The sequence below is a fragment of the Citrobacter sp. KTE30 genome, assembly GCF_000398825.1.
In the GTDB taxonomy this organism is placed as follows: Bacteria; Pseudomonadota; Gammaproteobacteria; order Enterobacterales; family Enterobacteriaceae; genus Citrobacter; species Citrobacter freundii.
Genome location: NZ_KB976055.1, coordinates 1,526,087 through 1,641,429, shown reverse-complemented (window position 1 = coordinate 1,641,429; position 115,343 = coordinate 1,526,087). Strand labels below are relative to the sequence as shown.

Here is a 115,343-nt window from a genome sequence, read left to right as displayed (position 1 = left end):
GCCATGGGAGGAAGAGCAGAAGGCGGAACAGAACAGAAAGCAGGAGCATGAAGCGGCAAAACGCATTGCCTTAGCGGTGTTGAAACCACAGTATTATCAACGTCCGGATGCAGAAGAAGACAAATACAAAGACAAAGACAAAGACAAAGACAAAGACAAAGACAAAGACAAAGACAAGAGTGTGAATGACCACGGATATAAATCGCCATATCACTGGCTGAATGCGTCAGTGCAGCCCCGGATGCCATGGCAGGATTACCAGGTCAGACTCTGTGGTCCGGTGGTGGATGATCTGATAAGGAATTTTGTCCGGCGCTGGAACAGCTACCAGCTCGAGGATCACGATACGGAGTTACAGACGAGTAAGCCGCATCTGGTGGCTCCTGAAGGATATCCGTCAGCGCAATGTGCCAATGGTTGCCAAGTACAGATGCTACGTAGCGCATCGCTGAAAATGCGGAATGCAGAAGGTATCGGAGAGCCGAAAATGAAGCAGGATGATATTTATCGAAGTGTACACCAGTTGATAAGCAAGGCGGAGCATTATATTTATATTGAGAACCAGTTTTTTATTTCGGCGTTTGGAAAACCGTCAATTCCGGACAGTGCGCCGCTAAGTGAGGTAGCCGGAAGCCTGTCCGGTCAGATAGCGGCGGTGGCGACGAAAGCGGTTCCCGGTAATTCCAATGCGGAACCGGAGAATGAGATAGCAGAATGGCTGGGAGAGAGAATAAGCCAGACCATTTATGCGAAACACACACAACCGTTCCATGTGTGTATAGTGCTACCGGTACATCCGGAAGGAAAACTGGATGAAGCGTCGATCGTGGCGCAGATACACCAGACGAGACAGACACTGGTATCTGGCAGCCGTAGTCTACTGAACCGGGTGCGACAGGCGTTGTGGGTGAAAGGCTGGCTGGAGAAGAATAATATTTCAAGGGCAAAGTGGTGCTCTGAGATACCGGCGAAGGAAACAGAGTGTGAAAAGAACCGATGGTATGAAGAAATCAGCTATGAGGCATGTGCGAAGTATGTGACGTTGCTGAATCTGCGAGCGTGGTCGGAAGTGGGCGGCGTGCCGGTAACGGAGCAGATTTACGTCCACAGCAAGTTGATGATCGTGGACGACCGCTATGTACTGGTTGGGAGTGCGAATATCAATGAGCGCAGTCAGTTGGGAGACAGGGATTCGGAACTGGCGGTGATGATAGCGGATACGGAGGGGGGATATCAGGATATAGACGGTTCAGGAGAGCTTACACCTTACAGAAAATTTGCATGTGATTTACGGAAGAGTGTATGGGCGAAACTTCTGGGTCATGCTGCCGGGGACTTCCCTGAGTTTCTGGCGATACCTGCAAAACCAGAGGGATGGCAGAAGATAAGGGAACTGGCGATGAAAAATGCAGGGATATATGAGGATGCATTTGATTTTATCCCAAGGAATTATTTAAATAAAGTAGATATAAATGACCAATATGAAGATAATGCAGAAGAAGATCCTTCATCACTCTGGCCTGTATTCAAATCTAATAAATTTGATCCAAAAGAAGCAGCCAAAGTAATGCCATTTTCAGCTAATTTCTGGGAAACATATAAGGAAAAATCAAAAAATAAATCTGATAAACTGAAGGAAATAAAGGGATATATAACGTTGCTTCCCATTCATTGGACCGAAGATGAGAATAATTTAGTTGATTATCATGTGGAACTTATTGATTAAGTGAGTATGGCTTTATATTTCACAGTAAAAAGGGTTAATATATAATGAAGTGTGTTTGTTTTTTTGTTTTTCTATTTTTCTATTCATTAACTGGCATAGCCAAAAATATAACATGGAGGGATGAGTGCATTGGGTATTATCAATTGCAAATACCTGATAATTTAGATGTTGGGATTTATCCATCCAATCGAACTTATACTAAAGATTTGGCAATGAGTTCTATTTTTACTGAACAAAAGAAATCTCCCGGAAAAACCAGGATAGTTAAAGGTAGATATTCAAATTTTTACTACAAAAAATATAAAATATTGATATCAGAAAATGGCTTTTTTAATATTGAGTCTTATAAAGAAAAGGTTATTAAAAAAATAGCAGAGCAGGGCGATGTTTTTCATATAAAAAAATATTCTTCTGATGCTTTTTTTATTTCACATGAAGAATCTCATTCTCTATATATTCAGGCTGGACATAGATTATATCAATTTATGAAAGGGAATAATGATCTTTTTCGACTTGGTGATAATGGCTATCTAAGTAATGAATCCGGGGTTCTTTCGTTATTAAATAATTTTCAGGCAAGAGCATTGTATGATGTACCAACAGAAAGAGGTTTTTGTTTACCATATGGATTTATTTCTCACGACTCAGGAAAAGAGGATAGAAATATAATAGTGTCATACAGAATGCTCGCTCATCCTGACGTAATGATTGTCTTTCAGGATGCCAGTTTCCAGCTACCTTATATGGTTCCACGTAATAATGACCTTTCGACCGTAAAAGACTATGATGCGAAAGATTACGCCAAATGGCTGTGGAATCATATTTATATGCTGTATCCAAATCAAGAAAGAAAACTGTTATGGCCCCGTTGGTTTACAGTAAAAATGGATGGCAGGAAAGGCGTTGGCTCTTTCCTTGAGGTTACAAAGGAAAACGGTGAAAATGATTATGGTTATCTGGCATTCGTTCGGGGTAATCCGAATAATCTTATTGAAGAACCAGACCTTCAGGTTTTTGTCAGTAGCGTTTCTGATATTGCAGAAGGTCATCCACGTATGACACCTGATGAGTTGAAGGCACTGGCAGAACATATCGTAAATTCAGTAAAACATCGTTAGCCGTGGTAATGTGTATTGAGTTAATTTTTGTTTTGAATATTTATTTCAAAAATATATATTCAGAACATGATGACATTGTTGGTTAATATACTAATGGTTTTTCTAATTTTCACAAGATTTGATGTCATAAATATGTGTTAAAGCTTATTGCATATATCCCATTTTATATTGATTGAGAGAGTGTTTTAAATGAAAAAAATATTGATGGTAATTGTAATGATTAGCTCACTTTCCGGATGCGGGAGCTTTATTTTGAGTATGTGCAAAAGCTGTGCTGGTGCATTTCCATGCATATTCATCAGCAACCGCCCCTCTCCCAACACTGCCAGAATAAAACCTTCATTATAAATGATTGAATAAGGAGAGCGCGCAAATTACTCTATAATTATTTTACCCAGCCTTTCTGATTTTATTATTGATTCAGGCTGGATGGTTTTAGTCATTATCCAGAATGCATTTGAGGAAATAGAAAAATGTTAAAAGTATTGTCAGGAACATTACTCGCCTTATTGATGGTTTTTCCAGCCTTCGCGAAGTTGAACGCACACGAAGAGGCCCGTATTGAAGCGATGCTTCAGGCGCTTTCGCAAAAGCAGGATTTAGTTTTTATTCGTAACGGCAGCGAGCATACCTGCGAAGAAGCGGTTTCTCATCTGCGTCTTAAATTAAGCAACACCCGTAACCGCATTGATACTGCCGAACAATTTATCGATAAAGTCGCGTCATCATCATCTATCACAGGTAAACCTTATCTTGTGAAACTCCCCAACAAAGAGAACGAAGAAGCCAGACCGTTCCTGCATGAACTGCTTGCTCAAACGGATGAAATGTTACCCTGAAATTAAACAGTACAGGCAGATGCACTGATACCAATACTAAATAAGAAAAGAGAATATAGCTGGGGCAAGAGGATAAATTACTGAATTGTTTCATTTGATAATAAATCAAAATTTTATTTTTAATAAAAAATCGATTTATGCCCTCGCTCTGTAACCATAAAAGGTCTCGAAAATTTATTGTTGCATATTCCATTTATTTGAATCATTTCTTGTTTTCCTGTGAATATTGTTTGGTTTAAAATTACTTATGAGCATTTATGAAAACCCATCCAGTGGAAATAGTTTATAACTCGTTGACCCGTATTGTTTCCCCATACATGTCTTTTCCTGAAAAGACACACAATTACTCTTGAACTATTTTCCTAAATCGTATTTTTTCACAAGGAAATATATATGACCGCAACACTTTGGATGTTTACAAGAGATAGCAATGTAATAAAAAATCAGACATGGTAACCTTCTTCTTCGTTATGGCGAAATTGCTAATGGTTCATACACTGGAGGAGCATCTGTCAAAAAAGGACAAATTATTGCTAAAGTCGGGAGACTGCAAAGTGGTTCGTCCATGCTGCATCTGGAGATTTATACCAACTCAGCATCCTCGGCCAGTCTTACAACACGTGTAGGAGATTTCAGAAGGCGTTCTGATATAACAAATCCTGCACCATATCTGAATGAATGGAAAAATAACCTTCCCAAACCTTAATCTCCAAGGAATCGATGACGATGCTTAAAAATATAGTATTTCTTTTAGCTTTGATGCTATCTGGCATTGCTGGTTGTGCTGCAACCGAACCTGGCAACATACCGTTGAATGACCCAAACGCTAATAACTTCGACATTGGTGAGATTACTGATGGGGAGATTACTGATGATTTGAGGCACTCTACTTGTACTCTGAGCTTAGCCGACAATAAGGAAAAGGATTCCTATAACTATATTGAAGGTGCAATTTGCCCAGTGGGTGGAGAAGAGTGTACATACTCTGCCATCATGAAACTGAATGGGAAGATAACTATACTGAAACAAATATCATCAGGAGAAAATATCTCAGTATTCAAAAACAAAGACATTTCGGTCACTGTGGAACAGACTCCGATTGCAGAGTCAACAGAGGATGAGGAAGGAAGTGATATTAAAGCTGTTATCATCATCAAAACAAGAAACGGCGAAAAGAAATTTAATATGCTTGGATACTGCGGTGTTTAAAAACAAATCCTCTGCTATGGATAGTCTCATCTGGAGCATGAGCTTATGAGAAAAACGAGAACTGAAAATCATCGTAAAGCCTGGACTCAGGTAGAACTGGAATTCGTGAAAACATATTACGGTACAGTACCTACCGAAACCATTGCAAAAATCCTGGGGCGAACCTTTGATGCTGTCAGATGGGTAGTACGTAACCAGAAACGGAGACTAATGGTTCCATATCACCCATGGACGGAAGAAGAGAAAGAAATTATTCGTACTCATTTTGCTGCTGGCAACGGAATTGCAGATATTCTGCCATTGCTGCCAGGAAGGACACGAGGAGCAATCTATCTTATGAAAGATAAGCTGGATGTCCACAGTACCCGGCAATGGAGTCAACAGGAACGTCAAATTTTGTCGCAGTATTATCCGGTTGAAGGTATGGCCGTCACAGACCGTTTAACTGGCAGAACTCGCACCTCAGTGAGGCAAGCAGCACATGCAATGGGCCTAAAATTGCCAGATAGTAAGGCGAGACCAGTACAACAAAAATGGAGTAAAGAAGAATTGCAGCGACTGGAAACGAATCAGAATCTATCTTTGTCTGAACTAACAGCCCTGTTTCCAGGACGCACGTCTGTGTCAGTACGAAAAGCTCGTATCCGACTGGAAAAACGTCAACAAAAGCACACTTCAGATAACGAATCATAACGCAAAGTCAACGGATTGTTTTTCAACCAGGATAGTTTTCTGGAATGAGAGACCATCACGTTGTGATGTCCCCTGCTCCCTCCTAAGCCTCTTTCCATACTTTGGGCTAAAAGGCCGGAGCAACATGAAGACAATCCTTTAGAATGTTGTAACTAGTTATATAGTTCCATACAGATAAAGGCATTTGGCCCAGGTTAAAGTTTTCACTCCTATGGTATTCTGTTGTGATTAATTTCAGGGAGTTGAGCTAAGTATAGCTCTGTCAGAATAATGAAGAACTCGTCGAAACATATCCTTTCCGCATGGCAGGATTATCTGAAATTCAGCGGTGCGGAAAAGAGTAAAATACCGGCCACCCAGGCACATGAGCACCACCAGCTCATGCTCGGTAAAGATAACTGTAACGAAAACCAGAACGGGGTAGTGATCAGCGTTACGCCAGAAATGCGCGAAAACTGGCGCAGGCGTTTCGTCAAATATGGCGAAAAAGGTGAGATTACCCATATTGAGCCTGTCAATCTGCTGTTTCCGGTGCTGCGCTGTATCGAAAATGAACGTGGCAGAACCAACGTAAAATACATGCCGCTGTTCTCTTTTCCACTCCCCAAATCCTTCTTTGAACAGGGCAATACCTCGCTGCTGGTTCCTGTCAAAGACGGACAGCTGGTCAGCGCCTTCCCCTTCGCTTTTCGCGAAATGTTTGGTATCCAGCTGGATGAACTGGGTGAGAACCGTCATATGATGAGTATCGTCAGCGCGCTCACCGGGTGTAAATATGACACCTTCCTTGAGGCGTTTGAGGCTCTTCAGGCATGGGTTACTCAGCAATCAAACCGTAAATACCAGGGACTGGAAACTGCGTTTAACGCCCTGGTGGCTCCACTGCATAATGAAGATTACAACCTCAAACGTGATTCGGAAGATTTCACCTGGTTGTGCGATAACGCGGCTGGTGACTTCCCCCTGCTGGAGCAGTATCTCAACCATATCCACAATAACGGGAATGCCCCGGATATATACGAAGTAGTGACCGGCGGTTTGTTTGAAACACAATACCCGCTGGGCCATGGACAGATGGCCGCAATACAGGCCATTAATCAGGATGAACGCCTGATTGCCGTGCAGGGCGCGCCAGGTACGGGTAAAACAACGCTGTTCAAGTCACTCATCGCGCAACAACTGGTTGCCAGAGCGCTGGCTATTGCTGATGGAAAGGACCAGAACCTCGGCATGCTGATCACTTCCACGGCAATAAAAGCAGTGGAAAATATCATTGATGATCTGCGTAGTGATCCTGCAACCCAGGATCTTAACTGGTTATGGTTTCATAGCGGCTCAAACGAACAGGTTCAGCATGAGCTTACCCGGCTTGAGCAACTGATCGGCCACTGGCGACAGGAAAGCTATGACGAGCAGCACCAGCGCGATTTTTTAGCTGTTTTGCTCAGACATCGCGAAGAGTTGAACGCCTGTTACCGGGCGTATCTGAATGAAAAGGCAACCGCGATACAATCTGTTGTGGATTGTGGTCTGGACACCAGCAACGCAGAAGAGCTTCCGGCACGTTTTATGGCAAAAATCCCCCCGGTAGCCGCGCATGCACAGCAACTGGGGATTGACGTTTCACCGCATCATCCCGACGACCTGGACAACTTAATCAGCCAGCTGGAGCAACGCCTGCAGGAACTCCGCGGGATAAAAGCCCAGCGTTTGCAGGCCAGCAGAATTTATCAGACATTGCAGGCGACATGGCCGCAGCAGCATGATCTGGTGCAGATACTGCGCTGGATGGATTCACCACTACGCCCTGCTCTGGAACTGCATTACCGTGACTATCCGCGTAAAGGGATAAAGCGTCATCTGGCCCGCCTGTTCGAGGGAAAATATCCGGCACGGCTGCAACAAATGAATCTTGCTGCACCGGAGGACTTTCAGCATTTCAGTCTTTCTTCCCTGCCCCATCGCCAGTTAGCGGCTCTGGCTGATGCGGGAGAAATACTGTCGCATCAGACAGACAATCTGGCCCTTCTGGAACTACTCATGCAGGACGAACCTGATGAGCAGTTGGAAGAAAATCTAGTGAACCTTTGTGCTGATATTGCAACACTCCGGAAACAATGGCTGCGGGTTATTCGGGCACAACAGGTTACAGCAGAGTATCAACAACATTATCCCGAAGGTAACTGGTGTGACATTTTGCGCAAACGCTTCATCAGGCAACACCGGGAAATGTTTGAAGCCGCTATCGGCTATCTCTGGCAGGAACAACTGAAGCGGAAAATTGAACTGGAAGAAGTGCTGACACACTGGCGGGCTCTGATGAGTAATCGCCGCAGCGCGGGATACTATCGCTGGCTGGACAAACTGGATGAATTCTATCGTGCGCTGTCACTGGTGTATCCGGTAATGGCAACCACGTTGGTCTCCGCGTGGAAGGTAGCGGGTTATCGTAAACTTGACGAACTCAAGGGGCATAAGCCCTGGCATCTGGCACTGTGCGACGAAGCTGGGATGATTTCGCTTGAATCTCTGGTGCCGCTATTGAGCCGCAGCGAGAAAGCGATGATTGTCGGCGATCCCCTGCAAATCGAACCCATCAGGAACTTGTCAGAAAACCTGCAAACGCAACTGCGTGCACGTCATTTTGCCGACAATAATACGTTATATGAGCGGGTCTCACCTGCCAGCGTGACAGGCTGGCACCGCGCGGCAGGTACACTTTCCGGACGAGTGGATGATACCGGCAACGGTATTATTCTCGATGAGCATCGTCGGTGTCAGAAACCCATTGCCGATCTCTTTATCCGGCTGGCGGGCTATCATGGCGTCAGCGTGGAAACGTCCTCCCCTTCCGACCGTATTGCCAGCGCCTTTGAGAAATCTGGTGGCCATCATTTGATGTTCTACAGCGTCGAGGGCCAGAAAGGCGATATGGTTAACACCAATCTGGATGAGGTTGATGCTATTGAGCTACTGCTGAATAAACTCGAAGAAGCCGGTTACGATCTGACCGCCGATGTTGGCATCGTCACGCCCTACAGCAATCAGAAGTCATTACTGATTAAGCGCCTTGCCCAACGTATGAATCACTGGCAGAAAAACTGCATTGGTACAGTGCATCAGTTCCAGGGTGTGGGCTTTGAGGTCATCATTTACAGCCCGGTAATTTTTCATCCACTTGATAATCCGAATTTTCAGAACGATGCGCCAAACATGCTGAATGTCGTGGTTTCACGCGCAAAACAGCAGTTTATCGTGGTAGGTAACCACCACCGGTTGCGCCAGGCAGGTGGATACCTGAAAGTTCTTGCGGACACTGTCGCTGAAGATTTCCTTCTGGAACAAGGCAGCCAGCATCCGGATTTTGCCAGCCTGAGCCAGACACCGCGTTTACAACGTTATTACCGCGACTGTGAGCATATCGCCGCATTCAGTTCACTGGCGAGCCAGTGCGAACAGGAACTGGTTATCATCACTCCGTGGATCCGTCGGGGCGGTAAACAATATCAAAGACCGGAACTGGCACAACTGGTCGCAACACAACGACGTGGTGTCAGCGTTAAAGTCTACTACGGTTACTACCATCAACGTCTGGATCGTGCAGAGGATAATGATGAAACTCTGATTGCTGAGTACCGCGAACAACTGGGAAAAGACAATGTTATCCGCCTGGCTGAAGGTACCCATGAAAAGGTACTGATGATCGATGGCCGCTACATTGTTCTCGGGAGCTGGAACTGGCTGTCTCACGGTTATCATGATAGCTGTGAGCGTAGTGAGCAGTTCAGTAATGCTATTCGTCATGAGATTAGCGCGGAGCTGGATGATGTGTCGCTTGTGAAAGAGCTTAGGGATAGGTTGAGGCTGGAATAACTCTCAATGGTCCATTCACTCGTACCGGTGACAGACCATCACGACCTTCAGATGTAGCAAGTGTTGTAGAAGAACTGGCTCGTTTACATGGACTATCCACAAGCATTATGGTCAAACTGATTCGTAATAACTTAAGGACATTGCTTAATGGTTGAAGGTTATCAGGCTTGTCTTCCAGAAAGAAGAGATTGGTGGTCATTCTGGTGGTCCTGACAACCCCAATTTCTAGGTTTAGCTTACCAATCAGCCAGTTAATGGCAAAGGCGATCCCAGTCAGAGGAGCCATATTTAAGAAGCCTGCTCAGGAAACTAAGCAGGCTTTTTGCTTTTCTGCGATCCCATTAGCCAGGTAGAGCGCTTCACTTCACACCCAGGCTTTTCCATACTGGCAACGAGAGAAGCCCGTTTCTCACGGGCTTTTATTGTTAAATCTGATAATCAATCACCGCTTCATCTGGCTCCATCGCCTGACGCTTAATTTCATCGACGGATAACCCTGCGTTGCATAGCTCGATGAATCGCCAGACGTAGTTGCGCTGCAGCTGTCCGCGTTTAAGCCCTAGCCAAACGGTATTTGCATCAAACAAATGCCGGGTATCCAGACGGGTTAACGTCCCCTCTTCCTGCTCGCCGCTGGATTGCTCTGCCACCAGCCCAATCCCCAATCCCAGTGACACGTAAGTTTTAATCACATCCGAGTCCTGGGCGCTGAGAATAATATCAGGTATCAGCCCCTTGCGCGCAAACGCCTCATCGATGCGGGAACGCCCTGTAATCCCTTGACGATAGGTAATTAACGGCCAGTGAGCGATGGACTCCAGCGTTAGCGGAGAAACCTTCACTAATGGATGGTCCTGAGGAACAAGCAGGCTGTGGTGCCAACGAAACCAGGGAAAAGCCACCAACAATGGATCGCTGCTCAGCCGCTCACTGGCAATTCCGATATCTGCCCCGCCATTTTGTAGCAGGACATCAATCTCCTGTGGTGTGCCCTGAATAAGTTCCAGACGCACCTCAGGGAACAGCTCACGAAAGGCTTTTATCACCGCAGGCAAGCTATAGCGTGCCTGGGTATGCGTGGTGGCAATCGTCAGAACGCCGGACGTGTCATTGGTAAACAGATCCGCCAATCGACGAACATTGCTGGCCTCATTCAGAATACGTTCGGCAATGATCAGCAAAGCTTTACCCGGTTCAGTCATGCCCAACAGGCGTTTACCACGACGGATAAAAATTTCGATGCCAAGTTCATCTTCAAGTTCACGAATGTGTCGGCTGACGCCCGACTGCGAGGTGTACAGTATATTCGCGACCTCCGTCAGGTTGTAATCCTGACGGGCCGCCTCGCGGATTATTTTGAGTTGCTGAAAATTCACGTTTCACTCCGGGCACATCAGACATTACGCTATTGTTAAAGTCTGATGCCCGGCATAACAAATAATAAAAACCTGCATCTTATTCCTCGCGGGAATAAGGTTTAGCTGACCAGCTGCAGTTCGCGATTTTCCAGCGCCGGACGGCTAACCAGCGATAGCAGGATCTCCTTCACTGCCTGCGCCTGGGGCGATAAGCTCCCTCTGGCTGATACGTTCAACGATAATGGCAGATTCATCGATGGGGCTGTGATGCGCGCCATCCAGCCGTTCGCTGCATTGCATAATGAACGGGCGGCCGACTCGGGCAACACTGTGACGCCCATACCACTGGCAATGGCGGCCGTCAGGGTGGAGATAGACTCAATTTCGCCAATCACTTTAGCCGTTAAGCGACGTAACGAAAAAGCTTCATCCACGCGCAGGCGAACCGCGCTGTAATCCCGTGGCAAGAACAAATTCATCTGCGCCACCGCGGCTAAATCGACGCTTTGCCCCGGGCACTCACGCGTGCCGACCAGATACAGATCCTCTTTAAGCAACGGTTGACTGCTGATGCCCGCCACGGGTGAACGCTCATAGAGCACTGCCATATCTAATTGCCCGCTGAGCAGCTTGTCATTCAGCACTGCCCCACTGTTTTCATGCAGATAGACCTGCACATCAGGCAGTTCGGCACGTAGCGTCTGTAATAACGGCATGGTAATGGATGACGCTGCTGTCCCCGGCGCAAGGCCGATAGAGACCTGGCCTGTCAAGGTCTGTCCCACGTTATTAACCGCAAGTTGCGCTTGTTCACACTGACGTAAAATCGTCCGGGCGTGGGTATATAACACTTTTCCTGCTTCCGTCGGCGTGACGCCACGCTTGGTACGAATCAGCAATTGCTGATCAAGCTCACCTTCCAGCGTTGCGACCTGCTGGCTCAGCGCGGGTTGCGCAATGTGCAATACTTCCGCTGCCTGGGTCAGGCTACCAATATCGACGATTTTCACGAAATATTTCAGTCGTCTGAAGTTCATTTTGCCTCCTGTCGGAATACCAGAACCCGTGCTGGCAGTCATTGAATTCAGGATTGCAAGATGCTTGCCACTTTCGTCTAAAACGGTGTTTTATGGTTAAAGCCGCACAAAGTCAGGAGTAAAAGCGAAGGAAGATCATTCTGCACACCGAAATATCTCATTCAGGCTGCCCTGGAAGAGGTAGACACGCACCAGAATGGGGCAAAAGCATAAAAAGACGGAAAGATCGCCGCTTTGCTGATTTTGTCAGCAAACGAACACACAAATGTATTTACCCCTTTGACAAGCCTCACCACCCTCGCTAATATGCGCCTCGTTCAAACGATTCCTCTGTAGTTCAGTCGGTAGAACGGCGGACTGTTAATCCGTATGTCACTGGTTCGAGTCCAGTCAGAGGAGCCATATTTAAGAAGCCTGCTTAGGAAACTAAGCAGGCTTTTTGCTTTTATGCTATTGCTCATTGCGCATATCAAAGCCCCTGCTCAGTCTGGCCAACACTTCATTTATAATGACCGCAGGTATTTGTTCCAGGCGCTTGCCGTTCCGAGCTTCCATATCAATAGTTCTGGGCTGATCACGGCGAATAACGCCCGTCGTTTTAGTGCCCGCATCATCCAGTTAAACGCTAACACCAGCAGCATGAGCAAGGTTTCCGCAACTGGTGACAGGAACTGAGGTGTCCGATTCTCGCTCGCAACAGACATGGTCAGATGTCATTCCAACCAGCACATGCCAAAAGCAGACTCCTTTTCCCATCCAATATCCACATCATGAGATTTTTATAAAAAACAATGCGTTAATACGTTCAACGTAATACAATTATATTTCCAATTGTAATGATAACCATTCTCATATTACTATAATCGCGTGATAATTAACTTTTGATACATTCCGCATGTCTGACCACGCCACTACCACTGCTTCCTTTACGCTCGAGTCGCTTTATGGCGCACATCACGGCTGGCTGAAAAGCTGGCTGACGCGCAAACTCCAGTCCGCCTTTGATGCAGATGACATTGCCCAGGACACTTTTCTACGGGTAATGGGCAGCGGGTCGCTCTCGACGATCCGCGATCCGCGCTCCTTCCTGTGCACTCTCGCCAAACGGGTAATGGTCGACCTGTTTCGTCGAAACGCGCTGGAAAAAGCCTATCTGGAGATGCTGGCGCTGATGCCGGAGGCGCTCGCGCCTTCGCCCGAGGAACGCGAGAGTCAGCTCGAAACCCTGCAACTCATCGACAGCATGCTTGACGGGCTAAGCGGAAAAACACGCGAAGCGTTTCTCCTTTCGCAGCTGGATGGTCTGACCTACAGCGAAATAGCGCTAAAGCTCGGTGTTTCGGTCAGTTCAGTGAAAAAATATATGGCAAAGGCTATCGAACATTGTCTGCTGTTTCGTCTGGAGCACGGTCTGTGAACGCTTCTATCACCGATTCTCGCCGTCAGGCTTTGCGCTCGGCATCACACTGGTATGCCGTATTGAGCGGCGAGCGTGTCAGCCCACAGCAGGAAGCGCGCTGGCAACAATGGTATGAAGAGGACAAAGATCATCAGTGGGCCTGGCAACAGGTTGAAAACCTGCGCAGCCAGCTCAGCAGCGTTCCGGGCGATGTCGCCAGCCGGGCGCTGCACGATACGCATCTTACCCGTCGTCATGTCATGAAAGGGCTACTGCTGCTGCTCGGCGTGGGCGGCGGCTGGCAGCTCTGGCAATCTGAAGCCGGAGAAGGTCTGCGCGCGGACTACCGCACCGCCAAAGGGGCTGTCAGCCATCAGCGGCTGGACGATGGCTCGCTGCTGACGCTCAACACGCAAAGCGCCGCGGACGTTCGTTTTGATACGCGTCAACGCGCTGTCCATCTCTGGTACGGCGAAATTGCTATTACTACCGCAAAAGACGCGCAGCAGAGACCTTTCCACGTTGTGACCCGCCAGGGCCGGCTCACCGCGTTAGGCACAGAATTTACCGTCTACCAGCAGGACAACGTCACACGCGTTACCGTTCAACAACACGCGGTTGAAGTCTTACTGGCAAACCGTCCGCAGGAAAAACGCATCGTCAGCGCTGGCGAGAGCCTGCAGTTTAGCGCGTCTGAATTTAGTGCAATTACCTCAGCGGATGATGAAAGCGCCGCCTGGACGCAGGGCATTCTGAGCTTTAGCGATAAACCGCTGGGTGAAGTGATTGCCACGCTGAGCCGTTATCGCAACGGCGTGCTGCGTTGCGATCCGGCGGTGGCCGGGCTGCGCCTGAGTGGCACTTTCCCGCTGAAAAATACCGATGCGATTCTGGATATTATTGCCCAGACACTTCCAGTGAAAATTCAGACTATTACGCGATACTGGGTCAATATTTTGGCACTGTAAGAAAAATAATTCTCATTTTCATTGTCCTTTTTCCCCTTCTCATTCGACTCATAGCTGAACACAACAAAAATGATGATGGAGAAGGTATGACGCCTTTACGCGTTTTTAGCAAAACAACACCTTTGGTTAACGCCATTCGCCTGAGCCTGCTGCCGCTGGCTGGGCTCTCGTTATCCGCTTTCGCAGCGCAGATTGATATTGCACCAGGCTCACTCGATAAAGCGCTAAACCAATATGCCGCACGCAGCGGAATTACCCTGTCTGTTGACGCCAGACTGACGCGCGGCAAACACAGCAACGGTTTGCACGGCGATTACGATGTTGAGAGTGGTTTGCAGCAGCTGCTCCTGGGCAGTGGCCTGCAGGTGAAGCCGTTAGGGAATAACAGCTGGACGCTCGAACACGTTCCTGCGCCGCAGGAAGATGCGCTCACGGTTGTGGGCGACTGGCTGGGGGATGCGCGCGAAAACGACGTTTTCGAACATGCTGGCGCACGTGACGTTATCCGCCGTGAAGATTTCGCCAAAACCGGCGCGACGACCATGCGCGAGGTGCTGAACCGCATTCCTGGCGTTACCGCCCCAGAAAACAACGGTACCGGTAGCCACGATCTGGCGATGAACTTTGGTATTCGCGGCCTGAACCCGCGCCTGGCCAGCCGTTCAACGGTACTGATGGACGGTATTCCGGTGCCGTTTGCCCCTTACGGCCAGCCGCAGCTTTCCCTGGCACCTGTTTCGCTCGGAAATATGGACGCCATCGATGTGGTGCGCGGCGGCGGTGCTGTGCGTTACGGGCCGCAGAGCGTGGGCGGCGTGGTGAACTTTGTCACCCGCGCCATTCCGCAAGACTTCGGTATCGAAGCCGGCATGGAAGGCCAGCTCAGCCCAACGTCCTCACAAAATAATCCAAAAGAGACGCACAACCTGATGGTGGGCGGCACGGCGGATAACGGTTTTGGTACCGCCCTGCTTTACTCCGGCACCCGCGGCAGCGACTGGCGCGAGCACAGCGCGACGCGCATCGACGACCTGATGCTGAAAAGCAAATATGCGCCGAATGACGTGCATACTTTCAACAGCCTGCTGCAATACTACGACGGAGAAGCCGACATGCCCGGCGGCCTGTCGCGCGCGGATTACAACGCCGACCGCTGGCAGTCCACGCGCCCTTACGATCGCTTCTGGGGGCGCCGCAAGCTGGCAAGCCTCGGCTATCAGTTCCAGCCGGACAGCCAGCATAAATTCAATATTCAGGGCTTCTACACCGAAACCCTGCGTAGCGGCTATCTGGAACAGGGCAAACGCCTCACCCTGTCACCGCGTAACTACTGGGTACGCGGCATTGAACCGCGCTACAGTCAGAGCTTTATGGTGGGTCCTTCCGCGCACGAAGTGGGCGTGGGATACCGCTATGTGAGCGAGTCGACGCATGAAATGCGTTACTACACCGCCACCAGCAGCGGACAACTCCCGTCCAGCGCTAGCCCATACGATCGCGACACCCGTTCCGGCACCGAAGCGCACGCCTGGTATCTGGATGACAAAATCGACATTGGCAACTGGACTATCACACCGGGTATGCGCTTTGAACATATCGAGTCATACCAGAACAACGCCATCAAAGGCACACATGAAGAAGTGAGCTACAACGCCCCACTTCCGGCGCTAAACGTGCTTTATCACCTGACTGATAGCTGGAATCTTTATGCAAACACTGAAGGCTCATTCGGCACCGTACAGTACAGCCAAATTGGCAAGGCTGTGCAAAGCGGCAATGTGGAACCGGAAAAAGCGCGAACCTGGGAGCTCGGAACCCGATACGACGATGGCGCGCTGACCGCGGAAATGGGGCTGTTCCTGATAAACTTTAATAATCAGTACGACTCCAACCAGACCAACGACACCGTAACCGCACGGGGTAAAACGCGCCATACCGGGCTGGAAACCCAGGCCCGCTATGACCTCGGCACGCTGACGCCAACGCTCGACAACGTTTCGGTCTACGCAAGCTATGCGTATGTGAACGCCGAGATCCGCGAGAAAGGCGACACCTACGGCAACCAGGTGCCGTTCTCCCCGAAACACAAAGGCACATTGGGCGTGGACTATAAACCAGGTAGCTGGACGTTCAACCTGAATAGCGATTTCCAGTCCAGCCAGTTTGCGGATAACGCCAATACCGTGAAAGAGAGCGCCGACGGCAGTACTGGTCGCATCCCTGGCTTTATGCTCTGGGGCGCACGCGTAGCTTATGATTTTGGTCCGCAAATGGCAGACCTGAACCTTGCGTTCGGCGTGAAAAATATCTTCGACCAGGCGTACTTCACCCGCTCTTATGACGACAACAACAAAGGCATCTACGCAGGCCAGCCGCGCACTCTGTATATGCAGGGGTCGTTGAAGTTCTAATTCACACCGATTTCGTAGGCCGGGTAAGCGCAGCGCCACCCGGCTTTCAGGAGCACCGATGTTCACATTTATCCGCACACTTTTCGCCGCTCTGCTGCTGGTCACCAGCCACGCTTTTGCAGCCACGGTTCAGGACGAACATGGCACCTTTACGCTTGATAAAACGCCACAGCGGATAGTGGTACTGGAGTTGTCATTCGCGGACGCGCTGGCTGCCGTCGATGTCAGTCCTGTCGGCATTGCCGACGATAACGATGCCACGCGCATTCTTCCTGAAGTTCGCGCACATCTGAAACCCTGGCAGTCTGTCGGCACGCGTGCGCAGCCGAGTTTAGAAGCCATTAGCGCGTTGAAACCGGATCTGATCATTGCCGACAGCAGCCGTCATGCGGGTATTTTCAGCGCCTTACAGCAAATAGCACCGGTTCTGCTGCTGAAATCTCGCAATGAAACCTACGCTGAAAATCTTCAGTCTGCGGCCATCATCGGCGAGATTGTGGGCAAAAAGGCACAGATGCAGTCACGTCTGGCGCAACACAAACAACAGATGTCAGCGTGGGCCAGCCAGTTGCCAAAAGGCACGCTGGTGTTGTTTGGTACGTCCCGGGAGCAGCAGTTCAACCTGCATACGCAGGGGACCTGGACCGGGGGCGTCCTGACCTCTCTGGGGCTGAAGGTACCTGCGGCGATGGCGGGTGCGTCTATGCCGTCCATCGGCCTGGAACAGCTGCTGGCGCTCAATCCTGCATGGCTGCTGGTCGCCCACTACCGCAAAGAGAGCATCGTCAAACGCTGGCAGCAAGACCCGCTGTGGCAGATGTTAACGGCTGCGCAAAAACAGCAGACGGCGTCGGTCGACAGTAACGCCTGGGCGCGGATGCGCGGCATTTTTGCGGCCGAACGTATTGCCAGCGACACGGTAAAAATCTTCCATCACCAGCCTTTATCCGATGTGAAATGACAGTTCTCAGACATCCGGCGTTGCAATGGGGGCTACCCCTTGCCGCGCTTATCGCAGTTTTCTGGCTGAGTCTGTTTTGCTACTCGGCCATTCCTGTTTCTGGCGTTGATGCCATTCGCGCCCTGCTGCCGGGCCACGTGCCGACGCTTGCACAAGCGCTGGTGCAAAACCTACGTCTGCCGCGAAGCCTGGTCGCCATTCTGATCGGCGCAAGCCTGGCTCTCGCGGGAACGCTGCTGCAAACCCTGACGCATAATTCAATGGCCTCCCCTTCACTGCTCGGCATTAACAGCGGCGCGGCGCTGGCTATGGCACTGACCAGCGCGCTCAGCCCCGTGCCCGTCGCGGGTTACTCCATCGCCTTTATCGCCGCCTGTGGCGGCGGCGTAAGCTGGCTGCTGGTGATGACCGCAGGCGGCGGATTTCGCCACACCCAGGACCGAAACAAACTGATCCTCGCGGGTATCGCTTTCTCGGCGTTTTGCATGGCCCTGACCCGCATCACCCTGCTGCTGACGGAAGATCACGCCTACGGCATTTTTTACTGGCTCGCAGGGGGCGTATCTCACGCACGCTGGCAGGAGTTCTGGCAGCTTTTACCGGTGGTGGCGGTCGCTGTACCGGTGGTGTTGCTGCTGGCCAATCAACTGAACCTGCTTAACGTCAGCGACAGCACCGCCCGCACGCTGGGGGTGAATCTGCCGAAGCTGCGTTTGATCATCAACATTCTGGTGCTGCTTCTGGTCGGTACCTGCGTCAGCGTGGCTGGCCCGGTGGCGTTTATCGGTCTGTTGATGCCGCATCTGGCTCGCTTCTGGGTAGGATTTGACCAGCGCAAGGTCCTGCCGATGAGCATACTGATGGGCGCCACACTGATGCTAGTGGCGGATGTTCTGGCCCGCGCGCTGGCTTTTCCTGGCGAATTACCCGCGGGGGCTGTGGTTGCTCTGATTGGTGCGCCCTGCTTTGTCTGGCTGGTCAGGAGGCGTGGTTGAAAATTGTGTTAGTCATTTTTATCGCCCTCGCACTGGCAGGATTTTCGCTGCTGTCTCTGCAAATGGGGGGGATCGCCGTTCCCTGGCGCGCCCTGCTGACCAACTGGCAGGCCGGGCGTGAGTATCATTACGTGTTAACGGCGTACCGCCTGCCGCGACTGCTGCTGGCGTTGTTTGTCGGAGCAGCCCTCGCGGTTGCAGGCGTTCTGGTACAAGGGATCGTTCGTAACCCTCTGGCGTCGCCGGATATTCTCGGCGTAAACCATGCCGCCAGCCTTTCCTCTGTGGGCGCACTGCTTCTCGTACCGTCACTGCCGGTGATTGCTCTGCCGCTGCTGGCCTTTGCCGGTGGCATGGTGGGCCTGATACTGCTGAGAATGCTGGCGAACACCAGCCAGCCGATGAAGCTGGCACTCACGGGTATCGCGCTGTCTGCCTGCTGGGCCAGCCTGACGGACTGGCTGATGCTTTCGCGCCCGCAGGATGTGAACGGCGCCCTGCTGTGGCTGACCGGCAGCTTATGGGGCCGTGACTGGAGCTTTGTGAAGATTGCCGTCCCGCTGCTAATGTTGTTTCTGCCGCTGAGCCTGGGTTTTTGCCGCGATCTCGACCTTCTGGCACTGGGCGATGCCCGCGCCACCACGCTCGGTGTGTCGGTGCCGCGTATCCGGCTCCTGGCTTTGCTACTGGCCGTCGCCATGACATCTACCGGCGTGGCCGTCTGCGGCCCAATTAGTTTTATTGGTCTTGTGGTGCCGCATATGGTGCGCAGTATTACCGGTGGGCGTCACCGCTGGCTGCTGCCCATATCGGCCATGACAGGTGCGTTGCTGCTGGTGGTTGCCGACCTGCTGGCGCGAATTACTCATCCCCCGCTGGAGCTTCCGGCTGGCGTACTGACCGCCATTATCGGTGCACCGTGGTTTGTCTGGCTGCTTGTGAGAATGCGATAAATGACATTACGAACTGAAAATCTGACGGTCTGTTACGGTACAAACAAGATCCTTGATGGCGTTTCACTCGCCCTACCAGCGGGGAAGACAACCGCCCTGCTCGGCCCTAACGGCTGCGGGAAATCGACGTTGCTAAACTGTTTTTCACGGCTGTTAGCGCCGCAATCCGGTGGCGTATTTCTCGGCGATAATGCCATCAACACGCTCTCATCACGCCAGCTAGCCCGCAGGCTGGCGCTGCTGCCCCAGCACCATTTAACGCCAGAGGGGATCACCGTCCAGGAGCTTGTTTCGTACGGTCGCAACCCGTGGTTGTCACTCTGGGGGCGCCTCTCCGTTGAAGACAATGCGCGGGTCCAAGATGCTATGCACCAGACCCGGATCCAACATCTTGCCGACCGACGGTTAACCGATCTTTCCGGCGGTCAGCGCCAGCGCGCCTTTCTGGCGATGGTCCTGGCCCAGAATACACCCGTCATACTACTCGATGAGCCAACCACCTATCTCGATATCAATCACCAGGTGGAACTGATGCGGTTGATGGGCGAACTCCGGGCTCAGGGGAAAACGGTGGTCGCAGTGCTGCACGACCTTAATCAGGCCAGCCGGTACTGCGATCATCTGGTGGTAATGGCGAACGGACATATTATGGCGCAAGGCACACCAGAAGCGGTGATGAACCCTGGATTGCTGAGAACCGTATTCAACGTGGATACGGAAATACACCCCGAACCAGTATCTGGTAGGCCGATGTGTGTAGTGAGGTAAATGACACAAGCTGTAATGTTACCATGGTCTCAACAGGTCGCCTGTCATATCACTTGCGCTGTGATGACTTCACTCTGCCCAGGTAACATTTCAACTGTTCTGAGCTGAATAATATTGCAGCGTTCTGTCATCAATCATCATGCGTTTAGGACCAGTCAAAACCATGTTAATCATCGGTTCATAAACTGCAGACAGGCGGTGTTCAGGGATTACTCTCAACACCATAGCAACCCGTGAAATGCAGGTTTCGGTACGCTGATTATCCGTGGCTAATGCAAGTTCTAGTAACTTCGGTAATTTTTGCATTTACCGAGTGATAACACGTCGCTGTATGCACAGCAAGAGAGGCAGGATAAAGGAAAAAGCGAAGAGGATGGAGAAACGGGGAGACGCGTTAATTCATCTTTCCGCTTAATATTAACGGGCGCCGGGTTGCTTCATACCAACGTCCGCTGAGTGCCAAAAGCGGAAGTTAACTACGGATAAAATTCAGCGCCTCACACCCAGAGCCGCTGCATAACGGCAATAAGCTACACTTGTTCATTATTTCCAAAACCGGAAAGCCTTCTGCTGCTTCAACGGTGTGTGTTTGGCATCGCGCTGTTGGGGCATTTTGATCAACAACGAGCATGGCCCGCTAACGATGAAATTGATACTTGTTCGACACGCAGAAACAGAGTGGAATTTGGACGGAATTATTCAGGGGCACAGCGATAGCTCCTTGACCTGTCGGGGTTTGCGTGAAACATCCGTCCTACTAGCAGCGTTTAGTGCAAGTGAATATCAAATAGAGCGTGTTTACGCTTCTCCGCTTGGACGTGCCTGGCAAATGGGGCAAAGCCTGGCTGAACACTTTCGCTGTTCACTGACGGCTGAACCGGCCCTTAAAGAGCAGGCCTTTGGTCAGTTTGAAGGTATGCCGTTAGAACTACTCAGACAAAAACATCCGAACGATTCAAATGCATTATTCAGGCTTGATGCAGAGTATTGTCCACCTGGGGGGGAGTCACTGGCGCATGCTTCTCAGCGAGTTATGTGTTTTTTACAAAACCTGGAAGATACTTCATCACATCAACAAACAATATGTATTGTGTCTCACGGGCATGTCAGTCAGGGCACTCTGGCAATTCTTAAAGAAGGGACTGTCAATAGTTTCCCTCGCTATGCTCACCCCAATGCAAGTTATTCTGTTATCGACCTGATTAATGGAAAATGTATCGGCCTAAAGTGGGGGATTGCTACACATTTACGTCACCTGAATTAGTGGTCACCTTTCAATCATTGAACACCCATCCTGCCAGAGCCATCATTATTATTTAAGCACAATGTCAGCACCTCGCTCAAAGTTGCCCCTCAGCTCCACACCAGGTGTTGAGTAAACGCATCCGTGTAAGTGCACAATTTTCATGTGCCACTAAAGCAGTGTGTTCCCATCGACGTTCAGTCAGCTTTATACGCCTGCCACTCGCGCCAGACATTCTCAGGATCAATATCGCGGTAGCCACGCTCTCTGATTATATCCTCGGCTGCTTCGGCCGGCAGGCGGATGGCTGTAGCGCCATCGCGAATGGACTCAACCTCATCGCGGGTCAATTCCCGTCCTATGTCCTGTTCTTTATCAATCAGGACTACGATCAACGCAGGGATAAAAACAATCTTCATACTGACAAGCCTCTGAAATATTCGCATCCCACTGTATCACTGACAGTTTTGATATAATTTAGTAATCGTCAATTTATTACCAGGACGGGAATCATTCATGACATTACAAATCCGTGACGCCACACCGGCCGACGCGATGTTGCTTAATGCGCTGGGCTACCGCATCTACCGCGCACACTTTGAACAAAAGGCACTGGAGCTTCGCTTATATGTCCACGGAGATAACGGGCGTGCGATTCGTGCTTATGAGCGATGTGGTTTCACTGAATCTCCGTATACCATTATGAAAGTGGGTATATAGCTTCCCCAAATACAGTACTCCTAATGCTCCGCCTGAAATCAGAACACTCCTGACAGGCCACGATTCCACCTGATTCAGATTTTTCATTCATCTTATTTTTCATGTTGCCATCAGATGAGGGAGATAATCGTTTTCACTTCCCGTCTGTCGCGGTAATCTCATAACGGTCGTTAATATTGCGACTGCAATGTGTGTAACCCAACTCAAATACTAATAACTAAAAAACAGTACAGACAGGATAACTATGGATTCCACCCTCACCTCCACGGGTCCCCAACAGGACGCCTCTTCGCTTAACCGCGCCCGACGCGCTGCGCTTGGCAGCTTCGCGGGTGCCGTGGTCGACTGGTATGATTTTCTGCTTTATGGCATTACTGCCGCACTGGTCTTTAACCGCGAGTTCTTCCCGCAAGTCAGCCCAGCGATGGGGACACTTGCCGCATTTGCTACCTTTGGCGTCGGATTTTTGTTCCGTCCGTTAGGCGGGGTGATCTTCGGCCACTTCGGCGATCGTCTGGGCCGTAAACGTATGCTGATGCTTACCGTCTGGATGATGGGTATTGCCACTGCGCTGATCGGGATTATTCCCTCTTTTGACACCATTGGCTGGTGGGCTCCCGTTCTGCTGGTGACGCTGCGTGCTATTCAGGGATTCGCCGTTGGCGGTGAATGGGGCGGCGCAGCGTTGCTCTCGGTCGAAAGCGCGCCGAAAAATAAAAAAGCCTTCTACAGCAGCGGCGTTCAGGTTGGTTACGGCGTCGGACTGTTACTTTCTACCGGTCTGGTCTCGCTGATTAGCTCGCAAACCACCGATGAGCAGTTCCTGAGTTGGGGCTGGCGTATTCCATTCCTGTTCAGCATCGTGCTGGTATTGGGCGCGTTGTGGATGCGTAACCGAATGGATGAATCGGCCGAATTCGAACAGCAGCAGCAGGCACCGCAACCAGAGAAAAAGAGACTACCGGTAGTCGAGGCATTAATCCGTCATCCAGGGGCGTTTTTGAAAATTATCGCTCTGCGCCTGTGTGAACTGCTGACGATGTATATCGTCACCGCGTTTGCCCTTAATTACTCCACGCAGAATCTGGGCTTACCTCGCGAACTGTTTCTGAATATCGGGTTGTTAGTTGGTGGACTGAGCTGTCTGACCATCCCCTGCTTTGCCTGGCTCGCCGACCGCTTTGGTCGCCGGCGCGTTTACATTACTGGCGCACTGGTCGGGACGCTTAGCGCATTCCCGTTCTTTATGGCGTTAGAAGCGCAATCCATTTTCTGGATCGTGTTCTTCGCGATTATGTTGGCCAACATTGCACACGATATGGTGGTCTGCGTACAGCAGCCTATGTTTACCGGTTTGTTTGGCGCAAGCTATCGCTACAGCGGCGCAGGCGTTGGTTATCAGGTAGCAAGCGTAGTTGGCGGCGGTTTTACCCCCTTCATTGCTGCTGCACTGGTAACATTCTCCGGCGGAGACTGGCACAGCGTAGCCATTTATCTGATGGCGGGTTGTCTTATTTCCGCGACTACAGCATTGCTGATGCGGGATAAGCAGCACGGTTAAGCCCGGGTGCGGAGGCCGTCCGGTCTTCGCGCAATCTTCCTCAACGTCTGACTTTTGTTTCACATTCCTGTGACATACTATCGGGAGAGCAGTACATCTGTGAAACAAGGAGACAGACATGAACAATAAGGGCTCCAGCCTGACCCCGGCTCAGGCACTGGATAAACTGGACGCGCTGTACGAGCAGTCGGTTAAAGCACTGCGTAGCGCCATTGGTAAGTATATTGAAACAGGGACGCTCCCTGATGTAATCGCCCGCCATAACGGTCTTTTTGTTTACCCATCACTGTGTGTCACCTGGGATGGCATCGCCACCAATCCCCCGAAAACCCGAGCCTATGGTCGTTTTACCCATGCGGGCAGCTACACCACTACGATTACCCGCCCGTCGCTTTTTCGTCCGTATCTTGAAGAACAGCTCACGCTGCTGTATCAGGATTATGATGCGCATATCTCCGTCGAGCCGTCGCAGCATGAAATCCCCTATCCCTATGTGATTGACGGTTCAGAACTGACGCTGGATCGCTCGATGAGCGCCGGATTAACGCGCCATTTCCCCACCACTGAATTGTCGCAGATTGGTGACGAAACGGCAGACGGGATTTTTCATCCGGCGGAATTTTCTCCGCTGTCTCACTTCGATGCCCGACGCGTGGATTTTTCGCTGGCGCGACTACGTCATTACACGGGAACGCCGGTTGAACATTTTCAACCTTTTGTACTGTTCACCAACTACACCCGCTACGTCGATGAGTTTGTGCGTTGGGGTTGCAGCCAGATCCTCGACCCGGACAGCCCATATATCGCGCTTTCTTGTGCGGGCGGGATCTGGATCACCGCCGAAACCGAAGCGCCAGAAGAAGCCATCTCCGATCTCGCCTGGAAGAAACACCAGATGCCCGCCTGGCATTTAATCACGGCTGACGGTCAGGGGATCACGCTGGTCAATATCGGCGTTGGCCCGTCTAACGCCAAAACCATTTGCGATCACCTGGCCGTACTGCGTCCTGACGTCTGGCTGATGATTGGTCACTGCGGTGGTCTGCGTGAAAGTCAGGCGATTGGCGACTATGTTCTGGCCCACGCTTATCTGCGTGACGACCACGTGTTGGATGCCGTACTACCGCCGGATATTCCGATTCCGAGCATTGCGGAAGTACAACGCGCCCTGTATGACGCCACCAAAGAAGTCAGCGGTATGCCCGGTGAAGAAGTTAAACAGCGCTTGCGTACCGGTACTGTCGTCACCACCGACGATCGTAACTGGGAGCTACGCTATTCCGCTTCTGCGCTGCGTTTCAACCTCAGTCGCGCGGTGGCTATCGATATGGAAAGCGCCACCATCGCCGCTCAGGGATACCGTTTCCGCGTTCCGTACGGCACGCTGCTGTGCGTTTCCGACAAGCCGCTGCACGGTGAGATCAAACTACCTGGTCAGGCCAACCGTTTTTATGAAGGTGCTATTTCTGAGCATCTGCAAATAGGTATCCGGGCTATCGATCGTCTGCGTGCTGAAGGCGACCGACTGCACTCCCGTAAATTACGTACATTCAACGAACCGCCGTTCCGTTAAGACCTGAAGGTTAACTATGCACATCTCAACTCCTCTTTCCGCCCTGCGCAACCTGCTGATAGCGCAGGGGCTGGATGGCATGATTGTTCCGCGCGCCGACGCTCATCAAAGCGAAGATTGTACGCCGCATGACAATAAACTGGCCTGTCTGACCGGATTTAGCGGTTCTGCCGGCCTCGCGTTGGTCCTTCGGGATCGCGCGTTAATGTTTGTCGATGGACGCTATCAGGTCCAGGTACGCAATGAAGTCTCGCTGGATGATTTTGAAATTCATCATTTACACGATGAACCGCTGGCCGACTATTTGCAGTCTCACGTTGCAGCGGGTACACGTATCGGCTTTGAACCACTGCTGATGGTCAACAGCCAGTTTGAAGCCTTGTCGGCAACTCATTGCGAGCTGGTACCTCTTGAGCAAGATCCTTTTGACCAGGTGTGGCTTGACCGACCGGCAGCCCCCTGCGGCATCATTCGTGAAATGCCCATTGAAATCAGCGGGGAAAGCAGCACGCAAAAGCGTGCCCGCGTCGTGGAACAACTCGCTCAACATGAGGCTGACGTACTGGCAATTACCCTGCCGGATAACATTGCCTGGCTGTTGAATGTACGCGGTTCAGATCTGGCTATGGTGCCAGTACCGTTTTCGTTTGCCCTGCTCCATCGCAGCGGTGAGCTGGAATGGTTTGTGGATAGCAACAAAACGCAGCAACTCCCCGTATCACTGCTAAACACGCTCACGCTGGCCCCGCAAGAGAGTTTCCTGGTACGTTGCCAGCAACTGGCCAGTGGGAAACGCTTCCTGGTCGATAAAGACTACGCCCCGGTTGCGTTGCGTTTTGCCATTGAAGAACACGGTGGCAACGTCTTATGGGCCCCTGATCCCATCACCTTGATGAAAGCCCACAAAAATGACGTTGAACTGGCGGGCTATCGGGAATGCCATGAACAAGATGGCGCAGCCTGGGTTAATTTCCTTGCCTGGCTGGCCCATGAAGTCCCTTTGCGCGAAGCGGCTGACAATCCGGTCACCGAACTGGAAGCCCAGGCAAAGCAACTGGAATTTCGCCAGCAGCAGCCGGGATTTATTGAGCAAAGCTTCAGCACGATATCGGCCTCTGCCAGCAATGCGGCGATGTGTCATTACCACTCCAGTGAAAAAACCAATACGCCAATTACCTCGCAGGCCATGTATCTGAATGATTCCGGCGGCCAGTACCACAATGGTACGACGGATACGACGCGTACCTTCGCGTTTGGTCCACAGGATCCGCAACGTCGTCTGCATTACACCGCCGTGCTGAAAGGCTTTTTGTCGCTTATTTCACTGCAGTTTCCCAGCGGCACTCAGGGCCATCAACTGGATGCCTTTAGCCGTCGGGCGTTGTGGGATTTAGGCCTGGATTTTGATCATGGAACAGGACACGGCGTAGGCCACCAGTTGCTTATCCATGAACAACCCCATCGCATTGCCAAGAAAGTAAACCCCTGGCCTCTGGTCGCGGGCAATATCATCACTATCGAACCGGGTTACTATCTGGCCGGGCAATATGGGATCCGTATTGAGAACCAGGTGGAAATAATCAACAGCCGCCCTGGCTTCTGTCGTTTCTCAACGCTGACGCTGGTGCCGATTGATTTGAATCTGGTTGAACTGCATCTATTGAGTGAAGCTGAAAAGCAATGGATTGATGATTACCACCAGCAAGTCAGAGAGACGTTATCCCCTCGCGTGAATGCAGAGGCTCGTCCGTGGCTGTTCGCAGTCACCGCGCCGATTCGCGTTCAGGCTAATTAATGCAATAAAAAAGGCAGCCCGTAGGCTGCCTTAGTTCTCCCCAATTTCTTACTGCTTAGCTGTTACGGATGTACTCATCCATTTCAGTTTTCAGGTTATCGGACTTAGTACCGAAAATCGCCTGAACACCGGAACCAGCTACCACAACGCCCGCCGCACCCAGTTTCTTCAGGCCAGCCTGATCCACTTTGGCAACGTCAGCCACGCTGACACGCAGACGGGTGATACACGCATCAAGGTTAGTGATGTTTTCTTTACCGCCGAACGCCGCAACCAGAGCCGGAGCCATTTCGCCTGACGCACCTGCTTTGCTGTCTTCGGTGGCATCTTCACGACCCGGAGTTTTCAGGTCCAGCGCTTTGATCAGCACACGGAAGATGGTGTAGTAAACAATCGCATAACCGATACCGACAATCGGGAACAGCCACAGTTTGCTGCTGTTACCGGAAAGAACGATAAAGTCGATCAGACCGTGGGAGAACGACGTACCGTCACGCATACCCAGCAGGATACAGATCGGGAATGCCAGACCAGCCAGAATCGCGTGGATGATGTACAGGATCGGCGCCACGAACATGAAGGAGAACTCGATCGGCTCGGTAATACCGGTCAGGAACGAGGTCAGCGCCGCGGAGATCATGATACCGCCCACTTTCGCGCGGTTTTCTGGTTTAGCAGAGTGCCAGATAGCGATAGCAGCAGCCGGCAGACCGTACATTTTGAACAGGAAGCCACCAGACAGTTTGCCCGCAGTCGGGTCACCCGCCATATAGCGAGGGATGTCGCCGTGGAACACCTGACCTGCAGCGTTGGTGTATTCACCGATCTGCATCTGGAATGGAACGTTCCAGATATGGTGCAGACCAAACGGCACCAGGCAGCGTTCAATGAAGCCATAGATACCGAACGCCACGACCGGGTTCTGGTATGCAGCCCACTGGGAGAACGTCTGAATAGCAGTACCGATTGGCGGCCAAATGAAGGACAGAACCACACCTGTGAAGATAGCAGCCAGACCAGAAATGATAGGAACGAAGCGCTTACCCGCAAAGAAGCCAAGATACTCAGGCAATTTAATACGGTAGAAGCGGTTGAACATATACGCTGCAATCGCACCGGAGATAATCCCTCCGAGAACACCCGTATCAGCAAGGTGTTTAGCTGCGATCTCTTCAGCAGGTAAATGCAGAACCAGCGGCGCAACAACAGCCATGGTCTTAACCATGATGCCGTAAGCAACAACGGATGCCAGTGCAGATACACCGTCATTATTAGTGAAGCCTAACGCAACACCGATAGCAAAAATCAGCGGCATGTTCGCAAAAACAGAACCGCCCGCTTCTGCCATTACGTGCGATACAACGGCTGGCAGCCAGCTGAAGTTAGCGGAACCGACGCCCAGCAGGATACCTGCAATTGGGAGTACGGATACCGGCAGCATCAGCGATTTACCGACCTTTTGCAGGTTAGCAAATGCATTCTTAAACATAATTAGGAGTGCTCCTGAGTATTTGTGCTTTTCTACGTTCTCACGCATTAGCGAGGGGGGAGAACCTCGCCGTGTACAGGGCATCTAAGTACCCTTTATTTATTACACAGAGTAAAATAATTCAGTTTGTTTTTGTTTGACGGCTATCACAGTTCAGTCGTGAATGGCCGCAAAATCCGCACATTCCGATAAAATGCGTTTCTGAATGTGTCAATCTGGTTATTCACCGCCCATTTTGTGGCGGTGAACTTTACTCGCATTAGTGATTAATTACGAGCTTTAAAAAAAGTCAGTTAACGAACAGATTGCAGGCGAGAAGCGTCGATGTGAAACAGGCGGGCAAAGTTATCAGTGGTTGCCTGCGCCAGTTCTTCAACGGCAACACCTTTCACTACGGCCATGTACTCTGCAACGTCACGAGTCATGGCGGGCTGGTTCTCTTTTCCACGATGCGGTACAGGCGCAAGGTAGGGAGAATCCGTCTCGACCAATAACCGGTCCAGAGGAACATAGCGGGCGGCATCACGGAGCTGCTCTGCATTTCGGAACGTGACGATGCCGGAAAACGAGATATAGAATCCAAGGTCCAGTAATTTGCCCGCCGTTTCTCTGTCCTCTGTAAAACAGTGTAGTACGCCGCCACAATCCGTCACTTTTTCTTCGCGCAGAATAGACAGCGTGTCGGCTCGCGCATCGCGGGTATGCACGATAACTGGCTTCTGTAACTCACGGCCAATCTGAATATGGTGGATAAAAGATTCCTGCTGGCGCACCTTTGTTTCCGGCGTGTAAAAATAGTCCAGCCCGGTTTCTCCCATCGCCACAACCCCCTCTTCGGCGGCAAAACGACGCAGCTCCTCAACATCATAGGTTTCATCCTGATTTAACGGATGCACGCCGCAGGAAAAAACCACATTGTCACGCTCACCAACCAGTTCACGCATACTGCGGTATCCTGGCAAGGTGGTTGCAACGGCAAGACAGAATTTCACATCGCGTGCGGCCGCTTTCGCCAGCACGTCGTCCACGTCCTTATGCAGAGATTGATAATCCAGGCCATCAAGATGGCAGTGTGAGTCGACTAAAAACATAATGTCTCTCTCAAAGATGGGGAACAGGCAGTACGGTGCCTGGTTGCAGGTAATGCTCAATACGAAGAATAAGATCGGTTAATACCAGCTCGCGGTTTACGCCCGTCACGTTCAGCAACTGCTGACGGCAATGACAAACGTCACCGAGTATCGCCTGTATCTGGGCAACGGATAACCGTTCTGCGATGGAAGATATCAGGTCCAGGGCATCGGGATTGGTTAAATGGGCAATCCCATACGGACGTTTCAACGCATCCGTAAACAACGTTGCCAGCCAGTGTAAACGGGCGGCAGCCTGATCGTGGTTTAACGCCGCGAGCAAGATATACCAATCACCGGCGTTTAATGTATTCACCAGTGCCGCACAAAAATCTGTACGGTGCGCCCAGCTTTCAGCCTGTAACAGCGTGAGTGCCGCGCCTGGCGAACCGGCACTTAGACGTAACGCGCTAAGCAGCGCTTCTGACGACGCAGTCACTTCACGAGCAAGCCAGGAGATAGCATACGACTCCGGAGGTGGCGCAAGATGATGTAACCGACAACGGCTGCGTAATGTCGCCAGCAAACGAGCAGGCTCTGTGCTGGCGAGGAAAAACCAGGTCTGTGCCGGGGGTTCTTCCAGCGTTTTCAACAGGGCATTGGCGGCAGCATCGGTTAACTGGGCGGCATCAGGGATCCACACGACCTTCGCACCGCCGAGACGCGAATGCTCGTACAGCTTTTCACTGACTTCGCGTACAGCATCAACCCCCAGCGTGCTTTTGCCTTTTTCTGGCAGCAGCGAATAGTAGTCAGGGTGCGTCCCCGCCTGCATCAGCTGACAGCCACGGCACTGTCCGCAGCTTTTATGTCCTTCCGGCTGCTGGCACATTAAATAGCGGCTGAGGGCGTAAATAAGCGCCTCGTCGCCCATTCCGGGTAACGCCTGAATCAGTAACGCATGGTGACCACGACCCGCCTGGTAGCTGGCCACCAGTTTTTCAAAATCCGGTCGTAACCATGGGTACCATTTCATGCGCCCTGCTCCTTCACCCACTGGGTGATGGTATTGCGAATATCAGCCATCACAGCCTCCAGCGGCTGCGTAGCGTCTATAGTGCGAATGCTGGCGTCTTTGGCAGCCAGCTCAAGATAGCGCGCGCGGGTACGATTAAAGAAATCGAAAGATTCCTGCTCAATACGATCCAGCTCGCCGCGTGCACGGGCACGCTTCAACCCGACTTCTGGCGTCACATCCAGATAGATAGTCAGATCCGGGCGAAAATCGCCGAGCACTGCATCGCGCAGGGTTGCCAGCATGTTTTGATCGATACCACGTCCACCACCCTGATACGCCTGCGTAGACAGATCGTGACGATCGCCAATTACCCACGCGCCTTTCGCCAGCGCAGGTTTAATAACGGTTTCGACCAGTTGTACGCGCGCGGCGTAAAACATCAGAACTTCGGCTTTGTCGGTGATAACCTCGTCACCCACCGACTTAATGTCCAGCACCAGGCTTCTTAGTTTCTCAGCCAGTTGCGTGCCGCCAGGTTCGCGGGTGAAAACCATGTCACGAATACCGAGTTGCTCAAGTGTCTCTACCACTACGTTACGCGCGGTGGTTTTTCCGGCGCCTTCCAGGCCCTCGATGACGATATAGTTACTGCCCATTTTTTTCCTTAAGCACTTTCAGGTAATCCTGCACGGACCGGTTGTGGCTGGCAAGATTGGTGTTAAACGTGTGGCCACCTTTACCGTCAGCCACAAAATAAAGATACGGCGTTTTTGCCGGATGTGCCGCGGCCTGCAACGATGCCTCTCCCGGCATGGCAATCGGGCCAGGTGGCAGTCCTGTAATGGTATAGGTGTTATAAGCGGTCGGGGTGTCTAAATCCACGCGCGACAATTTGCCATTATAACGTGACCCCATACCGTAAATCACCGTCGGATCGGTTTGTAAACGCATACCGATACGTAAACGGTTAATAAACACCGAAGCCACCTGGTCACGCTCGCTGGCAACCGCAGTCTCTTTTTCAATAATAGAAGCCATGGTTACCAGCTGATTTTTGTCCTGATAAGGCAGGCCGTCAGCGCGCCCTTCCCAGACAGTATCCACCGCTTTAACCATTTTCTGATGCGCGCGTTTTAGCAACGCTACGTCAGTCGTATTGGCGGTATACATCCAGGTATCTGGCCAGAACCAACCTTCCACCCATTGCGGGTTTTCCAGTTTCAGAGCCTGGGCCACGGTCTCATAGCTATCGTCGCTTAATGTATGTTTGATATACGGGGCATCGCGCAGCTGTTTCAGGTAATCGCTTAGGCGCATCCCTTCAACCAGACGTAACGGGAACTGCGCCTCTTTTCCGCTTTCCAGCAGTTGCAGCATATCCCGAACCGTCATGTCGGGTGTAAAACGGTAGGTTCCGGCCTTAAAATGCGACAGTTCGGGTTCCACACGCAGCAGCCATTGGAACACGCGCGGACGGTTAATAACCTTGTCCGCATACAGCTGTTCGCCAAGGGCCAGGCGGCCCGTCCCCGCTTTCAGCGTAAAAATCGTCTCTTCTTTAATCAATAATTTACTGTCCGCCAGATGGCGAACTTTCCACATTCCCACTCCCGCGGCAATGCCCAGCACAACCAGCAATAACAGGACAACGAGTAACAGTTTTTTCATGACTAATTCGGGTGCTCACAAAGTGGGGCTAAAAAATCGAATAACAAACGTGAAGACAGCAATGTGTCGCCACAGGTACGCACGGGAATAATGGGCATTAACGCGTTACAGACGACAATTTCATCAGCCTGCATAACCTCCTCCAACCCGGCATACACTTCGACAATACTGAATGGCGATTGTGCCAGCATCCGGATACAGAATTGTCGCATAATGCCGTTTACTCCGGCCTGATCCAGGCGAGGCGTGTAAACCACATCACCTTTACGCCAGAACAAATTAGCCGCACAGCATTCCGTAACCCATCCCTCGCTGTCAAGAACCAGTGCTTCATCTGCGTCCGTCTGTTCAAGATGAGAGCGAATCAACACCTGCTCCAGTCGATTCAGATGTTTAAGCCCGGCAAGCAGTGGATTACGTCCCAGACGTACTGGGCTTAGCGCCAGCATAATGCCATCTTGCCGCCAACGATCGTAATGAACGGGCCAGGCTGAAACGGAGAGGATGCGTGTGGCGCTGTGACAATTTTTGCCACTGTAGCCCCGGCCTCCACTGCCACGGCTGATAATCACTTTCAACACCCCGCGTACGTGCCCTTTCGCCAGCATTTTCATTTCATTTTGCAGCTCGGACCAATTTTCAAAAGAGATCAGCAGTTTTTGGCAAGCGTCTTGTAAACGCTCAAGATGCGCTGCAAAGAGAGGGATTTCGCCGTCGATAATACAGGCAGTGGTAAAACAGCCATCACCAAATTGGGTCGCTCGATCGCTTGCTGCCAGCATATTCTGCTCGCAGCCATTAATTAAGAACATGGTGGCTCCTTATTTCTGGTCCGCTAGTTTGGCAGGATGAGTAACACAGGACAAGGGCGGAAAACCGAATAAAAAAAGGCCCGACAAGCGGACCTTTTCAATTTGCTATCGATGCTAGCGCATCAGCTAACGGGCTTAAATCTTTTTAAAGATCAAAGAGCCGTTGGTACCACCGAAGCCAAAGGAGTTACACAGTGCATACTCCAGACCACTAACCTGACGCGCTTCGTGAGGTACGAAGTCCAGATCACAACCTTCATCCGGGTTATCCAGGTTGATGGTTGGCGGAATAGCCTGATCGCGCAGCGCCAGGATAGAGAAAATAGACTCTACCGCGCCCGCCGCACCCAACAGGTGTCCGGTCATAGATTTGGTGGAGCTTACCATTACACGGCTTGCCGCATCACCAAAGACAGATTTCACTGCCTGGGTTTCTGCTTTATCGCCTGCAGGCGTAGACGTACCATGCGCGTTGACATAGCCAATCTGACCCGCTTCGATAGCCGCATCACGCAGCGCGTTGACCATTGCCAGCGCAGCGCCTGCACCGTTTTCCGGTGGTGACGTCATGTGGTAAGCATCACTGCTCATACCGAAGCCAACGACTTCAGCATAGATTTTTGCACCGCGAGCTTTCGCATGTTCGTACTCTTCCAGTACAACCATGCCTGCGCCGTCGCCCAGCACAAAGCCATCACGTTCTTTGTCCCACGGACGGCTTGCCGCTTGCGGGTTATCATTACGTGTAGACAGCGCACGTGCCGCGCCAAAACCACCCACGCCCAGCGGCGTACTGGCTTTTTCTGCACCACCCGCAACCATCGCGTCCGCATCGCCGTATGCAATGATACGTGCAGCATGACCGATGTTATGCACGCCTGAAGTACAGGCGGTTGCGATGGAGATGCTTGGCCCTTGCAGGCCGTACATGATGGTCAGGTGACCTGCCACCATGTTAACAATCGTCGACGGAACGAAGAACGGGCTGATCTTACGCGGTCCACCATTTACCAGAGAGGTATGGTTTTCTTCGATAAGACCGAGACCGCCAATACCAGAGCCGATAGCGGCGCCAATACGGTGGGCGTTCTCTTCCGTTATTTCGAGGCCAGAATCCTGCATGGCCTGAACGCCAGCGACAATTCCATATTGAATGAAAGCATCCATCTTGCGCTGTTCTTTGCGCGAGATAATGTCTTCACAGTTAAAATCCTTTACTAAGCCAGCAAATTTCGTTGCATAGGCGCTAGTATCGAAATGGTCGATCAGGCTGATGCCACTCTGACCGGCAAGGAGAGCTTTCCAGGTAGACTCTACGGTATTGCCGACAGGAGACAACATGCCCAGTCCGGTCACAACTACACGACGCTTAGACACGGTTGTCCTCCAGGGAGGGAAAATAATTCAAGTGGGATAAAAAGATAAAACTCAGGCGGTCGAATGACCGCCTGGAGATGTTCACTTACGCCTGGTGGCCGTTGATGTAATCAATGGCAGCCTGAACGGTAGTGATTTTCTCAGCTTCTTCGTCCGGAATCTCAGTATCAAACTCTTCTTCCAGAGCCATTACCAGCTCAACGGTGTCAAGAGAATCTGCGCCCAGGTCTTCAACGAAGGAAGCATTGTTGGTTACTTCTTCCTGCTTAACGCCCAGCTGTTCGCCGATAATTTTCTTAACGCGTTCTTCGATAGTGCTCATACTCTTAAATTTCCTATCAAAACTCGCTTTCGCGATGGTTTTCGTAGTGTATAAAATGTTGAAAAATTTGCAACTAAATCCCGGCAGGTCTTACCACGATTTTGCGCTATTTTGAGGCCATTCACCCTAATAACGCAAATATTTTTCAATCGTGGTTAAACCATGTACATCCCGCCGTTGACGTGCAAAGTCTCACCTGTGATGTAACTTGCTTCGTCAGAAGCTAAAAATGCAACCGCACTGGCGATTTCTTTCGGTTCGCCAAGACGACCCGCAGGTACTGCCGCCAGCGTACCCGCACGCTGATCATCAGACAGCGCACGCGTCATGTCCGTTTCAATAAAGCCCGGAGCAACAACGTTTACAGTAATGCCACGAGACGCAACTTCGCGCGCCAGTGATTTACTGAAGCCGATCAGACCCGCTTTCGCCGCAGCGTAGTTAGCCTGACCCGCATTTCCCATGGTACCAACCACAGAACCGATAGTGATAATACGCCCATGACGCTTTTTCATCATAGCTCGCATTACCGCTTTTGACAGACGGAAAACAGATGACAGGTTGGTTTCGATGATATCGTTCCACTCGTCATCTTTCATGCGCATTAACAGGTTATCACGAGTAATCCCGGCATTATTGACCAGGATATCGACTTCACCAAATTCTGCGCGAATATTTTCCAGAACAGATTCGATAGATGCCGGATCGGTCACATTCAACATCAGACCTTTACCATTTGCACCTAAGTAATCACTAATGGCCTGCGCGCCGCTTTCGCTGGTGGCAGTACCGATAACTTTCGCGCCACGGGCAACGAGTGTCTCAGCAATTGCGCGGCCAATGCCACGGCTTGCACCGGTAACCAGCGCGATTTTTCCTTCAAAACTCATGGTCTTCCTCTTTTATTGCTCTAGCGCCGCAGACAGTGCCGCCGGCTCATTCAGTGCCGAAGCAGTCAGGGTGTCAACAATACGTTTCGTCAAACCGGTCAGAACTTTACCCGGACCAACTTCATACAGGTGCTCTACGCCCTGGGACGCCATAAATTCAACGGTTTTAGTCCACTGAACCGGGCTATACAGCTGACGAACCAACGCATCGCGAATAGCGTCTGCCGTGGTTTCACACTTCACATCGACGTTGTTCACGACCGGAACCGTCGGTGCGTTAAAGGTGATTTTCTGCAGCTCAACGGCCAGTTTCTCAGCAGCAGGCTTCATCAGCGCACAGTGAGACGGCACGCTAACTGGCAGTGGCAGAGCACGTTTCGCACCCGCAGCTTTACAGGCAGCGCCCGCACGTTCAACCGCTTCTTTATGACCCGCGATAACCACCTGACCTGGCGAGTTGAAGTTGACCGGAGAAACGACCTGACCTTCTGCTGACTCTTCACATGCTTTAGCGATAGACGCATCATCAAGACCGATAATCGCAGACATACCGCCTGTGCCTTCTGGTACAGCTTCCTGCATGAACTTACCGCGCAGTTCTACCAGACGTACGGCATCAGCAAATGCGATCACGCCTGCGCAGACCAGCGCAGAATATTCGCCCAGGCTGTGACCCGCCATCAGCGCAGGTGTTTTACCACCCTGCTGCTGCCATACGCGATAAAGCGCGACAGATGTGGTCAACAGCGCTGGCTGCGTCTGCCAGGTTTTATTCAGTTCTTCGGCCGGACCCTGCTGAGTCAACGCCCACAGATCATAGCCCAGCGCAGCTGATGCTTCAGCAAATGTTTCTTCAACAATCGGGTAGCTTGCTGCCATTTCAGACAACATCCCAACGGTCTGGGAACCCTGCCCCGGAAACACAAATGCAAATTGCGTCATGTTTAAATCCTTATACTAGAAACGAACCAGCGCGGAGCCCCAGGTGAATCCACCCCCGAAGGCTTCAAGCAATATCAACTGCCCAGCTTTAATACGCCCGTCGCGGACAGCTTCGTCCAGCGCGCACGGTACGGAGGCAGCAGAGGTATTACCATGTCTGTCGAGCGTCACGACAACATTATCCATCGACATACCCAGCTTTTTCGCCGTCGCGCTGATAATGCGCAGGTTAGCCTGATGCGGTACCAGCCAGTCCAGCGCAGAACGGTCGAGATTATTGGCTTCCAGCGTTTCATCAACGATGTGCGCAAGCTCGGTCACCGCGACTTTAAATACTTCGTTACCCGCCATCGTCAGATGAATCGGGTTTTCTGGGTTCACGCGATCGGCGTTAGGCAGCGTCAACAGTTCGCCATAGCGACCGTCGGCGTGCAGATGCGTGGAGAGAATGCCTGGCTCTTCCGATGCGCTCAGTACAACCGCGCCCGCCCCATCACCGAAAATGATGATCGTTCCGCGATCGGTTGGATCACAGGTGCGCGCCAGAACATCAGAGCCAACGACCAGAGCATGCTTAACTGCGCCAGATTTAACATACTGGTCGGCAACGCTCAGGGCGTAAGTGAAACCAGCGCAAGCGGCTGCAACGTCAAACGCCGGACAGCCTTTGATCCCCAGCATACTTTGGATCTGGCACGCCGCGCTTGGAAATGCGTGAGTGGATGATGTGGTAGCAACCACAATCAGACCAATTTGTTCTTTGTCGATGCCCGCCATTTCAATCGCACGGTTTGCGGCGGCAAAGCCCATCGTCGCAACTGTTTCATTTGGCGCTGCAATATGGCGTTCACGGATACCTGTACGAGTGACGATCCACTCATCAGATGTCTCAACCATTTTTTCCAAATCGGCGTTAGTACGCACTTGTTCAGGCAGATAGCTGCCAGTACCAATAATCTTCGTATACATGTACGCTCAGTCACTTTTTGGTTATATACCGCCACGAGCAAATCGCTGATACGTTGGCTACATTCACAAACGCACCGTTATCTGTGTGCTCGTGAGGTTGCGCTTTCGCCACCGTCCAGCAGTTCGAATCCAGCTGGGTATACAGATTCCAGGCGAGCGGCAATTCGCTGAGGAACTTGTCGCTGCACCGCCTGCACTGCCTGTTCAATCGCGACTTCAAATGCTCGCTGATTGGCCGCACCATGACTCTTAATCACCGTGCCGCGCAATCCTAACAGACAGGCGCCATTATACTGGTCGGGGTTGAGGTGACTAAATCGCCTTGTCAGGCTTTTTTGTAACCAACGTTTTAATAACAGAAGCCACCACGACCGTTTTTTGCCCTCACCCTGAGATTTCAGCAGTGAAAGGAACATTCTGACAACACCTTCCATCGTCTTTAATGTGACATTACCTGTAAAGCCGTCACAGACCAACACATCGGTTTTGCCAGTCAGTAACTCATTGGCTTCAAGATAGCCGATATAATTAATGGAAGGGATTGTTTTTAGCACAGCTGAAGCATCTCGAATACTGTCGAGACCTTTCGTTTCTTCTTCGCCGATGTTGAGTAACGCTACGCGAGGATTGGCAATGCCAACAACCTCTTCTGCCAGCACGGAACCCATGACGGCAAATTGCACCAACATCGTGCTATCACAATCTACGTTGGCGCCCAAATCCAGCACCACCGTTTTGCCCTTTTGCTGATGCGGTAAAACCGTCACCAACGCCGGACGCTCAATTCCCTCAAGGGGTTTGAGCAATAACTTCGCAAGTCCCATCAGTGCGCCCGTATTACCGGCGCTGACACAAGCTTGTGCCTGACCTTCTTTCACGAGCTCCAGGGCAACACGCATTGAGCTTCCACGACTGGCGCGAATAGCTTGCGAGGGCCGGGCATCACTGGCAATAACTGACTGAGCAGGGATAATCTGCAGACGCGAACGTTGTTCGAAGTCAGCTTTGGCAAGTAATGGCGTGATTGTATCGGGATCCCCGACTAAAAGAAGTGTGAGTTGCGAATTAGAATTCAGTGCCTGCAATGCTGCAGGCACTGTCACGGTAGGGCCAAAATCTCCCCCCATGACATCTAACGCCAGGGTTAGACGTGTCAAGGTATCGTCGCTGCCCGGTTAGGTGTTTCCCCAGTTACCCGGGGAAAGCCTCACTAAGCTTCATCACGCGTTCACTCTTTGTCTTTCTCACCAGGGGTGGGAAAGCCATTGAGTCATGCGTGATTACTTAGCGATTACCTTACGGCCACGGTAGAAACCGTCGGCAGTGATGTGGTGACGCAGGTGTTGTTCACCAGAAGTTTTGTCTACAGACAGGCTGGTGACTGCGGTCAGAGCGTCATGAGAACGACGCATGCCACGTTTGGAACGGGTTGGTTTATTCTGTTGTACGGCCATGGACCTTACTCCTCAATTACTTACGCTTTAAGCTGGCTAATACGGCAAATGGGTTTGGTTTTTGCGCTTCATCAGGCAATTCGCCAAAGACCATGTCCGCCTCGGACACTTCACAGTGTTCAGAATCATGCACCGGAACTACCGGCAAGGAGAGGATAATCTCATCTTCAACCATTGCAAGCAGATCGATTTCACCGAATTCGTTAACCTCAATCGGCTCATACGCTTCCGGGAGTGCTTCAGCCTGCTCGTCAGAACGGACAGGACTAAAACAATATGTTGTGTGAACATGAAGTGGGAACGGTTTCCCGCAACGCTGACATTCGAGCGTAACCGATACCTTCGCATCACCGGTTATAACGGCGAGACGCTGGTTATCGATAGCGAACGACATGGAGCATTCCACATCACTGTCCACACTGACTACAGAATCGGCGACGCGCTCAACCAGATCAGAAGTATAGATACCTTCATAATCGAGGCGTTTTTGAGCCGTACGAACCGGATCAAGAGTCAGGGGTAATTTTACCTTTTGCATAGGGCGCGCATATTAACTTTGTAACGTCATATAGTCAAAGAAAAAGGCAGCCTGTGGTTGCCTTTTGCCAATAATTCGCACACATTGCGGGTCATCGACTTAAAATCGCTCAAGACAAGCCACTACAGCCAGCTTGTAGGTCGAAGTCCATAGTTTAAAATGGCTCTCATCAATACGCTATATGCGAGGGAAAAAATATGCCTCAACTTATTCTTGCTTCCACCTCTCCCTGGCGTCGCGCTTTACTCGAAAAACTGGCAATTCCGTTCGAATGCGCAGCACCAGAGGTTGATGAAACACCATTACCAGGCGAGGCGCCACGTCATCTGGTGTTGCGACTGGCGCAGCAAAAAGCGCAATCACTCGCCCACCGTTATCCCTCGCATCTGATTATTGGCTCCGATCAAATTTGTGTTCTTGATGGTGAAATAACCGGCAAACCATTAACAGAAGAAAATGCGCGCCAGCAATTACTCAAAGCCCGTGGCAATATTGTGACATTTTACACCGGACTGGCGCTGTATAATTCTGCGACCGGACATTTACAAACTGAAGTAGAACCTTTTGACGTCCATTTCCGTCATTTAAGCGAGGCGGAAATTGATGATTATCTGCGCAAAGAGCGTCCGCTCCATTGTGCAGGTAGTTTCAAAAGTGAAGGGTTAGGTATTTCACTCTTTGAACGCCTGGAGGGTCGTGACCCAAATACCTTGGTAGGTTTGCCGCTGATCGCGTTGTGTCAAATGCTGCGGCGGGAAGAAATGAACCCGTTGAACGCCTGATTAATCTGCCTGATGTCGACGCGACGCGTCTTATCAGGCCTACGGTCCATCACACGATTGTAGGCCTGATAAGCAACGCGCATCAGGCTTTGCTGCGTAATACCTCGAGGCAGCGCTTCAACTGTTTATCCATTGGCGCTTCAATACGCATCACTTCCCCCGTACCTGGATGAGTAAACTTCAACGCTGCGGCATGCAGGAAAAGTCGGTTCAACCCCGTATCCGCCAGTTGCTTATCGAACTCACGGTCACCGTAGCGATCGTCAAAAGCAATTGGATGACCGGCATACTGGGTATGCACACGGATCTGGTGCGTACGGCCGGTCACCGGGCTACAGCGCACAAGCGTGGCAAACGCATAGCGCTCTTCCACTTTAAAACGTGTTTCTGACGGTTTGCCTTCCTGATTCACCCGCACGATACGCTCGCCGCTTTGCAGAATGTTCTTTAACAGCGGCGCCTGCACGGTTTTGACATGCGACTGCCATTGGCCTCGAACCAGCGCGAGGTAATCTTTCTGCATGCCTTTTTCACGCAGTTGTTCATGCAATGAACGCAAGGCTGAGCGTTTTTTGGCAACCAGCAGCACACCGGAGGTATCCCGGTCGAGGCGATGCACCAGCTCAAGGAAACGCGCTTCCGGACGCAACGCACGTAATCCTTCAATGACGCCAAAGCTTAACCCGCTTCCGCCATGCACGGCCGTACCTGAAGGTTTGTTCAGCACCAGAATGTGGTCATCTTCATATAAAATGACATCGGTCAGCGCCGCAACCTTCTGCAGGTTTGGCGAAATGGCCTCTTCTTCACGTTCAGCGACACGCACAGGTGGAATACGCACAATATCCCCATCTTCGAGTTTGTACTCGGGTTTAATGCGTTTTTTATTCACCCGCACTTCGCCTTTACGCAAAATGCGATAAATCATACTTTTCGGCACACCCTTAAGCTGGGTGCGCAAAAAGTTGTCGATGCGTTGCCCTGCTTCGTCGGCAGTAATGGCAACTGTTTTTACGGCTGGAGTCTCTGTTTTCATGGGGGCCGATTTTAAATAGCCATCAAGATTCGCGCCACACATTTTTCTATGCTTATATTAACTGCTATACCTTATTACTTAAGTTTGACATAGCCGATTTGGTGGTTATTAAAGCAATCACTACGCGGAAGTGAAAAAACTGTGAGTAACCGGGTGATAAATGGCAAAAGTCATCTTGCTATAACAAGGTTAGCAGTGGAATAATGCGGTTGTTTCCGTGTTGAATCTTGTTAAAACAAGAACTTTTCCGGAATGACCCAATTTTGCCCGACCGATCATCAACGCAGCAATGGCGTAAGACGTATTGATCTTTCAGGCAGTTAGCGGGCTGCGGGTTGCAGTCCTTACCGGTAAGTGCTCTATGGATTTCACATTGTAGGAAGGCGGCAAGTCTGGATACCCCCAGGTTCTTACTCCTGTAAGTGACCAGGGTGAGAAGATAAAGCCAACGCACCGACAGCGTGAAAGACGACAAGCACAATGGAAGCTTCTCTGGAGAGTAACACCCAGACTGTTCCCCTGATAATTGCGCTGTGTTTCCGTATGAAATACAGGCAACCGACACTCTGCGCCTCTTTGAGCTGACGATAACCGTGAGGTTGGCGACGCGAATAGACACGAGGCCATCGGTTCACACCCGGAAAGGCATTACTCTGCCCGCAGCTTAGTCGTCAATGTAAGAATAATGAGTAAGTTACGATGAAAAGAATGTTAATTAACGCGACTCAGCAGGAAGAGTTGCGTGTCGCCCTTGTAGATGGGCAACGTCTGTACGATCTGGATATCGAAAGTCCTGGACACGAACAGAAAAAAGCCAACATCTATAAAGGCAAAATTACCCGTATTGAACCGAGTCTGGAAGCTGCTTTTGTTGATTACGGCGCTGAACGTCACGGTTTCCTCCCGTTAAAAGAAATTGCCCGCGAATACTTTCCCGCTAACTACAACTCCCATGGTCGTCCCAACATTAAAGACGTGTTGCGTGAAGGTCAGGAAGTCATCGTTCAGATCGATAAAGAAGAACGAGGCAACAAAGGCGCTGCGCTGACTACCTTTATCAGCCTGGCGGGTAGTTATCTGGTTCTGATGCCGAACAACCCGCGCGCGGGCGGCATCTCCCGTCGCATTGAAGGCGACGACCGTACCGAATTAAAAGAAGCGCTGGCAAGCCTGGAACTGCCTGATGGCATGGGGCTTATCGTGCGTACCGCAGGGGTAGGCAAATCCGCCGAAGCGCTGCAGTGGGACCTGAGCTTCCGCCTGAAGCACTGGGAAGCGATTCAAAAAGCCGCTGACAGCCGCCCTGCTCCGTTCCTGATCCATCAGGAAAGCAACGTTATCGTGCGTGCCTTCCGCGACTATCTGCGCCAGGACATCGGCGAAATCCTCATCGACAACCCAAAAGTCATGGAGATGGCGCGTCAGCACATCGCCGCGCTGGGTCGTCCGGATTTCAGCAGCAAAATCAAACTGTACACCGGCGAAATCCCGCTGTTCAGCCACTATCAGATCGAGTCTCAGATTGAGTCCGCGTTCCAACGCGAAGTGCGTCTGCCGTCCGGCGGCTCAATCGTTATCGACAGCACTGAAGCACTGACCGCTATCGATATCAACTCCGCACGCGCAACCCGCGGCGGCGACATCGAAGAAACAGCGTTCAACACCAACCTTGAAGCAGCCGATGAAATTGCACGTCAGCTGCGTCTGCGCGACCTCGGCGGTCTGATTGTAATCGACTTCATTGATATGACGCCGGTTCGTCACCAGCGCGCGGTTGAAAACCGTCTGCGCGAGGCCGTACGCCAGGACAGAGCGCGTATTCAGATCAGCCATATTTCTCGCTTCGGTCTGCTGGAAATGTCCCGTCAGCGTCTGAGCCCGTCACTGGGTGAATCCAGCCATCACGTGTGCCCGCGCTGCTCCGGTACCGGTACCGTACGTGATAACGAATCACTGTCGCTGTCTATTCTGCGTCTGATCGAAGAAGAAGCACTGAAAGAAAATACGCAGGAAGTACACGCTATTGTTCCTGTGCCGATCGCTTCCTACCTGCTCAACGAAAAGCGTACCGCGGTAAATGCAATCGAGACGCGTCAGAATGGCGTGCGCTGTGTGATCGTGCCAAACGATCAGATGGAAACCCCGCACTATTCTGTGCTGCGCGTACGTAAAGGGGAAGAAACCCCGACCCTGAGCTATCTACTGCCGAAACTGCATGAAGAGGCAATGGCATTGCCGACGGAAGAAGAGTACGTCGAGCGTAAACAGCCTGAGCAACCGGCGCTGGCCACCTTCGCCATGCCAGACGTTCCGCCAGCGCCTGCTCTGCAGGAACCTGCCGCGAAAGCCGCCGCGCCTAAAGCTGCGGCAGCGACCGCAGCCGTTGCCGAACAGCCCGGTTTGATTAGCCGTTTCTTTGGCGCACTGAAGTCCATCTTCGGTGGTAGCGAAGAAGTGAAACCGGTTGAACAACCTGCGCCGAAAGCTGAAGAGAAAACCGAACGCCAGCAGGATCGTCGTAAACCGCGTCAGAACAATCGTCGTGACCGTAACGATCGTCGTGATAACCGTGATAATCGCGGTGACCGTGACAACCGTAACGAACGTTCAGAAAACGGCGAAAACCGTGAAGATAACCGCCGTAACCGTCGTCAGTCACAGCAGCAAAATGCGGAAGCTCGCGATAACCGCCAGCAAACTACTGACGTTGCAGACAAAGCGAAATCTGGCGATGAGCAGCAGGCTCCGCGTCGCGAACGCAACCGCCGTCGTAACGATGACAAGCGTCAGGCTCAGCAGGAAGTTAAAGAGCTGAACCAGGCTGAACAACCTGTGCAGGATGCCGAGCAGGAAGAGCGCGTACGTCAGCCTCAGACTCGCCGTAAACAGCGTCAATTGACTCAGAAAGTGCGTTTCACTGACAGCCCGGCGGTTGAAACCGAAGTGGCAACTGCCGCAGTAGTTGCTGAAACCTCTGCCGCTCAGCCAACAGAACAGCCTGCACCAGCACAACGCACCGAACTGGCGAAAGTTGATCTGCCAGCCGTCGTTGCGACTGAGCAGGAAGACAACAGCGACGCGCGTGACTCCAATGGTATGCCGCGTCGTTCCCGTCGCTCCCCTCGCCATCTGCGCGTCAGTGGACAGCGTCGTCGTCGTTACCGTGACGAGCGTTATCCGGTTCAGTCACCAATGCCGTTAACGGTCGCCTGTGCATCTCCTGAATTAGCGTCCGGTAAAGTTTGGATCCGCTACCCTGTCGCACGTCCTCAGGATCAGCAGGTTGAAGAACAGCGCGAACAAGAAATGGTCCAGCAACAAGCCGCACCTGTCGCCGTAGAGCCTCAGGTTGCTGCAGCTGCCGTGGAACACATTGTGGATGCCCCTGCGCCAGTTGAAGCCGTGCAGCCAGAGATTGTCGTAGCTGAGCCTCAGGCCGCCGTTGTTGAAACCACACAGGTTGAAACCACGCATCCGGAAGTCATTGCGACCCCGGTCGAGGAACAACCGCAAATTATCGCTGCATCTGATGCGCCCGTTGCAGAAGAAATCGCCGCTGAAGCCGAACCTGTGGCTGACGTTGTGACTGCGCCGGTTGTTGAAGAGCCTGCAGAGGTTGTTATTTCCCAGCCAAAAGTGGTTGAAGAGATTGCCGAAGTTGTGGAAACAGCGCCAGTTGCTGAAGAGATTGCTGCGCCGCAGGAAGTTGTTGCAGCGCCAATTGTAGAAGCGACTGTCGTTAAGCCTGAAGTTGTCGCAGCCAGTGTTGATGCTGAACACCTTCACAGCCATGCGACCGCACCGATGACCCGCGCCCCGGCACCGGAATATGTGCCAGAAGCGCCGCGTCATAGCGACTGGCAGCGTCCGGCATTCGCCTTTGAAGGCAAAGGTGCCGCAGGTGGACACAGTGCAACGCATCAAGCGACTGCGCCAGCAACACGTCCTCAGCCTGTCGAGTAAGCCATAATCAATATCAAAGCCGGCCTTCGGGTCGGCTTTTTTATATCTGATCTACGCCTTTCATCCCCGTCAGCTGCGGCATAACATCCTTCATTAAGTCCAGAAACTTGCGTAAGCGAATCGGATAGTAACGCGCCCACGGATAAACCAAATGTACAGGCAACGGCGCCGCATGCCACTCAGGTAGCAACGCAACCAGACGTCCGTTGGCAATATCCTCCGCCACCATCCAACTTGAAACAATAGTCACTCCCAACCCCGCCAGCGCGGCATTCCTTGCGACATAAATACTGTCGGTACTTAATCTGGGTGAAATATTCAACGTGACTGGCTCATTACGCAATTGGTGCAACAACGAAACGCTATGCTGATAAAACGTATTCACGGCAATCCAGGGCAGCGCTGATAACTGCTCAGGATGAGAAAGCTCGCCGTATTGCTCCAGCAGCCCAGGGCTCGCCACCATACTACGGGGAACTTCAGCCAGTAAAACGGCAACCGTGGCCGGATCCACCTCGGCACCAACCCTGATAGCGCAGTCAATATTATCGCTCAGAAAATCAACGGTTTTATCGTTGAGCATCCACTCTACTGCTACCTGGGGATAGCGCGAAAGAAACTGCAAAAGCGGCTCAAGCAGTTGTTGTTGCCCGAACGCATGCGGTGCACGGACTCGCAACGTCCCCACCGGTTCATCTTCCGTGACATTAAGTCCATCTTCCAGCGCCAGCCAGGCATCAATAATCTTCTTGGCATGCTGGTAGCCTCTTTCGCCGTCGTCGGTCAATTTCATCGCATGCGTGGTACGCATGATCAGTTTCACACCCAGCAGAGTTTCCAGGGATTGCAACCGTCGGCTTACGGTCGCTTGCGTTGTCCCCATCTGTTTTGCCGCTGCCGAAAGCGATCCTGCTTCGACAATACGCACAAACGTACGCATCAGCTCCACCCTGTCTATACGCTCATTTTTTATCATTTTCAGTTTCATCATACGCCTGACGTATAACTGTTTTACCACTGCGCTCGCTACCACGCCACTCGCTGAAGGATAAAAATAGCCGCACATCCTGTGATTGAGGAATCATCTGTGAACACATTTACCGCACTTTCCCGTTGGGTCACTTTCGTTCTGGCAGTAGGTGCCGGATTCAGTGTCGCTGCTATCTACTATGCTCAACCCCTTCTGCCTTTAATGGGTCAGGATCTGAACTTAAGTATTACCGGCATGGGGTTGGTCCCGACGCTGACCCAGGCGGGATACGCGCTGGGTATTTTGTTTTTATTGCCATTGGGCGATCGTTATGACCGCAGGACATTAATCCTGCTGAAAAGTATCTCTCTTGCTGTGCTGCTTCTGGCATGCAGCTTTACCGGGCAGTTGCATTCACTGTTAATAGTGAGCCTGTTGATGGGCATGGCGGCAACCATGGCACAAGATATTGTGCCTGCGGCGGCAATACTGGCGCCCGAAGGCAAACAGGGAAAAACGGTGGGCACCGTAATGACGGGCCTTCTGCTGGGAATTTTACTCTCACGTACCGTCAGTGGACTGGTCGGTGAGGCGTTTGGCTGGCGTGAGATGTACCAACTTGCTGCCGTCAGTATTGCCGTAATTACCGCGATTTTGTGGAAAGCACTGCCTCGTTTTACGGTCCATTCCACGTTGAGCTATCCATCATTAATGCTCTCGATGGTGCAACTTTGGCAACGATATTCCACCTTGCGCCGCGCAGCACTGGCACAAGGCTTTCTGTCCATTGCTTTTAGCGCCTTCTGGTCTACGCTGGCGGTGATGTTATCTGAGCATTACCACCTGGGTAGCGCTATAGCGGGTGCTTTTGGTATCGCGGGAGCAGCCGGAGCGCTTGCTGCACCGATGGCGGGCCATCTTGCCGATAAAGTGGGTGCAGCAAAAGTGACGCAATTGGGTGCTTTGCTGGTAACGGTATCTTTCGCACTGATGTTTTTGTTACCCGCCCTGCCCGTTCAGGGGCAGTGGCTGCTTATCGCCCTTTCGGCGGTAGGTTTTGATCTCGGATTGCAATCCAGCCTGGTTGCCCACCAAAACCTGGTCTATAGCCTGGAGCCTCAGGCACGAGGACGATTGAACGCTCTGCTGTTTACGATGGTGTTTATCGGTATGGCGCTGGGTTCCGTTCTCGGGAGTCAGGTCTATGCGCTTGCCAACTGGGAAGGAGTGGTGACGCTGGCAACATTCAGCAGTGCTATCGCGTTGGTCATAAGACTGACGGGGAACCCGTCGCTTAGTAAGGCGTCGGTTGCCTAAAAAAATGCCCGCTCCGGGGTGTTAAAGGAGCGGGCAGACAAACATACCCAGTTTCATGATATGTTCAAAATGGATCGTTACCGGTTAAGCTGGAACAGCGACATTCCCTGCATATCAGTAAACGTTTTATACGATGCCTGTAGTGCGGCTTGTTGCATCACGTAAGACGAAATCGCGGCGTTCCAGTCGACATCCACCAGATTACTCATCTGCTGAGTTTGCCCCAATGCACGATCGGCGCCCAGTGAATCCAGCGAGCTCAATTCGCTAAGCTGCGTGCCTAATTCTGCACGCACGGACAGCACATTATTCAGCGAGTTTTTAAGACCTCGGCTGGTTTTATCGATGGCTGCAGTGGCAGTAGCTTTTGCCGCATCATTGCCCTCAACCGGTGTCTTAAGCGCATCAATAGCAGTATCCAACATTTTGAACACATTCTTTTCCTGGGTACCGCCGCCTGGCTCCGGCACAGCGTTGCTGGTCAGACTGGCGAAGACTTTATCACCGGTATGACCAATCACCATGGTCCGGGAGGCATCAACCTGCTGGGTGACGTTTGTCGTACCGCCGCTGTAAGCGCCATCAGCCTGGGCAAACGGTGCAGATTCTGTTTTATATCCGCCAAAAATGTAGCGCCCATTACCGTCGGTGCTGTTCGCCAGGTTCATCAGTTGATCGCGGATCCCCTGCAGGTCGGTGGCCAACGATGCACGGTCATCATCACTTAACGTACCGTTTCCCGCACTAACGATTTTTTCCTGCGCGGTCTGGATCGCCGTCGTCACCTGATTCAGCACGTTCTCTTCCAGCGATACTTTTTGCGTCGCGAATGAACGCGCCAGCGTGTATTGGCTATTCTGCGCCTGAGCCTGCGAAAGTACTACGGCCTGCGAGGCGGCAATCGGATCGTCAGATGGATTGATCACGCGTTTACCCGTCGACATCTGCTCGCCGAACTTCATCCATTCCGCCTGAGAGTTAGTGATGCCGCGCATATTCTGCTGGTACATCATCTGGGTGCTAATACGCATAGTCTCCCTCTCCCTTAGCGAATATTGATCAGTGCATCAAACAGCGCATTCGCAGTTTGCAGAACTTGCGCGTTAGCCAGGTAATATTGTTGATAACGCTGCAAATTTCCGTACTCTTCATCGAGGTTAACCCCGGAAATAGACTGCTGCTGCTTATAAAGCTGCGTTACCACGTTGTTCTGAGTGGTGGCGCTGGTTTTCAGCGTCGCCGTTTTGTTCCCGACATCGCTCACCAGCGTAGCGTAGGCATCATTAAACGTTTTATCACCGACGGTAGACTTGGTTTGCAGATCCAGCAGCTTTTGACCGTTACGGTTATCGCTTTTGCCTTTATCAACATTCGGATCAAGATCGTTTTTGGATACTTCTGCCATGGCGATTTTCGACTCATCGGTCACCGCCACTTTCATATTGATAATGGCGTCACCCACGGGTTTCACCGTAAAGCTGTCATTTGCCAGCGCACCATTTTTGACAGTGATTTCCAGCCCATCAAACGACATTTTTCCGCCAGTGACGGTCGGCTTAAAGCTGGTATTGTCAGCCAGACGGGTTACCTGCCAGTCAGTACCATCAAACGTAATTTTATAGTCTGTGGCTTGCACCGACGAACTATCCGTTATTTTAACATCAAGCGCACCGGTCCCTTTATTCGTCGTATTGCTAAGGACTGCCGGGCCACCAATATCGAAAAAGTTTTTGCCCGGGTCGCCGTTGGCATCAAAACCTTCTTTGTGCTGCGTGTTAAACGCATCAGCAAAAGCGAGGGCCAACTGACCAAGGGTATTACGCGTTTGGTCGAGTTCCTGCGAACGGAACGTCAACAGCCCGCCCAGCGAACCGGTCGTGATCAGCTTTTCCGGGATGGCAACTTCTCCGGCCACGCCGTCAACATAAGCGACAGTCGTGCGAGAGGGGTCGTCGCTGGAAGGGACTGCCGCCAGTTGGCGAGCGTTGCTGCCCTGCACCAGCGAATAGCCATTCGCCATGGTCACGTTGTAAGTCCCGCCGTCCTGCACGCTGACTTCCACGCCGACAATTTGGTTCAGTTCACTCACCAACTGGTCGCGCTGGTCGAGTAAATCGTTCGGCGATGCCCCCGCGCCGACGCCCGTCATGCGGGAAATCTGGTCGTTAAGGTTGGCAATCTGTTTCGAGTAATTGTTGATCTGGTCAACGCTGGCCTTAATCGCCGTGTTTACCTGCTTGTCCTGATCCCGCAGATATTGGTCGGTTGTTCTGAACTGGTTGACTAAACCTTCCGCTTTGCCGATCAGCGCCTGGCGCGCCGCCGGATCTTCAGCGTTACTGACCAGCGTCTGCAGGCTGGTAAAAAAACCCTGCATTGAGGTCGAAATAGAGCTGGTTTTGCTGGAGAGCAAATTATCGATTTTTGACATTTGCTCATAGCGCGTTGTCAGGCCGCTGCTCTGGTTTTGCGCAGCCCGCAACTGATTAGTAATAAAGGAGTCATACTCGCGCTGTACGCCAGAAACATAGACGCCATTGCCTACCCAGCCCCCCGCACCCAGCGTGCTGTTCGCTTGCGCCATAATTGTTGTTTGTCGGGTATATCCGGCAACGTTATAGCTGGAGATGTTATTACTGGCAGTATTCAACGCGGCCTGCGCTGCGCTGAGTCCACTCATCGCGTTATTAATCAAGCTGGACATGGAGGTTCCTTGTAATCCTTCAATACTCGTTATTATCGGCAGCAGGTCGGTAGACTTGAGCTATTTAAAAGAGATTATCGAGATTCGTGCTGTAGGTTTTACTCACCTTTTCGCTCATCGATTTCAACTGCTGGATCATGCTGGTTAATTTACGTGCATAGTTAGGGTCTGTGGCGTAACCCGCATTTTGCAATGCCTGCGCCCCCTGTTCGGCGGTCGCGGCAGCGGTCACCGCCGCATAGCGCGGGTTACGGGATATCAGACCGACATAATCCGACAACGCCTCAAGGTAAGAGCTATAGACACGGAATCTGGCTTTCACCTTTTTCGCCTCACCGTTCTCATATTCAGTGGTGGTGATTTCAGTGGTTGGACCTTTCCAGCTTCCCGAAGCCTTCACACCAAAAATGTTGAAACTCGGTTCGCCATTCTCGCGACGAATTTGTCGCTGCCCCCATCCGGACTCCAGCGCCGCCTGCGCCAAAATCAGATGATGCGGGACCCCGCTCTGCTGACTGGCCAGCTTAGCCGGCAGTGACAGCTGGGCGAGGAAGTCTTTGCTGTCACCTGACAGCGGCTGATCATTACTTTCTGTCGCCCGGGGGATGGCTTTGCGGACTAGTTGCGTCAGTGCCTGATTTTGATAGCTGGTCACCGTTTCCAGTGAAAACTTCATCGGCACCTGCGGCGCGTCATCCGCAGGTTGCGCTTGCCCTTCAGTCATCTGCTTGACCATCATTTCAGCCAGCCCCAGACCTTTGCCTGCGGTCATCTGCTGCGCAATTTGTTGGTCATACATGCTGGTATACAAGCGCGTTGAATCGCTGCTAAACACGCCATCTTTCGGTAACGCTTCACGCATGCTTTTCAACATCATTTGCACGAACATCCCTTCAACCTGACGGGCGACCGGGCGGATATTCGCCGCCGGGTCCTGACCCGCTTTCGCTTTCAGTTCGTTCAGAGATTGCGCATCCCAGGCGGCACTGGTCAGCAGTTTGCTGTCACCAATCATTAGATGATTTCCAGTTTGGCGCGTAAGCAACCCGCGCTCTGCATCGATTGCAGAATGGACATCAAATCCATCGGCGTTGCTCCCAGCGCATTCAGCGCACGCACAACATTGTTCAGGTTGGCGCTGGAACGCACGCTTTGCAGCGAACCACCGCTTTGGCGCAGGTCAATCTGAGTTTGTGGCGTCACTACGGTTTGTCCACCGCCAAACGGTGTGTCCGGCTGGCTGACGTTCGCCTGGCGGTTCACCGTGATCGACAAGTTGCCTTGTGCCACGGCACAGCTATCCAGCGTTACTTCGCGGTTCATGACGACAGATCCGGTGCGCGAGTTGATAATCACTTTAGCGTCCTGCGGCGTGACGTTCACCTCCATATTCTGGATATCAGCAAGGAAACGCACCTGCGAGCTGTTGCCGCTTGGCACGCGCACCTGAATAGTGCGGGCATCCAACGCCGTTGCGCTGCCAAAACCACGCGAGCGGTTAATAGTGTCGGTAATTTGCTGCGCCATCGTGAAATCTTCATTATTCAGTTGCAGATTAATGGTGTTACCGCCGCCGAACTGGCTGGGTAATTCACGTTCGATGGTCGCGCCGTTGGTAATGCGTCCGCCATTGAGCTGGTTTACCTGCACGCTGCTGCCACCCGCAGCTGCGCCCGCACCGCCAACCAGAATATTCCCCTGCGCCAACGCATATACCTGGCTATCGACCCCTTTCAGCGGGGTCATCAGCAGCGTTCCGCCGCGCAGGCTTTTAGCGTTACCCATGGAAGAGACTACAACGTCAATAGTTTGCCCCTGACGACCAAAGGCCGGGAACTGCGCGGTGACCATTACCGCTGCCACGTTTTTCAACTGCATATTAGTGCCGGTGGGCACGGTGATCCCCAACTGCGACAGCATGTTGTTGAGCGTTTGCGTGGTAAACGGCGTCTGGGTGGTCTGGTCGCCTGTACCATCCAGACCGACCACTAGCCCATAACCAATCAGCGAGTTTTCCCGCACGCCTTGCACGCTGGTCAGGTCACGAATACGGTCGGCATGCGCGAAGGCGGTTACCAGCACCAGTGCCATTCCAACAAAAAATTTAAACACGGGGTACCTCGCTTACATCGGCGACAAGTTAAGGAAGAAACGCTGCAACCAGCCCATATTTTGCGCTTCATTGATGTAGCCGTTGCCGACGTACTCAATACGCGCGTCCGCAACCTGGGTTGACGGTACGGAGTTGCTGCCACTGATGGTGCGCGGGTTAACGACCCCGGAGAAGCGAATGAATTCAGTGCCCTGATTTATGGCGATCTGTTTTTCACCCACGACATGTAAGTTGCCATTCACCAGTACCTGATCGACCGTTACGGTCAGCGTACCGCTGAAGGTATTTCTGGCGTTCGCGCCGCCTTTACCGTTAAAGGAGTTACCGCCTGAGGCTTCTACGTCGGCACGTTCGTTACCGAACAGACCTTGCAGATAGCGCGGTACGGTATCAAAGCCAAAGTTTGTCTTGCCGTCGCGGCTGGCATTCGCCGAAGAGCTTTTGCTCGCGCTGACGTTTTCCTGCAATACGATGGTCAGCGTATCGCCAATATTGCGTGGACGACGGTCTTCAAAGAGTGGCTGATAACCATAGTTAATCGGTTGTGCCGACTGGAAGATTGAGCCATTCGCCACCGGCGTTGGACCTGGAACGGGCTGGGCAGTCGTCGCACCCTGCACGAGGGGCGTGGCCGGGATCCAGGCACATCCTGTTAGTGAAACCACCAGCAGGGCTAAAATAGGGTATGGGTGAAGCGCGTATTTTCGCATTGCGGTCATCTTCAAAATCAGTGTGCCGGTGAGGTTTTCACCCCACCGGACTCCACTTTAGAGTTGCGTCAGTTTTTGCAGCATCTGATCGGTGGTCGATACCGCTTTACTGTTGATTTCGTAAGCGCGCTGAACCTGGATCATGTTTACCAGCTCTTCCGCCACGTTGACGTTAGAGGTTTCAACATAGCCCTGATACAGCAGACCCGCGCCGTTCAACCCCGGCGTGCTCTCGTTCGGCGCACCGGATGACTGCGTTTCGGTGTACAGATTCTCACCAATACTTTCCAGACCGGTATCGTTCATAAATGTTGTCAGGTTAAGCTGCCCGACCTGAACAGGCGCCGCCTGTCCCTGCTGGGTCACGCTGACAATACCGTCGCGTCCAATGGTGATACTGAGCGAGTTAGCCGGAATGGTGATGGCGGGCTGAACCTGAAAACCACCCGCCGTCACCAACTGGCCGTTCTGATCCACCTGGAAAGAACCGTCGCGGGTATAAGCGGACGTACCATCGGGCAACATGACCTGGAAAAAGCCCTGGCCTTTAATCGCCACATCTTTACTGTTGTTGGTCTGCGACAGGTTACCCTGGCTGTGTAAACGCTCGGTTGCAACCGGACGTACACCGGTACCAATCTGCAAACCAGACGGCAGCGTGGTTTGTTCAGAAGACTGTGCGCCAGGCTGACGAATCGTCTGGTACAACAGATCTTCAAACACGGCGCGTTGGCGCTTAAATCCGTTGGTGCTGACGTTTGCCAAGTTGTTGGCAATCACATCCATGTTGGTTTGCTGCGCATCCAGGCCGGTTTTGGCGATCCATAATGAACTGATCATAAAATGTCCTGTATTAACTCATCGACAGCAGTTGGTTGGCGCGGCCCGCGTTATCATCCACGCTACTGATAATTTTCATCTGCATTTCAAAGCGGCGGGCGTTGGCGATCATGTCGCTCATCGCAGCAACCGGTTTAACGTTACTGCCTTCCAGCACGCCCGACATCACACGGATACTGGGGTCGGCCTGTAACGTCGCACCACGGGTAGCCTGTGCGGCCTGGGTCAGACGGAACATACCGTCATCGCCACGTTGCACTTCGATCCCTGTAGCCTTCACCAGCTTCAGCCGCCCCACTGGCGCTACGGTATTCGCCGGATCGCCAGGGTTAAGTGCAGAAATTGTCCCGTCCGCCGCAATGGTGACTTCTGAACCTTCCGGTACGGCTATCGGTCCGGCTTCGCCAATTACCGGGTGTCCCTGAATTGTCAGTTCACCCGTTGGGCTTACCTGAATAGCGCCGTTACGGGTATATCCTTCGCTACCATCCGCGGTCTGCACAGCCAACCAGCCATCCTGTTGCAGCGCCACATCCAGCGGGCGGGAGGTATAGTCCATCTGACCCGGCGTCATGTCGGCCCCCGGTGTGGAGGCCACGACCAGCGTACGCGTCGGTAAAGACAATCCTTCTACAGGAACCGCGCGCAGTGCATTGAGCTGCGCACGAAACCCTGGCGTGGAGGCGTTTGCCAGGTTGCTCGCCGTCACCGCCTGTTGATTCAGCGTCTGACTGGCCGCGCCCATGGCGGTATAAATTGCGTGATCCATTAAGCCATCCCGTCAGGCGCTTAGCGCAGGTTGACCAGCGTGTTGAGGATTTGATCCTGGGTTTTGATGGTCTGCGCGTTCGACTGATAGTTACGCTGGGCGACAATCATATTCACCAGTTCTTTACTCAAATCCACGTTTGACGCTTCAAGCGCCCCGTTGGTCAGCTTGCCGAAGTTACCCGTACCCGCGGTACCCAGCAGCGCCACACCGGAGGCCTGAGTGGCCGCCCAGACGTTGTTGCCCTGAGACGCCAGACCTTCGTTGTTGGCAAAGTTTGCCAGCACGATCTGTCCTAGAACCTGTTGCTGTTCGTTGGAGTAGTTGCCGACTACGGTACCGTCATTGTTAATCTGGTAGCTCACCAGATCGCCTGGTTTGTAGCCGTCCTGTTTAGTGGCAACAATGTTGTTGGCACCTGTGTTCTGCTGCATGGAGTTCTGGAAACTCATTGCGAAGGTGACAGCCGGTGCGCCATTGAGCGCAGCTGTGGTGATATTGAATGTACCGCCGCCGATTAGCGCTCCATTAGTATCAAATTCCAGCGTGGACGTCGGTGCGGTTGGTACAGCAGCCTTAGGATCACTGCTATCAACGGTATAGACAGCCCATTTGTTATCAGGCTGTTTTACAAAATAGGCGTTAACTTCGTGGGCATTTCCCAGACTGTCATAAACGGTGACGGGGCCTTTTTTGTTATAGCTGTCAGCATCTTTCGGATCAAACTTTGTCGTTGTCGGGATTTTATCCGATGAGTTGAGGTTGATCTGCATTGAGGCCTTGCTGGTTGCCTGTGCCGCCATCAATGTGTTGGGGATCGTAATCGGCCCCGGGTTTGCACCCTGCTGAACTGTCGGTGGTGTACCGGTAGCCGGATAGCCCGTCAGTTGCAGCCCCTGCATATTAACGATATTGCGGTTTTCATCGAGTTTGAACTGACCGTTACGGCTGAAGAAAACAGAACCGTTACTGTCTACCATGCGGAAAAAACCGTTCTGGCTGATAGCAACATCCAGCCCGCGGCCGGTGTTGGTGGTGGTGCCGTCGGTAAAGTCCTGGGTAATACCCGCAACTTTAACGCCCAGACCCACTTTAGAACCGGCGAACATATCGGCAAAAGATGCCGTACCGGATTTAAAACCGTAGGTGGCGGAGTTGGCGATGTTGTTACCAATGACATCGAGGTTGGTCGCTGCAGCGTTCAGACCGCTGACCGCTTGAGAAAAGGCCATGACTTACTCCTGATAAGTGTGAAGGCTTAAATTATCTGCCGTACTTCGTCGAGGGTGGTGGTTCCATAGGTGCCCAGATCCAGCGTATTACCGCCGTTACTGCGAATAACGCCCTGCACCAGCGCAAACTGAAGCGGCTGTGCCACCAGTTGCGTTCCGCCATTGCTGGCAGCAATTGACACGTTGTAAGAACCGCTTGGTGCATCCGTGCCATCGGTCATGGTGCCGTCCCAGGTAAAGGTATGAACGCCCGCTTTCAATCCACCAATGTCAATGGTGCGTACCACTTTGCCGTCTTTATCGGTAATGGTTGCGGTAACCTTATCTGCCGGTTGCTGCAGCTCAACGCCAAAAGGTGTTGTCGTGGTTTTGGCACCCTCTTCCGTCCCTTTACCGGTCAGGATGGTAGTACCCGGGATCATGACCCCGTGGCCAATCAGCGTACTGGCCTGCAGCGACTGACTGTTGTCGATCTGCCCGGAGATCGACCCTAACGTGGTGTTCAGTTTCTCAATCCCGCTCACGGTACTGATTTGCGCCAACTGGGTAGTCAGTTCGTTGTTTTGCAGCGGGTTGGTAGGATCCTGGTTTTTCAGTTGTGCAACCAGCAGCGTAAGAAAGCTGCTTTGCAGGTCAGCGGCATTGCTGCCCGTCAGGGAGCTATTCCCCGTGGCGGCATTAACCCCCGTCGTGCTCGGGTCATTCATTTTTACAGCAATAGACATGTGCGCCTCCTTTACTGGCCTAGCGTCAACGTTTTGAGCATCAGGCTTTTCACGGTGTTGAGCACTTCGACGTTTGCCTGATAGCTACGCGAGGCTGACATGGTGTTGACCATCTCACCAACGACGTCCACATTCGGCATTTTTACGTAGCCATTCGCATCGGCCAGCGGATTACCGGGTTCATAAACCAGCTTATCCGGCGCCTGACTTTCAATGACGTCAGCAACTTTTACGCCACCGGTAGCCGCACCTGGCGCAGCATCTACCTGAAAAACAACCTGTTTCGCGCGATACGGCTGACCGTCGGGCCCGCTGACGCTATCCGCATTCGCCATGTTACTGGCCGCGACGTTCAGGCGTTTAGACTGAGCCGTCAGCGCAGAACCTGCGATATCAAAAATATTTAACAGCGCCACGAATTAGTTCCCTCCTTGCAGCACGTTCATCATGCCTTTGATTTGCCCACCCAGCGCGGTCAGCCCCATTTGATACTTGAGGCTGTTGTCTGCAAATTGCGTGCGCTCCCGGTCCATATCCACCGTGTTGCCATCAAGAGATGGCTGGTCAGGAATACGGTAGAGCAGCTCCGTAGACGGCGAAGAAACGGTCTGGGCCGGAATGTGTTGTGCAGAGGTCAGCGTCAACGAAACGCCGCCGGTTTGTTCCCGTCCTCGCACCATGACTTTTTTTAATTCACTGGCGAAATCCAGGTCACGCGCCTGGTACCCCGGCGTGTCGGCATTGGCAATGTTGGCCGCCAATATTTCCTGGCGTTGGGCGCGCAAATTCAGCGCTTCCTGTTGAAAACGTAAGGCGGCGTCGAGCTTATCGAGCATATCTCCTCCGCAAATGACAAAATTCAGCCGACAGCTTAAATCCCATTACGCGCGCGTTATCGCCGGAATAAACGCAAAATGCGTCGCTATTTGTTGCGTTGATGACTGCGTCACACAGGTAAAATCCTGCCACTACCTGAAAAAGCGCGAGGTTTTGATGCAAACGTTTAAACGTGGAATAGTCGTGGCAGCACTGCTGTTCAGCCCTATGACGCTGGCGCAAGACCTGAATTCGCAGCTAACGGCATGGTTTTCCCAGCGCCTGGCCGGATTTAGCGATGAGGTGGTGGTCACTATCCGAACGTCGCCAAACTTATTGCCGAGCTGTGAGCAACCGGCATTAAGCGTGTCAGGTAGCGCGAAACTGTGGGGTAATGTGAATGTGCTGGCTCGCTGTGCCAACGAAAAACGTTATCTGCAGGTAAACGTCCAGGCGACGGGAAACTACGTAGTAGCCGCCGCGCCTGTAGCGCGAGGTAGCACCCTGACCCCAGCCAGCGTAACGCTGAAACGTGGTCGACTGGACCAACTACCGCCGCGCGCGGTGCTGGATATGAGTCAGGTGCAGGATGCTGTGAGCCTGCGCGATCTGGTCCCGGGCCAACCGATACAGCTTTCGATGTTGCGCCAGGCATGGCGGATCAAGGCCGGTCAGCGCGTGCTGGTTATTGCCAACGGAGATGGCTTTCGGGTTAATGCCGAAGGTAAAGCGCTGAACAACGCCGCTGTCGCACAGAATGCGCGAGTGCGGATGATTTCAGGCCAGGTGGTGAGCGGCGTCGTCGATTCTGATGGGAATATTCTTATTAACCTATAATAGGTTAAAGATTTTTTAGCGTGTGCCGATAGATAAACAACCAATGATTACAGCGGGCCGCTATAGCGTAACCCCTCGATGAGGAAAAATAAAATGAGCATTGATCGTACCTCACCATTGAAGCCAGTAAGCACCGTTCAGCCGCGTGAAACCAGCGATGCGCCGGTACAAAAAGCGCAGAAGGAAAAAACCACCGCGACCACCAGCACCAGCGTCATGCTGAGCGACGCCCAGGCCAAACTGATGCAGCCCGGCACCAATGACATCAATATGGAACGCGTGGAAGCACTGAAAACCGCAATCCGTAACGGTGAATTGAAAATGGATACCGGAAAAATTGCCGACTCGCTGATTCGCGAGGCGCAGAGCTACCTACAGAGTAAATAAAGTATGACTCGTTTGTCAGAAATACTTGACCAGATGACGACCGTCCTCAATGACCTGAAAACGGTAATGGATGCTGAACAGCAGCAGCTTTCCGCAGGCCATATCAACGGCAGCCAGCTACAGCGTATTACAGAAGAAAAAAGCTCTTTGCTGGCGACCCTTGATTATCTGGAGCAGCAGCGCCGTCAGGAGCATGACGCCACGCGCAGCGCTAATGATGAAATTGCTGAACGCTGGCAGACCATCACCATGAAAACACAGCACTTACGTGACCTCAACCAGCACAATGGCTGGCTGCTGGAAGGGCAGATCGAGCGTAATCAACAAGCAATACAAGTGCTGAAACCGCACCAGGAACCGGCGTTGTATGGCGCAAACGGTCAAACTTCAGCTGCGCACCGCGGCGGGAAAAAATTCTCTATCTGATGCAAGCCTGATAACGTTTTGCTTATCAGGCCTACACTTTTTGTAGGCCGGATACGGCGTTATGCCGCCATCCGGCATTGATTCTTTATGCCGTCCGGCGCACAAACTCTTTTACTTTAAAGCCCAGCACAGCGAGTGCTGCGAAGTAAGCAGCAATACCTGCCACCACGACCGCCATCAGACGCAGCAGGCGCCACAACATCGTTCCCTGCGACCAATCTGGCATGATGTAGAGCATCCCAACAAGCACAGCCGACATCACCAACACGGAAATCACCAGTCGCGCCAGGAACCAGGTCCAGCCCGGTTGCGGGGTGAAGATTTTCTGCTTACGCAATTGCCAGTACAGCAGTGAAGCGTTCAGACACGCCGCCAGACCAATCGACAGCGACAGCCCGGCATGCTTTAACGGCCCGATAAACGCCAGGTTCATCACCTGGGTCATAATCAGCGTCACAATGGCAATCTTCACTGGCGTTTTTATATCCTGGCGCGAGTAAAAGCCCGGAGCCAACACTTTCACCACGATCAAACCAATCAAACCTACCGAATACGCCACCAGCGCACGCTGGGTCATCGCGGCATCAAAGGCGGTAAATTTACCGTACTGGAACAGAGACACCGTCAGCGGTTTGGCCAGAATACCCAACGCTACGGCACTCGGTAATGCCAACAGGAAACACAAGCGCAGGCCCCAGTCCATCAGGCGACAATACTCATCATGATTACCGCTGGAAAAGCTTTTGGACAGCGATGGTAGCAGGATAGTCCCCAGCGCTACGCCAAGCACACCGGACGGAAACTCCATCAGACGGTCGGCATAGTACATCCACGAAACTGAGCCAGAGGCCAGAAACGAGGCGAAAATCGTATTGATGATCAGTGAAATCTGGCTGACTGATACCCCAAGGATCGCCGGGCCCATCTGCTTGACGACGCGCATCGCCCCCGCATCGCGGAAGTTCACACGCGGCAGTACCAGCATGCCAATTTTCTTCAGATGCGGAAGCTGATAAATCAGCTGTAGCACGCCACCCACGGTAACGGCCCACGCCAGCGCCAGCACTGGCGGATGAAAATAAGGGGCCGCAAACAGCGCGAAACCGATCATGCTGATATTCAGAAAAGTCGGGGCAAACGCAGGAATAGAAAAGCGGTTCCAGGTGTTAAGGATCGCACCAACCAGTGAGGCCAGTGAAATCAGTAGAATATAGGGAAAAGTGATCCGCAGCAGTTGAGTGGTCAGTGCAAATTTATCCGCTGTGTCGGCAAACCCCGGCGCGGTAACTAAAATCACCCATGGCGCAGCCAACATCCCGGCTACCGTCACCACAGCCAGCGCCAGCGTCAACAGTCCGGAAACGTAGGCAACAAACACGCGGGTAGCATCTTCCCCCTGCTTGCTTTTGTACTCAGCAAGAATCGGCACAAACGCCTGCGAAAATGCGCCTTCGGCAAAAATTCGGCGTAGCAGGTTAGGAAGTTTGAATGCCACAAAAAAGGCATCTGTCGCCATCCCTGCACCAAAGATTCTGGCGACAATCGCATCACGCGCAAAACCCAGCACTCGTGAAAACATCGTCATCGAGCTGACGGCTGCCAGCGACTTTAATAAATTCATCTATGTTGTATTCCAGACTCTGAGGCAAAACCCCGACAAACCTGCCCGTAGGTCGGATAAGGCATTCTCGCCGCCATCCGACACTTTTGCTGCGCCTGATGGCGACACCGTAGCGCCTTATCAGGCCGACAAATCAGCCTATGGTTGAAAAGAGGTGTTATTTTGAGTGGGCATATAGTACCTGGATTACAATGAATTACTACCGCCAGATGTTACAGGGGGTTATTCAGCCATCGCCTCCCGCCACAGCTTTTCAACAACACGCTGGGCCAGTAGCGCCTGCTCGCCTGCCGTCTGGGGAACCGTCTGATTTTGCACGCACTCAATGAAATGACGCGCACATCCGGCAAAACCACGCTGTTCTAAGGTCGTTTGCCAGCCCGCTATCGGCTTATGAACAACACCTTGCCCACGCTCTTCCCGCCATTCCCGCATATCAGTTACGTCAATCAGGCCACCGTCCGTCACCGCCTGCACGCTCTCACGCTGGCTACCGGCACGGCGATGCATACTGGTCGTTATCTGCATTTGACCGGTAGAAAAATGGTGCTCGGCGTAAAGCATCGCACCAGATTCATTGGTCAGCAGCGTGCCGTTATTTAACTGCGCCTGCCCTCCCGCCAGCCACAGTGCGGTATCGACTACGTGCAGATAGTCGTCCAGCAAAGTGAAACGCAGATCGTGCGGCCCAACGCTATCCGTACGGTGCTTATCCATACGTACAGACGCTGCGGTGCTCAACTGGGTTTTGAGATCCTGGTACAGCGGTGCAAACCGGCGGTTAAACCCGACCATCAGCGTGAGTTTTTTCCGCGCGGCCAGCTCCACCAGTTGCTCAGCCTCACGCAGGTTTTCCGCCAGCGGCTTATCCACACACACGTGAACTCCGGCATTCAGCAATTCACTGACGACCGCATAGTGCGTCGCGGTGCTGGAATGGACGAAAACCGCGTCGCAGGTTTGCGCCAGATTCACCAGTGAATCCACGTAGGGTATCCGCCAGGTATCACAGATACGCTGTGCTTTATCGCGCGAAGGTGAAAAGGCGCCTTGCAGCGTCCAGTCTGCGGAGGTGCCCAGCACGGGTAGCCAGGCCTTTTGTGCAATACCGCCAAGGCCGACAACGCCGATACGTAATTTATTCACGTCAGTCTCCCAGGTGCGCCAGCAATGAATCAAGTCGCTGCTTAAGTTCTGCGACCTCCGTTTCCAGCATTTCCACGCGTGCCTGCAGATCATCGGAGGCTGCAGGGAGTTGATCTGCCGCGGCAATGGCTTCATCAACCTCACCGCAAAACAGGTGCATATAGCGACTTTCACGTTTGCCCGGCTCGCGCGCCAGGCGGATCACATAAGGCCCATCTTCTCGGGTTGCCAGATTTTCCAGTGTCGATTCCACTTCGGCCATATCGCTGAATTCGTACATACGGGATGCGCGACTACGCAATTCACCAGGCGTCTGAGCGCCCCTCAGCAGCAGTGTAGTGATTACGGCCACCTCTGCGGCACTAAGCTTCAGATTGCCAAATTCAGAGTTGCAGAAACGCTGCTCATATTTCGTGACGCGATTGCCAAAGCCGCTCACCGTGCGCAGAAAATGTCGCTTAACCAGGTTATCCAACTGCTCCTGCACGTCCGATTCCGACAGGTTCATCACCGGTTCACGATTCGTTTTTTGATTGCAGGCTGTTACGACTCCATTAACGGAGAGTGGGTACTGTTCCGGCGTTGTCACTTGTTTTTCTAATAAACAGCCAATCACTCGTGCTTCGGTGGCGGTTAATTCGTATTTCATCGTCTTCTCCATTAATCATGGCTGCATCTGAAACTTAGCGGCCGGGGGTCCATTCTGATGTGGTCAACGCCGTCAGCACGTGATCGCGCCACTGCCCGTCAATCAGCAGGTAGTCTTTGGCATACCCTTCTTTTTCAAAACCCAGTCGCGCCAACAGGTCACCGCTGCGCTTATTATGTGGCATGTAGTTAGCCATAATGCGGTGAATATGCTGAGTGCGCTGCATATAACGGATGGCCGAAGTTAAGGCTTCATACATTAGCCCCTGCCCCTGCCATTTCTGCGCAATGGAGTAGCCGAGATAACAGGCATGGAAGGATCCCCGCACCACGTTTGAGAAGTTCGCAACGCCGATAATCTCTTTTTCGTCCGGATCGAGCAGCGCAAAATAATAGGCAGTGCCCTGTTTATGAAACTCAGAGATCATGCCGAGACGCGCCTGCCAGCCGGACGGATAGCAGTGGCTTTCATCGCGAATAGGTTCCCAGGGTTTTAAGAAATGACGATTTTCTGCGTAATAATCTGCCAGACGCCAGGCATCACGCTCATGCACTAAACGCACGACCAGGCGGTCCGTGGTTAAGCGCACTTTTGGCACGTTACTGCGATAGCCAAACATTCTATACCTACTCCTTCCCGTAACGTCTTCAATACGCTATTCGCATTACTATACCTGTGCGAATACACCCTGTGAAAAGAGCAAAATGCCATTTTTTGAATTATTCACACATTTTGATGAAAACTCTCTATCAAGACGGACTTTTGATAAAAAAATATTGTCCCGCGAAGGGTGGGAAAAGCGATGACGACACCGCAGAATAGGAGGTGCTTATCTTTTAAACTCTATCCAGAGTGACGAGTTTTTCCCTGGAGGGGAAATGTCGCAAGTCTCGCAGGCAAGGAACCTGGGTAAATACTTCCTTCTCATCGATAATATGCTGGTCGTGCTGGGTTTCTTCGTCGTTTTCCCGCTGATCTCAATTCGTTTCGTCGACCAAATGGGCTGGGCCGCCGTGATGGTCGGTATCGCGCTTGGATTACGTCAATTTATCCAGCAGGGGTTGGGTATTTTCGGCGGTGCTATTGCTGACCGTTTCGGCGCCAAACCGATGATCGTCACCGGCATGCTGATGCGCGCAGCCGGGTTCGCCACCATGGGCATTGCGCATGAACCGTGGCTGCTGTGGTTTTCCTGCTTTCTTTCCGGGCTGGGTGGCACGCTGTTCGACCCTCCCCGTTCGGCGCTGGTAGTCAAGCTGATCCGCCCGGAAAAGCGCGGGCGTTTTTTCTCTATTCTGATGATGCAGGATAGCGCCGGGGCCGTGGTCGGCGCGTTACTCGGCAGTTGGTTATTGCAATACGATTTCCGTCTGGTATGTGCCACCGGCGCAATTTTGTTCGTTCTGTGCGCGGCGTTTAACGCCTGGCTGCTCCCGGCATGGAAGCTGTCGACGGTGAAAATTCCGGTGCGCGAAGGGATGAGCCACGTGATGCATGACAAGCGCTTTGTCACCTATGTGCTGACGCTGGCGGGCTATTACATGCTGGCGGTACAGGTGATGCTGATGCTGCCCATCATGGTGAATGACATCGCTGGCTCACCGGCCGCCGTGAAATGGATGTATGCCATTGAGGCATGTCTCTCTTTAACGCTGCTGTACCCGATTGCCCGCTGGAGTGAAAAACGCTTTCGCCTTGAACATCGTCTGATGGCGGGCCTGCTGGTGATGTCTCTGAGCATGATGCCCATTGGGCTGGTCGGGAATTTGCAGCAGTTGTTTACCCTTATCTGCACGTTCTATATTGGCTCGATCATCGCCGAACCGGCGCGTGAAACCCTGAGCGCCTCGCTGGCGAATGCGCGGGCCAGAGGAAGCTATATGGGCTTCAGCCGACTGGGACTCGCCATCGGTGGCGCAATTGGCTATGTCGGCGGCGGCTGGCTGTTTGACATGGGCAAAGCCCTGGCACAGCCTGAGCTGCCCTGGATGATGCTCGGTATTATTGGCTTCATCACCTTCCTGGCGCTAGGCTGGCAATTCAGTCTCAAACGCCCAACGCGAGGTATGCTGGAACCAGACGCCTGATAGCCGAACCTGCGTCCGGGCGCTTTTCAGTTTTTTCTGCTGGCGTCCGGGGCGCTGGTACTCGATGATGCTTTGTGTCACGATTACGCCACATGCATCATGTTGAGGAACCCCATGAAAAAGTTTTTTTTTGCCGCTGCACTGATTGTCAGCGGCCTGTTGGTTGGTTGTAATCAACTCACGCAATACACGGTTAGCGAGCAAGAAATTAATCAAGCCCTGGCAAAGCATAATAACTTTTCAAAAGACATCGGTTTGCCCGGCGTTGCTGAAGCACATATCGTACTGAATAATCTCGCCAGCCAGATTGGTCGTGAAGAGCCAAACAAAGTAACCCTGACCGGCGATGCCAACCTGGACATGAACTCCCTGTTTGGCAGTCAGAAAGCGACCATGAAGCTGAAGCTGAAAGCCTTACCGGTTTTCAATAAAGAAAAAGGCGCGATTTATCTGCAAGAGATGGAAGTCGTCGACGCCACCGTCACGCCAGAGAAAATGCAGTCAGTACTGCAAACCCTGATGCCTTATTTAAATCAGTCGCTGCGTAACTATTTCAACCAGCAGCCAGCGTACATTCTGAAGGAAGACAGCAGCCAGGGTGAAGCGCTGGCGAAAAAACTGGCGAAAGGTATTGAGGTCAAACCGGGTGAAATCATCATCCCGTTCACCGACTAATAAAACTGAGGGCGCTGATGCGCCCTTTTTTTTCGTGCAAACGAAAACGTTTCCGCTTATCCTTTGTTTCCGGCAAAAAAGACTATCCTCAGCCGGAGCATATTGATGACTGCACCATCCCAGGTTTTAAAGATCCGCCGCCCAGACGACTGGCATCTTCACTTTCGCGATGGCGACATGTTAAAAACTGTCGTGCCCTATACCAGTGAGGTTTATGGCCGCGCCATTGTCATGCCGAACCTGGCACCGCCCGTCACCACGGTTGACGCGGCTATCACTTATCGCCAGCGCATTCTTGACGCGGTACCTGCCGGACACGACTTCACGCCATTAATGACCTGCTACTTAACGGATACGCTGGATCCCAACGAGCTGGAACGTGGATTTAACGAAGGCGTATTCACCGCGGCAAAACTCTATCCAGCCAATGCCACCACCAACTCGACGCATGGTGTAACCTCTATTGACGCCATCATGCCGGTGCTGGAGCGGATGGAAAAATTGGGTATGCCACTGCTGGTGCACGGCGAAGTCACGCATGCAGATATCGATATTTTCGATCGCGAAGCACGCTTTATTGAAACGGTGATGGAACCGCTGCGTCAGCGTTTGACCTCGCTGAAAGTGGTGTTCGAGCATATCACCACCAAAGATGCTGCCGAATACGTGCGCGATGGTAACGAACTTTTGGCTGCGACCATTACGCCACAGCACCTGATGTTTAACCGCAACCACATGCTGGTTGGCGGGATTCGCCCTCACCTGTATTGCCTGCCAATCCTCAAACGTAACGTCCACCAACAGGCGCTGCGTGAACTGGTTGCCAGCGGGTTTAAGCGCGCATTCCTCGGTACCGACTCAGCGCCGCACGCTCGTCATCGCAAAGAGTCAAGCTGTGGCTGTGCGGGCTGTTTTAATGCACCGACCGCGCTGGGCAGCTATGCCACCGTGTTTGAAGAGATGAATGCGCTCGACCATTTCGAAGCCTTCTGCTCACTCAACGGCCCACAGTTCTATGGCTTGCCGGTAAATGAGACCTTTATTGAGCTGGAACGCGTGGAGCACCTGGTTCCTGAGAGCATTGCACTGGAAGACGATACGCTGGTGCCTTTCCTGGGTGGCGAAACGGTACGCTGGTCAGTAAAAAGCTAAAAAAAGTGTAGCCAACCGATGCGAATAACTGTATAAATAAACAGTATATTCCACAGGGGGCTACTATGCGTATTGAAGTCACTATTGCCAAAACTTCACCTTTACCTGCCGGTGCAATTGACGCACTGGCAGGTGAACTCTCCCGCCGTATTCAGCACCATTTTCCAGATAACGAAGGTAACGTTACCGTCCGTTATGCCGGCGCAAACAATTTGTCGGTTATTGGCGCGACTAAAGAGGACAAAGAACGCATCAGCGAGATCCTACAGGAAACCTGGGAAAGCGCGGATGACTGGTTCATCAACGAATAAATAATGATATGCAGTGATGTTTGTTTGCCGGGTCGCCCCGGCTTTTTTATACACACAATCCTGTAATCAATCGCGCATTTCTTCTGACGAGTATTTAATTTAATATTAACCCACCGATTATCTTTTAACCAAAACAACAAAATAATTGTGCAACATACTAAAAAAAAATGAATAACATGTTGGTTTCTTAGTCAGATAACGCTGAAAACAAAAAATTTATGCCCTTCCCTCTTTAAATTTTCAATGAATACCCTTATTTATTGATATACTGAAGTTGCTTCAGAAAAAAACGCATTGAACCTCGAAAACCGTTGTCTAGTAACACGAATTAGGGGGCATGATGGAAAAGAATAATGAAGTCATTCAGACTCATCCGCTTGTAGGGTGGGACATCAGCACTGTTGATAGCTACGATGCGCTGATGCTGCGTTTGCACTACCAGACCCCGAATCGCCCTGACCCGGATGGGACTGAAGTTGGTCAAACGCTCTGGTTAACCACTGATGTTGCCAGGCAATTTATTTCGATATTAGAAGCAGGAATCGCCAAAATTGAATCTGGCGATTACCAGGTAAATGAGTATCAGCGACATTAAACCTGATACATCCAACCATCAAAAGGCACCTTAACGGTGCCTTTCTTATTTCCAGGTTGAATATTCCGGGTCAGTTATTTAACCTGCTACTATCGCGATTGCAGAGAGAAGCGGATGAAATACGACTTAATCATTATTGGCAGCGGTTCAGTAGGCGCCGCAGCTGGATACAATGCCACACGTGCCGGTCTGAAGGTTCTGATGATCGATGCACATATGCCTCCGCATCAGCAGGGCAGCCACCACGGTGACACTCGATTAATTCGTCATGCTTATGGCGAAGGTGAAAAATACGTTCCGCTAGTGCTACGTGCGCAAACATTGTGGGATGAACTATCCACCCATAATGAAGAACCGATTTTTGTTCGCTCCGGTGTTATCAACCTCGGTCCGGCAGAGTCCACCTTCTTAGCGACTGCAGCGCAAAGCGCCAAACAGTGGCAACTCAACGTTGAACAACTGGATGCGGCAGCCATCATGGCGCGCTGGCCGGAGATTCGTGTACCTGACAACTATATCGGTCTGTTTGAAGCGGAGTCCGGTTTTTTACGCAGTGAGTTAGCAATTAAAACCTGGATCCGTCTGGCGGAAGAAGCAGGCTGTGCGCAACTGTTTAAATGCCCGGTCAGCGCAATTCATCACGGTGATGATGGCATCACGGTAGAAACGGCTGACGGTGACTACCACGCGAAAAAAGCAGTGATCAGCGCCGGTACCTGGGTGCAGGCTTTAGTCCCTGAACTACCGATACAACCGGTGCGCAAAGTGTTCGCCTGGTATCAGGCCGATGGGCGCTACAGCGTTAAGAATAACTTCCCAGCCTTTACCGGCGAGCTGCCAAATGGTGATCAATACTACGGTTTCCCGGCAGAAAACGACGAGCTGAAAATTGGTAAGCACAACGGCGGACAAGTCATTCACTCTGCTGATGAGCGTAAGCCATTTGCCGCTGTAGCCAGCGATGGTTCTGAAGCCTTCCCATTCCTGCGCACAATTCTGCCGGGCGTTGGCTGCTGCCTGCACGGCGCGTCCTGCACTTACGATAATTCACCGGATGAAGACTTTATTATCGATACTCTGCCAGCGCACGACAACACGCTAATCATTACCGGGCTGAGCGGACATGGCTTTAAGTTTGCCTCTGTTCTGGGAGAGATTGCGGCAAACTTCGCTCAGGACAAACCGTCTGACTTTGACCTGACCCCCTTCAGGCTAAGCCGTTTTAAGTGATAATAAACGAATGGCCTCGACGGTGAGGCCATTTTTAATGACAGGAATAACGTCAATGCGCCGTATCTTTCACTATCTGGTTAATAATATTCGCGAGCATCTTATGCTCTACATTATTTTATGGTCGCTGCTGGCCATTATGGATGTAATATATATTATGTTTTTCTGATTCCTGCGCGCTGACAATAATTGACAAAAATTGAAATTAGCTTAATTTCATTGCAATAAACTGAACAATAATAAAAATCATAACCACCCATAAACCAAGCACTCCCACCTATTCTCACACTAATCTCTTGATGATTAATTCAATAATCAGTCAACTTTACTGAACAAAAAATAAATATCATCACCATTGTTATTTATTAGTTGCATTAATGTCTTTTACACGCCATTTTCATTCACTTCTGAAATATAAATCGGTGTGCTTATGCAATTCAAAAATAGTCCACAGCGCTATGGCGTAGTGTCAGCCACATTACATTGGCTGGTTGCAATTGCTGTATATGGCATGTTCGCCTTGGGCTTATGGATGGTCACGCTTAGCTACTATGACGGCTGGTATCACCAGGCCCCTGAACTGCATAAAAGCATCGGCATTCTACTCATGATGGGACTGGTTATCCGCGTTGTCTGGCGGTTGTTCTCCCCTCCGCCTGCTGCGTTGGCAAGCTACTCCCGTTTAACCCGCATCGCAGCGGCAATGGGTCACCTCGTACTTTATTTGCTGCTCTTTTCAATTGTCATCAGCGGATATCTAATTTCCACCGCAGATGGCAAAGCGATAAGCGTCTTTGGTTGGTTCGACATTCCAGCCACCGTTGCCAACGCAGGTGCTCAGGCCGACCTCGCCGGTAGCTTGCACCTGTGGCTTGCGTGGACCGTGGTGATTTTATCCCTACTGCACGGACTGATGGCCCTGAAACATCACTTTATCGATAACGACGATACCCTCAATCGCATGTTGGGAAAATCGTCATCTGACTATGGAGCTTAAAATGAAAAAAAACCTGCTGGGACTTACACTCGCCTCTCTGTTATTCACCACCGGGTCGGCCGTGGCGGCAGATTACAAAATTGACAAGGAAGGACAGCATGCCTTTGTTAATTTCCGTATTCAGCATCTGGGTTACAGCTGGCTGTACGGCACATTTAAAGATTTCGACGGTACGTTTACCTTTGATGAGAAAAATCCCGCAGCCGATAAGGTTAACGTAACCATCAACACCAACAGTGTTGACACTAATCACGCCGAACGTGACAAACATCTGCGCAGCGCAGATTTCCTTAACGTAGCAAAATTCCCGCAGGCGACCTTCAGCTCCACCAGCGTGAAGAAAGAAGGTAATGACCTGGATATCACCGGTAATTTGACCCTGAACGGCGTTACCAAACCGGTTACGCTGGACGCGAAGCTCATCGGTCAGGGCGGCGATCCTTGGGGCGGTACGCGCGCTGGTTTTGAAGCGCAAGGTAAGATTAAGCTGAAGGATTTCAACATCACCACCGCTCTCGGTCCGGCGTCGCAGGAAGTCGATTTGATCATCTCAGTGGAAGGTGTGCAACAGAAGTAACGCATGAATGGCCGGATGGGGCTCAAGCCACCATCCGGCATAGCGACTATTGTGCAGGGTCTGGAATACCCAGTTTGGTATTCAGTTGACCACGTGATTTATTAAAGATTTTATTGCCATTTTCACGCCCCGCGCGACGACGCCGTTGTTCCTCTTCCGGCAACTCACTCTCTTCGCTACACAGCTCGCTACAGCAGCCTTTATATTTCTGCGCACAAGCCGGGCACTGAATAAACAACAGATGGCAGCCATCATTTTTGCAATTAGTATGGCTATCGCACGCCGTGCCGCACTGATGACAATGTGCGATAACATCTTCAGAGATCCTTTCGCCCATGCGCTCATCAAAGACAAAGTTTTTACCGACAAAACGCACCGGAAGTCCCTGCTCACGCGCCTTGCGGGCATACTCAATAATACCGCCCTCAATGTGCCAGACTTTGCTAAATCCATTGTGTTTCATCCAGGCGCTAGCTTTCTCACAGCGGATCCCACCCGTGCAGTACATCACGATTTTTTTATCTTTATGCGCCTGCATCATTTCAACCGCTTTCGGCAACTGATCGCGAAACGTGTCTGCCGGGATCTCCAGCGCATTCTCGAAGTGACCCACCTCATATTCATAATGGTTGCGCATATCAATGAATACCGCTTCAGGATCGTCAAGCATGGCATTCACCTCTGCTGCCTTGAGATAATCCCCCACGTTGCTGGCGTCAAAGTCTGGATCGTCAATACCATCCGCCACGATACGTTCACGGACTTTCATACGCAGTACCCAGAACGATTTACCGTCATCATCCAGCGCAATATTCAGACGTAAATCGTTCAATGCAAGGTCAAACGCATAGAGTTGCTGGCGAAATGCCTCGACGTTGCTTTGCGGTACGCTGATTTGCGCGTTAATTCCTTCATGGGCAAGATATACTCGCCCGAAGACGTTCAATGCGGTGAACATCTGGTACAGTGCATCACGCGTGTGCTGAGGATTGGCAATGGTGAAATATTTATAGAATGAGATCGTCGTACGCGGCTCGGTCTCGGCCAGCATTTTGGCTTTGAGGGCGTCGTTCGAAATGCGGTTGTGTAACACTGGCATGGTGTACGTATCCTGCAAATAGGGAATAAATGAAAATCGGCGGCATAATAAAGCAAACATCGCCAATTTACATCCACACATTTTACGCTACATTTCATACTTCACTATAAAATTGCAACAACAATTGCAGAATTAATCACCGTTCTCCCGTCACAAATTTTTGATACGCGCGAAAAAATGCGACAATACAGGGAATTGGTCGTTTGAAGACAGGATAGACATGACGAATTTACCCAAGTTTTCGGCTGCGTTACTGCATCCACGTTATTGGTTAACCTGGCTGGGTATTGGCATCCTTTGGTTAATCGTGCAGTTACCCTACCCCATCCTCTTTAAGTTGGGCTGTGCATTAGGTCGACTGGCGCTACGTTTGATGAAACGTCGGGCAAAAATTGTTTCCCGAAATCTGGAACTGTGCTTCCCGCAGATGAGTGAGCAGGAACGCCAGCAGATGGTCGTCAAGAACTTCGAATCAGTGGGCATGGGCGTAATGGAAACCGGGATGGCCTGGTTTTGGTCCGATAAGCGTATTTCACGCTGGACTGAAGTGATCGGGATGGAACATATCCGTGACGTTCAGGCGCAAAAACGCGGGATCCTATTAGTGGGTCTGCACTTTCTGACTCTGGAACTGGGTGCGCGTCAGTTTGGTTTGCAGGAGCCGGGTATTGGTGTGTATCGCCCTAACGACAACCCGCTTCTCGACTGGCTACAAACCTGGGGCCGTATGCGCTCGAATAAATCAATGCTCGATCGTAAAGACCTGAAAGGGATGATTAAAGCGTTGAAAAAGGGCGAAGTGGTCTGGTACGCGCCGGATCACGATTACGGCCCTCGTGCCAGTGTGTTTGTACCACTTTTTGCCGTTGAACAAGCCGCAACAACCTCTGGGACCTGGATGCTTTCGCGCATGTCCAATGCCTGCCTGGTACCGTTTGTTCCTCGCCGCAAACCTGACGGTAAAGGGTATCAATTGATTATGCTGCCTCCGGAGTGTTCACCGCCTTTGGACGACGCAGAGACCACTGCCGCGTGGATGAACAAAATTGTTGAGCAATGCATCATGATGGCGCCAGAGCAGTATATGTGGCTGCATCGTCGCTTCAAGACGCGCCCTGAAGGTTCTCCTTCCCTGTACTAAAACACTGTTGCAGTCCTGTGGGCTGCAACACCTTCCCTGCCTGCTTTAGGTTTAACTGCTATCCGCATTGCAGCAACTATCAACCAGGCGCATAATTAGCCTGCTTACTTATATTCAATCGATAGCGCAAACAGCGCGCCACACTGCGGAACGCTATGTCACCCTCAGATGATCCCATAAACTGGAAACGCAACCTCACCGTTGCCTGGTTAGGTTGTTTTTTAACCGGCGCAGCATTTAGCCTGGTCATGCCCTTTTTGCCCCTTTACGTCGAGAGTCTCGGCGTCACGGGACATAGCGCACTGAATATGTGGTCAGGCCTGGTCTTCAGCATCACCTTTCTTTTTTCCGCCATCGCCTCTCCTTTCTGGGGTGGCCTTGCCGATCGCAAGGGGCGAAAAATCATGCTGCTACGGTCTGCGTTGGGTATGGCTGTTGTGATGCTGCTGATGGGACTGGCGCAAAATATCTGGCAGTTCTTGATCCTGCGCGCCTTGTTGGGGCTGCTTGGTGGATTCATCCCCAATGCGAATGCACTGATCGCCACCCAGGTTCCACGCAATAAAAGCGGCTGGGCACTGGGAACGCTTTCCACCGGTGGTGTTAGTGGCGCACTGCTCGGGCCGCTGGCGGGCGGCCTCCTCGCGGATCAGTACGGACTGCGCCCCGTATTTTTCATCACCGCCAGCGTGCTGCTGGTCTGCTTCATCTTGACGCTATTTTTTATCCGCGAGCGATTCCAGCCAGTGAGCAAGAAGGAAATGCTGCACATTCGTGAAGTCGTGGCCTCTTTAAGGAACCCCAAACTGGTGCTGAGCCTGTTTGTCACCACTTTGATCATTCAGGTAGCCACCGGTTCTATCGCGCCAATACTGACACTGTACGTTCGAGAGTTGGCTGGCAACGTCAGCAATATTGCGTTTATCAGTGGGATGATAGCCTCTGTCCCCGGCGTTGCGGCATTAATCAGCGCCCCTAAACTTGGCAAATTAGGCGATCGGATTGGCCCGGAGAAGATCCTGATCGTCGCGCTGATCGTTTCCGTGTTACTGCTAATTCCAATGTCATTTGTCCAGACGCCCTGGCAGCTTGGTATTCTGCGCTTTTTATTGGGGGCGGCCGACGGCGCCCTGCTCCCTGCGGTACAAACGCTGCTGGTCTATAACTCGACTAATCAAATAGCTGGACGTATTTTCAGTTATAACCAGTCATTTCGCGACATTGGTAACGTAACAGGGCCTCTAATGGGGGCAGCGATATCCGCCAACTACGGTTTTCGTGCTGTATTCTGTGTGACCGCAGGAGTTGTACTGTTCAACGCCCTGTACTCGTGGAATAGCCTGCGCCGTCGTCGGAGTACAGAGGTCGCGGGATGATTTATATATTTATATTCGCAGGTTCAGAATAAAAAATTATCTCACATGACATATATTTCAGTCTTAATGATAATAGTAACACACCTTATTTCTGCCAGAATTTTTGGCTTCATACAAAGCGGCATCAGCATATGAAACAACTTTATCCGCTGATTCATCATCAATTTTACTGCAATATACACCGATACTTATCGTCATTTTTTCTTTTAAATCATATGAATTTGGTATTGTCGTACCATTCTCGACATTTCGCCTAATTCGTTCTGCAACAACAATTGCCTCATCTTGATCGTTACACTTAAGAAGGATCGCAAATTCTTCGCCACCTACTCTGGCAAAAATATCCGTATCTCTGATTGATTTATTGATAATATCGACAATGCTGATTATTACTCTGTCACCTTCCTGATGACCGTAGGTATCGTTAATCCGCTTGAATTTATCAATATCCAGAACCATTACACACACTGCACCTTTTGCTAATGATGATTTTAATGACTTATAGAATAGCTTACGATTATATATTTTAGTCATTGCGTCTTTAATAGCTGAGTCCCTTTCTTTTTTTAAGATGATGAAGGTGTTGTACATCAGTATTGAGATTATACACAGGGCACTTATCACCTCAATCCCCCGGCTAACATACCAAATATACATGCTATATTCATCCAGGCTCAGAAGTAGTACATTGGTCAATATTGCTGAGCAACACAGTAGCCCTATACTTTTCCACAAGATGTTGTGCGTTTTGGTTTTAATGATTAAATACAACAGGACCAGTCCCCAGGATACAATAAGCGAATAAATGTACCCAATATGCCAGTGCACCGTGACATTATCAGGCTTCAGGCTTGTTATCTCGAGTGTAAAATTAGGGTTGTAACTGGCCAGAGTGTGCGCCATCACCGCGATAACTAGCATAATTAAAAATGACAGAACGATATAGCAAGGTTCTCTTTCTTTGGTTTCAATAACTGTCGATGATATTTTATAAGATTTCAATGAAACAAATAGCAGAGCGATGAAACTAATCTGCCGAAAGTAATAGAATATAGCTATATCGTTAGTTCTTTTTTCGATTGATGCATGATCATTAATCAAGTCCTGAACGATGTAGATAGTCTCGACGAAAAATATGTTATTGCCAAGAAACGCCATGCCTAATATCATGAGGCAGGTGAGATCTTTTCTACAAAGATACTGAAATAACATAAACAGGAAAATTATTCCATATAAAAAGAACAACCCTACAATTATAATCAGATATACAGTTTGTGGGACACTTTGCATCGTTAATTTAAATTGTGTAAGACACAAACCACCAAGAACATAGCTAGCCAAACAGATTATATAGAAAGCCATTAACCTTCCATTATTTGAATTATAGTTATCCATAACAACCTTAAGGTAATTCTTAATTTTGCATTTTATATAATAAAGCATAAGATTTTGCAAACTATTATACCCGCACAATTTCAATAACATTAATTCATTTCTTATTTAATGGTTTCTTATAGATTTATAACCTTTGTCATTAATAATATTTTATTATGTATACTATTTTAGTATCACTCACACCATTCACAACCTCTATACACAAAAGACACTTTGTCACTTCCAGAGACACCACTAAGTTTAGCCACTTTCATTGATTACCTCTGCAACACTTCCGTATTGGGCATTAATTTTCTCCTTTACTTTGATTGAGTTATGCAATATTAATTCATAAGCGCTCGCATCCCCCCTCTAAAACACATAAAAAATGGTGTTTAAAACTGAAGATTTTCTAATATAACGCCAGATTTTATTTATTTGATTTTCATTACTGCATTGCAAACCACATACATTACTCTTTTTTCTTGAATTTTTTTCCTGATATTACGTAGGCTTCAGTATCTGCCAATGTAAATTTTTTCATAAACTACCGAAGTTACTTTCACCTGCTCTCGTTGGCATTGCAGGCAGTAATCATCTGATTGAGTTAGCCACGCAGCTAACGGGTTTGACGCTCTGCGGATCGCCGTCTATAGATTGAATCATCCCCCTTTATTGTTCGCCTTAGGAGAAGAAATATGGCAAAGAATGACATGAATTTTTATGCCACGTTGGAAGAGGCTATTGATGCGGCTCGTGAAGTGTTTCTGGCTGATAACCCTGACCTTGAGTCAGACGATGCCAGCGTTCAACAGCTAAGCATCCAAAAATACGTGCTACAGGATGGCGACATTATGTGGCAGGCGGAATTCTTTGCTGACGAGGATGATGTAGATGGTGAATGTCTACCAATGCTGAGCGGAGAAGCGGCTCAGAGCGTTTTTGATGGCGACTATGATGAAATTGAAATTCGCCAGGAGTGGCAGGAAGAAAATACGCTTCACGAATGGGATGAAGGTGAATTCCAGCTGGAACCTCCCCTTGATACCGAAGAGGGGCAGACCGCAGCCGATGAATGGGATGAGCGATAATTACTCGTAAGGTCCATGATGTATGTCGAGCGGCAGCAGCAACGTATCAAACACCAGCGAAAATGGCAGATCGAGGATCGTGACGTAGCGCCATGCCGAGTCCCGAACATCCCATTGCACGCCAGGATAGTATTGATTTCCGTGTCCTTGCCCTGGGATGGTACGACTAATAATGCTGCCGCATCCGCTCAGGAAGAAGATCATTATTCCTACAGCCAATATTCGCACCTGCTACCTCACGACTCATTCTATTCAATATAAAAAAATACCGGCACCAGGCCGGTATTTTCACGTTACAGAACGCTTATTTTTTCCTGAGCGCCAACGGATTCAGAGTCAATCCCTGATAGTAGTTCACCCACGAAGAATACTTATCAGGTGAATTCCAGACGCGAAAATGTAAACGTGCCATGGTCACCGGATCGCTCAACAATACAAGTCGGCGATCGCGATTCAGTTTCTCCGGCGTTTCGTTCAGCGCCTGCTCCACATGGCGATCGCGTGCAATCTCCAGCACGTTGCTGGCGCGGTGGCGTGCAGTCGCCATGGCCGTGGCCAGTGCGTTAAACGACGGGTTAAACACCGCATGCATAAAGCCATCGTCCAGCGTACGTTTACGGTTCATCACCAGATAAGTGTCGGTATCCACCAGCACCTGCGGCGGGGAATACTCTTCCGGGATCAGGAACAGCTTCCAGCGCTTGGTACGTAACCCCACCGTGGAACGACTGGAAATCACGGAAACAAACGGCGACAGGATCAGCGAGAAGACAATCGGTGCCAGCCAGAACAGGAAACGCAGATCCAGCCAGGCCATACCCACAGCCCACACCAGCCCCAACAGTAACTGAGAACCGTGACGCATAAACGCTTCACCCCATGGGGTGGAATCGTCATCGCGCTGCGGCGAATTCCACACCACTTCCCAACCGAGGAAAGCGCTCACGACGAAGACGGTATGGAACAGCATGCGCACCGGTGCCAGCAGCACGGAGAACAGAACCTCCAGCAGCAGCGACAGCGTAACGCGGATGAACCCACCGTACTCTTTCGTCCCTTTACACCAGATGAGCAAAATACTCAGCAACTTCGGCAGGAACAACAGCACCATCGTTGAAGCAAACAGCGCGATCGCCAGTTCAGGTCGCCATTGCGGCCATACCGGGAATAGCTGACGCGGTTGCAGGAAGTACTGCGGTTCCGTCAACGCATGTACCACCTGCAATGCGGTAGAAAGCGCGAGGAACATAAACCACAGCGGCGCGGACAGATAGGACATCACACCAGTCAGAAACACCGCACGGTGAACCGGGTGCATCCCCTTAACCAGGAACAGACGGAAGTTCATCAGGTTGCCGTGGCACCAGCGACGGTCACGCTTGAGTTCATCCAGCAGGTTCGGCGGTAGCTCTTCATAAGAGCCCGGCAGATCGTAGGCAATCCACACGCCCCAGCCAGCGCGACGCATCAAGGCCGCTTCCACGAAGTCATGGGAGAGAATCGATCCCGCAAACGAACCTTCGCCCGGTAACGGCGCGAGCGCACAGTGCTCGATAAACGGCTTCACGCGGATAATTGCGTTGTGGCCCCAGTAGTGTGATTCGCCTAACTGCCAGAAGTGAAGCCCGGCAGTAAACAGCGGCCCATAAACACGGGTCGCAAACTGTTGACAGCGCGCATACAGCGTATCCATACCGGAAGCCTTCGGCGAAGACTGGATAATCCCGGCATTCGGATTCGCTTCCATCAGGCGCACCAGGCCGCTCAGACAGTCACCGCTCATCACTGAATCCGCATCCAGCACAACCATGTAGCTGTACTGATTTCCCCAGCGACGGCAGAAGTCATCAATGTTGCCGCTTTTACGCTTCACGCGACGACGACGACGGCGGTAGAAAATCTGTCCTTCGCCCTGCACTTCGGCAATCAGCTCCATCCACGCTTTTTGTTCTGCCACGCAGATATCAGGATTGTAGCTGTCGCTCAGAATGTAAACATCGAAATGCTCAGCGTTGCCCGTTGCTTTGACCGACTCCCACGTGGCGCGAAGTCCCGCGAATACGCGATCAACGTCCTCGTTACAGATAGGCATAATCAACGCCGTACGGTGTTCAGGATTCAACGGTTCATCCCCGACCGTTGAGGCCGAGATACTGTACTTATCCCGTCCAATCAGCAATTGCAGGAAGCCCATCAGCGCGGTCCAGAACCCCGCTGATACCCAACAGAAAAGTACGGCAAACAAAATAAGAATGCCGGTCTGGAGCATGTAGGGCAGCAGTTGCATAAAGGAGACCCACAAATCCTGCCCCATCATGTCTGCAGGATTAATGAATGCCCACCCCTGATAAGGAAGGATCGTCTTCATATACCAGGTTGCAACGACCGTTTGCGCCAGCGTTAAGATCAACAGCGTATAGCGGCGGATGGTGCCTACGGTACGCCATTTTTGCTCGCTCTCTTGTTCTTCTTTCGTCAAACGCGAAAGATAACGCGGTGTCACATCACGCCCACGCAGACGATCCCAAAAACGCCCAACCGGGTTGGTACGCCAGGGATCGGGGAACATAGAGGTACGTGTTGCTTTTGGCATCGCCTGTAACTGATCGCGCCCCTCATCGTCCTTAACCAACTGCTCTTTAGCCAGAGAATCCGGCCATGCTTGCTCAAGACGAGCTTTTACAGAACCCTGCGGTGAATCATCTTCGCGCGAGTACGTACGATGCTCAGCATCCAGCGCCTGATGAACGGCGCGGATGTCAGTTTTCGGCAGTGCCGCTTTTTCGATATCCGAAAGCGGCATTGCGTCAATATACTCAGTTGTCTTATTCATTGGCAGGTAACTGGTAGCTCCAGGTTTCACTCAGCGTCTGATCTGCATTGACCAGGGCAGCACGCATTTCAGTGGTTTTCTTCACGTCTTTCACTTTCACGCGCAATACCAAACGCCAACCTTTAGTGACCGGGTTGTAGCGCACGGTGTTTTCAACGATTTCACCGTTGTCACCAATACTGGTTTGTGCAGTAACCGGCGTATCCTGCGGCAGCTTTTTCATATCGGTGCCGGAAAAGTCCACCACAAACGCGATGGTACCGTCAGGCTGACGAATGAGATTGGACTGTTTAACATCACCGGTAGAACGACGTGTCTGCTGTACCCAGGCGTTATCAGGCGCATGAAGCTTGTCTTCATCACGCGTGAACGTCAGGGTATATTTAAAGTTCATTTCTTTACCGGCTTCAGGCAGCTGATCCGGGGTCCAGTACGCAACGATGTTATCGTTCGTTTCATCGTTAGTTGGAATTTCAACTAACTCAATCTTACCTTTGCCCCAATCGCCTTTTGGCGTGATCCAGGCGCTCGGGCGCAGATCGTAACGATCGTCGATGTCTTCAAAACGCGAGAACTGACGGCCACGCTGCAACAGACCGAAACCTTGCGGATTTTCCATAGCAAAGCTGCTCACCGCGAGATGTTTCGGGTTATTCAGCGGACGCCAAATCCATTCGCCGTTGCCAGCGTGGATGGACAAACCGTTAGAGTCATGCAGTTCTGGACGATAGTTAGTCGTCGGAGAAGGCTGGTTCGGTCCATACAGGAACATACTGGTTAACGGTGCCACACCAAGTTTGCCCACTTTGTCGCGCAAATAAACTTTGGACTGAACATCGACTACCGTGTCACGACCAGGAATGATGACAAAGCGATACGCTCCGGTTGCACGCGGAGAATCCAGTAAGGCATAAATGGTTAAACGTTTATCAGTTGGTTTCGGACGCTCGATCCAAAACTCACGAAAGCGGGGAAATTCTTCACCAGAAGGCAGAGCGGTATCAATCGCGAGACCGCGCGCAGAAAGGCCGTAGACCTGGCCTGCACCCAGAACACGGAAATAGCTGGCACCGAGCATGCTGACGATTTCGTCGTTTTTATCTTTGCTGTTGATCGGATACAGCACTTTGAACCCGGCGAAACCGAGATCTTTTACCGTGTCTTTATCATGCTGAACATCGCCGAAATTAAAGTAATCCGGGCTGTATTTGATTCTTTTCACCGCAGTAGCGGTCACTTCGTTGATTTTGACCGGCGTGTCGAAGTACATACCCTGGTGGTAGAACTCGAGCTTAAATGGGGTCTTGAGATTGCTCCAGTAGGCTTTATCGCGATTAAACTGGATCTGCTGATAATCCGCATATTTCATGTCGCGGAAAACGGAGGGCAAGTTACTTTTTGGCGCCTCATAGCCTTTATCGGCTAAGGATTGAGCTTGTTTTGCAACATCATCAATGCTGAATGCCCAGCTTGATGATGTGTACAGCGTTAACATGACTGCTGCACCCAACCAACGCATTTTCATCATTTGTAGTTTATGTTTCATAATTAGTAAGCACTTCCCCCTTTGTGTGCTTATATTGATCCGATCCATTTTAATGGATAATCGGGTATTCCGACAACTGAATCCCTGTATTGTTCGCGCGCTGGCTCATGGTTTAAGCAGGTTCGTCTGCCTGTTTTCACTTTGCGTGCTTATCCTGGAGACAGGTTGTTAGACTTCGTGTAGGGTTGCCCTCGAATGTAACCATTATTCGTCTTAGGGATAAGACGAAAAGTCTGAGAATACATAACTGTCTATGAGCTCTGTATCACCACCACGCGAATATTTTCTTGACTCCATCCGTGCCTGGCTAATGTTGTTAGGGATCCCGTTTCATATTTCATTGATCTACTCCACCCACACATGGCACGTGAACAGCGCAGAACCATCGTGGTGGTTGACCTTGTTCAATGACTTTATCCATGCTTTTCGCATGCAAGTCTTCTTTGTCATTTCGGGTTATTTTTCCTACATGCTATTTCTACGCTATCCGTTAAAGCGCTGGTGGAAAGTGCGTGTAGAACGCGTGGGGATCCCTATGCTGACCGCGATTCCACTGCTTACGCTGCCGCAATTTATCATGCTGCAATACGTGAAAGGGAAAGCAGACAGCTGGCATACCCTCAGCGGCTACGATAAATACAACGCGCTGGCCTGGGAGCTGATTTCCCATCTGTGGTTTTTACTGGTTCTCGTGGTGTTAACAACCCTGAGCATGTGGGTGTTTACCCAGATGAAACACAGATTGACGCAAAGTGACGTCGGCAGCGCGCCTGCGGTGTCAATGACGAAGTTAACGCTGATTTTTGCAGTGCTGGGTTTCGGTTATGCCGCCGTCAGAAGGACGATTTTTATCCTTTATCCTTCGATTCTAAGCGACGGTATGTTCAATTTTGTCGTTATGCAAACGCTGTTCTATGTGCCTTTCTTTATGCTCGGTGCGCTGGCGTTTATCAATCCTAATCTGAAAGCCCTGTTTACCACGCCATCGCGCGGCTGCACACTAGGCGCCGCATGCGCATTTGTCGCATACCTGCTCAATCAACGTTACGGCAACGGCGATGCCTGGATGTATGAAACCGAATATGTTATTACCATGGTCATGGGCCTGTGGATGGTGAACGTCGTCTTTTCACTTGGTCACCGTTTGCTGAATTTCCAGTCAGCCCGCGTGACCTATTTTGTCAACGCATCTCTGTTTATCTATCTGGTGCATCATCCGTTAACGCTGTTTTTTGGCGCTTACATCACACCGCATATCAAGTCGAATTTGCTGGGCTTTCTCTGCGGTCTACTGTTTGTGGTCGGGATTGCGGTAATACTGTACGAAATCCATTTACGGATCCCGGTGCTGAAGTTTCTCTTTTCGGGTAAACCAGCCGTCAGGCAGGATAAAAACAAGGCCGTGGCCGGTTAGTTTTCCGTCAATCATTGTGTGGTTCAGAGCAACCACTCAATGGGTAACACGGACGCCAGCTTTACCAGAACCCGCTTCCAGAATCCTGTGGCGGGTTCTTTTTTCAGTACCTGTTCACTGCCAGAAAGTCTGTCGACCCAATTGAGTCTTCCCCACCGATCAAGACGTAGTTGCCAGGCCATTTCACGCTGGCTTTGCATAAAACGTTTATGAATCAACTCGGCCAGTACTTCACTCTCAATCACAAACCCCATTTCCGTATTGAGCAGCGTTGAACGGGGATCAAAATTAAGCGAGCCGATAAACACTTTACAACCGTCAATACTGAAGGTTTTCGCATGCAGGCTGGAGCCTGAATTACCGGTTAATCCCCGGTCATGTACTGCTGAAACGCGATCGCGGGTTGGTTTGAGCTCGTATAACTCCACACCGTAGCGCAAGAGCTTTTTTCGCCAGCGTGCATAGCCTGCGTGAACGACTGCGACATCATTCGCCGCCAGAGAATTAGTTAAAATCGCGATCTTAACGCCTTTTCTCACCAGTCTCAGGAGCTGCGCCACACCGGCGCGAGTTGGTACAAAGTAGGCGGAAATAATATCAATACGCTCGGTGGGAGATCCCATCACGTCAAACAAACGCTGCGGTAATAGTGAGTGGCGCGGCGCTTTCCCCTCTCCTTTTGCGGGATCATCACTCAGCAAGCGCGTTCTCGCCCAAATCAGCGGTAGCGATCTCTGATCGAGGTGGGTCATAAACTGGCTGGTTTCCAGCTTATGTAGATAGCGACGCGTGATGTCATCGTTATACCAGGATTCTGGAAGTTCGATTTTTTGCGTTGAAGCTGGCTCAGCCACCTCAAGTACGTTTTGCAATGTTGAAACCGAGCGGCAGTGCCAGTAACGCTCAAAGTCATCTGCAACATCCTGGACCACCGGCCCGATAGCCATAACATCCAGATCGGAAAACAGCGGTTGTTCGCCTGTACCAAAATAGGCATCGCCGATATTTCGCCCGCCCACGAGAGTTACGACGCCGTCAGCGGTATAACTTTTATTGTGCATACGTCGATTCAACCGGGCAAAATCGGTTAAATAGCCCAGTGCACGCAGGATACGAAAGGAAAAGGGATTAAACAGACGGATTTCTATATTAGGGTGATTGTCCAGCAAACGCAGCGTATCATCCAGACCTGGCGTGTTGTTATCATCCAGCAACAAACGCACCCGGACGCCCCGCTTCGCCGCGGCCAGCAAAACGGAAAATAGCAATAGCCCGGACATGTCGCTTTCCCAGATGTAATACTGAACATCCAGGGTACGTTCCGCCATTTCCGTCAACCGATAGCGAGCAGCAAATGCATCCAGACTGTCATCCAACGTCAGAATGCCGCATTCTCCCGGGTGGTTTACGCATAGTGGCGTGATGGCACGCTCAAGTCGCGTCATATCAGTCCGTGCGTTCATCGCCTTGCTGGGTAAGTAATCTCTTATATAGCCGAGCGTTTTCTTCATCAAAGCACACGAAGTATATTTGATCGGGAAGCGCACGTCGGGTGATAAATTTCAATACCGTTTTCACCGCGATCTCTGCCGCTGCAGCGCGGGGATAACCATAAGCCCCGGTGCTAATCGCGGGAAAAGCAATGGACTGATAGCCATTGGCTAAGGCCAGTTGCAAGCTATTAAAGTAAGCCTCTTCGAGGCGTTCAGCTTCATGATGATCGCCACCCTGCCATACGGGCCCCACGGTGTGGATCACTGCTCTGGCGGGCAAGTTTCCCGCCAGGGTGATAACCGCATGACCGGTTGGGCATTCGCCCTGTTGCTGGATAACCTGTTTGCAGGCCGCCAGCAACGCAGGCCCTGCAGCGCGATGAATCGCTCCATCGACGCCACCTCCGCCCAATAGCGATGGATTCGCCGCATTGACAATCACATCAACAGCGATCGTCGTAATATCGCCATGTAACACATGAACACGTGATTGCATAAGTTCCCCCTGACCAAACACTATTTGTTAAGTGTACAGCAGGGTTTTCCCGGAAATCTCACTTTTTAACCAAACGTGTGCATATGTACGCCGGAATGATTCATTTATATTCAATGTTAAGAATTGCCATGTTTTTCTGTTCATTGAGATAGTGCATTTTGACTGTGGCAATTTGCTGCACATTTTGAGGGGCATTCGCGACCTGTTGCTGATTGTAGAGACTATTACGGGTGGTGCCGTCGCGCATACATGACAATTCAATTTGCTGCTGCCGAGCGTTAACATCGCAAGGTGATTCAACTATTGCACCGCGAAAATGAATAACCCCGCCGGTTGAGATTTGTTGCGCCATTGCGGGGAGGGTAAAAAGAGAAATGCTGCACAAGCTGATACTTAAAAAACGCTTTAATAATGTACACATAAGGGTTCCTCAATGATTAGCCATCCTTGAGGGATCGAAATGATCCTTCGCCGCTGTGATTAACGATCAAATTAAAACGTTCACACGTCTCTATATTCATAGAACAGCAGTGCATTCCCAGCCACACCCTTAATGCAAATACATCAAAAAAATCATGGGTGACTGTTTGAGTCTGGCCATTGCTGAGACAGATGCAGAGACTGCCCATCCGAAACGGTAACGATAATCTTGACCGAATCCTCAGGTGAAATATTAAAACTCAGTTTAGTTAATTCAATCGGCCGATTAGCGGGGACCGAAAGGCTTGTTTTCTGCTGCGATTGGCTTTGTCCCCTGGACCCTTTACGTATGGCAAGGACTTGTACCTCACATACGCACGGTTGAGTTAACGTCACCTGAGGAATAATGGTGTACATATCACCTTGCTGAGTTGTATTGAATGTTATTTGATTTGCCAGCGCGGCAATGAGTAATAGCGTATGCATCATATTCTCCCGAAAAAAAAACAGGGCTCACGCCCTGTTTATTATCAGTCAGAAAACTGAATTAGTGTTGGTTAGCTGTAGCGTTGTTACCAAAGCCAACCTGCTGAATCAGCACATTGGAGTCAGAGGCTGTCTGATTAACCAACGCACCGTTACGGCCACCGAACTGGGTCACGCTAATATCAGCATTTTTTGCATTCCACTGATCGATAGTGGCACTGTTCTGGAAGCCGGTCTGTTTCAGGCTAATGGTACTGTCATCAGCACCCTGACCAACAACAGCTCCGTTGCCACGCCCGTGTTGTGTGATGGTGACATCTGATTTACGCGCATCACTTTGCAGAGCACTTGCAGAGTTGTTTGACCCATATTGGTAGATACTCAGTGAAGAGTCTGGGCCATAATTACTGCCACCACCATGATGATTGCCGCCCCATTGCGGAACAACACCAGCCAGAGCACTGCCAGAAACTACGATTGCTGCGAATGCTGCCACTTTTAAAAGTTTCATGGTAAACCCCCATCGGATTGATTTAAACGTCGTTAATGGATTAGCGTTGAGTCACGCGAATTGCCATTTGCGACTGTCTCTGCACCACAACTGCTGTTTTTTGTGTACCGTACTGGGTAATATTGGCTTTATTACCAGAGCCTTTCTGGATAATTACCGCCGTATTACCGTATGAACCTTGTTTAATACTCGCATCATTGGAACTACCCGTTTGATCAATATATGCAAAGTTATATGATCCCGTCTGGTCTGTTTTCGCTCGATTACCAGAACCTTCTTGCGAAATGACTGACAATAACTTCGAGCCCCCCTGGCGGGTATTTGCACTGTTCGCAGTGCCAACCTGACCAATAATGGCTGCCTGATTAAATGAAGACTTACTTAATTCATTTACCGCAAAGTTATATTCTGAATTAGCTAAATCATAACTTGTAGTCGCGGCTGCAATCCCAGGCACACCCAGCATTGTAAACATCATAAATAACAACTTGTTTTTCATGTTGTCACCCTGGACCTGGTCGTACATGAAGTTAAATTAATTACCACTCAAATTGTTGTTAACATGACTTACATTTGTTAACGCCACGTTACGATGAAGAGTATGTCTGCGGAAACATTTTAAATAACTCACCCGCCAGTTGTATTTTTATATTCAGATTCACCCCAAAGTACTAATTAACAGCGAACAATACCGTTACAGCTCTGGATTTCATTTCTTTTTTAACCCGGTGAATGAATTTCTATGCAGTAACAAAAAAAACTCGTTTTCCGCGTTTTCTGGGCCTCGTAGCGAGGTACTTCGATAGTTAGCAGTACAAGTCGTGACAAGCGTCATTTTTTTCTATCTAAAATTGTTCAACTTAGAGTGAGACAAAAAGATCGGAATTCATTAGAAATCAAAAACCATCTAAGCATAAATTTAATTCTTAATAATCAATACCATATTATAATTTGTATGATTTTTTAAATCTATGCAGTATCGCCAAAATGTACAACTTTACTATCAAATCTAAACTTCTAAAAAACCCTAAAATCACATTTTAATATATAAATTTACATTCTGTAACATGTTTAACACTTGCTTTAAGATTTGTAATAGCTAGATTGAAATCAGTTGAAGTCCATTTGTTTTAATATTTTCACCCCGTTGGGTCGATATTTTATTTCTACACAGCAGTGCAACATCTGTCAGTACTTCTGGTGCCTCTATTTTAGTAGAGACAGCTGTCAGGTGTGCGACTAAAAAAGTGGAGTTTCATCATGTTTAATGAAGTCCATAGTATTCATGGTCATACATTATTGTTGATCACTAAACCATCCCTGCAGGCAACTGCGTTATTACAGCATTTAAAACAATCGCTGGCGTTAACCGGAAAACTACATAATATTCAACGTTCTCTGGATGATATTTCCTCCAGCTGCATTGTTCTACTGGACATGATGGAGGCAGACAAAAAACTGATCCATTACTGGCAAGATAATTTGAGCAGAAAAAACAACAATATAAAGACGTTATTGTTGAATACCCCAGATGATTATCCTTATCGGGATATTGAAAACTGGCCGCATATCAATGGCGTATTCTACGCAACGGAAGATGAGCAGCGTGTCGTCAGCGGATTGCAAGGTGTATTGCGTGGCGAATGCTACTTTTCACAAAAGCTCGCCAGCTACCTGATCACGCATTCCGGGAACTACCGCTATAACAGCACGGAGTCGGCATTACTTACGCACCGTGAAAAAGAGATCCTTAATAAACTGCGTATTGGCGCCTCAAATATTGAAATCGCGCGTTCACTATTTATTAGTGAAAATACGGTTAAAACACATCTTTATAATCTTTTCAAAAAGATAGCTGTCAAAAATCGTACGCAGGCGGTCTCGTGGGCCAATGATAACCTCAGGCGATAAAGCCATGAAAAGCTATTTGTCCTGGATTGTGGCAGCAAATTTGTTCCTTGCTGCCGGGAATCTACACGCTGCTGTAGAGGTGGAGGTTCCCGGACTGTTGACTGACCACACTGTCTCTTCCATTGGCCATGATTTTTATCGTGCCTTTAGTGACAAGTGGGAAAGTAAGTACACAGGAAACTTAACCATTAATGAAAGGCCCAGTGCACGTTGGGGAAGTTGGATCACCATAACTGTCAATCAGGACGTTATCTTCCAGACTTTTTTATTCCCGACGAAAAGAGACTTCGACAAAATTGTGGTCTTCGCATTGGCAGAAACTGAGGAAGCATTAAATCGTCGGCAAATAGATCAAACGCTATTAAGTACGAGCGATTTAGCGCGCGATGAATTCTAAAACATGATTTTGTCCGGAGGCTTTCATGCGTGTCAAACATGCAGTGGTTTTACTCATGCTGATTTCACCATTAAGTTGGGCCGGAAATATGACGTTCCAGTTCCGCAACCCTAACTTTGGTGGCAACCCAAACAACGGCTCTTTTTTACTGAACAGCGCTCAGGCGCAAAACTCGTATAAGGATCCGAGTGCTGGCGATTACGGGATTGAAACCCCATCAGCACTGGATAACTTTACCCAGGCAATACAGTCACAAATACTCGGTGGCTTGCTCACCAATATCAATACCGGTAAACCGGGGAGGATGGTAACCAGCGATTTTATCGTTGATATCGCCAACCGGGATGGGCAACTGCAACTGAATGTCACGGACAGGAAAACGGGGAGAACGTCGACTATTGAAGTGTCGGGTTTACAAAATCAGTCGACCGATTTTTAAATTATAGCCACGAAAGGAAAAAATCATGCAGCGCTTACTTATCATGGTGGCAGTAATTTTACTCAGCGGATGTTTAACAGCTCCGCCTCAAGAAGCCGCTAAGCCGACATTAATGCCCCGGGCCCAAAGCTATAAAGATTTGACGCATCTGCCTATGCCTACAGGTAAGATCTTTGTGTCGGTATACAACATTCAGGATGAGACTGGCCAATTTAAACCTTACCCGGCAAGTAACTTCTCTACCGCCGTCCCGCAAAGCGCCACGGCTATGCTTGTCACCGCATTGAAAGATTCTCGTTGGTTCGTCCCTCTGGAACGTCAGGGGCTACAGAACTTGCTGAACGAACGTAAAATCATTCGTGCGGCTCAGGAAAACGGTACGGTTGCGATTAATAACCGGATCCCGCTACAGTCCCTGACCGCGGCAAACGTCATGGTGGAAGGGTCAATTATCGGTTATGAAAGCAACGTTAAATCGGGTGGTGTCGGTGCGCGTTATTTCGGTATTGGCGCCGATACGCAATACCAGCTCGACCAGATAGCGGTAAACCTGCGCGTAGTTAACGTCAGCACCGGTGAGATCCTGTCGTCAGTGAACACCAGTAAAACCATTTTGTCTTATGAAGTACAGGCTGGAGTGTTCCGCTTTATTGACTACCAGCGTCTGTTGGAAGGTGAAATTGGCTACACCTCTAACGAACCGGTTATGCTTTGTCTGATGTCAGCGATTGAAACAGGCGTTATCTTCTTAATTAATGACGGCATCGATCGCGGATTGTGGGATTTGCAGGATAAGAAACAAGTTGATAATGACATTCTGGTTAAATACCGCCATATGTCGGTACCGCCAGAATCCTGATGGATCTTTACTGCATAAAAAGCGTGAGGAAAACCCTCACGCTTTTTTATTTACTGGTCAGCGTCGGCGATATTCGATTTTCACGGCGAGATGCCAGCCACAGACCACTGTTTTTCATCGCATAGCCGAATACCAGGCCCAGTACCAGTGACGGTACAACCAGTCGCCAGTCGCCCTGCCCTGCAAATGTTGCACATGCGCCAATAAACGTGCCCGGTACAAATGAAAGCAACCATTGCTTTGCCTGGATACACATCAGAAACGCGACAATTCCCGTCATGACATAACCAATAATGTCCATATGCGGGGCAAGCGCGCTACCGTTAATAATCACCAACGCCCACACCACACCGCTTAGCAGCGTACACGCCGAGATCCACAGTCCTTTTAGCCCACCTTGCGGGCAGGCGAAATAGGCCGTGCAACCCAGAAAGCCAGCCCAACTGAGTAAGCCAAGAGAAACGGCCACCCATCCCCAGATCCCAGAGAGAATGCCCGTTGTGATTGCAATTGAGAGAAGTATGTTCATGCCGCGTATCTTAGCAGAAAAACGGCATAGGAATGAGATCGTGCACACAATTTATGCAAGCATATAATTTGCGTTGCAGTTTAAAGTGATTTAAATCACATTTATTCGTCAGTATCTTCCTGCAATTCGTCCCACATTGCACTAATAGCATCACGTGTTAGCGGCGCCATGGTACGCCAGAACGGCGTGTTTGCGTGCGCCTCAACTTTGCCAAGGAACGTACCACACCAGGGCAGCAGGTAGTCTACAAACAAGGTATCAAGCGCCTCACTTTCATCTTCCGCAGACTGGTCTTCAAGCCATGAAGCCGCCAGCAACAGCGTACCAATGTGATCTGCCGGCGTATCTGCCAGCGGCATGCCGCGGGCAGAAAGAAATGCACGAACATCCGATTCTTTCGCCCCTTCTACCCAGGCGCTACGATAAGGCGGCACAGCACACTCTTCACCGACAAACAGCGCGTTGTAATCTGCAGCCAGTTGGGGCATATCGCAGCTCTTCTGCAGACGAGTGAGCAGTTCGTCCTGTTCCAACGGCCAGTTGGCGGACAGTTTACCTTCACTAATTAAGGTAAACAGGGGAACCAGTAAAGGGTCCTGCGGTTGGCGATAAAACAGCGAGCCCAGTACACGACACAGGATAGAAAACTCGTTCATTGATATATTCCAGTTAGTAACAATTACAGTTCAGCAAATTCCGCGATCGGCTCCATGCCTCGCGATTCCAGAAACGCCAACAGGCGTTTAGGTGTGACGTTTAAAATTCTGTCTTCAGGGAAATTAACATCATCCAGGATTTTACGGCATTCGCCAAATTCTCCCAGCGTGAAAGCAGTATGTGAATCCGACCCTAACGCCACCCAGCCGCCAGCATCGCGCACAGCCGCAGCAACCGCACGACAATTATCCTCACTGCCCTTACGCGAATGCAAAAACGAAGAGTTATTGATTTCCAGTGCAACCTGGTACTTTGCCGCCGCCTGGGCAATTGCAGTAATATCAACCGGATACTTGGGATTTCCCGGATGGCTAATGATGTGCACATTACCGCTGGCCATCGTGGCTATCATTGCCTGGGTATTGGTTTCTTTATCGTGAGGTGCAAAAACTGGCTCATGGAAGCCCGCAATAATGAGGTCCAGAGAGGTAAACATCGGACCTGAACAGTCAATTTCGCCTTCAATATTCTTAATATTCGCCTCAATGCCGCGCAGGATCCCTACGCCATCTACAACACGTGGCCAAATACGCATATTGATAAAGTGCCAGTGGTGAGGCGCGTCCGCCATGTCCGGTCCATGATCGGTAATAGCAAACAGCTTGATGCCTTTGCGACGGGCTTCAGCGATGTAATCACTTAAGGTGCTGTAGGCGTGGGTGCTGGCGACGGTATGCATATGCAGGTCAACGGGATACATAACTCTCTCCTGTAGTCATTTTTCGTCAAGGATAGCAGGTATCGCCGCTATTTATTAGCTGAAACCCGGCATCCGCCGGGTTAGCATTAGTATCCCCGAACGCGATCGACCTGACCCGTAACGGATTTCCCGCTCTCAAGATCCAAAATCGTGCGGGAGATATAGTCCACCGCCTCCGCCGGGCGCGTTACCGCGGCAATATGCGGCGTCATTGCCACACGCGGATGTTTCCACAGAGGACTGGTTTCCGGCAGCGGTTCACGGCTATAGACATCCAGCATGGCACCTTTCACCTTGCCGCTGTCCAGCGATGCCAGAAGATCGTCTTCATTGAGATGAACGCCACGCGCCAGGTTCAGTACGTAGGCGCCATCCAGCAATTGGCTAAGTAAATCAGCGTTAATAATACCTACGGTTTCTGCCGTATTAGGCAGGAGGTTGATAAGCACACGAGTTTGGCTCAAAAACGCGCCCAGTTCCTCAGTACCGGCGAAGCTTTCCACGCCAGACCAGGATTTACGCGAACGGCTCCAGCAGCGCAGTGGGAATCCCCATGCTTGCAGGCTTTCGGCAACTTTTGCGCCCAATACCCCTGCTCCCATGATCCCGACGGTAAACTCCTCACGAGTATATTCTGGCAACGGTTGCCATTTCGCCTGATTTTTCAATGCCTGATAATCATCAAAGCGACGAAACCAGTGCAGCACCTGACTGACCGCATATTCCTGCATTTGCAGGCCCATACCCGTATCTTCCAGACGGAAAAGCGGGATCGACGCATCCAACATTTCCGGATGAGCATTGAGTTTACTGAGAATAGAATCGACGCCCGCGCCTAGCGCAAATACGGCTTTTAATTTTCGTCCTGCGAGCATTTCAACCGGCGGATGCCAGACCAGCGCATAGTCAGCATGTGCATTATCACCCGCTTTCCACTCACGTACGTTTGCACCAGGTATTGCCTTTGCCAACGCATTAATCCACCAGGTCGTATCGAATGTTGGGTGATAGAAAATTATATCCACATTATCTCCTGAACATTGTTGTGCGGAACTTTCTCGCACTTATTATCATCATTTTCCGAGGGAACATCAGAGTAGCAAATTTTAGGATGCTGGCAAAAAAAACAATTCCCGCTTATTTATGCTCCATGTTGCTTGAAGTTTGTGTAAATGCACATTTTTTTCAAAAAGTTGATTGACGACGGGGCTGTGTTTCCCCTACATTAGCGCCCGTTCCGGTAGCACAGGAACAACAATATGGTGAGGTGTCCGAGTGGCTGAAGGAGCACGCCTGGAAAGTGTGTATACGGCAACGTATCCGGGGTTCGAATCCCCGCCTCACCGCCATATTTTAAGAAGAGCTCGTACGCAAGTACGGGCTTTTTTTTCGCATATTGCATAGCCTGGCGGGGATGAGAAGCCCGGACCGGGGTTCGACTACTGGCGCAGCCAGTTGGACAGACTGAGAGCGCAGCGAACAGGCTGCCCGCAGGGCGAGCGAAGCGAGTCAATCCCCGCCTCACCGCCATATTTAAAAAAGAGCTCGTACGCAAGTACGGGCTTTTTTTTCGTATGTTGCACAGCATGGCGGGGATGAGAAGCCCCGACCGGGGTTCGACACAAAATTGCCAGGAGCAATTTTGAACAGCGCCTGCGCTGGCCCCGTAGGGGCGAGGCCCAGGGATGGGCCGAGTAGCGGTGCAGCCAGTTGGACAGACTGTGAGCACAGCGAACAGGCTGCCCGCAGGGCGAGCGAAGCGAGTCAATCCCCGCCTCACCGCCATATTTTAAGAAGAGCTCGTACGCAAGTACGGGCTTTTTTTTCGTATGTTGCACAGCATGGCGGGGATATCGCCCCGCTCAAGGTTTCTGCTCTACTTATCGCTGGTAGCGGCATGCATGAGACTTATCATGCCGGATATCTTCAACAAATCACGCCAGATCCTCCGGTCCAGATTGCAGGTAATGACCTTCATAGCGGTTTACTCTTTCTCAAGCAACCAGCAGCGGAAGCCATCATCCATTGCCTAGTCCTGCGCAGTTTGCCCGCCAATACTCCCGGTTGTGCTGAGATATCAGCAAGCTGGTGGAGCATCGCTTTAATTTATTCCAGCGCGGCATTGCACCCGGTAATGATGCGCTTAAGCAAGGAATGCTGGCCAGGTGTTGTGAGTCCGGCAGCATCACGAATGGTGTGTAATACAGGGGTGTAAGCATCGATCGATTTCGTCGATCGATTACGTAAAAATTGATCTGCAAAATGAATTATCCCGCATGATTGTCCCTGTGCCACAATCTCTAAAACGAATTTAACTGATTGTTTATAAATCTAATTCCTGTCTTATTTAGGAGCGAACACCTTTTGTCCTGGAAGCTCGGCAGGGAAATAGCATAAAGGATGATGTGATGAAGAGATGCGCACGGTGTAATAAGAAAAGGAGCGTCTTTGAACAGTGGCTCTCACTCGATAAAGAATTCTGCGACGAGTGCTTATTTGATATTGACGAGGAAATCAGGGAAAGGCAAATACTCCCCGTCAGACGTTTGAAAGATGATCCAGCCCGCAATACAAATCGGAAGTCTTCCCCTTGATTTTTATCATCATTTTATAGATACGATTATGATAAATTTCACCTTGTTTTTTATATCACCCTGACTGTAAATGAGATTGAGTACTGTAACAGCACACGTTTCTCTTAAGAGCAGGTACATGCCAGAGTGAAGGGTTGACAATGCTCTTCAGAAGAACATGTCGGTATGGCAAGCAAGGATACACATAAATGGTAAAGTTTCTGCGAAATGGACCCGCAGTTGTTGTTCTGGCATTTATATTATGGGGCCTGATCCCATTGTTTTATCAATATCTATCTGGCGGAGCCCTCGCTGAAATTTTGATGTACAGAGTTTTCTGGTCTATACCTCTATTACTGCCAATAAGATTATTATTTCGTAAGAGAACGTTTTTTCGCGATTTACTGAAAGATAAAACCTCCTTCATATCCTGCATGATAGCAGGCTTGCTAATGGTAATTTCGTGGTCAGCTTTTATTTATGCATTAACAAATCATAAGGTACTCGACGCCAGTCTGGGATATTTTATCAACCCACTTATTGTCATTTGCCTTGGCTGTATTTTTCTTAAAGAAAAACCATCATTATTTCAACTTATAGCAGTAATATCCGGCGTATGTGGTCTTGGCTATCAGATTATTTCCGCAAACAGTTTTCCTTCACTAGCGTTAATCATGGGGTTTTCATTTGCATTGTACGGACTGGCGCGAAAATTTATCCATTACGATGCAATAACCTCAATCACGCTTGAAACATTCTGGGCTCTACCTGTTGCTCTTTTCATCTTTATCTATACTGGCTCGAGTATAACTACATCATCTGACATCTCTCTGTTCCTTTATATATTAACCGCTCCCGTTACAGTAATTCCGTTAGTGTTATTTGCAGTAGCGCTAAATCGTACATCTCTTATTGTGACAGGTCTTGCTCAGTATATAGAACCATCTTTGCAATTTCTCATTGCCATACTTATATTTGGAGAAGTTATTAATTACTCCGAGCTATTTTGTTTTTCAGCGGTATGGTTTGGATTGTTGCTATGTATATTTGAGAGTCTTTACTATCATTACCGACGTAATCCTCCACGGTCTGAAAGTAATCATCCTGCAGGCACTTTACGGTGATGTACATGCAGAATATAAAACTCAGTACGCTTATTCGTTTCCCTGGAACACGCGCTCAGGTATGAATGAGTAAACAACTCGAGTTTGTTTATTCAAGATTACCACGTCATTTAGGTACACAGGACAGTTGACTGCATGTTCATGGTTAAAGCCGGACAAAAAAATTTTTCCGATACCTTTATACAGATTGGCACTGTTCATCACCGGTGAATCCCCCGGAACACTGCCGCACTGCAACCAGGCATCGAGCTAGTGCATTTCTCTGAGAACGTGAGTGACCAGAGAATGTTGCGGCCGATCGGTAAAGTCTCTGTATCCGGAAATATTCTTAACGGCAGTACCCTATTCGTGCGTCAGCCAGCGAATCAGGTTCCCCTTGGTATTGTTTTGCGGGCCTGTTTCATAACCATACAATGCAAACTCCTTTTCAGTACAAAAGGTTACCAAAAATATACTGGGCATTATATCCGGAAAGAAAGTCAGGAATGTGTATATCCCAATTTAAGTTATTCAATTTGACAATAATCCACGAAAACCGGCGTATTGCGCGGGAATACAGCCAATTGTGATAGCTGTCATCGTTCAAAATTTGTCCTGACGTTCAAAGTCGTGCGTTTTCCAAACACCCATGGCTCGCTGAATCACATGATTTACTTCGTTATGTGGTTGACAAGTCAACCTACCAGTTTACTCAATGAACATCGGTATGTTTGTAAAGTATACTTTGTTTAACAAATATATATGTTCTTCTCTGTAGAATGAAAAAAAAATTTGTTTTCATCAGGATATGCGAACGAGAGAGCGCCTAATGGTTATCAACAAAACTGGCATGTCAGACATGAATTTATTTTCAAAATGTTTCGCATTAACAAAACAGCGTCAGAGATTCCAGTATTTACACCTTGCACGTAAATAAATTTAAACACCCTGAATTAATAATGATACTTATGAAAAATACATCATATCTAAGTTTCTTTAACCAAATTCTATTGGCACGTGGCCCTTTGCATAGCAAATGGAAGAACAAAAAATTTCGACTCATGTATCTTTTACGATCTATGATAAGTCCTGTCTCCAGTATTCGGTATTATCAAGAATTACATTCCCTTAAATCAATTGATAAGATTCTGGAGATGCAACCTACGTTACCAGCCAAAATTCATCGTCCCTATTTACATAAAGGAGGGCTGGCATGGAATCGAAGGAAAAACATTATTGGTCACTACCGTTTTGTCCAGAGTTTACCAGTGAAACACCAGGCGTTATTATTACCCGACAGAGATGTGTTATTGGTCCATTTCACCGGAAAAAATGGTGAGGATTTTGATATTCACTGTTCTTCAGGCGGTTTTGATCGTGAAGGAGAACTGATGTTATCTCTGAGTTTTAACAATACCCCGGTGGCCCGATTGTCCTTCTCGGTTATCCCGTCAAAAAAAGGACATTGTGCATTTATTGGCGGTCTGCAGGGGGCACCAAAAAATATTGGCCCAGACATTATTCGTGACGCTACTAAAGCCTGCTATGGACTATTCCCTAAGCGGATCGTTTTTGAGGTTCTTTGTTCATTGATGCGTTGCTGTGATATCACTAATATTTTAGCAGTTAGTGAACAGAGCCATGTTTTCAGGCAATGGCGATACCGGTACAAGAAACGTAAATACTTTGTTGCCCTGTACAGTGACTTTTGGGAATCAGTTGCTGGTCGTCCATACGGTAATTGGTATAAGTTGCCAATTTATGTAGAGCGTAAGTCATTTAATGAGCTTGCCAGTAAAAAACGCGCGGAATACCGGAGACGGTATGACCTGTTGGATCATATTAATGAGGAAATCATGATTCTTCTGCAAAATCAGATGTAACATAATGTCGTAACTCAGCTCAGAAACTGGCTGATGAATGCGACATCTCGATAAAAGCGTAGCTATCGTTCCGCGTTGGCGAACCATTACACGAACGTCCGCTGAGTGCTGTGAGCTCAACGGGTCGCTGATCCGCGAGACGCATTCATCACTGGATAAACGCATGAGTCTAAAATAAGGTGTTCTCTATTCCACAGTTCATAAATCAAGCTTTTGACATATCTCAAGTCAGGCAAGGTTCCCCCTCGACTTCAGATATCCTGGTTTCTACTCGTTTTCGATGTTCTATTTCATCAGAGCATACTATTTCAATTTCTAAAATTTACTTAATAACACACAAATAACAAAGCCCGGTTTCCCGGGCCTTGAAGACGGGGTACTTATCAGTTGTAAGCGTTGAGCGTCCGCTGACAGAGCGCCGAGCGGACGCAATCGTCTTTATTGAAACGAACAATCCCAACCATATCATCTTCTTCGAAACGGGCCAGCGCATCACTTAGCCCTGAGCGAACGTGCGCAGGTAGATCGCACTGGGTCACATCCCCATTCACAATCACCGTCACATTCTCCCCGAGGCGGGTTAAAAACATCTTCATTTGCGCAGCAGTGACGTTCTGAGCCTCGTCAAGAATCACCACTGCATTTTCAAATGTACGTCCACGCATATAGGCGAACGGCGCGATTTCCACCTTACCAATCTCAGGTCGCAGGCAATATTGCATGAAGGAGGCTCCCAGCCGTTTCACCAGCACGTCATACACGGGGCGAAAATAAGGAGCGAACTTCTCGGAAACATCTCCAGGTAAGAAGCCGAGGTCTTCATCAGCTTGCAGAACTGGACGGGTTACAATGATCCGGTCCACGTCTTTGTGGATCAGAGCCTCTGCAGCTTTTGCCGCGCTGATCCAGGTTTTACCACACCCGGCTTCACCGGTGGCGAAGATCAGCTGTTTACTCTCGATAGCATTCAGGTAGTGCGCCTGAGCTTCATTCCGCGCCGTGATTGGCGTGGCGTCGCGACTGTCACGCGCCATACCGATCGCTTCTACGCCGCCCATCTGCACAAGCGAGGTGACCGATTCATCTTCACGTTGCTTATGACTACGCGAATCCCGCCTCAGCACACGTTTTGCTTCACGACGAGCTTTGATCACTGCTTTTTGTCTTCCCATGGATAGCACCTTGAGTTGTAGGTATACATCACACGCGCCGTTGGCGGCACGATTATGCGCACGAACATCTGAGGGTTGGCTTCCTTGTAAGCCATTGCTTGCTTTCGGATAAGACGCCACACACGGCTACGCGCACCGTACAGGGCGTCAGTAACAAGGATAAGAAGTGAATGAGAGAGAGATTTAGCGGTGACGAGGTGGCTACCGGAAGAGAAACGTCCGCGTAAGGTACTGCTGTTACTGTGAAAAATGTGTCCAGTACAGGACTTTTCCATTCGCGATCTCCATAGTGAAAGACTATCACCGCCGGGAACTACCGCTATTACTTATAATTACATCATAACCTTTCGCTAATGCAACAATATTTTTACTTATTGTTAACTTAAATTCTATCTTATCACCAGAGACAGTCTCTTGCAGAGAGATGACAGAATTATTTCAGTCGCATACCGATCATAAAAAATAATTTGTTCCTTCATCAAGATATCAGGAAAAACCCCGCTGTACTGCGGGGCATAATCATCAGGCTTCGAGCAGAGACTGTCCCAGATAATTGTCTGCAGTTTTAACACCCGGCAAAGCAAAGAAATATCCCCCACCAATCGGTTTGACATACTCTTCGAGCGCTTCACCATTCAGACGTTTCTGCACCGCCAAAAATCCTTTTTCCAGATCGTGTTGATAGCAAACAAACAACAGCCCCATATCCAGTTGACCAGAATTAGTCACACCGAGCGAATAACTGTAGCCACGACGCATCATCAGGCTCGAGTCGGTCTCTTTCGTGCGCGGGTTTGCCAGGCGGATATGACTGTCGAGCGCAATCACCTCACCTTCAGGATCACTGGCATAGTCAGGTACATCATGCTCATGCTGCATGCCCAGCGGCGCGCCGGTGTGTTTATCACGACCAAAAATCGTTTGCTGCTCTTTCAGCGGCGTACGATCCCAGAACTCAACGCGGAACTGAATGAGCCTGACGGCCTGATAACTGCCACCTTGCGCCCAGGCAGGTTCGCCCTGCCCATCCGTCACCCACACCACGTCTTGCATCAACTTCGCATCCGTAGCGTCCGGATTCGCGGTGCCGTCTTTAAAGCCAAGCAGGTTGACCGGGGTCTCTTTGCCTTTGCTGCGCGCGGCGTGGTCAGAAATAAACCCTTCACGTTTCCAGCGCACGCTGAGGAGATCGGGCGTATGTTTAATGATATCGCGCAACGCGTGGATGACCGTGTCCTGGGTGTTGGCACAAATCTGCAGCAGCAAATCGCCATGGCACAGCGCCGCATCCAGCGAATCATTCGGGAAGCGGGTCATTTTTTGCAGCTTTTTCGGCATCTGCGATTTCAGGCCATAACGTTCATCGAACAACGATGAACCAACCGACAACGTCATCGTCAGGTTGTCTGGCGCAATGTATGCGCCGAGGATACCTGAATCCATAGGAGGGAGACGCGGATTGGGCGTATCCGGTGCAGGTCCACCGGTGGTCAGAAACGCAAATCGGCTAGTCAACAACCGGAATAAACGCTCAAGATCGGCCTTATCGCTGGCGAGAACATCGAATGCCACCAGCATCATTGATGCCTGCTGCGGCGTCAGGATCCCCGCCTGATGCTGACCATAAAACGGCTGCGTTTCACTACGCGCATCCGGAGACAGCGTTCCCGGCGCGCTTTGTGGTTTTTGCGCGTGGGCAACCGGACACCCACCCGCCAGCGCCAGCGCCCCACCCAGGGCGCCCATCCCTTTCAGTAAACGTCGGCGTGACGGTTCGCTCACGCCGTTTTCATTATCTTGCTGCATAGTGCTTAATCCAGACCCAGAACACCGCGTAATTGCGACAAGTCTTCCGCCAGCGTCGTGATTGGCCCTTTCAGCGCATTACGATCGGCATCAGTCAGTTTGTCATAGGTCTCAAAACCGTCTTTGGTACGGTACTTGCTCAGAATGGTATCAACCTTTTTGAAGTTCGCATCCACCTTTACCAGCAGCTCAGCATTGGATTTTTGCAACTGAGGACGCAGGAGATCGACAATTTTCTGCGCGCCATCGACGTTGGCCTGGAAATCCCACAGATCGGTATGGCTGTAGCGATCTTCTTCCCCACTGATTTTGCTGGCAGCAACTTCTTCAATCAGTCCTGCTGCCCCGCCAACAACTTTAGACGGTGGGAAAGCCAGCTCGCTGATACGCGTTTGTAGGTCAAGAACATCGCTATTTAATTGGTCGGCGTACTGATCCATACCTTTGGTGGTATTGTCGCCAAACAGCGCTTTCTCCAGGCGGTGGAAGCCGGTGAATTTAGGATCGGCGGCTTTTTGCTCATAATCATCTTCACGCGCATCGATGCTGCCGTCGAGATCGGAGAACAGTTCGGCAATCGGTTCAATACGCTCGTAGTGCTGACGCGTTGGCGCATACAGGGATTTCGCTTTTTCCACATCACCGGCTTTAATTGCATCGGTGAAGGCTTTAGTGCCCGCCACCAGTTGCGCGGTTTCAGCCGTCACGTAGGCTTTATATTCGGTAATCGCGCCGCTCAGACTCAGCAGAGCATCGCTCTGTGCGGCATCCGCCGTTGCGCTGCCTTTTACGATCAGTTTGCCTTTCGGGTTAGTCAACAGACCGCAGGTCATATCATATTCGCCAGGCTGCAGGTTAGCGGTCATTTTCTGGCTAAAACCTGGTGCAATGTTTTCGCGCTCTTCAACCACCATAACGCTTTTAAGAATTTCCCACTCCAACGCTTTCTGGCTGTGGTTCTGGATGATGAACTGCGTTTTCCCGGCGTTAACCGTGATCGTCATCGGTTCACACTGTTTGTCGTTAACCGTGACTTTCACCTGCGGAATATCGGCGGCTTGTGCAGAAAAAGCGGATGCAAACAGCGCGGCAATACCCAACTGCAGCGCACTACGGCGAAAATTAAACGTCATAACCTATCCCTATAAATAAGTATGTTGTAACTAAAAAGTATTCTGCATCGCGTTTTTATCAAGGTGCGGTACGCGATGCCGTAGTGCCTGAACGCGGCGGTAGTGCAAACATAATCAACGCCGGAATCAGGTAGATAAACCAGACAGCGACTTCACTAACGCTTGGCGCTTCCTGATAGCCGAAAATGCCTTCCATCAATGTGCCAAACAGCGAATGCGTCGACAGCACACTGCTCAGGTCAAACGCCACATCCTGAAAATGATTCCACAACCCGGCTTCGTGGAAAGCGCGGATCGCCCCTGCGGCAAGACCGGCAGCTACCAGCAAAATGAACAGGCTGGTCCATTTAAAGAACGCCCCGAGGTTGAGGCGAATGCCGCCGAGGTAAATCAGGTATCCCAGTACCACTGCGGTAGCCAGTCCCAGCATCGCGCCTAACGGCGGCCAGATGCCTACATCCTGCTGGAATGCCGCCAGCAGGAAGAACACCGATTCCAGCCCTTCTCGCGCAACAGCAAAAAAGACCATCATCACCAGCGCCCAACCGTGATGATTACCGCGTTGCAACGCGTTATCGACAGCCTGTTCAAGCTGGACTTTGACGTTGCGGGAAACTTTACGCATCCAGAACACCATCCAGGTGAGGATCACCACGGCAATGACCGCCACGATGCCTTCAAACAGCTCCTGTTCTTTTTGCGGAAATTCACCGGTGGTTTCGTTGATGAAAATCCCTAACGCCAGGCATAATGCCGCCGCCAGCAGAACACCAATCCACATCACACCAATCCATCGACCACGCTGAGTCCGTTTCAGGTAGCTAGCAATCAGGCTGACAATCAGCGCGGCCTCTAACCCTTCGCGCAACATAATTAGAAATGGAACAAACATGCGAAGAACCCTTAAACGTTATTCTCGGTCAATTGATGAAAAGAAAAGTAAATTACAGTGATAGTGATTATCATTACAGCAAAGAAAAACTCAAGCAGAATGTTTTGAGAATGATGACTTAATGTAAACAGTTAGGCGGGTAACGGTTATAGCGAGCTTGCAGCGTAGGTAATAAAAGCCCCCACATGCGGCAATGTCATTAAGTTAACGCCTGTGTATCAGAAAGCATCAACCTGTATTCGCGAAGGTAATGAACATGCTATTTCAGAGAAAGGATTCCGTTCACCTCATGTACATCGTTTCTCTGAAGCACCGATTCCTGTGAACGTGTAAAGGGCGTTCTCCGCCACGCCCTTTACAATCCCGGCTCCCGGCGGGAAAATTGCCGCTCCGCGGTCCCCTCCGTTTATTCCTCCAGGCGACCGGGCCGGGCGCGAGGTAGCATCCCTGCAAAGCGCGCCCTGAGCCAGCATCCATGCTGGCTCTCCCGGCCTTACGGAAACACGTCGGCAATTTTCAGCCGGACCAGCCACACCTGACCTCCTGCACTTTTATTTGAATATATTTGAACAGCAAAAAAGATTTAGCTGAAAGTCAGAGCGTTGAAGCGATGACCCCGGTCCGGCTGAAAATCGATGAGGCGTTGACGGCTGACCGGGTCTGTCCGCAGGGATGCGGACAGAGGGGACGGCCTGCAGGGACGCAGGCTCGGCCCCGACCCGACAGGCAGACGGCATAAGACGAATAGCTCGCGCAGCGACGATTTTCCCGCCGGGAGCCTGGGATGCAAGGGAGGCGGCGGTGAGCCTCCCTTGCACGTTCACAGGTATAGCGATATCAGAGAAGCAATGCACATAAGGTGAACGGAAACTAATTCAGGGTAAAACGTTCTCCATACATGCTTAACCGAACGGTATTGCGCACACAGCGAGCCTGAAGACAAAGGCAGATTATTCTGCCTGTAAACGCGATGGCGGAGCTGAGTGATAATGCGCGTCAGCCTCGGCAAAACGTTGCTGCATAGCAGTTGAAGGTGCTTTACCCAACAGGCTGAAGACCACAATACCGATGCTGCCGAAAACAAAGCCCGGGATAATTTCATACAGACCCAGCCAGGCGAACTGCTTCCAGACGATTACCGTCACCGCACCGATGATCATCCCTGCCAGCGCGCCGTTGCGGGTCATACGCGACCACATTACCGAGAACAGAACCACAGGGCCAAACGCCGCGCCGAAGCCCGCCCAGGCGTAGCTTACCAGACCCAGCACGCGGTTCTCCGGGTTCGCCGCCAGCGCGATAGACACCAGCGCCACGACCAGCACCATGATGCGGCCAATCCATACCAGCTCTTTCTGGCTGGCATTTTTACGCAGGAATGCTTTGTACAAGTCTTCGGTGATTGCGCTGGAGCACACCAGCAGCTGGCAGCTCAGGGTCGACATAACCGCAGCGAGGATCGCAGACAGCAGGATACCGGCAACCCACGGGTTAAACAGGATTTGCGCCAGTTCAATAAACACACGCTCGGCGTTCTGGTTAACGGCACCAGCAAGCTGTGGGTTGTTGTTAAAGTAAGCAATACCAAAGAAGCCCACAGCCACGGCACCTGCCAGACACAGGATCATCCAGGCCATGCTAATGCGGCGAGCATGAACGATGCTATGGTGGGAATCTGCAGCCATAAAGCGCGCCAGAATATGCGGCTGACCAAAGTAGCCCAGACCCCAGCCCATCAGGGAAATGATGGCAACAAAATTCAGCCCTTTGAACATGTCCACGTTCTCAATGCTCTTTTGTTTAATCACTTCCAGCGAATCCTCGAACCCACCCACACCAATAATAACCATCACCGGCGTCAGGATCAGGGCGAAGATCATCAGGCTGGCCTGGACGGTATCGGTCCAGCTTACTGCCAGGAAACCACCGATAAAGGTGTAAATGATCGTCGCGGCCGCGCCCGCCCACAGTGCTGTTTCGTAGCTCATGCCAAAGGTGCTTTCAAACAGACGCGCCCCTGCCACAATCCCTGAAGCACAATAGATGGTGAAAAACAGCAGAATAACCAGCGCGGAGATAATACGCAGAATTCGGCTTTTATCTTCAAAGCGACCGGTAAAGTAATCCGGTAACGTCAGCGCATTGTTATTGTATTCGGTGTGTACGCGTAAACGTCCGGCCACCAGCTTCCAGTTGATCCAGGCGCCCAAAATAAGGCCGATGGCGATCCAGCTTTCTGAAATGCCGGACAGGAAAATTGCGCCAGGCAGACCCATCAGCAACCAGCCGCTCATGTCAGATGCCCCAGCGGATAACGCGGTCACGAACGGACCCAGACTGCGTCCCCCCAGAATGTAATCGTCAAAGTTTTTGGTTGAACGCCATGCAATAAACCCTATCAATATCATGCCGAAAATATAGACACAGAATGTCACTAACATCGGTGTGCTAATAGCCATCAAAACTCTCCAAAATTATGTATCAGCAATGCCGTGGCTTGCCGTTTTATTACCCTGCCGGAACGTGGCAAAGATATCTATGTTGACCAGGGCGACCGTATCCTGCCGGAAGCGATGGTTATTCACAATCGATTTAACACACCATTTACATCAAATTTGATCCAGAGTAGATAGCATTTTTCTGTAGGTTGCACTCTCTCACATTTTTTTCGGTTGCACCTTTTAAAAGTGTTAACTACCGCAGAGAAAAAGATTCTGTAATTTTTACAGCCCACATCATAAGACTCATATTTATTAACATCTCATTCATTTCCAAGCTTGCAAACCAAGTCACATTTAACACGGTTGCACAAAGTTGCAACATAGTGGATATTTCTCGGTAACTATCAGACCCGTATTTCAGTACAACAGGAGTAAACGGCATGGGAACCACCACGATGGGGGTTAAGCTGGATGACGCCACTCGCGAGCGTATTAAAACAGCAGCATCACGAATCGATCGCACGCCACATTGGCTGATCAAACAAGCCATCTTTAATTATCTCGAAAGACTGGAAAATGACGACGCGCTTCCTGAACTACCGGCCCTGCTGGCGGGTGCCGCGAATGAGGGTGAGGAGTCAACCACGCCGCAGAATGAAGCGCATCAGCCTTTCCTGGAATTTGCCGAACAGATCCTGCCGCAGTCAGTTTCCCGCGCAGCAATCACCGCCGCGTACCGCCGCGCCGAAACCGATGCAGTGCCGATGCTGATGGAGCAGGCTCGTCTGCCGCAACCCATCGCTGAGCAAGCGCACAAGCTGGCGTACAGCCTGGCCGACAAACTGCGTAACCAGAAGACCGCCAGCGGCCGCGCCGGGATGGTACAAGGTTTATTGCAGGAATTCTCCCTTTCTTCACAAGAAGGCGTCGCGCTGATGTGTCTGGCGGAAGCCTTGCTGCGTATTCCTGATAAGGCAACCCGCGATGCGTTAATCCGCGACAAAATCAGCAACGGCAACTGGCAGTCGCACATTGGACGCAGTCCGTCACTTTTCGTCAACGCAGCGACCTGGGGGCTGTTGTTTACCGGTCGTCTGGTTTCTACGCATAATGAAGCCAGCCTTTCACGCTCACTCAACCGTATTATCGGCAAGAGCGGTGAACCACTGGTGCGTAAAGGCGTCGACATGGCAATGCGCTTGATGGGCGAGCAGTTCGTCACCGGAGAGACTATCGCCGAAGCGCTGGCTAACGCGCGTAAACTGGAAGAAAAAGGTTTCCGCTACTCTTATGACATGCTGGGTGAAGCGGCTCTAACCGCCGCTGATGCCCAGGCTTATATGGTTTCGTACCAACAGGCAATCCACGCCATTGGTAAAGCCTCAAATGGTCGCGGCATCTATGAAGGGCCGGGCATTTCTATCAAGCTGTCGGCGTTGCATCCGCGTTATAGCCGCGCGCAGTATGACCGCGTGATGGATGAACTCTATCCGCGTCTGAAGTCGCTTACTCTGCTGGCCCGCCAGTACGACATCGGTATCAATATCGATGCTGAAGAGGCAGACCGACTGGAGATCTCCCTCGATCTGCTGGAAAAACTGTGTTTTGAACCTGAACTGGCGGGCTGGAACGGTATCGGCTTTGTAATCCAGGCCTACCAGAAGCGCTGTCCGTATGTCATTGATTATCTCATTGATCTGGCTACACGCAGCCGCCGTCGCCTGATGATCCGCCTGGTTAAGGGCGCCTACTGGGATAGCGAAATCAAACGTGCGCAAATGGACGGTCTGGAAGGTTATCCGGTCTATACCCGTAAGGTGTACACCGACGTTTCCTATCTGGCCTGTGCGAAAAAACTGCTTGCGGTACCGAATCTGATCTACCCGCAGTTCGCCACCCACAACGCCCATACGTTGGCGGCGATTTATCAATTAGCCGGTCAAAACTACTATCCGGGTCAGTACGAGTTCCAGTGCCTGCACGGTATGGGCGAACCGCTATATGAGCAGGTCACCGGTAAAGTTGCCGATGGCAAACTGAACCGTCCATGCCGCATTTATGCACCGGTAGGCACGCATGAAACGCTGCTTGCGTATCTGGTGCGTCGTCTGCTGGAAAACGGCGCCAACACTTCATTCGTCAACCGCATTGCAGACACTACCCTGCCGCTGGATGAACTGGTAGCCTGCCCGGTCGAAGCCGTTGAAAAACTGGCGCAGCAGGAAGGCCAGGCTGGTCTGCCACATCCGAAGATTGCCCTGCCGCGTGACCTGTACGGTAAAGGCCGCGAAAACTCAGGCGGGCTGGATTTAGCTAACGAACATCGTCTGGCCTCACTTTCCTCCGCCCTGCTCAACAGCGCGCTGCAAAAATGGCACGCTAAGCCAATACTCGAACATCCGGTTGCTGACGGTGAAATGACGCCAGTCGTCAACCCGGCCGAACCGAAAGATATTGTCGGTTACGTGCGTGAAGCGACTCACAGCGAAGTGGAACAGGCATTGCAGAACGCAGTAAATAACGCGCCGATCTGGTTCGCCACACCGCCACAAGAGCGCGCCGCTATTTTGCATCGCGCCGCCGTTCTAATGGAAGGCCAGATGCAGCAATTGATTGGCATTCTGGTGCGCGAAGCGGGTAAAACCTTCAGCAACGCCATTGCGGAAGTGCGCGAAGCGGTAGATTTCCTGCACTATTATGCCGGTCAGGTCCGCGATGACTTCGATAATGAAACCCATCGTCCGTTAGGGCCGGTAGTCTGTATCAGCCCCTGGAACTTCCCGCTGGCTATTTTCTCCGGGCAGATTGCCGCCGCGCTGGCGGCGGGCAACAGCGTGCTGGCAAAACCAGCGGAACAAACCCCGCTGATTGCCGCCCAGGGTATTGCCATTTTACTCGAAGCAGGTGTACCGCCAGGCGTGGTGCAACTGTTACCTGGTCAGGGCGAAACGGTCGGGGCGCAGCTCACTTCCGATGAGCGCGTACGCGGCGTCATGTTTACTGGCTCAACGGAAGTTGCCACGCTGTTGCAACGCAATATCGCGACCCGCCTGGATGCTCAGGGACGTCCAATCCCGCTTATCGCCGAAACCGGCGGGATGAACGCCATGATCGTCGACTCCTCCGCGCTGACGGAACAGGTGGTGGTCGACGTCCTGGCTTCTGCCTTTGACAGCGCCGGGCAGCGCTGCTCTGCGCTTCGTGTCCTGTGTCTGCAGGACGATGTAGCCGACCATACGCTGAAAATGCTGCGCGGCGCGATGGCGGAATGCCGCATGGGTAACCCGGGCCGCCTGACCACCGATATTGGACCGGTTATCGATGAAGAAGCCAAAGCCAATATTGAGCGCCATATTCAGGCCATGCGCGCCAAAGGGCGTCCGGTGTTCCAGGCCGTGCGCGAAAATAGCGACGATGCGCGGGAATGGCAAACCGGTACCTTTATCGCCCCGACGCTTATTGAGCTGGAAAGCTTCGATGAATTACAAAAAGAGGTGTTTGGTCCGGTACTGCACGTCGTGCGTTACACCCGTAATAATCTGGGCAGCCTGATTGAGCAAATTAATGCCTCCGGCTACGGTCTGACGCTGGGCGTACACACCCGTATCGATGAAACCATCGCCCAGGTCACGGGCTCAGCACATGTGGGGAACCTGTATGTTAACCGCAATATGGTCGGCGCCGTCGTCGGCGTGCAGCCATTCGGTGGTGAAGGCTTGTCAGGAACCGGGCCAAAAGCGGGTGGGCCGCTGTATCTGTACCGCCTGCTGGCAAACCGTCCGGAAAATGCGTTAGGCATTACCCTTGCCCGCCAGGATGCAGACTACCCGGTCGATGCGCAGCTTAAAGCCGCACTCGTTCAACCGCTGGAAGCGCTCAGCGAATGGGCAACCGACCGTCCAGCACTGCGTGCGCTCTGCCAGCAGTTTGGCGAACTGGCGCAGGCCGGAACGCAACGCCTGCTGCCAGGACCCACCGGCGAGCGCAATACCTGGACGCTGTTGCCGCGCGAACGCGTTCTATGTATCGCCGATGATGAACAGGACGCACTGGTACAGGTTGCCGCTGTAACTTCCGTTGGTAGCTTAATCCTGTGGCCAGATGATACGTTCCATCGCGACCTGGCAAAACGCCTGCCAGCCGCGGTCTCCGGGCGCATTCAGTTTGCCAAAGCGGACAACATCGCCACGCAGCCGTTTGATGCCGTTATTTTCCACGGCGATTCCGATCAGCTTCGCGCACTGTGTGAAGCAGTGGCGGCCCGCGAAGGGGCGATTGTGTCGGTCCAGGGCTTTGCCCGTGGCGAGAGCAATATTCTGCTGGAGAGGCTGTACATTGAACGCTCCCTGAGCGTCAACACCGCCGCAGCTGGCGGGAACGCCAGCCTGATGACAATCGGCTAAGGTTGTGGTTAATTAAGGCTCCGGTAACGGGGCCTTTTTTTATGAAGCCAGAGGGAAGCATGAAACGAATCGTACTGACATGTGCAGCGCTGCTGCTGAGCGGCCAGGTGCTGGCGGATGACTGCGCCAACGCGAACACACAGATTGAGATGAACACCTGTGCGGCAGAGCAGTATAAGGCGGCCGACGCCAAACTTAATGAAACTTATCAGAATGCGCTGAAGCGCGCCGCCCCAACCCAGCGCGATTTACTGAAAAAAGCGCAAATATCCTGGATAACTTTGCGCGATGCAGACTGTGCGTTAATCAGTTCCGGCACCGAAGGCGGCAGCGTTCAGGCGATGATTTCCAGCCAGTGCCTGACGGATAAGACCAACGAGCGCGAAGCGTTTCTCGCCTCGCTCTTGCAGTGTGAAGAAGGCGATTTAAGCTGCCCGCTACCACCGGCCAGTTAACGCACGCGGATCCCTTCAATAATCATCCGCTGTACGCTCTCGACCGTTTGGTTAAAAAAGGCTTCATCACGCAGCGTTGCGCCTGTCACCGCCTCTACCTGTGGGGCAAAGTCGGCGTAGTGCTGAGTTGAAGCCCAAATCATAAAAATCAGATGATGCGGATCGACAGGAGCCAGTTTTCCGCTTTTGATCCAACCGGCAATCAGCGCGGATTTCTCATCAATTAGCGTTTTGAGATCCCCCTCCAATTCAGCCATCAATAAAGGCGCTCCGGCCAGCATCTCCATACAAAACAGCCGTGATGCCTGAGGGTAATCGCGCGACACTTCCAGCTTAAGGCGAATGTATTCTTTAATGGCCACCAGCGGCGCAAAGTCTTCGCGAAAAGCTTCTAATGGAGCCAGCCAGATGTCGAGGATCTGCCGTAAAACGGCAATATAAAGCACCTCTTTTGACGGGTAGTAATAAAGTAAATTGGTTTTTGACACGCCAGCCTGTTCTGCCACCTGCTCCAGGCGCGTGCCGTGGATCCCATATTGGGAGAAGATATTTAATGCCGCGGTTAATATGGCCTGGCGTTTTGCACTGACGGCCTGCGAACGCTTACCTGTTTTTTTCTCTGCGCGTTGGACCATGCGCCCTCTCCTTCTTGTGAGGGCATCAGCATACCAAATCACGCGGTGAATGGTTAAATTAAAGCGATTCCGGAGGCGCCTCTTGCGGCTGCGCTTTTTTCTTTTTGAACTTCAGCTCGCTGACCAGCACGCCAACAATAATGAATGCCGCGCCAAGCAATGCAAGTAGCGGTAAGCGTTCACCCGCCAGACGGCCAAAGATCCCCGCCCACACCGGCTCACCGGTATAAATAACCGTCGCGCGCGTCGGCGAAACACTACGCTGCGCCCAGTTCATGGTGACCTGAATAATCGCGCTGAAAATCCCCAGCCCCAGCGCCACCACCAGCAATCCGGTAGACATTGGCGGTACGGCCTCTCCGGCTGGTCCCATCGCAATAAACGCCACTATCGAAGCAGTTGCCAGTTGCACTACCGTTACCCGCCGTACATCCACTTTTCCCGCCCACGCGCTAATCAGGATAATTTCTGCCGCAATCGCCACCGCACCGGCGAGCGTGATCCACTCGCCTTCGCCTAAAGCCAGTAAATTACCTCCCGGTCCGGCAAGAAAAATCAATCCGAAAAAGGCCAGTACAATACCGACGCACGGCATCAGTCCAGGCATGCGCCCCAGACACAGCCATTGTAAAAGCGGTACCAACGGAACGTACATCGCGGTAATAAACGCCGATTTACTGCTGGGAATAAACTGTAGCCCCCAGGTTTGCAGGCTATAACCCAGCGCAATGGCGATACCGATTGCAACCCCTGCTTTGACTTCCAGCCATGTCAACTTATGCAGTGTGTGTAACGACAAAAGCGCGACCGCCAGTGCGGCAGTGGCAAAACGCACACCGACAAAGAAAAAAGGCCCGCTCAGGGTAACGGCATATTGCACCGCCAGAAACGTGCCACCCCAAAACATGGTGATCACAATGAGGATCGCTTCCTGAGGTTTAACAGAAAAGGAATAACGAGAGAGTAATGACATGAGATACCCGATTAACTGAATGTCATTAGTCTGCGTTGCGTTTTGTTACAGTTCAACCTTGCAGACAAAAAAAACCGCCGGAAGGATCCGGCGGCGGTGGCTACGTAACGTCTGTCTCTGACGCTCATCCGTCACGACATATCTGACAGATAGCCCGACAATTACGATTTGTTGTTGCCGTGGCTATTTTTGCCCCCTTTTTTGCCTGCCTCTGAAGCGCGTTGCGGGTCATTCTTAAAGTTGCCCCCGCTGTGCTGGCCACCTTTTCGACCTGCTTCTGATGCTCTTTCGCGGTCTTCCGCAAAGTTGCCGGAACCGCCCCGATGGTTTGCCATTACTGACCTCCGTCATTGATTAGACATCATATTGCATAGGTACTGAGGAGTGATACCTCACGCAGCGTTACGGGCGAGGCCCTGAAAATAACTGCGTGGGATTAAGCATAGTGAAGCGTGGACTGGGCAGACGCTAACTGTAATATCCTGCAACAGGATCAGGAGTGCCAAAGAAATAATCACCCTAAGAAATCAATAAGTCTTTCTTATGACTACCGAATTCAACCCAGTTAAATATGTATCATTTTGCTACAAAGCAGGTTGTTATAAAAATTGTTATAAATCAAAGAAGTGATTGTGAAATTTGCACTCCTGGCAGTACGTCATATCTTTAAAGGTAGGTAGCGAGTCGCTACGGACACGGTTAACTCGAGGAGTAGTGTAAAATGGCAAAAGTTCTGGTGCTTTATTATTCCATGTACGGACACATTGAAACTATGGCCCATGCAGTCGCAGAAGGCGCAAATAAGGTAGATGGCGCGGAAGTGATTATTAAGCGCGTACCAGAGACCATGCAGCCTGAGATTTTCCTTAAGGCTGGCGGCAAAACACAAAACGCACCAGTCGCAACCCCGCAAGAACTGGCTGATTACGACGCCATCATTTTTGGTACCCCCACGCGCTTTGGCAATATGTCCGGTCAGATGCGTACCTTCCTCGACCAGACTGGCGGGCTGTGGGCCTCTGGTGGTCTGTACGGCAAACTCGCCAGCGTATTCAGCTCAACGGGAACCGGTGGCGGTCAGGAACAAACCATTACCTCAACCTGGACTACGCTTGCCCACCATGGGATGGTGATTGTGCCTATCGGTTACGCGGCGCAAGAACTGTTTGATGTCTCTCAAGTTCGCGGCGGTACCCCTTACGGTGCAACCACCATTGCCGGAGGCGACGGCTCCCGCCAGCCAAGTCAGGAAGAATTATCTATCGCCCGCTATCAGGGTGAATATGTCGCAGGTTTGGCAGTAAAACTCAACGGCTAATCTTCAACAGGAGGATTCGAATGCCAACTCAAGAAGCGAAAGCCCATCGCGTCGGCGAATGGGCAAGTCTGCGCAATACATCGCCGGAAATAGCCGAAGCCATTTTTGAAGTCGCACATTATGACGAGAAACTGGCGGAAAAAATTTGGGAAGAAGGTAGCGATGAGGTACTCATCAAAGCCTTTGAAAAAACAGACAAAGATTCGCTCTTTTGGGGTGAACAGACTATCGAACGTAAAAACGTCTAGCGCTAAGACTCCCCCGCGAACACGGGGGAGTTTTTCTTTTATTTAGCCGCCTCATTCAGCACGCTGTCGAACTTATCTATCGGGCAAAAACCATCCGCATCTATCGGACATCCTTTCAGCTCAAGCGTTACGCGCTGCGCCGGGGATTTCAGCGTCAGAACGTCTGCATTACGCAACTGCAGCGAGCTCTGATACACATACTCGATTTTCATCAGATCACGATTTGCGTTGCTGTCATGCCAGCGCTGAAAGACAATCTTCCCGCCAATCGGCGTACGCTCGTTCTGATCGTGAAGCTGGTAGGGTTTGAAATCCAGCGCGGTGAGCAGCGAAGCGATGTTTGAGTCATGTCCCACCAGCACAGTTATTTTCGGTGCTTTCGCGCGTTCCGTAACCAGCGCATTATTAATATATTTCACCAGAGGTTTGGCGACGTTCTGCGCCACTTCCGGGGAGGTGAACAGGCTGTCCTGATAGCCATTTTTCAGCTTCGACAGAACCTTCCACTGCTGATCCGATTTAATCTCGCCCCAGGCAACCTTGTCCATCGGGAAGCCTTCGTAATACTGCAGCGTGAAGGCATCGACCAGCGAATTCCCCACCTTCAGCGGCCCCGATACGCCTGGCTCCTGCTGGTATTTCGCGCTGAACGTATCTTTGGCATCGGTCAGGGAACACTGCTGTTTTTCTTTACAGGATGGAGAGTCTTTGTAGTCGGTCATTTGCTCAAGCAACTGATAGCTATCGTTGAGCTGCATTTTACTACGCTCTTTCTCCATGGCCTGAACGGCCTGCTGGCTGAAGGCGGCGGAATCATCGGTGATCACCGGATTAAAGGTGGGATCCATGGTGCCCATTTTTTCCTGATGATGGACCGGAACGTCGCAACCAGGGAAGGCACCGGTGACAAAGAACTGCGCCGTAGCAACTGTACGCTGCAGACTGTTAGCATAGGTATACACCGTATCCGGTGCCGGACATTCGCCCGATTTCACCATCCCCTGCTCTGCCAGCCACTCTCGCATGTAGTGACCCATATAGACTTCCAGCACACCGCCTTTAGTAGTGAGTTGTCCGCCGGGGACATCCCATTCTGGCCATTCCTTGGGGGTGGACTGTTCAAGAACGCTGCCATTATTGGCTAAAGGTGCACGTAAGTTATGCCGACTCATCATCAATACTTGTTGAAGCTGATACCCTTCCGGCGCGGTCTGCGCCTGCGCGGCGGTTGACCATAATACAGCCCCTGCCACGGCTGCGGCGATTAACGATTTATTCATCCCTACGACCTCTTGTTGTTATCAATCACAATAGAGTGTGACAGAAATATGACATATTTCCGGGAACGCTTTCGCAAAACAGACCATCTAGCGTGTCGTTTTAACACCAAACTCGGTTTCGAGTTTACGAATGCCAAGAGGTGTGAAGATGACGTGGCGGCTGCCCTGTTCGGTTTTTATCCATCGCTGTTCACTGAACCAGCGCAGCAGCGTTGCGCCAAGCACACCACCAGGATGATAACGTCGCTCGCTCCAGTCCAGACAACCGCAGGTTAACTTCCGCCGGGATGAACCCGCCGCCAGGACAATCCCCATCTGGGCCAGCTTTTCCTGGCCAAGAGGAGTCAGCGTTTCACCATCCGGCGTTAACCACTGACGGGAAACCAATGTATCAAACAACCTCACCGCCACCTCTCCAGCCAGATGATCGTAGCAAGTTCGGGCATGCCGCAAGCTTAGCGGCGTAGTAATTTTTCGTGGTACGGATGTGCACCACGCCACGCCCATCAGGCGCTCCAGCAGTTCGGCGATATCGGGACTCGCAAGGCGAAAATAACGATGCCTGCCCTGCGCCAACGCCACAACAAAGCGTTGTTCGCACAGACGCGCCAGATGCGCGCTGGCGGTCGACGCAGACACATCCGCCACAGCGCTGAGCTCAGTTGCAGTCCAGGCGCGGCCATCCATCAGGGCGCACAGCATACGCGAGCGCGATTTATCGGCCATCACTGCCGCAGTGAGTGCCATTTTCGACTCCAGATCGCCCTCTTCTTCATGTAACATCACGGATGCCATAACGACCTCATTGACCCTGAATCTCTGAATTAACGATGCCATGAAAGTCGCGCAAAGTCACCGAACCGGTCACACAGCACGCAGCATCATCTCTGTACCCAACCCGACCAGACAAAACAGAAAACAGCGTTTAAACACGAGCGGAGAAATAACCCTTCGCACACGGGTTCCTATCCACTGGCCAATAAGTGCAGGAACAATGGCCAAAGCCGACAAGCTTAGGGATTGTACGGGCAGCGCGTTGTGCCACCACAGACCCAGCGCCAATGCTAGGGTCGAAAAGGTAAAAGAGATCCCGAGCGCCTGTACCAGTTCATCTTTCTCAAAGCCCAGGGACTGGATCCAGGGCACGGCGGGCATCACAAACACCCCGGTTCCGCCGGTCAATAAGCCGGTCACAAATCCAATAACGAGGGAGTACGGTTTTTCACGCTGCGGGGCCACCGCAATTTTCTTTCCTGCCAGCGTCCAGATAGCGTAGGCCACCAGCGCCACGCCGAGTGCAAACTGAGTTCGGGTGGTGTCGCCCCCGGTAATCCAGGCGCTGGCAAGCAGAGTCGCCACTACCACTGTCAGCAGCATTGGCCACAGTCGTTTGAGTAATTGGCGTGTATTTCCACCACCGCCAAACTGGAACAAATTGCTTATCAGCGAAGGCAACAGCAGCATAGCCGCCGCGGCAACCGGTGAAATAAGCGATCCGAGGATCCCCATCGCCACGGTAGGTAACCCCATACCCGTAACGCCTTTCACCATCCCGGCGAGGACAAATGTGGCGGCAATCATCATCACCAGGGAGGATTCAAATGCGTATACATTGGCCATTCTTTATTTTCCCACAAAAAAAGATAAGCCAGATTAAACGCAACTATGAATACTTGCTTCGTCGGTTGACGAAATATGCCATTCAATTATTCGCAGATAATCACTTCGCTGCGGATATTGCGTGCACAATATAAGGTTCCATCTGTCAAATACAATTGAT

111 protein-coding genes, 2 tRNA genes, 1 other RNA gene and 1 pseudogene (2 of these 115 running past the window's edge) are annotated in these 115,343 nt (G+C 50.9%); 51 read left to right on the top strand and 64 right to left on the bottom strand.

Translation table 11 applies throughout. The features are described from left to right. The 6 genes from WC1_RS0122680 to WC1_RS15240 all read left to right on the top strand — a co-directional run. Positions 1–1,726, top strand: partial view of a phospholipase D-like domain-containing protein gene (locus WC1_RS0122680; RefSeq protein ID WP_016149958.1) — the 3' portion only. Its footprint begins 764 nt before the window's first position; the window shows 1,726 of its 2,490 coding nt (coding positions 765–2,490); its start codon lies off the left edge, out of view; its stop codon occupies positions 1,724–1,726. 44 nt (positions 1,727–1,770) lie between these two features. Beyond that, positions 1,771–2,844, top strand: a complete 1,074-nt coding sequence (locus WC1_RS24635; RefSeq protein WP_016149957.1) for a T6SS immunity protein Tli4 family protein — start codon at positions 1,771–1,773, stop codon at positions 2,842–2,844. A gap of 473 nt (positions 2,845–3,317) precedes the next feature. Further along, entirely contained in the window at positions 3,318–3,683 is a 366-nt protein-coding gene (locus tag WC1_RS15225; RefSeq protein WP_016149956.1) for a YfeK family protein, read from the top strand. A gap of 726 nt (positions 3,684–4,409) precedes the next feature. Continuing rightward, positions 4,410–4,892: a hypothetical protein gene (locus WC1_RS15230; protein ID WP_016149955.1), complete on the top strand. Its 483-nt coding sequence runs from the start codon at positions 4,410–4,412 to the stop codon at positions 4,890–4,892. A gap of 45 nt (positions 4,893–4,937) precedes the next feature. Continuing rightward, on the top strand, positions 4,938–5,585 hold the full coding sequence (locus tag WC1_RS15235) for a hypothetical protein (protein ID WP_016149954.1): 648 nt from the start codon (positions 4,938–4,940) through the stop codon (positions 5,583–5,585). A gap of 270 nt (positions 5,586–5,855) precedes the next feature. Continuing rightward, the gene (locus WC1_RS15240; protein ID WP_016149952.1) at positions 5,856–9,458 is read left to right on the top strand and encodes an AAA domain-containing protein; all 3,603 of its coding nucleotides are present in this window, start codon (positions 5,856–5,858) and stop codon (positions 9,456–9,458) included. A gap of 425 nt (positions 9,459–9,883) precedes the next feature. Here the strand turns inward: WC1_RS15240 and cbl are convergent, their stop codons facing one another. Both cbl and nac read right to left on the bottom strand, forming a co-directional pair. Continuing rightward, complete coding sequence (gene cbl / locus WC1_RS15245) at positions 9,884–10,834, bottom strand: HTH-type transcriptional regulator Cbl (RefSeq protein WP_016149950.1); 951 nt, start codon at positions 10,832–10,834, stop codon at positions 9,884–9,886. A 101-nt stretch (positions 10,835–10,935) separates the two neighbouring features. Next, positions 10,936–11,853 (bottom strand): nitrogen assimilation transcriptional regulator NAC, encoded by a 918-nt coding sequence (nac, locus tag WC1_RS15250; RefSeq protein ID WP_016149949.1) that lies wholly within the window; start codon positions 11,851–11,853, stop codon positions 10,936–10,938. 326 nt (positions 11,854–12,179) lie between these two features. Between nac and WC1_RS15255 the strand changes: the two genes are divergently transcribed. Further along, positions 12,180–12,255: transfer RNA gene (locus WC1_RS15255), tRNA-Asn, on the top strand. 48 nt (positions 12,256–12,303) lie between these two features. Here the strand turns inward: WC1_RS15255 and WC1_RS24925 are convergent. Then, positions 12,304–12,525 (bottom strand): annotated as a pseudogene (locus WC1_RS24925) (type II toxin-antitoxin system PemK/MazF family toxin); the annotation flags it as partial. Positions 12,526–12,748: 223 nt separating this feature from the next. On the opposite strand from WC1_RS24925, the gene fecI reads away from it, so the two are divergent. The 7 genes from fecI to fecE all read left to right on the top strand — a co-directional run bounded on the left by fecI (position 12,749) and on the right by fecE (position 20,308). Beyond that, positions 12,749–13,270, top strand: a complete 522-nt coding sequence (gene fecI / locus WC1_RS15265) for a ferric citrate uptake sigma factor FecI (RefSeq protein ID WP_003036312.1) — start codon at positions 12,749–12,751, stop codon at positions 13,268–13,270. Continuing rightward, positions 13,267–14,220 carry a ferric citrate uptake sigma factor regulator FecR gene (fecR, locus tag WC1_RS15270; protein ID WP_016149947.1) on the top strand — a complete coding sequence of 318 codons (954 nt, stop codon included), beginning with the start codon at positions 13,267–13,269 and terminating at the stop codon, positions 14,218–14,220. The genes fecI and fecR overlap by 4 nt, the downstream gene beginning before the upstream one ends. 86 nt (positions 14,221–14,306) lie before the next feature. Next, on the top strand, positions 14,307–16,631 hold the full coding sequence (fecA, locus tag WC1_RS15275) for a TonB-dependent Fe(3+) dicitrate receptor FecA (protein WP_016149946.1): 2,325 nt from the start codon (positions 14,307–14,309) through the stop codon (positions 16,629–16,631). Positions 16,632–16,689: 58 nt separating this feature from the next. Further along, on the top strand, positions 16,690–17,592 hold the full coding sequence (locus WC1_RS15280) for a Fe(3+) dicitrate ABC transporter substrate-binding protein FecB (RefSeq protein WP_016149945.1): 903 nt from the start codon (positions 16,690–16,692) through the stop codon (positions 17,590–17,592). After that, a complete protein-coding gene (gene fecC / locus WC1_RS15285) occupies positions 17,589–18,587 on the top strand; it encodes an iron-dicitrate ABC transporter permease FecC (protein WP_016149944.1) in 999 nt (332 codons plus the stop codon). Before WC1_RS15280 ends, fecC begins: the two co-directional genes overlap by 4 nt. Then, a complete protein-coding gene (gene fecD, locus WC1_RS15290) occupies positions 18,584–19,540 on the top strand; it encodes a Fe(3+) dicitrate ABC transporter permease subunit FecD (RefSeq protein WP_016149943.1) in 957 nt (318 codons plus the stop codon). Before fecC ends, fecD begins: the two co-directional genes overlap by 4 nt. Continuing rightward, positions 19,541–20,308, top strand: coding sequence for a Fe(3+) dicitrate ABC transporter ATP-binding protein FecE (fecE, locus tag WC1_RS15295; protein WP_003036301.1), 768 nt, complete (start codon positions 19,541–19,543; stop codon positions 20,306–20,308). Between the two features lie 90 nt (positions 20,309–20,398). Here fecE and WC1_RS25060 read toward each other — a convergent pair whose 3' ends face one another. Then, complete coding sequence (locus WC1_RS25060) at positions 20,399–20,533, bottom strand: AraC family transcriptional regulator N-terminal domain-containing protein (RefSeq protein ID WP_226791653.1); 135 nt, start codon at positions 20,531–20,533, stop codon at positions 20,399–20,401. A gap of 418 nt (positions 20,534–20,951) precedes the next feature. Between WC1_RS25060 and WC1_RS23475 the strand changes: the two genes are divergently transcribed. Beyond that, on the top strand, positions 20,952–21,572 hold the full coding sequence (locus WC1_RS23475; protein WP_071599121.1) for a histidine phosphatase family protein: 621 nt from the start codon (positions 20,952–20,954) through the stop codon (positions 21,570–21,572). Positions 21,573–21,748: 176 nt separating this feature from the next. Here WC1_RS23475 and WC1_RS15300 read toward each other — a convergent pair whose 3' ends face one another. Then, positions 21,749–21,970, bottom strand: coding sequence for a hypothetical protein (locus WC1_RS15300; RefSeq protein ID WP_003036289.1), 222 nt, complete (start codon positions 21,968–21,970; stop codon positions 21,749–21,751). Positions 21,971–22,067: 97 nt separating this feature from the next. On the opposite strand from WC1_RS15300, the gene WC1_RS15305 reads away from it, so the two are divergent. From WC1_RS15305 to WC1_RS15320, 4 genes are all read left to right on the top strand, one after another. Beyond that, the gene (locus WC1_RS15305; RefSeq protein WP_016149941.1) at positions 22,068–22,271 is read left to right on the top strand and encodes an N-acetyltransferase; all 204 of its coding nucleotides are present in this window, start codon (positions 22,068–22,070) and stop codon (positions 22,269–22,271) included. A gap of 244 nt (positions 22,272–22,515) precedes the next feature. Then, the gene (gene shiA, locus WC1_RS15310; RefSeq protein ID WP_003036285.1) at positions 22,516–23,832 is read left to right on the top strand and encodes a shikimate transporter; all 1,317 of its coding nucleotides are present in this window, start codon (positions 22,516–22,518) and stop codon (positions 23,830–23,832) included. A 118-nt stretch (positions 23,833–23,950) separates the two neighbouring features. Next, on the top strand, positions 23,951–25,405 hold the full coding sequence (locus tag WC1_RS15315) for an AMP nucleosidase (RefSeq protein ID WP_016149940.1): 1,455 nt from the start codon (positions 23,951–23,953) through the stop codon (positions 25,403–25,405). Positions 25,406–25,421: 16 nt separating this feature from the next. Then, complete coding sequence (locus WC1_RS15320) at positions 25,422–27,200, top strand: aminopeptidase P family protein (protein ID WP_016149939.1); 1,779 nt, start codon at positions 25,422–25,424, stop codon at positions 27,198–27,200. Between the two features lie 55 nt (positions 27,201–27,255). On the opposite strand, the gene ptsG is transcribed toward WC1_RS15320, so the two are convergent. The 14 genes from ptsG to yceD form a co-directional block, all read right to left on the bottom strand. Further along, positions 27,256–28,689, bottom strand: coding sequence for a PTS glucose transporter subunit IIBC (gene ptsG / locus WC1_RS15325; RefSeq protein WP_003036277.1), 1,434 nt, complete (start codon positions 28,687–28,689; stop codon positions 27,256–27,258). 293 nt (positions 28,690–28,982) lie between these two features. Beyond that, positions 28,983–29,780 carry a metal-dependent hydrolase gene (locus WC1_RS15330; protein WP_003036276.1) on the bottom strand — a complete coding sequence of 266 codons (798 nt, stop codon included), beginning with the start codon at positions 29,778–29,780 and terminating at the stop codon, positions 28,983–28,985. A 10-nt stretch (positions 29,781–29,790) separates the two neighbouring features. Further along, positions 29,791–30,795 (bottom strand): DNA polymerase III subunit delta', encoded by a 1,005-nt coding sequence (holB, locus tag WC1_RS15335; RefSeq protein ID WP_016149938.1) that lies wholly within the window; start codon positions 30,793–30,795, stop codon positions 29,791–29,793. Continuing rightward, positions 30,792–31,433: a dTMP kinase gene (gene tmk, locus WC1_RS15340; protein WP_003036268.1), complete on the bottom strand. Its 642-nt coding sequence runs from the start codon at positions 31,431–31,433 to the stop codon at positions 30,792–30,794. Before tmk ends, holB begins: the two co-directional genes overlap by 4 nt. Beyond that, on the bottom strand, positions 31,423–32,445 hold the full coding sequence (yceG, locus tag WC1_RS15345; RefSeq protein WP_003036266.1) for a cell division protein YceG: 1,023 nt from the start codon (positions 32,443–32,445) through the stop codon (positions 31,423–31,425). The genes tmk and yceG overlap by 11 nt, the downstream gene beginning before the upstream one ends. A gap of 2 nt (positions 32,446–32,447) precedes the next feature. Continuing rightward, positions 32,448–33,257: an aminodeoxychorismate lyase gene (pabC, locus tag WC1_RS15350; RefSeq protein ID WP_016149937.1), complete on the bottom strand. Its 810-nt coding sequence runs from the start codon at positions 33,255–33,257 to the stop codon at positions 32,448–32,450. A 135-nt stretch (positions 33,258–33,392) separates the two neighbouring features. Then, entirely contained in the window at positions 33,393–34,634 is a 1,242-nt protein-coding gene (gene fabF / locus WC1_RS15355) for a beta-ketoacyl-ACP synthase II (protein ID WP_003036260.1), read from the bottom strand. An 85-nt stretch (positions 34,635–34,719) separates the two neighbouring features. Continuing rightward, positions 34,720–34,956 (bottom strand): acyl carrier protein, encoded by a 237-nt coding sequence (gene acpP, locus WC1_RS15360; RefSeq protein ID WP_000103754.1) that lies wholly within the window; start codon positions 34,954–34,956, stop codon positions 34,720–34,722. A 155-nt stretch (positions 34,957–35,111) separates the two neighbouring features. Then, positions 35,112–35,846, bottom strand: coding sequence for a 3-oxoacyl-ACP reductase FabG (gene fabG / locus WC1_RS15365; protein ID WP_016149936.1), 735 nt, complete (start codon positions 35,844–35,846; stop codon positions 35,112–35,114). A 12-nt stretch (positions 35,847–35,858) separates the two neighbouring features. After that, entirely contained in the window at positions 35,859–36,788 is a 930-nt protein-coding gene (gene fabD / locus WC1_RS15370; protein ID WP_016149935.1) for an ACP S-malonyltransferase, read from the bottom strand. A 15-nt stretch (positions 36,789–36,803) separates the two neighbouring features. After that, complete coding sequence (fabH, locus tag WC1_RS15375) at positions 36,804–37,757, bottom strand: beta-ketoacyl-ACP synthase III (RefSeq protein WP_003832181.1); 954 nt, start codon at positions 37,755–37,757, stop codon at positions 36,804–36,806. A gap of 77 nt (positions 37,758–37,834) precedes the next feature. Next, positions 37,835–38,914, bottom strand: a complete 1,080-nt coding sequence (plsX, locus tag WC1_RS15380) for a phosphate acyltransferase PlsX (protein ID WP_003846798.1) — start codon at positions 38,912–38,914, stop codon at positions 37,835–37,837. A gap of 123 nt (positions 38,915–39,037) precedes the next feature. Further along, positions 39,038–39,211 (bottom strand): 50S ribosomal protein L32, encoded by a 174-nt coding sequence (gene rpmF / locus WC1_RS15385; protein ID WP_003036242.1) that lies wholly within the window; start codon positions 39,209–39,211, stop codon positions 39,038–39,040. 16 nt (positions 39,212–39,227) lie between these two features. Continuing rightward, the gene (yceD, locus tag WC1_RS15390) at positions 39,228–39,749 is read right to left on the bottom strand and encodes a 23S rRNA accumulation protein YceD (protein WP_003036239.1); all 522 of its coding nucleotides are present in this window, start codon (positions 39,747–39,749) and stop codon (positions 39,228–39,230) included. A 197-nt stretch (positions 39,750–39,946) separates the two neighbouring features. Here yceD and WC1_RS15395 point away from each other — a divergent pair, with 197 nt between their 5' ends. Beyond that, positions 39,947–40,531 carry a Maf family protein gene (locus WC1_RS15395; RefSeq protein WP_016149934.1) on the top strand — a complete coding sequence of 195 codons (585 nt, stop codon included), beginning with the start codon at positions 39,947–39,949 and terminating at the stop codon, positions 40,529–40,531. Between the two features lie 82 nt (positions 40,532–40,613). Here WC1_RS15395 and rluC read toward each other — a convergent pair whose 3' ends face one another. After that, entirely contained in the window at positions 40,614–41,567 is a 954-nt protein-coding gene (gene rluC, locus WC1_RS15400; RefSeq protein WP_003036228.1) for a 23S rRNA pseudouridine(955/2504/2580) synthase RluC, read from the bottom strand. Positions 41,568–42,266: 699 nt separating this feature from the next. Here rluC and rne point away from each other — a divergent pair. Further along, complete coding sequence (gene rne / locus WC1_RS15405; RefSeq protein WP_016149932.1) at positions 42,267–45,530, top strand: ribonuclease E; 3,264 nt, start codon at positions 42,267–42,269, stop codon at positions 45,528–45,530. Between the two features lie 40 nt (positions 45,531–45,570). Here the strand turns inward: rne and WC1_RS15410 are convergent, their stop codons facing one another. Continuing rightward, positions 45,571–46,596: a LysR family transcriptional regulator gene (locus WC1_RS15410; protein WP_044700682.1), complete on the bottom strand. Its 1,026-nt coding sequence runs from the start codon at positions 46,594–46,596 to the stop codon at positions 45,571–45,573. A 21-nt stretch (positions 46,597–46,617) separates the two neighbouring features. Here WC1_RS15410 and WC1_RS15415 point away from each other — a divergent pair, with 21 nt between their 5' ends. After that, entirely contained in the window at positions 46,618–47,817 is a 1,200-nt protein-coding gene (locus WC1_RS15415; RefSeq protein ID WP_016149930.1) for an MFS transporter, read from the top strand. Between the two features lie 77 nt (positions 47,818–47,894). On the opposite strand, the gene flgL is transcribed toward WC1_RS15415, so the two are convergent. The 11 genes from flgL to flgB form a co-directional block, all read right to left on the bottom strand. Continuing rightward, positions 47,895–48,848 carry a flagellar hook-associated protein FlgL gene (gene flgL, locus WC1_RS15420; RefSeq protein ID WP_003836751.1) on the bottom strand — a complete coding sequence of 318 codons (954 nt, stop codon included), beginning with the start codon at positions 48,846–48,848 and terminating at the stop codon, positions 47,895–47,897. A 14-nt stretch (positions 48,849–48,862) separates the two neighbouring features. Beyond that, positions 48,863–50,521 (bottom strand): flagellar hook-associated protein FlgK, encoded by a 1,659-nt coding sequence (gene flgK / locus WC1_RS15425; protein ID WP_016149929.1) that lies wholly within the window; start codon positions 50,519–50,521, stop codon positions 48,863–48,865. A gap of 64 nt (positions 50,522–50,585) precedes the next feature. Next, the gene (gene flgJ / locus WC1_RS15430; RefSeq protein WP_003836755.1) at positions 50,586–51,536 is read right to left on the bottom strand and encodes a flagellar assembly peptidoglycan hydrolase FlgJ; all 951 of its coding nucleotides are present in this window, start codon (positions 51,534–51,536) and stop codon (positions 50,586–50,588) included. Beyond that, positions 51,536–52,612 (bottom strand): flagellar basal body P-ring protein FlgI, encoded by a 1,077-nt coding sequence (locus tag WC1_RS15435; protein ID WP_057063917.1) that lies wholly within the window; start codon positions 52,610–52,612, stop codon positions 51,536–51,538. The genes flgJ and WC1_RS15435 overlap by 1 nt, the downstream gene beginning before the upstream one ends. 33 nt (positions 52,613–52,645) lie before the next feature. Then, on the bottom strand, positions 52,646–53,344 hold the full coding sequence (gene flgH, locus WC1_RS15440) for a flagellar basal body L-ring protein FlgH (RefSeq protein WP_003836756.1): 699 nt from the start codon (positions 53,342–53,344) through the stop codon (positions 52,646–52,648). A 57-nt stretch (positions 53,345–53,401) separates the two neighbouring features. Further along, positions 53,402–54,184: a flagellar basal-body rod protein FlgG gene (gene flgG, locus WC1_RS15445; protein ID WP_003036202.1), complete on the bottom strand. Its 783-nt coding sequence runs from the start codon at positions 54,182–54,184 to the stop codon at positions 53,402–53,404. A gap of 13 nt (positions 54,185–54,197) precedes the next feature. Beyond that, positions 54,198–54,953 (bottom strand): flagellar basal body rod protein FlgF, encoded by a 756-nt coding sequence (locus WC1_RS15450; protein WP_003036200.1) that lies wholly within the window; start codon positions 54,951–54,953, stop codon positions 54,198–54,200. Between the two features lie 20 nt (positions 54,954–54,973). Further along, the gene (gene flgE / locus WC1_RS15455) at positions 54,974–56,185 is read right to left on the bottom strand and encodes a flagellar hook protein FlgE (protein ID WP_003836758.1); all 1,212 of its coding nucleotides are present in this window, start codon (positions 56,183–56,185) and stop codon (positions 54,974–54,976) included. Between the two features lie 26 nt (positions 56,186–56,211). Next, positions 56,212–56,910, bottom strand: coding sequence for a flagellar hook assembly protein FlgD (gene flgD / locus WC1_RS15460; RefSeq protein ID WP_003832158.1), 699 nt, complete (start codon positions 56,908–56,910; stop codon positions 56,212–56,214). Between the two features lie 11 nt (positions 56,911–56,921). Next, on the bottom strand, positions 56,922–57,326 hold the full coding sequence (flgC, locus tag WC1_RS15465; RefSeq protein WP_003036191.1) for a flagellar basal body rod protein FlgC: 405 nt from the start codon (positions 57,324–57,326) through the stop codon (positions 56,922–56,924). A gap of 3 nt (positions 57,327–57,329) precedes the next feature. Beyond that, entirely contained in the window at positions 57,330–57,746 is a 417-nt protein-coding gene (gene flgB, locus WC1_RS15470) for a flagellar basal body rod protein FlgB (protein ID WP_003836763.1), read from the bottom strand. A gap of 157 nt (positions 57,747–57,903) precedes the next feature. Between flgB and flgA the strand changes: the two genes are divergently transcribed. The 3 genes from flgA to flgN all read left to right on the top strand — a co-directional run bounded on the left by flgA (position 57,904) and on the right by flgN (position 59,376). Continuing rightward, the gene (flgA, locus tag WC1_RS15475; RefSeq protein ID WP_003036186.1) at positions 57,904–58,563 is read left to right on the top strand and encodes a flagellar basal body P-ring formation chaperone FlgA; all 660 of its coding nucleotides are present in this window, start codon (positions 57,904–57,906) and stop codon (positions 58,561–58,563) included. 93 nt (positions 58,564–58,656) lie between these two features. Next, on the top strand, positions 58,657–58,950 hold the full coding sequence (gene flgM, locus WC1_RS15480; RefSeq protein ID WP_003036183.1) for a flagellar biosynthesis anti-sigma factor FlgM: 294 nt from the start codon (positions 58,657–58,659) through the stop codon (positions 58,948–58,950). Between the two features lie 3 nt (positions 58,951–58,953). Then, complete coding sequence (gene flgN, locus WC1_RS15485; RefSeq protein WP_016149928.1) at positions 58,954–59,376, top strand: flagella biosynthesis chaperone FlgN; 423 nt, start codon at positions 58,954–58,956, stop codon at positions 59,374–59,376. Between the two features lie 85 nt (positions 59,377–59,461). Here flgN and murJ read toward each other — a convergent pair whose 3' ends face one another. The 4 genes from murJ to rimJ form a co-directional block, all read right to left on the bottom strand. Continuing rightward, a complete protein-coding gene (gene murJ / locus WC1_RS15490) occupies positions 59,462–60,997 on the bottom strand; it encodes a murein biosynthesis integral membrane protein MurJ (RefSeq protein WP_003036176.1) in 1,536 nt (511 codons plus the stop codon). A 222-nt stretch (positions 60,998–61,219) separates the two neighbouring features. Then, positions 61,220–62,143, bottom strand: a complete 924-nt coding sequence (locus tag WC1_RS15495; RefSeq protein WP_016149927.1) for a Gfo/Idh/MocA family protein — start codon at positions 62,141–62,143, stop codon at positions 61,220–61,222. A 1-nt stretch (position 62,144) separates the two neighbouring features. After that, on the bottom strand, positions 62,145–62,792 hold the full coding sequence (locus WC1_RS15500; protein ID WP_016149926.1) for a YceH family protein: 648 nt from the start codon (positions 62,790–62,792) through the stop codon (positions 62,145–62,147). A 34-nt stretch (positions 62,793–62,826) separates the two neighbouring features. After that, entirely contained in the window at positions 62,827–63,411 is a 585-nt protein-coding gene (rimJ, locus tag WC1_RS15505; protein ID WP_016149925.1) for a ribosomal protein S5-alanine N-acetyltransferase, read from the bottom strand. 259 nt (positions 63,412–63,670) lie between these two features. Between rimJ and mdtH the strand changes: the two genes are divergently transcribed. The 9 genes from mdtH (at position 63,671) to WC1_RS15545 (ending at position 70,416) form a co-directional block, all read left to right on the top strand. Continuing rightward, the gene (mdtH, locus tag WC1_RS15510) at positions 63,671–64,879 is read left to right on the top strand and encodes a multidrug efflux MFS transporter MdtH (RefSeq protein ID WP_003036166.1); all 1,209 of its coding nucleotides are present in this window, start codon (positions 63,671–63,673) and stop codon (positions 64,877–64,879) included. 114 nt (positions 64,880–64,993) lie between these two features. Next, positions 64,994–65,554, top strand: a complete 561-nt coding sequence (locus tag WC1_RS15515) for a lipoprotein (RefSeq protein WP_003836774.1) — start codon at positions 64,994–64,996, stop codon at positions 65,552–65,554. Between the two features lie 105 nt (positions 65,555–65,659). Then, on the top strand, positions 65,660–66,706 hold the full coding sequence (gene pyrC, locus WC1_RS15520) for a dihydroorotase (protein WP_016149924.1): 1,047 nt from the start codon (positions 65,660–65,662) through the stop codon (positions 66,704–66,706). Between the two features lie 65 nt (positions 66,707–66,771). Beyond that, positions 66,772–67,017, top strand: coding sequence for a DNA damage-inducible protein I (dinI, locus tag WC1_RS15525; RefSeq protein ID WP_003036157.1), 246 nt, complete (start codon positions 66,772–66,774; stop codon positions 67,015–67,017). A gap of 340 nt (positions 67,018–67,357) precedes the next feature. After that, positions 67,358–67,612, top strand: a complete 255-nt coding sequence (bssS, locus tag WC1_RS15530; RefSeq protein WP_003036154.1) for a biofilm formation regulator BssS — start codon at positions 67,358–67,360, stop codon at positions 67,610–67,612. Between the two features lie 114 nt (positions 67,613–67,726). Next, positions 67,727–68,842 carry an N-methyl-L-tryptophan oxidase gene (solA, locus tag WC1_RS15535; RefSeq protein ID WP_016149923.1) on the top strand — a complete coding sequence of 372 codons (1,116 nt, stop codon included), beginning with the start codon at positions 67,727–67,729 and terminating at the stop codon, positions 68,840–68,842. A 55-nt stretch (positions 68,843–68,897) separates the two neighbouring features. After that, positions 68,898–69,011: a YceO family protein gene (locus WC1_RS23465; RefSeq protein WP_003036148.1), complete on the top strand. Its 114-nt coding sequence runs from the start codon at positions 68,898–68,900 to the stop codon at positions 69,009–69,011. 261 nt (positions 69,012–69,272) lie between these two features. Continuing rightward, positions 69,273–69,839 (top strand): cytochrome b, encoded by a 567-nt coding sequence (locus WC1_RS15540; RefSeq protein ID WP_016149922.1) that lies wholly within the window; start codon positions 69,273–69,275, stop codon positions 69,837–69,839. Position 69,840: 1 nt separating this feature from the next. After that, positions 69,841–70,416 carry a YceI family protein gene (locus tag WC1_RS15545; RefSeq protein WP_016149921.1) on the top strand — a complete coding sequence of 192 codons (576 nt, stop codon included), beginning with the start codon at positions 69,841–69,843 and terminating at the stop codon, positions 70,414–70,416. A gap of 46 nt (positions 70,417–70,462) precedes the next feature. Here WC1_RS15545 and WC1_RS15550 read toward each other — a convergent pair whose 3' ends face one another. Continuing rightward, positions 70,463–71,515, bottom strand: a complete 1,053-nt coding sequence (locus tag WC1_RS15550; protein WP_016149920.1) for an oxygen-dependent tRNA uridine(34) hydroxylase TrhO — start codon at positions 71,513–71,515, stop codon at positions 70,463–70,465. A gap of 220 nt (positions 71,516–71,735) precedes the next feature. On the opposite strand from WC1_RS15550, the gene WC1_RS15555 reads away from it, so the two are divergent. Further along, the gene (locus WC1_RS15555) at positions 71,736–72,656 is read left to right on the top strand and encodes a Kdo(2)-lipid IV(A) acyltransferase (RefSeq protein ID WP_003036136.1); all 921 of its coding nucleotides are present in this window, start codon (positions 71,736–71,738) and stop codon (positions 72,654–72,656) included. Between the two features lie 155 nt (positions 72,657–72,811). Then, positions 72,812–74,032 (top strand): multidrug efflux MFS transporter MdtG, encoded by a 1,221-nt coding sequence (gene mdtG / locus WC1_RS15560; protein WP_016149919.1) that lies wholly within the window; start codon positions 72,812–72,814, stop codon positions 74,030–74,032. Between the two features lie 63 nt (positions 74,033–74,095). Here the strand turns inward: mdtG and WC1_RS15565 are convergent, their stop codons facing one another. Further along, the gene (locus WC1_RS15565; protein ID WP_016149918.1) at positions 74,096–75,427 is read right to left on the bottom strand and encodes a sensor domain-containing diguanylate cyclase; all 1,332 of its coding nucleotides are present in this window, start codon (positions 75,425–75,427) and stop codon (positions 74,096–74,098) included. A gap of 692 nt (positions 75,428–76,119) precedes the next feature. Between WC1_RS15565 and WC1_RS15570 the strand changes: the two genes are divergently transcribed. Continuing rightward, positions 76,120–76,497, top strand: a complete 378-nt coding sequence (locus WC1_RS15570; RefSeq protein WP_032936472.1) for a MysB family protein — start codon at positions 76,120–76,122, stop codon at positions 76,495–76,497. Here WC1_RS15570 and WC1_RS15575 read toward each other — a convergent pair whose 3' ends face one another. From WC1_RS15575 to mdoG, 3 genes are all read right to left on the bottom strand, one after another. Next, positions 76,498–76,725, bottom strand: coding sequence for a YceK/YidQ family lipoprotein (locus WC1_RS15575; RefSeq protein WP_003832117.1), 228 nt, complete (start codon positions 76,723–76,725; stop codon positions 76,498–76,500). It lies immediately after the preceding gene. A 76-nt stretch (positions 76,726–76,801) separates the two neighbouring features. Then, positions 76,802–79,330 carry a glucans biosynthesis glucosyltransferase MdoH gene (mdoH, locus tag WC1_RS15580; RefSeq protein ID WP_032947935.1) on the bottom strand — a complete coding sequence of 843 codons (2,529 nt, stop codon included), beginning with the start codon at positions 79,328–79,330 and terminating at the stop codon, positions 76,802–76,804. Beyond that, positions 79,323–80,858 carry a glucans biosynthesis protein MdoG gene (gene mdoG / locus WC1_RS15585; protein ID WP_003836790.1) on the bottom strand — a complete coding sequence of 512 codons (1,536 nt, stop codon included), beginning with the start codon at positions 80,856–80,858 and terminating at the stop codon, positions 79,323–79,325. Before mdoG ends, mdoH begins: the two co-directional genes overlap by 8 nt. 271 nt (positions 80,859–81,129) lie before the next feature. On the opposite strand from mdoG, the gene mdoC reads away from it, so the two are divergent. Further along, positions 81,130–82,290 (top strand): glucans biosynthesis protein MdoC, encoded by a 1,161-nt coding sequence (mdoC, locus tag WC1_RS15590; RefSeq protein ID WP_016149914.1) that lies wholly within the window; start codon positions 81,130–81,132, stop codon positions 82,288–82,290. 23 nt (positions 82,291–82,313) lie between these two features. On the opposite strand, the gene WC1_RS15595 is transcribed toward mdoC, so the two are convergent. From WC1_RS15595 to csgB, 6 genes are all read right to left on the bottom strand, one after another. Then, positions 82,314–83,804, bottom strand: coding sequence for a phospholipase D family protein (locus WC1_RS15595; RefSeq protein WP_369707205.1), 1,491 nt, complete (start codon positions 83,802–83,804; stop codon positions 82,314–82,316). Continuing rightward, positions 83,737–84,279, bottom strand: a complete 543-nt coding sequence (gene ymdB, locus WC1_RS15600; protein WP_016149912.1) for an O-acetyl-ADP-ribose deacetylase — start codon at positions 84,277–84,279, stop codon at positions 83,737–83,739. The genes WC1_RS15595 and ymdB overlap by 68 nt, the downstream gene beginning before the upstream one ends. A gap of 100 nt (positions 84,280–84,379) precedes the next feature. Beyond that, entirely contained in the window at positions 84,380–84,700 is a 321-nt protein-coding gene (locus tag WC1_RS15605) for a type 1 fimbrial protein (RefSeq protein WP_016149911.1), read from the bottom strand. Between the two features lie 152 nt (positions 84,701–84,852). Continuing rightward, on the bottom strand, positions 84,853–85,185 hold the full coding sequence (gene csgC, locus WC1_RS15610; RefSeq protein WP_016149910.1) for a curli assembly chaperone CsgC: 333 nt from the start codon (positions 85,183–85,185) through the stop codon (positions 84,853–84,855). 61 nt (positions 85,186–85,246) lie between these two features. Continuing rightward, positions 85,247–85,696 (bottom strand): curli major subunit CsgA, encoded by a 450-nt coding sequence (gene csgA / locus WC1_RS15615; protein WP_003846828.1) that lies wholly within the window; start codon positions 85,694–85,696, stop codon positions 85,247–85,249. A 40-nt stretch (positions 85,697–85,736) separates the two neighbouring features. Further along, positions 85,737–86,195, bottom strand: coding sequence for a curli minor subunit CsgB (gene csgB, locus WC1_RS15620; RefSeq protein ID WP_003036094.1), 459 nt, complete (start codon positions 86,193–86,195; stop codon positions 85,737–85,739). A gap of 761 nt (positions 86,196–86,956) precedes the next feature. On the opposite strand from csgB, the gene csgD reads away from it, so the two are divergent. The 4 genes from csgD to csgG are packed head-to-tail and all read left to right on the top strand — an operon-like array spanning position 86,957 to position 89,302. Next, positions 86,957–87,607, top strand: coding sequence for a biofilm master transcriptional regulator CsgD (gene csgD / locus WC1_RS15625; RefSeq protein WP_003036091.1), 651 nt, complete (start codon positions 86,957–86,959; stop codon positions 87,605–87,607). 4 nt (positions 87,608–87,611) lie between these two features. Next, positions 87,612–88,004, top strand: a complete 393-nt coding sequence (csgE, locus tag WC1_RS15630; protein WP_003036087.1) for a curli production assembly/transport protein CsgE — start codon at positions 87,612–87,614, stop codon at positions 88,002–88,004. Between the two features lie 25 nt (positions 88,005–88,029). Continuing rightward, positions 88,030–88,443, top strand: coding sequence for a curli production assembly/transport protein CsgF (gene csgF, locus WC1_RS15635; RefSeq protein WP_003036084.1), 414 nt, complete (start codon positions 88,030–88,032; stop codon positions 88,441–88,443). Between the two features lie 25 nt (positions 88,444–88,468). Beyond that, a complete protein-coding gene (csgG, locus tag WC1_RS15640) occupies positions 88,469–89,302 on the top strand; it encodes a curli production assembly/transport protein CsgG (RefSeq protein WP_003036082.1) in 834 nt (277 codons plus the stop codon). Between the two features lie 46 nt (positions 89,303–89,348). Here csgG and WC1_RS15645 read toward each other — a convergent pair whose 3' ends face one another. From WC1_RS15645 to ghrA, 4 genes are all read right to left on the bottom strand, one after another. Beyond that, the gene (locus WC1_RS15645; protein ID WP_008320293.1) at positions 89,349–89,831 is read right to left on the bottom strand and encodes a DUF1097 domain-containing protein; all 483 of its coding nucleotides are present in this window, start codon (positions 89,829–89,831) and stop codon (positions 89,349–89,351) included. Positions 89,832–89,932: 101 nt separating this feature from the next. Continuing rightward, positions 89,933–90,487: a TorD/DmsD family molecular chaperone gene (locus WC1_RS15650; protein WP_003036073.1), complete on the bottom strand. Its 555-nt coding sequence runs from the start codon at positions 90,485–90,487 to the stop codon at positions 89,933–89,935. Between the two features lie 23 nt (positions 90,488–90,510). Beyond that, complete coding sequence (locus tag WC1_RS15655) at positions 90,511–91,248, bottom strand: phosphatase (protein ID WP_003836800.1); 738 nt, start codon at positions 91,246–91,248, stop codon at positions 90,511–90,513. A gap of 86 nt (positions 91,249–91,334) precedes the next feature. Continuing rightward, complete coding sequence (ghrA, locus tag WC1_RS15660) at positions 91,335–92,273, bottom strand: glyoxylate/hydroxypyruvate reductase GhrA (protein ID WP_016149909.1); 939 nt, start codon at positions 92,271–92,273, stop codon at positions 91,335–91,337. Between the two features lie 236 nt (positions 92,274–92,509). Between ghrA and WC1_RS15665 the strand changes: the two genes are divergently transcribed. From WC1_RS15665 to WC1_RS15675, 5 genes are all read left to right on the top strand, one after another. Next, a tRNA-Ser gene (locus tag WC1_RS15665) sits at positions 92,510–92,597 on the top strand. Positions 92,598–92,641: 44 nt separating this feature from the next. Further along, positions 92,642–92,778: non-coding RNA, RtT sRNA (locus WC1_RS23455), on the top strand. Positions 92,779–93,145: 367 nt separating this feature from the next. Next, positions 93,146–93,463, top strand: a complete 318-nt coding sequence (locus tag WC1_RS24630) for a hypothetical protein (protein WP_127674221.1) — start codon at positions 93,146–93,148, stop codon at positions 93,461–93,463. Positions 93,464–94,030: 567 nt separating this feature from the next. Further along, positions 94,031–94,945, top strand: coding sequence for an EamA family transporter RarD (gene rarD / locus WC1_RS15670; protein ID WP_003036060.1), 915 nt, complete (start codon positions 94,031–94,033; stop codon positions 94,943–94,945). A gap of 938 nt (positions 94,946–95,883) precedes the next feature. Further along, a complete protein-coding gene (locus WC1_RS15675; protein ID WP_003036056.1) occupies positions 95,884–96,807 on the top strand; it encodes a VirK/YbjX family protein in 924 nt (307 codons plus the stop codon). A 383-nt stretch (positions 96,808–97,190) separates the two neighbouring features. Here WC1_RS15675 and phoH read toward each other — a convergent pair whose 3' ends face one another. The 6 genes from phoH to putP form a co-directional block, all read right to left on the bottom strand. Then, a complete protein-coding gene (gene phoH / locus WC1_RS15680; protein ID WP_003036052.1) occupies positions 97,191–97,979 on the bottom strand; it encodes a phosphate starvation-inducible protein PhoH in 789 nt (262 codons plus the stop codon). Then, a complete protein-coding gene (locus WC1_RS24835) occupies positions 97,958–98,254 on the bottom strand; it encodes a hypothetical protein (RefSeq protein ID WP_016149907.1) in 297 nt (98 codons plus the stop codon). The genes phoH and WC1_RS24835 overlap by 22 nt, the downstream gene beginning before the upstream one ends. 247 nt (positions 98,255–98,501) lie before the next feature. After that, positions 98,502–99,785 (bottom strand): iron uptake transporter deferrochelatase/peroxidase subunit, encoded by a 1,284-nt coding sequence (gene efeB / locus WC1_RS15685; RefSeq protein WP_003836807.1) that lies wholly within the window; start codon positions 99,783–99,785, stop codon positions 98,502–98,504. 5 nt (positions 99,786–99,790) lie between these two features. Beyond that, the gene (gene efeO / locus WC1_RS15690; RefSeq protein ID WP_016149906.1) at positions 99,791–100,918 is read right to left on the bottom strand and encodes an iron uptake system protein EfeO; all 1,128 of its coding nucleotides are present in this window, start codon (positions 100,916–100,918) and stop codon (positions 99,791–99,793) included. 58 nt (positions 100,919–100,976) lie between these two features. Beyond that, positions 100,977–101,810: an iron uptake transporter permease EfeU gene (gene efeU, locus WC1_RS15695; RefSeq protein WP_003036041.1), complete on the bottom strand. Its 834-nt coding sequence runs from the start codon at positions 101,808–101,810 to the stop codon at positions 100,977–100,979. 950 nt (positions 101,811–102,760) lie between these two features. Further along, complete coding sequence (putP, locus tag WC1_RS15700; RefSeq protein WP_016149905.1) at positions 102,761–104,269, bottom strand: sodium/proline symporter PutP; 1,509 nt, start codon at positions 104,267–104,269, stop codon at positions 102,761–102,763. Positions 104,270–104,691: 422 nt separating this feature from the next. On the opposite strand from putP, the gene putA reads away from it, so the two are divergent. Continuing rightward, positions 104,692–108,654 carry a trifunctional transcriptional regulator/proline dehydrogenase/L-glutamate gamma-semialdehyde dehydrogenase gene (gene putA / locus WC1_RS15705; protein WP_016149904.1) on the top strand — a complete coding sequence of 1,321 codons (3,963 nt, stop codon included), beginning with the start codon at positions 104,692–104,694 and terminating at the stop codon, positions 108,652–108,654. Positions 108,655–108,713: 59 nt separating this feature from the next. Beyond that, complete coding sequence (locus WC1_RS15710; RefSeq protein ID WP_003832062.1) at positions 108,714–109,109, top strand: lysozyme inhibitor LprI family protein; 396 nt, start codon at positions 108,714–108,716, stop codon at positions 109,107–109,109. On the opposite strand, the gene rutR is transcribed toward WC1_RS15710, so the two are convergent. From rutR to WC1_RS15725, 3 genes are all read right to left on the bottom strand, one after another. Further along, complete coding sequence (gene rutR, locus WC1_RS15715; RefSeq protein WP_016149903.1) at positions 109,106–109,744, bottom strand: HTH-type transcriptional regulator RutR; 639 nt, start codon at positions 109,742–109,744, stop codon at positions 109,106–109,108. The genes WC1_RS15710 and rutR overlap by 4 nt on opposite strands. Before the next feature lie 58 nt (positions 109,745–109,802). Then, positions 109,803–110,717, bottom strand: a complete 915-nt coding sequence (locus WC1_RS15720) for a DMT family transporter (RefSeq protein WP_016149902.1) — start codon at positions 110,715–110,717, stop codon at positions 109,803–109,805. Between the two features lie 161 nt (positions 110,718–110,878). Continuing rightward, on the bottom strand, positions 110,879–111,052 hold the full coding sequence (locus WC1_RS15725; protein WP_003036022.1) for a con-10 family general stress protein: 174 nt from the start codon (positions 111,050–111,052) through the stop codon (positions 110,879–110,881). A gap of 386 nt (positions 111,053–111,438) precedes the next feature. Here WC1_RS15725 and wrbA point away from each other — a divergent pair, with 386 nt between their 5' ends. Continuing rightward, positions 111,439–112,035, top strand: a complete 597-nt coding sequence (gene wrbA / locus WC1_RS15730) for an NAD(P)H:quinone oxidoreductase (RefSeq protein ID WP_003832057.1) — start codon at positions 111,439–111,441, stop codon at positions 112,033–112,035. A gap of 20 nt (positions 112,036–112,055) precedes the next feature. Next, positions 112,056–112,283 (top strand): YccJ family protein, encoded by a 228-nt coding sequence (locus WC1_RS15735; protein ID WP_003036015.1) that lies wholly within the window; start codon positions 112,056–112,058, stop codon positions 112,281–112,283. Between the two features lie 38 nt (positions 112,284–112,321). Here the strand turns inward: WC1_RS15735 and agp are convergent, their stop codons facing one another. The 4 genes from agp to WC1_RS15755 all read right to left on the bottom strand — a co-directional run. Continuing rightward, positions 112,322–113,563, bottom strand: coding sequence for a bifunctional glucose-1-phosphatase/inositol phosphatase (gene agp, locus WC1_RS15740; RefSeq protein WP_016149901.1), 1,242 nt, complete (start codon positions 113,561–113,563; stop codon positions 112,322–112,324). An 87-nt stretch (positions 113,564–113,650) separates the two neighbouring features. Next, complete coding sequence (locus WC1_RS15745; RefSeq protein ID WP_016149900.1) at positions 113,651–114,358, bottom strand: ArsR/SmtB family transcription factor; 708 nt, start codon at positions 114,356–114,358, stop codon at positions 113,651–113,653. Positions 114,359–114,427: 69 nt separating this feature from the next. After that, complete coding sequence (locus WC1_RS15750) at positions 114,428–115,183, bottom strand: sulfite exporter TauE/SafE family protein (RefSeq protein ID WP_016149899.1); 756 nt, start codon at positions 115,181–115,183, stop codon at positions 114,428–114,430. An 86-nt stretch (positions 115,184–115,269) separates the two neighbouring features. Continuing rightward, a protein-coding gene (locus WC1_RS15755) for a hypothetical protein (RefSeq protein WP_003036005.1) crosses the window boundary here: on the bottom strand, positions 115,270–115,343 show its 3' portion. The gene runs 415 nt beyond the window's last position; the window shows 74 of its 489 coding nt (coding positions 416–489); its start codon lies off the right edge, out of view; the stop codon is at positions 115,270–115,272.

What these genes read in the sequence shown, in the direction of transcription:
- WC1_RS24635 (WP_016149957.1), top strand. Translation starts at nt 1,771, where the DNA reads ATGAAGTGTGTTTGTTTTTTTGTTTTTCTATTTTTCTATTCATTAACT.
- WC1_RS15225 (WP_016149956.1), top strand. Translation starts at nt 3,318, where the DNA reads ATGTTAAAAGTATTGTCAGGAACATTACTCGCCTTATTGATGGTTTTT.
- WC1_RS15230 (WP_016149955.1), top strand. Translation starts at nt 4,410, where the DNA reads ATGCTTAAAAATATAGTATTTCTTTTAGCTTTGATGCTATCTGGCATT.
- WC1_RS15235 (WP_016149954.1), top strand. Translation starts at nt 4,938, where the DNA reads ATGAGAAAAACGAGAACTGAAAATCATCGTAAAGCCTGGACTCAGGTA.
- WC1_RS15240 (WP_016149952.1), top strand. Translation starts at nt 5,856, where the DNA reads ATGAAGAACTCGTCGAAACATATCCTTTCCGCATGGCAGGATTATCTG.
- nac (WP_016149949.1), bottom strand. Translation starts at nt 11,853, where the DNA reads ATGAACTTCAGACGACTGAAATATTTCGTGAAAATCGTCGATATTGGT.
- fecI (WP_003036312.1), top strand. Translation starts at nt 12,749, where the DNA reads ATGTCTGACCACGCCACTACCACTGCTTCCTTTACGCTCGAGTCGCTT.
- fecA (WP_016149946.1), top strand. Translation starts at nt 14,307, where the DNA reads ATGACGCCTTTACGCGTTTTTAGCAAAACAACACCTTTGGTTAACGCC.
- WC1_RS15280 (WP_016149945.1), top strand. Translation starts at nt 16,690, where the DNA reads ATGTTCACATTTATCCGCACACTTTTCGCCGCTCTGCTGCTGGTCACC.
- fecC (WP_016149944.1), top strand. Translation starts at nt 17,589, where the DNA reads ATGACAGTTCTCAGACATCCGGCGTTGCAATGGGGGCTACCCCTTGCC.
- fecE (WP_003036301.1), top strand. Translation starts at nt 19,541, where the DNA reads ATGACATTACGAACTGAAAATCTGACGGTCTGTTACGGTACAAACAAG.
- WC1_RS25060 (WP_226791653.1), bottom strand. Translation starts at nt 20,533, where the DNA reads ATGGTGTTGAGAGTAATCCCTGAACACCGCCTGTCTGCAGTTTATGAA.
- WC1_RS23475 (WP_071599121.1), top strand. Translation starts at nt 20,952, where the DNA reads ATGAAATTGATACTTGTTCGACACGCAGAAACAGAGTGGAATTTGGAC.
- WC1_RS15300 (WP_003036289.1), bottom strand. Translation starts at nt 21,970, where the DNA reads ATGAAGATTGTTTTTATCCCTGCGTTGATCGTAGTCCTGATTGATAAA.
- WC1_RS15305 (WP_016149941.1), top strand. Translation starts at nt 22,068, where the DNA reads ATGACATTACAAATCCGTGACGCCACACCGGCCGACGCGATGTTGCTT.
- shiA (WP_003036285.1), top strand. Translation starts at nt 22,516, where the DNA reads ATGGATTCCACCCTCACCTCCACGGGTCCCCAACAGGACGCCTCTTCG.
- WC1_RS15315 (WP_016149940.1), top strand. Translation starts at nt 23,951, where the DNA reads ATGAACAATAAGGGCTCCAGCCTGACCCCGGCTCAGGCACTGGATAAA.
- WC1_RS15320 (WP_016149939.1), top strand. Translation starts at nt 25,422, where the DNA reads ATGCACATCTCAACTCCTCTTTCCGCCCTGCGCAACCTGCTGATAGCG.
- ptsG (WP_003036277.1), bottom strand. Translation starts at nt 28,689, where the DNA reads ATGTTTAAGAATGCATTTGCTAACCTGCAAAAGGTCGGTAAATCGCTG.
- WC1_RS15330 (WP_003036276.1), bottom strand. Translation starts at nt 29,780, where the DNA reads ATGTTTTTAGTCGACTCACACTGCCATCTTGATGGCCTGGATTATCAA.
- holB (WP_016149938.1), bottom strand. Translation starts at nt 30,795, where the DNA reads ATGAAATGGTACCCATGGTTACGACCGGATTTTGAAAAACTGGTGGCC.
- tmk (WP_003036268.1), bottom strand. Translation starts at nt 31,433, where the DNA reads ATGGGCAGTAACTATATCGTCATCGAGGGCCTGGAAGGCGCCGGAAAA.
- yceG (WP_003036266.1), bottom strand. Translation starts at nt 32,445, where the DNA reads ATGAAAAAACTGTTACTCGTTGTCCTGTTATTGCTGGTTGTGCTGGGC.
- pabC (WP_016149937.1), bottom strand. Translation starts at nt 33,257, where the DNA reads ATGTTCTTAATTAATGGCTGCGAGCAGAATATGCTGGCAGCAAGCGAT.
- acpP (WP_000103754.1), bottom strand. Translation starts at nt 34,956, where the DNA reads ATGAGCACTATCGAAGAACGCGTTAAGAAAATTATCGGCGAACAGCTG.
- fabG (WP_016149936.1), bottom strand. Translation starts at nt 35,846, where the DNA reads ATGAGTTTTGAAGGAAAAATCGCGCTGGTTACCGGTGCAAGCCGTGGC.
- fabD (WP_016149935.1), bottom strand. Translation starts at nt 36,788, where the DNA reads ATGACGCAATTTGCATTTGTGTTTCCGGGGCAGGGTTCCCAGACCGTT.
- fabH (WP_003832181.1), bottom strand. Translation starts at nt 37,757, where the DNA reads ATGTATACGAAGATTATTGGTACTGGCAGCTATCTGCCTGAACAAGTG.
- rpmF (WP_003036242.1), bottom strand. Translation starts at nt 39,211, where the DNA reads ATGGCCGTACAACAGAATAAACCAACCCGTTCCAAACGTGGCATGCGT.
- yceD (WP_003036239.1), bottom strand. Translation starts at nt 39,749, where the DNA reads ATGCAAAAGGTAAAATTACCCCTGACTCTTGATCCGGTTCGTACGGCT.
- WC1_RS15395 (WP_016149934.1), top strand. Translation starts at nt 39,947, where the DNA reads ATGCCTCAACTTATTCTTGCTTCCACCTCTCCCTGGCGTCGCGCTTTA.
- rluC (WP_003036228.1), bottom strand. Translation starts at nt 41,567, where the DNA reads ATGAAAACAGAGACTCCAGCCGTAAAAACAGTTGCCATTACTGCCGAC.
- rne (WP_016149932.1), top strand. Translation starts at nt 42,267, where the DNA reads ATGAAAAGAATGTTAATTAACGCGACTCAGCAGGAAGAGTTGCGTGTC.
- WC1_RS15410 (WP_044700682.1), bottom strand. Translation starts at nt 46,596, where the DNA reads ATGTGCGGCTATTTTTATCCTTCAGCGAGTGGCGTGGTAGCGAGCGCA.
- flgL (WP_003836751.1), bottom strand. Translation starts at nt 48,848, where the DNA reads ATGCGTATTAGCACCCAGATGATGTACCAGCAGAATATGCGCGGCATC.
- flgK (WP_016149929.1), bottom strand. Translation starts at nt 50,521, where the DNA reads ATGTCCAGCTTGATTAATAACGCGATGAGTGGACTCAGCGCAGCGCAG.
- flgJ (WP_003836755.1), bottom strand. Translation starts at nt 51,536, where the DNA reads ATGATTGGTGACAGCAAACTGCTGACCAGTGCCGCCTGGGATGCGCAA.
- WC1_RS15435 (WP_057063917.1), bottom strand. Translation starts at nt 52,612, where the DNA reads ATGGCACTGGTGCTGGTAACCGCCTTCGCGCATGCCGACCGTATTCGT.
- flgH (WP_003836756.1), bottom strand. Translation starts at nt 53,344, where the DNA reads ATGCGAAAATACGCGCTTCACCCATACCCTATTTTAGCCCTGCTGGTG.
- flgG (WP_003036202.1), bottom strand. Translation starts at nt 54,184, where the DNA reads ATGATCAGTTCATTATGGATCGCCAAAACCGGCCTGGATGCGCAGCAA.
- WC1_RS15450 (WP_003036200.1), bottom strand. Translation starts at nt 54,953, where the DNA reads ATGGATCACGCAATTTATACCGCCATGGGCGCGGCCAGTCAGACGCTG.
- flgE (WP_003836758.1), bottom strand. Translation starts at nt 56,185, where the DNA reads ATGGCCTTTTCTCAAGCGGTCAGCGGTCTGAACGCTGCAGCGACCAAC.
- flgD (WP_003832158.1), bottom strand. Translation starts at nt 56,910, where the DNA reads ATGTCTATTGCTGTAAAAATGAATGACCCGAGCACGACGGGGGTTAAT.
- flgB (WP_003836763.1), bottom strand. Translation starts at nt 57,746, where the DNA reads ATGCTCGATAAGCTCGACGCCGCCTTACGTTTTCAACAGGAAGCGCTG.
- flgA (WP_003036186.1), top strand. Translation starts at nt 57,904, where the DNA reads ATGCAAACGTTTAAACGTGGAATAGTCGTGGCAGCACTGCTGTTCAGC.
- flgM (WP_003036183.1), top strand. Translation starts at nt 58,657, where the DNA reads ATGAGCATTGATCGTACCTCACCATTGAAGCCAGTAAGCACCGTTCAG.
- flgN (WP_016149928.1), top strand. Translation starts at nt 58,954, where the DNA reads ATGACTCGTTTGTCAGAAATACTTGACCAGATGACGACCGTCCTCAAT.
- murJ (WP_003036176.1), bottom strand. Translation starts at nt 60,997, where the DNA reads ATGAATTTATTAAAGTCGCTGGCAGCCGTCAGCTCGATGACGATGTTT.
- WC1_RS15500 (WP_016149926.1), bottom strand. Translation starts at nt 62,792, where the DNA reads ATGAAATACGAATTAACCGCCACCGAAGCACGAGTGATTGGCTGTTTA.
- rimJ (WP_016149925.1), bottom strand. Translation starts at nt 63,411, where the DNA reads ATGTTTGGCTATCGCAGTAACGTGCCAAAAGTGCGCTTAACCACGGAC.
- mdtH (WP_003036166.1), top strand. Translation starts at nt 63,671, where the DNA reads ATGTCGCAAGTCTCGCAGGCAAGGAACCTGGGTAAATACTTCCTTCTC.
- WC1_RS15515 (WP_003836774.1), top strand. Translation starts at nt 64,994, where the DNA reads ATGAAAAAGTTTTTTTTTGCCGCTGCACTGATTGTCAGCGGCCTGTTG.
- pyrC (WP_016149924.1), top strand. Translation starts at nt 65,660, where the DNA reads ATGACTGCACCATCCCAGGTTTTAAAGATCCGCCGCCCAGACGACTGG.
- dinI (WP_003036157.1), top strand. Translation starts at nt 66,772, where the DNA reads ATGCGTATTGAAGTCACTATTGCCAAAACTTCACCTTTACCTGCCGGT.
- bssS (WP_003036154.1), top strand. Translation starts at nt 67,358, where the DNA reads ATGGAAAAGAATAATGAAGTCATTCAGACTCATCCGCTTGTAGGGTGG.
- solA (WP_016149923.1), top strand. Translation starts at nt 67,727, where the DNA reads ATGAAATACGACTTAATCATTATTGGCAGCGGTTCAGTAGGCGCCGCA.
- WC1_RS23465 (WP_003036148.1), top strand. Translation starts at nt 68,898, where the DNA reads ATGCGCCGTATCTTTCACTATCTGGTTAATAATATTCGCGAGCATCTT.
- WC1_RS15540 (WP_016149922.1), top strand. Translation starts at nt 69,273, where the DNA reads ATGCAATTCAAAAATAGTCCACAGCGCTATGGCGTAGTGTCAGCCACA.
- WC1_RS15545 (WP_016149921.1), top strand. Translation starts at nt 69,841, where the DNA reads ATGAAAAAAAACCTGCTGGGACTTACACTCGCCTCTCTGTTATTCACC.
- WC1_RS15550 (WP_016149920.1), bottom strand. Translation starts at nt 71,515, where the DNA reads ATGCCAGTGTTACACAACCGCATTTCGAACGACGCCCTCAAAGCCAAA.
- WC1_RS15555 (WP_003036136.1), top strand. Translation starts at nt 71,736, where the DNA reads ATGACGAATTTACCCAAGTTTTCGGCTGCGTTACTGCATCCACGTTAT.
- mdtG (WP_016149919.1), top strand. Translation starts at nt 72,812, where the DNA reads ATGTCACCCTCAGATGATCCCATAAACTGGAAACGCAACCTCACCGTT.
- WC1_RS15565 (WP_016149918.1), bottom strand. Translation starts at nt 75,427, where the DNA reads ATGGATAACTATAATTCAAATAATGGAAGGTTAATGGCTTTCTATATA.
- WC1_RS15570 (WP_032936472.1), top strand. Translation starts at nt 76,120, where the DNA reads ATGAATTTTTATGCCACGTTGGAAGAGGCTATTGATGCGGCTCGTGAA.
- mdoH (WP_032947935.1), bottom strand. Translation starts at nt 79,330, where the DNA reads ATGAATAAGACAACTGAGTATATTGACGCAATGCCGCTTTCGGATATC.
- mdoG (WP_003836790.1), bottom strand. Translation starts at nt 80,858, where the DNA reads ATGATGAAAATGCGTTGGTTGGGTGCAGCAGTCATGTTAACGCTGTAC.
- mdoC (WP_016149914.1), top strand. Translation starts at nt 81,130, where the DNA reads ATGAGCTCTGTATCACCACCACGCGAATATTTTCTTGACTCCATCCGT.
- ymdB (WP_016149912.1), bottom strand. Translation starts at nt 84,279, where the DNA reads ATGCAATCACGTGTTCATGTGTTACATGGCGATATTACGACGATCGCT.
- WC1_RS15605 (WP_016149911.1), bottom strand. Translation starts at nt 84,700, where the DNA reads ATGTGTACATTATTAAAGCGTTTTTTAAGTATCAGCTTGTGCAGCATT.
- csgC (WP_016149910.1), bottom strand. Translation starts at nt 85,185, where the DNA reads ATGCATACGCTATTACTCATTGCCGCGCTGGCAAATCAAATAACATTC.
- csgA (WP_003846828.1), bottom strand. Translation starts at nt 85,696, where the DNA reads ATGAAACTTTTAAAAGTGGCAGCATTCGCAGCAATCGTAGTTTCTGGC.
- csgB (WP_003036094.1), bottom strand. Translation starts at nt 86,195, where the DNA reads ATGAAAAACAAGTTGTTATTTATGATGTTTACAATGCTGGGTGTGCCT.
- csgD (WP_003036091.1), top strand. Translation starts at nt 86,957, where the DNA reads ATGTTTAATGAAGTCCATAGTATTCATGGTCATACATTATTGTTGATC.
- csgE (WP_003036087.1), top strand. Translation starts at nt 87,612, where the DNA reads ATGAAAAGCTATTTGTCCTGGATTGTGGCAGCAAATTTGTTCCTTGCT.
- csgF (WP_003036084.1), top strand. Translation starts at nt 88,030, where the DNA reads ATGCGTGTCAAACATGCAGTGGTTTTACTCATGCTGATTTCACCATTA.
- csgG (WP_003036082.1), top strand. Translation starts at nt 88,469, where the DNA reads ATGCAGCGCTTACTTATCATGGTGGCAGTAATTTTACTCAGCGGATGT.
- WC1_RS15645 (WP_008320293.1), bottom strand. Translation starts at nt 89,831, where the DNA reads ATGAACATACTTCTCTCAATTGCAATCACAACGGGCATTCTCTCTGGG.
- WC1_RS15650 (WP_003036073.1), bottom strand. Translation starts at nt 90,487, where the DNA reads ATGAACGAGTTTTCTATCCTGTGTCGTGTACTGGGCTCGCTGTTTTAT.
- WC1_RS15655 (WP_003836800.1), bottom strand. Translation starts at nt 91,248, where the DNA reads ATGTATCCCGTTGACCTGCATATGCATACCGTCGCCAGCACCCACGCC.
- WC1_RS24630 (WP_127674221.1), top strand. Translation starts at nt 93,146, where the DNA reads ATGCATGAGACTTATCATGCCGGATATCTTCAACAAATCACGCCAGAT.
- rarD (WP_003036060.1), top strand. Translation starts at nt 94,031, where the DNA reads ATGGTAAAGTTTCTGCGAAATGGACCCGCAGTTGTTGTTCTGGCATTT.
- WC1_RS15675 (WP_003036056.1), top strand. Translation starts at nt 95,884, where the DNA reads ATGATACTTATGAAAAATACATCATATCTAAGTTTCTTTAACCAAATT.
- phoH (WP_003036052.1), bottom strand. Translation starts at nt 97,979, where the DNA reads ATGGGAAGACAAAAAGCAGTGATCAAAGCTCGTCGTGAAGCAAAACGT.
- WC1_RS24835 (WP_016149907.1), bottom strand. Translation starts at nt 98,254, where the DNA reads ATGGAAAAGTCCTGTACTGGACACATTTTTCACAGTAACAGCAGTACC.
- efeB (WP_003836807.1), bottom strand. Translation starts at nt 99,785, where the DNA reads ATGCAGCAAGATAATGAAAACGGCGTGAGCGAACCGTCACGCCGACGT.
- efeO (WP_016149906.1), bottom strand. Translation starts at nt 100,918, where the DNA reads ATGACGTTTAATTTTCGCCGTAGTGCGCTGCAGTTGGGTATTGCCGCG.
- efeU (WP_003036041.1), bottom strand. Translation starts at nt 101,810, where the DNA reads ATGTTTGTTCCATTTCTAATTATGTTGCGCGAAGGGTTAGAGGCCGCG.
- putP (WP_016149905.1), bottom strand. Translation starts at nt 104,269, where the DNA reads ATGGCTATTAGCACACCGATGTTAGTGACATTCTGTGTCTATATTTTC.
- putA (WP_016149904.1), top strand. Translation starts at nt 104,692, where the DNA reads ATGGGAACCACCACGATGGGGGTTAAGCTGGATGACGCCACTCGCGAG.
- WC1_RS15710 (WP_003832062.1), top strand. Translation starts at nt 108,714, where the DNA reads ATGAAACGAATCGTACTGACATGTGCAGCGCTGCTGCTGAGCGGCCAG.
- rutR (WP_016149903.1), bottom strand. Translation starts at nt 109,744, where the DNA reads ATGGTCCAACGCGCAGAGAAAAAAACAGGTAAGCGTTCGCAGGCCGTC.
- WC1_RS15720 (WP_016149902.1), bottom strand. Translation starts at nt 110,717, where the DNA reads ATGTCATTACTCTCTCGTTATTCCTTTTCTGTTAAACCTCAGGAAGCG.
- WC1_RS15725 (WP_003036022.1), bottom strand. Translation starts at nt 111,052, where the DNA reads ATGGCAAACCATCGGGGCGGTTCCGGCAACTTTGCGGAAGACCGCGAA.
- wrbA (WP_003832057.1), top strand. Translation starts at nt 111,439, where the DNA reads ATGGCAAAAGTTCTGGTGCTTTATTATTCCATGTACGGACACATTGAA.
- WC1_RS15735 (WP_003036015.1), top strand. Translation starts at nt 112,056, where the DNA reads ATGCCAACTCAAGAAGCGAAAGCCCATCGCGTCGGCGAATGGGCAAGT.
- agp (WP_016149901.1), bottom strand. Translation starts at nt 113,563, where the DNA reads ATGAATAAATCGTTAATCGCCGCAGCCGTGGCAGGGGCTGTATTATGG.
- WC1_RS15745 (WP_016149900.1), bottom strand. Translation starts at nt 114,358, where the DNA reads ATGGCATCCGTGATGTTACATGAAGAAGAGGGCGATCTGGAGTCGAAA.
- WC1_RS15750 (WP_016149899.1), bottom strand. Translation starts at nt 115,183, where the DNA reads ATGGCCAATGTATACGCATTTGAATCCTCCCTGGTGATGATGATTGCC.